Source organism: Croceibacter atlanticus HTCC2559 (assembly GCF_000196315.1).
Taxonomy (GTDB): Bacteria; Bacteroidota; Bacteroidia; order Flavobacteriales; family Flavobacteriaceae; genus Croceibacter; species Croceibacter atlanticus.
This window is the reverse complement of sequence record NC_014230.1, coordinates 1,433,015-1,548,357: the sequence shown is the minus strand read 5'-3', so window position 1 is coordinate 1,548,357 and position 115,343 is coordinate 1,433,015. Positions and strand designations below refer to the sequence as shown.

At 33.8% G+C, this 115,343-nt stretch carries 102 protein-coding genes, 2 tRNA genes, 1 other RNA gene and 1 pseudogene (2 of these 106 running past the window's edge); 56 read left to right on the top strand and 50 right to left on the bottom strand.

The genetic code is table 11. The features are described 5' to 3' along the window. The 3 genes from CA2559_RS06945 to CA2559_RS06935 form a co-directional block, all read right to left on the bottom strand. Nucleotides 1-820, bottom strand: partial view of an alanine/glycine:cation symporter family protein gene (locus CA2559_RS06945; RefSeq protein WP_013187148.1) — the 5' portion only. It extends 710 nt beyond the left edge of the window; 820 of the gene's 1,530 nt are visible here — the first part of the coding sequence; it begins with the start codon at nucleotides 818-820; the stop codon falls past the left edge of the window. Between the two features lie 131 nt (nucleotides 821-951). Then, nucleotides 952-2,037: a helix-turn-helix transcriptional regulator gene (locus CA2559_RS06940; RefSeq protein ID WP_013187147.1), complete on the bottom strand. Its 1,086-nt coding sequence runs from the start codon at nucleotides 2,035-2,037 to the stop codon at nucleotides 952-954. A 9-nt stretch (nucleotides 2,038-2,046) separates the two neighbouring features. Further along, a complete protein-coding gene (locus CA2559_RS06935) occupies nucleotides 2,047-2,484 on the bottom strand; it encodes an Lrp/AsnC family transcriptional regulator (protein ID WP_013187146.1) in 438 nt (145 codons plus the stop codon). 118 nt (nucleotides 2,485-2,602) lie between these two features. Between CA2559_RS06935 and CA2559_RS06930 the strand changes: the two genes are divergently transcribed. Both CA2559_RS06930 and CA2559_RS06925 read left to right on the top strand, forming a co-directional pair. Further along, on the top strand, nucleotides 2,603-3,022 hold the full coding sequence (locus CA2559_RS06930; RefSeq protein ID WP_013187145.1) for a hypothetical protein: 420 nt from the start codon (nucleotides 2,603-2,605) through the stop codon (nucleotides 3,020-3,022). Between the two features lie 132 nt (nucleotides 3,023-3,154). Continuing rightward, nucleotides 3,155-4,105, top strand: coding sequence for a sterol desaturase family protein (locus CA2559_RS06925; RefSeq protein ID WP_013187144.1), 951 nt, complete (start codon nucleotides 3,155-3,157; stop codon nucleotides 4,103-4,105). A 5-nt stretch (nucleotides 4,106-4,110) separates the two neighbouring features. Here the strand turns inward: CA2559_RS06925 and CA2559_RS06920 are convergent, their stop codons facing one another. The 12 genes from CA2559_RS06920 to CA2559_RS06865 form a co-directional block, all read right to left on the bottom strand. Beyond that, nucleotides 4,111-4,956: a class I SAM-dependent methyltransferase gene (locus CA2559_RS06920; RefSeq protein WP_013187143.1), complete on the bottom strand. Its 846-nt coding sequence runs from the start codon at nucleotides 4,954-4,956 to the stop codon at nucleotides 4,111-4,113. Between the two features lie 139 nt (nucleotides 4,957-5,095). Then, nucleotides 5,096-6,943 (bottom strand): PLP-dependent aminotransferase family protein, encoded by a 1,848-nt coding sequence (locus CA2559_RS06915; protein WP_013187141.1) that lies wholly within the window; start codon nucleotides 6,941-6,943, stop codon nucleotides 5,096-5,098. 256 nt (nucleotides 6,944-7,199) lie between these two features. Then, nucleotides 7,200-7,826: a hypothetical protein gene (locus tag CA2559_RS06910; RefSeq protein WP_013187140.1), complete on the bottom strand. Its 627-nt coding sequence runs from the start codon at nucleotides 7,824-7,826 to the stop codon at nucleotides 7,200-7,202. Continuing rightward, nucleotides 7,823-8,836, bottom strand: coding sequence for a hypothetical protein (locus CA2559_RS13575; protein ID WP_013187139.1), 1,014 nt, complete (start codon nucleotides 8,834-8,836; stop codon nucleotides 7,823-7,825). Before CA2559_RS13575 ends, CA2559_RS06910 begins: the two co-directional genes overlap by 4 nt. Nucleotides 8,837-9,209: 373 nt before the next feature. Then, nucleotides 9,210-9,689 carry a hypothetical protein gene (locus CA2559_RS06900; RefSeq protein WP_013187138.1) on the bottom strand — a complete coding sequence of 160 codons (480 nt, stop codon included), beginning with the start codon at nucleotides 9,687-9,689 and terminating at the stop codon, nucleotides 9,210-9,212. Between the two features lie 148 nt (nucleotides 9,690-9,837). After that, the gene (locus CA2559_RS06895) at nucleotides 9,838-10,446 is read right to left on the bottom strand and encodes a fibronectin type III domain-containing protein (protein ID WP_041240943.1); all 609 of its coding nucleotides are present in this window, start codon (nucleotides 10,444-10,446) and stop codon (nucleotides 9,838-9,840) included. Nucleotides 10,447-10,593: 147 nt separating this feature from the next. Beyond that, nucleotides 10,594-11,220, bottom strand: a complete 627-nt coding sequence (locus tag CA2559_RS06890; protein ID WP_013187136.1) for a hypothetical protein — start codon at nucleotides 11,218-11,220, stop codon at nucleotides 10,594-10,596. Between the two features lie 171 nt (nucleotides 11,221-11,391). Next, entirely contained in the window at nucleotides 11,392-12,693 is a 1,302-nt protein-coding gene (locus CA2559_RS06885; RefSeq protein ID WP_013187135.1) for a hypothetical protein, read from the bottom strand. A gap of 188 nt (nucleotides 12,694-12,881) precedes the next feature. Next, a complete protein-coding gene (locus CA2559_RS06880) occupies nucleotides 12,882-13,169 on the bottom strand; it encodes a type II toxin-antitoxin system RelE/ParE family toxin (RefSeq protein WP_013187134.1) in 288 nt (95 codons plus the stop codon). Then, nucleotides 13,162-13,401: a ribbon-helix-helix domain-containing protein gene (locus CA2559_RS06875; RefSeq protein ID WP_013187133.1), complete on the bottom strand. Its 240-nt coding sequence runs from the start codon at nucleotides 13,399-13,401 to the stop codon at nucleotides 13,162-13,164. Before CA2559_RS06875 ends, CA2559_RS06880 begins: the two co-directional genes overlap by 8 nt. A gap of 179 nt (nucleotides 13,402-13,580) precedes the next feature. After that, a complete protein-coding gene (locus CA2559_RS06870) occupies nucleotides 13,581-14,225 on the bottom strand; it encodes a hypothetical protein (RefSeq protein ID WP_013187132.1) in 645 nt (214 codons plus the stop codon). A 244-nt stretch (nucleotides 14,226-14,469) separates the two neighbouring features. Further along, on the bottom strand, nucleotides 14,470-17,889 hold the full coding sequence (locus tag CA2559_RS06865; RefSeq protein WP_013187131.1) for a methylmalonyl-CoA mutase family protein: 3,420 nt from the start codon (nucleotides 17,887-17,889) through the stop codon (nucleotides 14,470-14,472). A gap of 200 nt (nucleotides 17,890-18,089) precedes the next feature. Between CA2559_RS06865 and CA2559_RS06860 the strand changes: the two genes are divergently transcribed. Both CA2559_RS06860 and CA2559_RS13865 read left to right on the top strand, forming a co-directional pair. Then, on the top strand, nucleotides 18,090-18,794 hold the full coding sequence (locus CA2559_RS06860) for a DUF4197 domain-containing protein (protein WP_013187130.1): 705 nt from the start codon (nucleotides 18,090-18,092) through the stop codon (nucleotides 18,792-18,794). Nucleotides 18,795-18,912: 118 nt separating this feature from the next. Next, nucleotides 18,913-19,086: a hypothetical protein gene (locus tag CA2559_RS13865; RefSeq protein ID WP_013187129.1), complete on the top strand. Its 174-nt coding sequence runs from the start codon at nucleotides 18,913-18,915 to the stop codon at nucleotides 19,084-19,086. Here CA2559_RS13865 and CA2559_RS06855 read toward each other — a convergent pair. After that, on the bottom strand, nucleotides 19,076-19,591 hold the full coding sequence (locus CA2559_RS06855; RefSeq protein WP_013187128.1) for a hypothetical protein: 516 nt from the start codon (nucleotides 19,589-19,591) through the stop codon (nucleotides 19,076-19,078). The genes CA2559_RS13865 and CA2559_RS06855 overlap by 11 nt on opposite strands. Nucleotides 19,592-19,750: 159 nt before the next feature. On the opposite strand from CA2559_RS06855, the gene CA2559_RS13745 reads away from it, so the two are divergent. Further along, a complete protein-coding gene (locus CA2559_RS13745; RefSeq protein WP_013187127.1) occupies nucleotides 19,751-19,924 on the top strand; it encodes a Lacal_2735 family protein in 174 nt (57 codons plus the stop codon). Here the strand turns inward: CA2559_RS13745 and CA2559_RS06850 are convergent. From CA2559_RS06850 to gyrB, 5 genes are all read right to left on the bottom strand, one after another. Continuing rightward, entirely contained in the window at nucleotides 19,907-20,707 is an 801-nt protein-coding gene (locus CA2559_RS06850) for an ABC transporter substrate-binding protein (protein WP_013187126.1), read from the bottom strand. The genes CA2559_RS13745 and CA2559_RS06850 overlap by 18 nt on opposite strands. Before the next feature lie 66 nt (nucleotides 20,708-20,773). Beyond that, entirely contained in the window at nucleotides 20,774-21,736 is a 963-nt protein-coding gene (locus tag CA2559_RS06845) for a DUF6588 family protein (RefSeq protein ID WP_013187125.1), read from the bottom strand. Nucleotides 21,737-21,860: 124 nt separating this feature from the next. Then, nucleotides 21,861-24,605 (bottom strand): TonB-dependent receptor, encoded by a 2,745-nt coding sequence (locus CA2559_RS06840; RefSeq protein WP_013187124.1) that lies wholly within the window; start codon nucleotides 24,603-24,605, stop codon nucleotides 21,861-21,863. Nucleotides 24,606-24,815: 210 nt separating this feature from the next. Continuing rightward, nucleotides 24,816-25,838 (bottom strand): DUF6588 family protein, encoded by a 1,023-nt coding sequence (locus CA2559_RS06835; protein WP_013187123.1) that lies wholly within the window; start codon nucleotides 25,836-25,838, stop codon nucleotides 24,816-24,818. Between the two features lie 125 nt (nucleotides 25,839-25,963). Continuing rightward, nucleotides 25,964-27,901 carry a DNA topoisomerase (ATP-hydrolyzing) subunit B gene (gene gyrB, locus CA2559_RS06830; RefSeq protein WP_013187122.1) on the bottom strand — a complete coding sequence of 646 codons (1,938 nt, stop codon included), beginning with the start codon at nucleotides 27,899-27,901 and terminating at the stop codon, nucleotides 25,964-25,966. A gap of 186 nt (nucleotides 27,902-28,087) precedes the next feature. On the opposite strand from gyrB, the gene CA2559_RS06825 reads away from it, so the two are divergent. Then, nucleotides 28,088-29,353 (top strand): YCF48-related protein, encoded by a 1,266-nt coding sequence (locus CA2559_RS06825; protein ID WP_013187121.1) that lies wholly within the window; start codon nucleotides 28,088-28,090, stop codon nucleotides 29,351-29,353. 64 nt (nucleotides 29,354-29,417) lie between these two features. On the opposite strand, the gene asnB is transcribed toward CA2559_RS06825, so the two are convergent. Then, on the bottom strand, nucleotides 29,418-31,106 hold the full coding sequence (gene asnB, locus CA2559_RS06820; protein WP_013187120.1) for an asparagine synthase B: 1,689 nt from the start codon (nucleotides 31,104-31,106) through the stop codon (nucleotides 29,418-29,420). 276 nt (nucleotides 31,107-31,382) lie between these two features. On the opposite strand from asnB, the gene CA2559_RS06815 reads away from it, so the two are divergent. Next, the gene (locus CA2559_RS06815; protein ID WP_013187119.1) at nucleotides 31,383-31,943 is read left to right on the top strand and encodes a DUF2911 domain-containing protein; all 561 of its coding nucleotides are present in this window, start codon (nucleotides 31,383-31,385) and stop codon (nucleotides 31,941-31,943) included. 74 nt (nucleotides 31,944-32,017) lie between these two features. Here CA2559_RS06815 and CA2559_RS06810 read toward each other — a convergent pair whose 3' ends face one another. Beyond that, a complete protein-coding gene (locus CA2559_RS06810) occupies nucleotides 32,018-32,461 on the bottom strand; it encodes a DUF2059 domain-containing protein (RefSeq protein ID WP_013187118.1) in 444 nt (147 codons plus the stop codon). 28 nt (nucleotides 32,462-32,489) lie between these two features. Next, nucleotides 32,490-33,122, bottom strand: coding sequence for a 7-carboxy-7-deazaguanine synthase QueE (locus CA2559_RS06805; protein WP_013187117.1), 633 nt, complete (start codon nucleotides 33,120-33,122; stop codon nucleotides 32,490-32,492). Between the two features lie 124 nt (nucleotides 33,123-33,246). On the opposite strand from CA2559_RS06805, the gene CA2559_RS06800 reads away from it, so the two are divergent. The 5 genes from CA2559_RS06800 (at nucleotide 33,247) to CA2559_RS06780 (ending at nucleotide 37,284) form a co-directional block, all read left to right on the top strand. Continuing rightward, nucleotides 33,247-34,797, top strand: a complete 1,551-nt coding sequence (locus tag CA2559_RS06800; protein ID WP_013187116.1) for a helicase HerA-like domain-containing protein — start codon at nucleotides 33,247-33,249, stop codon at nucleotides 34,795-34,797. Nucleotides 34,798-34,921: 124 nt separating this feature from the next. Continuing rightward, nucleotides 34,922-35,485, top strand: coding sequence for a helix-turn-helix domain-containing protein (locus CA2559_RS06795; protein WP_013187115.1), 564 nt, complete (start codon nucleotides 34,922-34,924; stop codon nucleotides 35,483-35,485). 84 nt (nucleotides 35,486-35,569) lie between these two features. Then, a complete protein-coding gene (locus tag CA2559_RS06790) occupies nucleotides 35,570-36,121 on the top strand; it encodes a hypothetical protein (RefSeq protein ID WP_013187114.1) in 552 nt (183 codons plus the stop codon). Nucleotides 36,122-36,245: 124 nt separating this feature from the next. After that, complete coding sequence (rplS, locus tag CA2559_RS06785; RefSeq protein ID WP_013187113.1) at nucleotides 36,246-36,602, top strand: 50S ribosomal protein L19; 357 nt, start codon at nucleotides 36,246-36,248, stop codon at nucleotides 36,600-36,602. Nucleotides 36,603-36,678: 76 nt separating this feature from the next. After that, nucleotides 36,679-37,284 (top strand): DUF6705 family protein, encoded by a 606-nt coding sequence (locus tag CA2559_RS06780; RefSeq protein WP_148232789.1) that lies wholly within the window; start codon nucleotides 36,679-36,681, stop codon nucleotides 37,282-37,284. 495 nt (nucleotides 37,285-37,779) lie between these two features. Here CA2559_RS06780 and CA2559_RS06775 read toward each other — a convergent pair whose 3' ends face one another. Further along, nucleotides 37,780-39,996 (bottom strand): NADP-dependent isocitrate dehydrogenase, encoded by a 2,217-nt coding sequence (locus tag CA2559_RS06775; RefSeq protein ID WP_013187111.1) that lies wholly within the window; start codon nucleotides 39,994-39,996, stop codon nucleotides 37,780-37,782. 299 nt (nucleotides 39,997-40,295) lie between these two features. On the opposite strand from CA2559_RS06775, the gene CA2559_RS06770 reads away from it, so the two are divergent. The 10 genes from CA2559_RS06770 (at nucleotide 40,296) to CA2559_RS06725 (ending at nucleotide 53,904) form a co-directional block, all read left to right on the top strand. Next, on the top strand, nucleotides 40,296-40,781 hold the full coding sequence (locus CA2559_RS06770; RefSeq protein ID WP_041240941.1) for a T9SS type A sorting domain-containing protein: 486 nt from the start codon (nucleotides 40,296-40,298) through the stop codon (nucleotides 40,779-40,781). A gap of 10 nt (nucleotides 40,782-40,791) precedes the next feature. Further along, nucleotides 40,792-43,548, top strand: coding sequence for a beta strand repeat-containing protein (locus CA2559_RS13570; protein WP_013187109.1), 2,757 nt, complete (start codon nucleotides 40,792-40,794; stop codon nucleotides 43,546-43,548). 157 nt (nucleotides 43,549-43,705) lie between these two features. Next, the gene (locus CA2559_RS06760; protein ID WP_148232788.1) at nucleotides 43,706-45,496 is read left to right on the top strand and encodes an OstA-like protein; all 1,791 of its coding nucleotides are present in this window, start codon (nucleotides 43,706-43,708) and stop codon (nucleotides 45,494-45,496) included. A gap of 37 nt (nucleotides 45,497-45,533) precedes the next feature. Then, nucleotides 45,534-46,730 carry an aspartate aminotransferase family protein gene (locus tag CA2559_RS06755; protein WP_013187107.1) on the top strand — a complete coding sequence of 399 codons (1,197 nt, stop codon included), beginning with the start codon at nucleotides 45,534-45,536 and terminating at the stop codon, nucleotides 46,728-46,730. 89 nt (nucleotides 46,731-46,819) lie between these two features. Next, nucleotides 46,820-48,211, top strand: coding sequence for a tetratricopeptide repeat protein (locus tag CA2559_RS06750; RefSeq protein WP_013187106.1), 1,392 nt, complete (start codon nucleotides 46,820-46,822; stop codon nucleotides 48,209-48,211). A 51-nt stretch (nucleotides 48,212-48,262) separates the two neighbouring features. Continuing rightward, nucleotides 48,263-49,186: a DUF368 domain-containing protein gene (locus CA2559_RS06745; RefSeq protein WP_013187105.1), complete on the top strand. Its 924-nt coding sequence runs from the start codon at nucleotides 48,263-48,265 to the stop codon at nucleotides 49,184-49,186. Continuing rightward, nucleotides 49,179-50,207, top strand: coding sequence for a DUF368 domain-containing protein (locus tag CA2559_RS06740; RefSeq protein WP_013187104.1), 1,029 nt, complete (start codon nucleotides 49,179-49,181; stop codon nucleotides 50,205-50,207). The genes CA2559_RS06745 and CA2559_RS06740 overlap by 8 nt, the downstream gene beginning before the upstream one ends. Then, entirely contained in the window at nucleotides 50,194-50,928 is a 735-nt protein-coding gene (locus CA2559_RS06735) for a shikimate dehydrogenase family protein (RefSeq protein ID WP_013187103.1), read from the top strand. The genes CA2559_RS06740 and CA2559_RS06735 overlap by 14 nt, the downstream gene beginning before the upstream one ends. 114 nt (nucleotides 50,929-51,042) lie before the next feature. Beyond that, nucleotides 51,043-53,244: a DUF349 domain-containing protein gene (locus CA2559_RS06730; protein WP_013187102.1), complete on the top strand. Its 2,202-nt coding sequence runs from the start codon at nucleotides 51,043-51,045 to the stop codon at nucleotides 53,242-53,244. Between the two features lie 15 nt (nucleotides 53,245-53,259). Then, entirely contained in the window at nucleotides 53,260-53,904 is a 645-nt protein-coding gene (locus CA2559_RS06725) for a class I SAM-dependent methyltransferase (RefSeq protein ID WP_013187101.1), read from the top strand. 2 nt (nucleotides 53,905-53,906) lie between these two features. On the opposite strand, the gene CA2559_RS13815 is transcribed toward CA2559_RS06725, so the two are convergent. The 6 genes from CA2559_RS13815 to CA2559_RS06705 all read right to left on the bottom strand — a co-directional run bounded on the left by CA2559_RS13815 (nucleotide 53,907) and on the right by CA2559_RS06705 (nucleotide 57,358). Next, nucleotides 53,907-54,065: a hypothetical protein gene (locus CA2559_RS13815; RefSeq protein WP_013187100.1), complete on the bottom strand. Its 159-nt coding sequence runs from the start codon at nucleotides 54,063-54,065 to the stop codon at nucleotides 53,907-53,909. Between the two features lie 64 nt (nucleotides 54,066-54,129). Continuing rightward, a complete protein-coding gene (gene mazG / locus CA2559_RS06720; protein WP_013187099.1) occupies nucleotides 54,130-54,903 on the bottom strand; it encodes a nucleoside triphosphate pyrophosphohydrolase in 774 nt (257 codons plus the stop codon). Nucleotides 54,904-54,941: 38 nt separating this feature from the next. Continuing rightward, entirely contained in the window at nucleotides 54,942-56,510 is a 1,569-nt protein-coding gene (gene rny, locus CA2559_RS06715) for a ribonuclease Y (RefSeq protein WP_013187098.1), read from the bottom strand. An 87-nt stretch (nucleotides 56,511-56,597) separates the two neighbouring features. Beyond that, nucleotides 56,598-56,708, bottom strand: a non-coding RNA gene (ssrS, locus tag CA2559_RS13685) — 6S RNA. A 58-nt stretch (nucleotides 56,709-56,766) separates the two neighbouring features. Next, a complete protein-coding gene (locus CA2559_RS06710) occupies nucleotides 56,767-57,057 on the bottom strand; it encodes a cell division protein ZapA (protein WP_013187097.1) in 291 nt (96 codons plus the stop codon). 10 nt (nucleotides 57,058-57,067) lie between these two features. Further along, complete coding sequence (locus CA2559_RS06705) at nucleotides 57,068-57,358, bottom strand: hypothetical protein (protein ID WP_013187096.1); 291 nt, start codon at nucleotides 57,356-57,358, stop codon at nucleotides 57,068-57,070. A gap of 303 nt (nucleotides 57,359-57,661) precedes the next feature. Here CA2559_RS06705 and CA2559_RS06700 point away from each other — a divergent pair, with 303 nt between their 5' ends. Together CA2559_RS06700 and CA2559_RS06695 are read left to right on the top strand one after the other, a co-directional pair. After that, a complete protein-coding gene (locus tag CA2559_RS06700) occupies nucleotides 57,662-59,368 on the top strand; it encodes a M23 family metallopeptidase (RefSeq protein ID WP_306465496.1) in 1,707 nt (568 codons plus the stop codon). A gap of 6 nt (nucleotides 59,369-59,374) precedes the next feature. Next, a complete protein-coding gene (locus tag CA2559_RS06695) occupies nucleotides 59,375-61,840 on the top strand; it encodes a TonB-dependent receptor (RefSeq protein WP_013187094.1) in 2,466 nt (821 codons plus the stop codon). Nucleotides 61,841-61,903: 63 nt separating this feature from the next. Here CA2559_RS06695 and CA2559_RS06690 read toward each other — a convergent pair. Beyond that, a tRNA-Val gene (locus tag CA2559_RS06690) sits at nucleotides 61,904-61,978 on the bottom strand. A gap of 66 nt (nucleotides 61,979-62,044) precedes the next feature. Beyond that, nucleotides 62,045-63,259, bottom strand: coding sequence for a bifunctional folylpolyglutamate synthase/dihydrofolate synthase (locus CA2559_RS06685; protein WP_013187093.1), 1,215 nt, complete (start codon nucleotides 63,257-63,259; stop codon nucleotides 62,045-62,047). A gap of 199 nt (nucleotides 63,260-63,458) precedes the next feature. On the opposite strand from CA2559_RS06685, the gene CA2559_RS06680 reads away from it, so the two are divergent. Further along, nucleotides 63,459-64,742: an ammonium transporter gene (locus CA2559_RS06680; protein ID WP_013187092.1), complete on the top strand. Its 1,284-nt coding sequence runs from the start codon at nucleotides 63,459-63,461 to the stop codon at nucleotides 64,740-64,742. Nucleotides 64,743-64,788: 46 nt separating this feature from the next. Here CA2559_RS06680 and CA2559_RS06675 read toward each other — a convergent pair whose 3' ends face one another. The 10 genes from CA2559_RS06675 to CA2559_RS06630 form a co-directional block, all read right to left on the bottom strand. Continuing rightward, the gene (locus CA2559_RS06675) at nucleotides 64,789-65,829 is read right to left on the bottom strand and encodes a transporter family protein (RefSeq protein ID WP_013187091.1); all 1,041 of its coding nucleotides are present in this window, start codon (nucleotides 65,827-65,829) and stop codon (nucleotides 64,789-64,791) included. After that, the gene (locus tag CA2559_RS06670) at nucleotides 65,792-66,817 is read right to left on the bottom strand and encodes a cytochrome-c peroxidase (protein WP_013187090.1); all 1,026 of its coding nucleotides are present in this window, start codon (nucleotides 66,815-66,817) and stop codon (nucleotides 65,792-65,794) included. Before CA2559_RS06670 ends, CA2559_RS06675 begins: the two co-directional genes overlap by 38 nt. A 172-nt stretch (nucleotides 66,818-66,989) precedes the next feature. Next, nucleotides 66,990-67,787, bottom strand: coding sequence for an MbnP family protein (locus CA2559_RS06665; protein ID WP_013187089.1), 798 nt, complete (start codon nucleotides 67,785-67,787; stop codon nucleotides 66,990-66,992). Between the two features lie 76 nt (nucleotides 67,788-67,863). Further along, complete coding sequence (locus CA2559_RS13565) at nucleotides 67,864-68,187, bottom strand: hypothetical protein (protein ID WP_013187088.1); 324 nt, start codon at nucleotides 68,185-68,187, stop codon at nucleotides 67,864-67,866. A gap of 179 nt (nucleotides 68,188-68,366) precedes the next feature. After that, nucleotides 68,367-69,233: a hypothetical protein gene (locus tag CA2559_RS06655; protein WP_013187087.1), complete on the bottom strand. Its 867-nt coding sequence runs from the start codon at nucleotides 69,231-69,233 to the stop codon at nucleotides 68,367-68,369. Nucleotides 69,234-69,244: 11 nt separating this feature from the next. Next, nucleotides 69,245-69,643 (bottom strand): ExbD/TolR family protein, encoded by a 399-nt coding sequence (locus tag CA2559_RS06650; RefSeq protein WP_013187086.1) that lies wholly within the window; start codon nucleotides 69,641-69,643, stop codon nucleotides 69,245-69,247. A gap of 1 nt (nucleotide 69,644) precedes the next feature. Then, a complete protein-coding gene (locus CA2559_RS06645) occupies nucleotides 69,645-70,331 on the bottom strand; it encodes a MotA/TolQ/ExbB proton channel family protein (protein ID WP_013187085.1) in 687 nt (228 codons plus the stop codon). A gap of 49 nt (nucleotides 70,332-70,380) precedes the next feature. Then, nucleotides 70,381-71,751 carry a sodium:proton antiporter NhaD gene (gene nhaD / locus CA2559_RS06640; RefSeq protein WP_013187084.1) on the bottom strand — a complete coding sequence of 457 codons (1,371 nt, stop codon included), beginning with the start codon at nucleotides 71,749-71,751 and terminating at the stop codon, nucleotides 70,381-70,383. Between the two features lie 19 nt (nucleotides 71,752-71,770). After that, on the bottom strand, nucleotides 71,771-72,997 hold the full coding sequence (locus CA2559_RS06635) for a Glu/Leu/Phe/Val dehydrogenase dimerization domain-containing protein (protein ID WP_013187083.1): 1,227 nt from the start codon (nucleotides 72,995-72,997) through the stop codon (nucleotides 71,771-71,773). Between the two features lie 64 nt (nucleotides 72,998-73,061). Beyond that, a complete protein-coding gene (locus CA2559_RS06630) occupies nucleotides 73,062-74,138 on the bottom strand; it encodes an anhydro-N-acetylmuramic acid kinase (protein ID WP_013187082.1) in 1,077 nt (358 codons plus the stop codon). 79 nt (nucleotides 74,139-74,217) lie between these two features. Here CA2559_RS06630 and CA2559_RS06625 point away from each other — a divergent pair, with 79 nt between their 5' ends. The 6 genes from CA2559_RS06625 (at nucleotide 74,218) to CA2559_RS06600 (ending at nucleotide 80,780) form a co-directional block, all read left to right on the top strand. Then, on the top strand, nucleotides 74,218-75,360 hold the full coding sequence (locus CA2559_RS06625) for an acyl-CoA dehydrogenase (protein ID WP_013187081.1): 1,143 nt from the start codon (nucleotides 74,218-74,220) through the stop codon (nucleotides 75,358-75,360). Nucleotides 75,361-75,484: 124 nt separating this feature from the next. Next, entirely contained in the window at nucleotides 75,485-76,048 is a 564-nt protein-coding gene (locus CA2559_RS06620; protein ID WP_013187080.1) for an RNA polymerase sigma factor, read from the top strand. Further along, the gene (locus CA2559_RS06615) at nucleotides 76,035-76,805 is read left to right on the top strand and encodes a hypothetical protein (protein ID WP_013187079.1); all 771 of its coding nucleotides are present in this window, start codon (nucleotides 76,035-76,037) and stop codon (nucleotides 76,803-76,805) included. The genes CA2559_RS06620 and CA2559_RS06615 overlap by 14 nt, the downstream gene beginning before the upstream one ends. 77 nt (nucleotides 76,806-76,882) lie before the next feature. Further along, the gene (locus CA2559_RS06610; protein WP_013187078.1) at nucleotides 76,883-77,974 is read left to right on the top strand and encodes a porin family protein; all 1,092 of its coding nucleotides are present in this window, start codon (nucleotides 76,883-76,885) and stop codon (nucleotides 77,972-77,974) included. Nucleotides 77,975-78,072: 98 nt separating this feature from the next. Next, the gene (gene dnaG / locus CA2559_RS06605) at nucleotides 78,073-80,046 is read left to right on the top strand and encodes a DNA primase (RefSeq protein WP_013187077.1); all 1,974 of its coding nucleotides are present in this window, start codon (nucleotides 78,073-78,075) and stop codon (nucleotides 80,044-80,046) included. Between the two features lie 74 nt (nucleotides 80,047-80,120). Then, the gene (locus tag CA2559_RS06600) at nucleotides 80,121-80,780 is read left to right on the top strand and encodes a hypothetical protein (protein WP_238524728.1); all 660 of its coding nucleotides are present in this window, start codon (nucleotides 80,121-80,123) and stop codon (nucleotides 80,778-80,780) included. A gap of 217 nt (nucleotides 80,781-80,997) precedes the next feature. On the opposite strand, the gene CA2559_RS06595 is transcribed toward CA2559_RS06600, so the two are convergent. Both CA2559_RS06595 and nadE read right to left on the bottom strand, forming a co-directional pair. After that, the gene (locus CA2559_RS06595) at nucleotides 80,998-81,630 is read right to left on the bottom strand and encodes a response regulator (RefSeq protein WP_013187075.1); all 633 of its coding nucleotides are present in this window, start codon (nucleotides 81,628-81,630) and stop codon (nucleotides 80,998-81,000) included. Between the two features lie 91 nt (nucleotides 81,631-81,721). Then, nucleotides 81,722-82,513 carry an NAD(+) synthase gene (nadE, locus tag CA2559_RS06590; RefSeq protein WP_013187074.1) on the bottom strand — a complete coding sequence of 264 codons (792 nt, stop codon included), beginning with the start codon at nucleotides 82,511-82,513 and terminating at the stop codon, nucleotides 81,722-81,724. A gap of 162 nt (nucleotides 82,514-82,675) precedes the next feature. On the opposite strand from nadE, the gene gldB reads away from it, so the two are divergent. Both gldB and gldC read left to right on the top strand, forming a co-directional pair. Then, a complete protein-coding gene (gldB, locus tag CA2559_RS06585; RefSeq protein ID WP_041241139.1) occupies nucleotides 82,676-83,638 on the top strand; it encodes a gliding motility lipoprotein GldB in 963 nt (320 codons plus the stop codon). Continuing rightward, on the top strand, nucleotides 83,638-83,973 hold the full coding sequence (gldC, locus tag CA2559_RS06580; protein ID WP_013187072.1) for a gliding motility protein GldC: 336 nt from the start codon (nucleotides 83,638-83,640) through the stop codon (nucleotides 83,971-83,973). Before gldB ends, gldC begins: the two co-directional genes overlap by 1 nt. A 22-nt stretch (nucleotides 83,974-83,995) precedes the next feature. Here the strand turns inward: gldC and yihA are convergent, their stop codons facing one another. Further along, complete coding sequence (yihA, locus tag CA2559_RS06575; protein WP_013187071.1) at nucleotides 83,996-84,604, bottom strand: ribosome biogenesis GTP-binding protein YihA/YsxC; 609 nt, start codon at nucleotides 84,602-84,604, stop codon at nucleotides 83,996-83,998. A gap of 48 nt (nucleotides 84,605-84,652) precedes the next feature. Next, nucleotides 84,653-85,417: an alpha/beta fold hydrolase gene (locus CA2559_RS06570; RefSeq protein WP_013187070.1), complete on the bottom strand. Its 765-nt coding sequence runs from the start codon at nucleotides 85,415-85,417 to the stop codon at nucleotides 84,653-84,655. Between the two features lie 292 nt (nucleotides 85,418-85,709). Between CA2559_RS06570 and mraZ the strand changes: the two genes are divergently transcribed. The 23 genes and pseudogenes from mraZ to CA2559_RS06455 all read left to right on the top strand — a co-directional run bounded on the left by mraZ (nucleotide 85,710) and on the right by CA2559_RS06455 (nucleotide 114,256). Then, entirely contained in the window at nucleotides 85,710-86,177 is a 468-nt protein-coding gene (gene mraZ / locus CA2559_RS06565; protein ID WP_041240939.1) for a division/cell wall cluster transcriptional repressor MraZ, read from the top strand. Beyond that, the gene (rsmH, locus tag CA2559_RS06560) at nucleotides 86,164-87,060 is read left to right on the top strand and encodes a 16S rRNA (cytosine(1402)-N(4))-methyltransferase RsmH (RefSeq protein ID WP_013187068.1); all 897 of its coding nucleotides are present in this window, start codon (nucleotides 86,164-86,166) and stop codon (nucleotides 87,058-87,060) included. Before mraZ ends, rsmH begins: the two co-directional genes overlap by 14 nt. Nucleotides 87,061-87,083: 23 nt before the next feature. Beyond that, nucleotides 87,084-87,401: an FtsL-like putative cell division protein gene (locus CA2559_RS06555; protein WP_013187067.1), complete on the top strand. Its 318-nt coding sequence runs from the start codon at nucleotides 87,084-87,086 to the stop codon at nucleotides 87,399-87,401. Nucleotides 87,402-87,409: 8 nt separating this feature from the next. Beyond that, nucleotides 87,410-89,398, top strand: a complete 1,989-nt coding sequence (locus CA2559_RS06550; protein WP_013187066.1) for a penicillin-binding protein — start codon at nucleotides 87,410-87,412, stop codon at nucleotides 89,396-89,398. Then, nucleotides 89,395-90,855 carry a UDP-N-acetylmuramoyl-L-alanyl-D-glutamate--2,6-diaminopimelate ligase gene (locus tag CA2559_RS06545; protein ID WP_013187065.1) on the top strand — a complete coding sequence of 487 codons (1,461 nt, stop codon included), beginning with the start codon at nucleotides 89,395-89,397 and terminating at the stop codon, nucleotides 90,853-90,855. The genes CA2559_RS06550 and CA2559_RS06545 overlap by 4 nt, the downstream gene beginning before the upstream one ends. After that, nucleotides 90,855-92,087, top strand: coding sequence for a phospho-N-acetylmuramoyl-pentapeptide-transferase (gene mraY, locus CA2559_RS06540; RefSeq protein ID WP_013187064.1), 1,233 nt, complete (start codon nucleotides 90,855-90,857; stop codon nucleotides 92,085-92,087). Before CA2559_RS06545 ends, mraY begins: the two co-directional genes overlap by 1 nt. Next, on the top strand, nucleotides 92,088-93,425 hold the full coding sequence (murD, locus tag CA2559_RS06535) for a UDP-N-acetylmuramoyl-L-alanine--D-glutamate ligase (RefSeq protein WP_013187063.1): 1,338 nt from the start codon (nucleotides 92,088-92,090) through the stop codon (nucleotides 93,423-93,425). 19 nt (nucleotides 93,426-93,444) lie between these two features. Then, the gene (locus CA2559_RS06530) at nucleotides 93,445-94,632 is read left to right on the top strand and encodes an FtsW/RodA/SpoVE family cell cycle protein (protein WP_013187062.1); all 1,188 of its coding nucleotides are present in this window, start codon (nucleotides 93,445-93,447) and stop codon (nucleotides 94,630-94,632) included. Next, nucleotides 94,629-95,729, top strand: a complete 1,101-nt coding sequence (gene murG / locus CA2559_RS06525) for an undecaprenyldiphospho-muramoylpentapeptide beta-N-acetylglucosaminyltransferase (protein ID WP_013187061.1) — start codon at nucleotides 94,629-94,631, stop codon at nucleotides 95,727-95,729. Before CA2559_RS06530 ends, murG begins: the two co-directional genes overlap by 4 nt. Before the next feature lie 18 nt (nucleotides 95,730-95,747). Further along, nucleotides 95,748-97,103 carry a UDP-N-acetylmuramate--L-alanine ligase gene (murC, locus tag CA2559_RS06520; RefSeq protein ID WP_013187060.1) on the top strand — a complete coding sequence of 452 codons (1,356 nt, stop codon included), beginning with the start codon at nucleotides 95,748-95,750 and terminating at the stop codon, nucleotides 97,101-97,103. Next, a complete protein-coding gene (locus CA2559_RS06515; protein ID WP_013187059.1) occupies nucleotides 97,093-97,812 on the top strand; it encodes a cell division protein FtsQ/DivIB in 720 nt (239 codons plus the stop codon). The genes murC and CA2559_RS06515 overlap by 11 nt, the downstream gene beginning before the upstream one ends. Before the next feature lie 18 nt (nucleotides 97,813-97,830). Further along, a complete protein-coding gene (gene ftsA, locus CA2559_RS06510; RefSeq protein ID WP_013187058.1) occupies nucleotides 97,831-99,168 on the top strand; it encodes a cell division protein FtsA in 1,338 nt (445 codons plus the stop codon). A gap of 61 nt (nucleotides 99,169-99,229) precedes the next feature. Beyond that, entirely contained in the window at nucleotides 99,230-101,230 is a 2,001-nt protein-coding gene (ftsZ, locus tag CA2559_RS06505) for a cell division protein FtsZ (protein WP_013187057.1), read from the top strand. 95 nt (nucleotides 101,231-101,325) lie between these two features. Continuing rightward, nucleotides 101,326-101,775: a GatB/YqeY domain-containing protein gene (locus CA2559_RS06500; protein WP_013187056.1), complete on the top strand. Its 450-nt coding sequence runs from the start codon at nucleotides 101,326-101,328 to the stop codon at nucleotides 101,773-101,775. A 40-nt stretch (nucleotides 101,776-101,815) separates the two neighbouring features. After that, a tRNA-Arg gene (locus CA2559_RS06495) sits at nucleotides 101,816-101,889 on the top strand. A 198-nt stretch (nucleotides 101,890-102,087) separates the two neighbouring features. Then, the gene (locus CA2559_RS06490) at nucleotides 102,088-102,774 is read left to right on the top strand and encodes a TetR/AcrR family transcriptional regulator (protein ID WP_013187055.1); all 687 of its coding nucleotides are present in this window, start codon (nucleotides 102,088-102,090) and stop codon (nucleotides 102,772-102,774) included. After that, entirely contained in the window at nucleotides 102,767-104,422 is a 1,656-nt protein-coding gene (locus CA2559_RS06485) for a peptidase domain-containing ABC transporter (RefSeq protein ID WP_013187054.1), read from the top strand. The genes CA2559_RS06490 and CA2559_RS06485 overlap by 8 nt, the downstream gene beginning before the upstream one ends. A 10-nt stretch (nucleotides 104,423-104,432) precedes the next feature. Then, entirely contained in the window at nucleotides 104,433-105,776 is a 1,344-nt protein-coding gene (locus CA2559_RS06480; RefSeq protein WP_041240938.1) for an HlyD family secretion protein, read from the top strand. A 12-nt stretch (nucleotides 105,777-105,788) separates the two neighbouring features. Next, a complete protein-coding gene (locus tag CA2559_RS06475; protein ID WP_013187052.1) occupies nucleotides 105,789-107,198 on the top strand; it encodes a TolC family protein in 1,410 nt (469 codons plus the stop codon). A gap of 58 nt (nucleotides 107,199-107,256) precedes the next feature. After that, nucleotides 107,257-107,574, top strand: a complete 318-nt coding sequence (locus tag CA2559_RS06470; RefSeq protein WP_041240937.1) for a DUF6660 family protein — start codon at nucleotides 107,257-107,259, stop codon at nucleotides 107,572-107,574. An 89-nt stretch (nucleotides 107,575-107,663) separates the two neighbouring features. Beyond that, nucleotides 107,664-111,991, top strand: a pseudogene (locus tag CA2559_RS06465) (CusA/CzcA family heavy metal efflux RND transporter). A gap of 2 nt (nucleotides 111,992-111,993) precedes the next feature. Then, nucleotides 111,994-113,172: an efflux RND transporter periplasmic adaptor subunit gene (locus CA2559_RS06460; RefSeq protein WP_013187050.1), complete on the top strand. Its 1,179-nt coding sequence runs from the start codon at nucleotides 111,994-111,996 to the stop codon at nucleotides 113,170-113,172. Between the two features lie 70 nt (nucleotides 113,173-113,242). Continuing rightward, a complete protein-coding gene (locus CA2559_RS06455; RefSeq protein WP_013187049.1) occupies nucleotides 113,243-114,256 on the top strand; it encodes a LacI family DNA-binding transcriptional regulator in 1,014 nt (337 codons plus the stop codon). Between the two features lie 242 nt (nucleotides 114,257-114,498). Here the strand turns inward: CA2559_RS06455 and CA2559_RS06450 are convergent, their stop codons facing one another. The 3 genes in view from CA2559_RS06450 to CA2559_RS06440 are tightly spaced (at most 3 nt apart) and all read right to left on the bottom strand, a layout consistent with a single transcriptional unit that may run on beyond the window. After that, nucleotides 114,499-114,882: a rhodanese-like domain-containing protein gene (locus tag CA2559_RS06450; RefSeq protein WP_013187048.1), complete on the bottom strand. Its 384-nt coding sequence runs from the start codon at nucleotides 114,880-114,882 to the stop codon at nucleotides 114,499-114,501. 3 nt (nucleotides 114,883-114,885) lie between these two features. Then, nucleotides 114,886-115,200 (bottom strand): rhodanese-like domain-containing protein, encoded by a 315-nt coding sequence (locus CA2559_RS06445; RefSeq protein ID WP_013187047.1) that lies wholly within the window; start codon nucleotides 115,198-115,200, stop codon nucleotides 114,886-114,888. A 1-nt stretch (nucleotide 115,201) separates the two neighbouring features. Next, nucleotides 115,202-115,343, bottom strand: the 3' end of a protein-coding gene (locus CA2559_RS06440) for an MBL fold metallo-hydrolase (RefSeq protein ID WP_013187046.1). The gene runs 1,274 nt beyond the window's last position; 142 of the gene's 1,416 nt are visible here — the last part of the coding sequence; its start codon lies beyond the right edge, outside the window — the gene reads right to left on this strand; its stop codon occupies nucleotides 115,202-115,204.

Genomic DNA, 115,343 nt, shown 5'->3' with positions numbered 1-115,343 from the left:
TCTTATCTGTAACCTTGGCTATTTTCTTTATACCACCAATAATAACAATGCCGACAAGAATGGCCATTATAATACCAAACACCCAACCTTTACCGTAAATAAAGCTTTGCTCTGCTCCAGTAACATGTTCAAACAACTTAAATGCTTGATTTACTTGAAACATATTACCACCACCAAAAGAACCACCAATACACATAACAGCAAATAAAGCAGCCAGTAGTTTTCCTAAGCTGTGCAATCCTTTTTCTCCTAAACCTTTTTTAAGATAATACATTGGGCCACCAAACACGGTACCATTTGCATCTATCTCTCGATACTTTACACCTAATGTGCACTCCACAAATTTTGAAGACATCCCTAATAACCCAACCAAGATCATCCAGAATGTTGCGCCAGGACCACCAATTGATAACGCTATAGCAACACCAGCAATGTTTCCTAAACCTACAGTTGCAGATAGCGCTGCTGTTAATGCCTGAAAATGGGTTACTTCTCCAATATGACCTTCTACTCTAATAGTATCTGGCTGGTCTCCGTTTACAGTAGAGACTGTATTAGAAACTTCTATATCTCCAGCTTGTTCAATTGCCTCATAATCGCCTCTTACTACTTTAATAGATTTTAAAAAACCACGTATGTTTATAAATCTAAAATAGATTGTAAAATAACTTGCCCCCAAGATTAAGACTATAAGCACCCAAGGAATGCCTACGTTTTCTGTTAGTGGTATTTCAGCAAAGATTGCATCTGTAAACCAGCTTGTGGCATTTTCGAAATACGTGTTTATCTGTTCGTCTAAAGTTGATTGAGGAATTGCCATTGTTAAGAAATATTGATTCCTAACAAATATGTTGAGATTACCCTTAAACTAAAAGGTTACACACTGCTGAAAAATAATCCGCGATTAGTTAAGCATATGGTTAACCATAGGTAAACACTAGCTTTAAAGCTTTACAACTCTTTTCTAGCAAACTCTATAAGCTGTTCTTTTCCTCCAGATCCACTTATGTTTAATAGCTTTTTTATTTGATGTATATGTGTCTGAAAACCATCTACACTAATATTCATCTCTTCTGCAATTTGGGTATAGGAATGAGTGTCTCCAAATTTAGCTAAGAAAGTCAAGACTTCTTTCTGGCGTTGTGACAACTCTATTTTAGAAGATTCTGTAAGTGTTTCAACTTTAATTTTTAAAGATCTTATGGTATCAAGATGACTCTCATTTGCAATAAGTAATTTATCAAGCTCTGTAGAAAGTTTCAAATTTTCAGAATTTAAATGCTCCAATTGAGATTGCTTCATCTCGCGTTCAGTTAAAAATTTCCAACTGTATAACAAGATTGAAAATAATAAGATATAGATAAATTTAAAAGAGAGCGCCGTTATCATTCCTGTTAATGTCCAAAACTCCTGATCTATATAGGTAACCACTCTATCTTGTGGTATAATTCTATGAGACACAGCTACAATTATTAGTACAAACAGTGCAAAAGATGGCAAATACATAAACTTCATCTGTCTGTTACTAAAAGCCTTATTAAGCTCATTAAGTAAAGAAAAGGCAACTATTATAGAGATTGGAATATCTATAAGCCAGATAAAATTATTGCTAATGGCTACGTTTGTGTAAGATGCTGCTATAAATACAAATGCTATAATACCCATAACGCCAGAAAACAACGCTATAAATTCTTTTTCTGTAAAGCGTTGTACCAACCGGACAACCATTGGCCTAAATTTATTATGCTCTATAGATGGTAATGAGAGTAAAATAAACATAGAGTTTAGTAATGATACTGTAACTCCAGAATATATTAAAAGTTTATGTGTTGCGCTTAAGCCAAAAACCTTAACACCTAATAACTGTATTACAGATCCAATACCCCAAATAAAGATGGCCCAACCAAACCATTTTATACCATTTACTTTGGTATTATTTTCTTCATAAGGTAATTCCTTTTTATAAATGCGCTGGATAACAAAAGCGCTTAATAAGCAGACTAAAGCTGTAACCGTATGTTCTATTGTAAATAACATGGTTGTAATTTAAGCTTTTATAGGATTATTGTCTACAACTTTAGATAATACAATTTGAGTTTTACACTCACCATAAGTAATTAGATCATCAATAAGGCGTTCTAAATGCTGTTGATTTTTAAGCACAACTTCCATGACAATATTTTCGTTTCCCGTAATACGGTAGCAGTTAATAACCTCATCATAGGTTTTTACTTTTTCTAAAAACGGTTTTAATTTACCCATAAATGCACGCAAGGTAATAATGGCTTTTAAGTGATTGCCTACCATTTTATAAGAGACCTTGGTTGTGTACCCTTCAATAATTCCTGCGTCTTCTAATTTCTTAATTCGCTCTGAAACTGCAGGAGATGTAATACCTACTTGCCTCCCAATTTCTGCATTACTAAGTCTAGCATTTTGCTGTAAGAGTTTTAAAATTTTAGCGTTAATTACATCTACCAACATATTAAAGCAATTTGAATTAAAATAATTATTATTTAAAGTAAATATACTCTTTTACATTAAAATCTAAATATAAGATTTGTAATTACTCATTAATTTTGATGAAAACCAGAATAAAAAAATGCACCTCATTTCTAACTCATATAGCCAACCTACGGCACATTTATCTGCTAAAGAATTATTAGGTTCTGCTAGAAATGTATTGCGTTTAGTTAAGCGTTTAAAAATTAAGCAAGCATCATCTAAATACGATTTAAATGCGCCTTGTAAGCATACCATTTCATTTTTAAATAATTTATCTGAAGATGTTGAGCATCTTGTAAGTACATTACAAGACAGTTTACAAACACCTTCATTTGTGCAACGCTTAAGTTATGATTCTGCTCTAAAGAAAGACTTTCATTATCTTATCAGCCATTGTGCATTATTAGAAATGAAAAACCTATCTGTAAGAACCCTTACAGTTAATCTTAAGCAAGAGTTAAAGCGCCTAAACCAGTTACAGTCTCATTGGTTTAACACGACGTGCTTAAAAAACTAGCTGTTAATATTATCGAGATCTAAAATTAATTATGCACTTAAATTGCTTAATTACCTTTGGTATTATTTATATTTATCCATTATTATAGATTTACAGCAATTCTTCCAACATCTCTTAACTACAAAATAATTTATGGATTTTACGAACCCTTTAGTTTATGGTGTACCTTGCTTTTTAGCATTTATCGCTTTAGAGTTAACGTATAGCAAAACCCATGACAACAAGGATCTTTATGACTGGAAAGATCTTGGCTCTAGTCTTTCATTAGGAGTAGGATCTGCTATTTTAGCACCACTATTAAAAACAATATCTGCCATTGTTCTATTTACCTTTGTATACAATGTCTTTAACCCAGAAGTAAATGGCGTAAGAACAAATATTATGGGCTATGCTTCTTTTGGCTACGCTTGGTATGTTTGGTTGTTATGTATGCTAGCTGACGATTTTTCTTATTATTGGTTTCACAGACAAAATCATAAAGTAAGATTTTTTTGGGCAGCACACGTTGTTCACCATTCCTCAGATAATTTTAATTTAGGAACTGCTGTAAGAAATGGATGGTTTACTATTTTTTACAAACCCTTATTTTATATGTGGATGCCAGCTATTGGTTTTCCGCCAGAAATGGTCATTGTATGTTTAGGTATTGAAGCATTATGGCAATTTCAACTTCACTCTACATATGTACCTAAATTGGGTCCTTTAGAATGGGTGTTTAACACACATACTATGCACCAAGTACACCACGCTAAAAATATTGAGTATATGGATATGAATCATGGTGGCTTTCTAAACTGCTTTGATAAACTATTTGGTACTTGGAAACCTCTAGACGAATCAATTGATATAGAGTATGGTGTTACAAAGCCACCTAATTCCTACAATCCATTTATTATACTTACACACGAATACAAAGATATTTGGAAAGACATGAAGCGCTCTAAAAACTGGAGACATAAATTCATGTATGCTTTTGGACCTCCAGGTTGGAGCCACGATGGTAGCACGCTTACTATAAAGCAGTATAAAAAAATGCTTCAAGAAGAAAAACTACAAACAGAAGAACTTAAAAAAGCATCTTAACTAACTTAAGATTGTAGTTGTTTTTTAAGCACATAAAAGTGCTCATTTAAAATCAAATCTGGTTTTAAGTGTATGGTATTATTATAGGTTTTTGAAAGACTGAAGTAATCCTGATGGTCTATTAAGTTATAATTTGGCAGTGATTTATAATATGAATCCTGCAATGTTAGATAATCACTTTCACTGGTTTTTGAAACTTTCTTATTTAAAAAGCGCAACAATCTTTTAAAAGCGGTTGATGATTTTAAATCATCTTGAAATGAAGCACTTCCTACATAATCACCATCGGTTTGTATGAGATTAAAGAAACTGAACAAACCGTCTGTTTCAGCTTTATCTAAGAAGAAGAGCACACCTTCAATAAGTATAAAACAAGGTTTATCTCCTTTTATTTGTTGTATTTGCTCTAGTAATTTTGTTTTGTAATCTTCGCTAAAGTCTACACCTACAAAGTGCAAATCACGCTTAGGCAACTTTTTTTCATTTTGCCACTCCTCTATTTTAGAAGCCTTATAGTTTACAATCTCAGGTTTATCTATTTCTATATGTATAAGAGATTCATCTAATAAAAATGGATACATACTAAAACCGCTACCAAAGTTTATAAGCACCTCTATTTGTTTAGATGCTGCTAAATCTTTTATAGTCTCTAAAAAAAACCTGTTCCTTAAGCAATGTGTATACGTTTCTTCTGAAGATACTTCGGTTAAGTACTCTTGTATCCAAGCATCTGTTTTAGGGTTAAGCCATAGTTTTGCATACTCATCGCCACTTAACGCTTCATTAAATGCTCTAAAAGAAGACGTAAAAAAGGCTGTCTCATGTATTTGTATATGCGATTGTTTGTCCATTTTTAAACCTTTTAAATTGAAATAGGTATGATTTTAATTTAAAGCTACAGTATATTTTTGAGACAAATGCCTGTAACCACAAGGATTTAGAAAAGACTAAAATGCCACCATTACCGAGAACAGTATTGGTGGCTTTATTTTATGCAATAGAATTTACAAACTTAGTAAACACCTCTTTGTGCTTCTCTAAGTCTAAATTTGGAGATAAGGATGCGCGTACAATATAATCTTTATCACCTTCCTTAGTCGTTCCTTGAGTAGATGTAGCAGGAATGGTCCAATAGCATCCCTTAAGCTGTCCGTAACTCACACAGAATTTACTTTCATTAGGAATTTCAGTAATCATTAAGTTGATTAACTTCAAATTTAATTCTCTCTTATAGGCTTCTCTCTCTTCTTCTGTACTTCCTTTGGTAGGAAGATCTAAAGAAAACACAGATGGTGTAAATCCTTCGTTTGCCAAGTCCTCAGACACAAAGTTTAATTTAGCCTCAGGTAACGTCTCTTTAATAAAAGTCACAAACTCTCTAGTATTCACATAAGCATCTTTTATGCGTTGTAACATAGATGGCAATTGTGCTGCAAGAATTTCATATTGTTGCGCTGTAGCTTCATTATCACATAAACTTAGGTGTAAAGCTATATTTGGCATTAATGCTTTTGCTTTGTTATTAGCCACACAATAACCAGCAGTACATTTACCACCACTAGGAAATTTAGATCCGCTTGCGTAAGAAATTGTTCTCACAGTGGCTAAGATGTCTTCTTCTCCTAAGAAGTGTACATTAGGGCAAAATGTCTGATCTAATATAAACACAGGATCTATTGCCGTATCTCCATTAGGTGTTTGGCGCTGTTTACTTAAAACAGCTTTAAGATTTTGTAAATCTGGGACCTCAACTCTTGGGTTTGTAGGTATCTCTGCAATTATATATGGCACCGCATCTTGACTAGCAATTGTAGTTAGTACCTTATCTATACTGCTTACCATATCATTTTCACCATCAACAGGTAAATCGACTACCTCAACATTATCCAAACAAGCAGCAACACGTCTTGCTTGATCGTTTGTACCTCCATAACAGTTTGGTGGCACTATAAATTTTATTGGCTTGTTAGGATGTTTATCCTGAGCTTCATTAACCAAGCCCATCATTATAGCGTACTGTATAGACAAGCCGCTAGAGGCTACTAATGGTGTAATACTTGTATTGGTAATATCTTTTAGCAATGTAGAGACGTTATCCTTATGGGCAGTAACATCTGGCGCTGTACTATTTAAAGTTGATGCATTTGCAAAAGCTTTTAAAGCAACCAATGCGTTACTTGGTGTCATAGACACTGTTTCGCGACGACGCACATGTTGTATGTCTGAGATGTAAGACGCGTTTTTTTCTCCGTTTACTATTAGAATACTCCCTAAGTGACCGTAAAGGCTTATATGAAAATCTACTGATGCGTTTATGTTGAAATCACCAATAGTATCATCTTCTGAAACATATATAGAGGTGCCATCAAATGGAGCTACAGCTGAAGCATTTTCGACCTTATTAAGTTCAAATGTATAGCCGTAAACAGATTTTATAATATCTGCATTAAAATCTGCTGGCAATGTGCCTTTATAGTTAATCTGTGTGTTTTTTCCCTCTAAAAGGTTTGTTCTTAAAATTGAAAGAATAGGAACTGTCTTAGATTGAAAACTAATTACAAACTCTGCATCTAAACTTTGCTCCTTTGCTATTCCCCATTCTAAAACGCTGGATAAGGGATGCCCTAATCTTATATAATCATAAGCTGTAGGTAAAACTTTTAAAGCAGAAGTTTCTGTAGTCTCATTGATGTATAAGGTTTCAAATTGTTCTAAAAATTGAACTTTAGCCAACTTCTCGTTATATATATCTAAACGATGTGTGGTTAAGTTAACCCAATCTTCGGGCATATTTTTTAATACCTCTTTTATATAATCACGTGTTTTTGTGTCTTGCATAATTTCAAGTTTTGATAGACCGATAATGTAAGGTAAATAGGTCTATTTATAAAGTAAATTAAGACGTAATCTTGTGCGCTAGCTTACGTAAACTTGATGTAATATTTAGTTATACTTGAATAGGAAAAATAGATGATTTTACTATTGCGGTTTATCGAGTTTTGTGGGTGTTGTCTCCTGTATACATTTCAATTTTCACAACCAGTTCAAATAAACCTTTTTGAATGGTTAAAGAATTAATTAGCAGTAAAATCATTTACTTAAAAAATTTCTCAGCTTTTTCCCAGATTTTATATTTACTATGCTCACCTAAATAGTAATAGTATCTGCCATCTGGTTTAATTAAAATGAAATTTCCATATCTTACATCATAAGGAAAAAATAAATTTTTAAATAAATTGTCTTTATCTGATATCCAATTAATTTTATTATTATGATAGAAATTAAGATTGTCAGATTTTGGTGAGGTTATCCAAAATTGATTTATATCAGCAATTTTATGAAGTTTTCTCAGGTAATGTTTTTCTAATACATTCCAACTAGACTTAGATTTTATGTTATCCACCTTTTTAGGCAGTGGTGTCAAATAGTTTATAACGATATTTTGACTAGAGTCAATTTGCTTATCGCTTATATTAGACAAATAAGATTTAAAATTGACAAATGTTTTTTTATCAAGATGACCAAACTTTTGTCTGGTGATTAAAATGCCTATTTGTGTAGTATCATTCTCAAAATATAAATCCAGATTTTCACTGTAATCTTTTGAACGCAAAAACTCCAGTTGATTTATTTCTTCTCCAACTTCATTGTAAAAGACTATGGGTTTTTGTTGCCCAAAAGTCAATCCTGTATAGAAGATAATTATAAAAAATAGTCTCATAGTTTAGTTTTCAAATCATTTAAACTAGTATACAACAGTTCTTCGTTATCTTTTAAAAGCCTAAGCATTATACGTTTAGATCCTGTTGTTTCTACATTATGTTCTATAATATATTGGTATTCTCCGTTTTCGAATCTATAATCAAGACCAGAACCATATTTATGTTGTTGCTCAATCTCACCATTATACAACACTAAGCTAGGTCTTTCTTTTAGAGTGTTTGGCTTGTTCCAGGAAGTGTATCTAATTGTACCGTTCTTTAGTTTATCTACTTTAATTATAAACTTATTATTTTCTGAATGTAGTATAGATTCTTTTATCTCCTTATTATAGGTAATTCTTTTATCTTGAATTTTAAATTTATAGAACTCTTTGATATTACCTGCGTAAAAACTGCTATCAGACACCCAAAATGCTCTTCCAAAAGAACTAAAATCAAAACTACTATCTTCTAATGTAGTATAATCTGAAATAAATATTGGAGTGGCTGTGTTGTTTATCATTTGGTGCAATGAAATACCACTAAAATCAATACCATCATTAGCATAACTGTAAATAAATTTAGCAGTTGGAGAAAAGATAAGATCATAGCCAGATATATATGACGTGGTACCGTCTTCTAAGTGAATTAATAAATTTGAAGTAGTAGCCTCAAACCAATTTTCACTTATAACACAGCTATTTAGTGCTTTTACAAACCCAAGGTAAGAAACGCTAATAAGTTGCTCATCGTTATCTAGGCAGTTTTTAACTGTTTTAGTGTTTGTAGTTACCGTATAACAATCTTCGGTTATATGTACTTGAGAAGGAATTATTGAATCATTTAATAATCGCATTGACTCGCGATTCTTTACAACATCAAACTCTTCTTTTGTTATGGTAGACATAATAATGTCATAATTAACTGCACCTCGTATTACAATATCACTAGACATAGTATTTTCTTTATCCTGAGAATATGATGTTGTAATTGAAAATAGAACAGATAAAAGGACAACCTGAAATTTCATTGCTAGTTTAATTTATATGAGTAAAGATGCAGCGACAACAATTAAGGTACAAACTGGCCGTTTTTTTATTTTTCAATAAATTCGAATTCATTTGAATTTATGAGTGTATCACTATCCTTAAAATTTATTGATTTGAAGATACGCAAAGTTAAAGTTTGTCTGAAATAGAATACAAATAACCAAAAGTAAGATTAGTCCAAAATACACTGTTGTCTTAATCATAACTTAAAATTATTTAAAACGAGTTGATATTAATAATTTACCCACAAAGATTTCTGGAAAGAAAACAGACGCAGCAAGTATTGTAATGGTCTTTAATTAAATACTGAATTGTAATTATTTATATATGTCTTAAGTTTGATTTTAAGTTATTTTATTTATTCAATTCAGCTTTAATTTGGTTAGCTGATTTTGCTATTAACAATAACAAAATAATTGCTACGACATTAATATTCAATTCTATAATGTCGGGATTTGCACTTCGAGATAAATTCCAGTTTGCAAACCCAAAGTCAAGTCCTACTATAGTATCATTAGTCAATTCAGTTGTAATTCGAAAATAAATTCCGATTGCAAAGTCAAAAATGTATCCAAATAGAACAAAACTAATTACTTGAGTCGCTTGTGCTAAAAAAGAAAGATTTAGACCCTTTAGATATTTTTTTTGGATAAGTAAAATTCCGCTATAAATTGAAATTCCACATAATGTTACAAATAATAAAAGTGAAAAAATAAAAAATCCGTCCGAATTTAATTTATCATAAACGCTTAAAAAAACGAGTGATATTCCGAATATTCCTCCGATAATTTCATAGTAACCTAAATATTCAATACGTTGGTAGCAATTTTTCATTCACGCTTTTTTATGTCTTGTCCTGTAATATAGCTATGGTTTAATTAGCAATTGCTTTCGGTTTAGCACTAACATTAGCAATTCCGAGTCGATTCGGACATAGTCGAATACGCCGTAATTGCGGTTATACCTTGTTGTATCACGATTTTTATTCCAAATATTCAACATCAGAACGAACTTTTTTTCGCCATTTCATTCCGTACGTTTTGTCCATCAATTCAAAAATTCGTTCATTATATATTTTTATGCATTCAGCGATTATAGGTGTACAACCAAAATCAAAATATTTAATTCCGTATTTTTTCTCAAACTTTGTGTCAGAAGTTGAGTTTGCTATAGGTGCAATTGAACCAACTATAAGCAACTTTGGTTTTTCGCTCTTCCAATCTTTGTCAGCTTGTTGTCTACTATAATCACAACCTGCTTTTAAAGTCAGAGTAGTTTTTGTAATTCCGTTGTTGGTTTTTATTTCAAAAACTTGGTCTTTATATCCAAATGCAGAAAGTTTTATTTCGTAAAGTGTATTGGGTTCAAGATTTTCGATTCGAAAAAATCCTGTACTATCTGCCATAGTCATTCTTTCAAAAACTGGCTTTTCGCTTTTTAACTGTTCAATATAAATATCACTAATCGGTCTCAAATTAGTAATCGATGATTTTACATTTCCATTAATTTCAACTTGTGAATATGAAGTTACGCATACCAACATTAAAGACAGTTTGAGAAGTGTTTTTGATATGTTTAGGCTTTTCTTCAAATTGATTTACAACATTATTATATATGGTTTGTTGTGTGTTTTAAGCACCTAATTTAGCGAATTTAAACTGAACAGGAAATCCGAAAGGATTTTTGCAAATAAGCTTGCTCCAAGCAATTTATTTTACTCGGTACTGGTACTCGAATTTTATTTTTTTCCCGTTCTATAATCAGTATTTGAATAGTTAAAATCGGAAAAGTCTTTAAATAGTAATATCCGCTTTTCTGAAGTCAAATAGTTTTTTATTATTTCATAATTTCCTTTTGGAAAACTAATACGGTCGCCTTTGGTTAAATAAGTGTCACCTCCAAATTTGCACTCACATAACTTTCCTCGAACTGTAGTTGCATAAACAGTTACTTTTTCTTTGTAGCCGTCTTTCCATTCTTTCTTGATTACTTGTATTTTTTCTCTGTTGTTTTTAACTAATTCACGTAAATCAGTGAGGTATTCACTATAATTTTTAGGAAAATTGAATTCCGTTCCCGTTGTCATTGTGTAAGGGTAAGAAACCTTTCCTAAACAACAAGATTCTAATTGTTCACTACCATAAAATTCGTGTAAGAAAAGAGAATGAATTTTCGGTTCTTTATATTCATCCTCTTTTTCATAATTCTCTAATTCCGCAATCCAATAGTAAATAAAAGTTCCGTGAGAATCTTTATTTCTGTTCATTTCAAAAGTTAGAATCACAAATTCTTTTTCAATCAGATTTTGAGTAAATCCGCTGAAAGAAATTAGTAATAGAACTATTAAAGCTACCTTGTTTTTCAATTTTAAAACGTGTTTTAAATGTGTGCTAATGGTCTCGACAATGAGTAGTTGTGTGGTTTGGCAAGTAACTTTGCAAGTACACACTAAATTAAAAATCTGAAAGGATTTCTAGGTTTAGACGAGAACAAGCAATTACTAATAGCCATTGTTAGCAATAGGTTTATATTACGCTTATCTAAAATATTTAATGCGTTCTCCATTGTAATATCCGATTCCATTATTTTTTGTTAAATAGATAATTTCTTTTTCACTAATAAATTCAAATTTAACCACGTTTAAATGAAGACAATAATCTCTTTCGTATTGTGATTTACAAGTTAGTGGTGGACTAAAAAATAGTTTTTTCGAAAAGGTACAGTCCAAATTATCTAAAATGTAAAAGCCTTTTGTACTAAAGAAATAGAGTTTGTTGTCAAATTGGTTAAACGTAATTGGTCCTAATTTATTTATTTCATTTTCAGTCAATATATTTTCTCTTAGTTCTCTGTCTTTGTTTTTAAAACCCATAAAATTTCTCTCAAAAGCAATCTTATACTTCTCATCTTCAAGAATTTCTTGGTCAAAGCAAGATTTATAATAATCTTTTTCTTCTTTTAAAATTTTGACAATTGTCCCATTAACATAATAATGGAAGTCATTTTTAGTAGCATATAACATAGTATGACCTCCGCCACTTGAAGTTATGAATAAATCACCTGTGTTATTATAAGCAACTCCTTTGGTTACGCTTGAAATACTTGAATTATACGGGTATTTATAAACAGTATCTTTTTCTGTGACTTTAATTAGTTCTGGAAATTTTTTATTTAATTTCTCGAAATAATCATTTTCATCTAAATATTTAACATCGTCATCCAGACGCAACCATTTATCGTAAATAAATTCTTTTTTATTCAAATCAAAAAAACAAACATTTCCTCCCCATTCTCCTTCATTATAGGCAAACCAAACGAAATTCATTTTGTCCAAGTAAATATAATCAGGTTTTATTAATTGATTTCCAGTATATTTTACTCTTAATTTTCCATAAAAAATAGTTTCTTTTTTTGGTATGTAGTCCTTTCCATTATAGTAAATAGATTTGCTAGAATATATTACATATTCATCTTTTGGATTTATTAATATGGAAAATATTTCTGCATCAACTTCATCTATTTTTTTAATCTTTTGTTTCTTATTTATAATGAATATTTCACCTTCTTTACTACCAAATAATATGTCATTATTGGATTTTTTTGCGATTGCATTAATGTCTTTTTTAATTATTGTGTGTTTGTCCTCTTTAAGATCAATAGCAACCAAAACACTATTTTGAGATATTGCATAAATAGTGTTGTTAACAGTTACAAAGTCTTTATATTCTGAATTCAACAACTCGATTTGATTAGTAGGAATACTATCATTTTGAGAATTACCTTGAGTAATCCATAGAAAACTTAAAAAAAGCATTAAATGCTTTAGGTATAATTTCATCAAGATAATTACAATTTTGTTTCGGATGTGAGCTTTGTGCTACCTTGTTTGTGTATGATTAGTGGCGTGTTTAAGCTCCTAATTTAGTGAATAAAAGAATGAATAGAAATCCGATAAGACTTTTGTAAGTAGGCTAGAACTAACAATGTATTATTTACGTTGCTGGCAACTGGCTTTTATTATTCAGATTACAGTATGTCATTTAAATCTTGTCTTCCGACAATTGCCATTATTTCAACAACGTCATTATTTATTTTATAGTAAATACTATCTATTCCACAGACACATCTTCGGTAGTCTTTTTTTACATAATCAACTGACTCGAATGAAAAAGGCCTTTGAGAAATAATTTCAAAATATTCAAAGAATGATTCAATATATATATCCGCTTGAGTCATTCCAAATTTTTTAACTCCATAGTGATGGATTCGGATTAAGTCATTTTTTGCTTCGTTACTTAATCGATATTTAGCCATTCAGTAAAGTTTTTGATTGAGCTAAAATTTCATTTTTTGATTCGTTTGTAAATCCGCTATTTTCAGCTTTTTCCAATTTAGTTCGAACCCAATCAATTTCGACTTGTTGTTTTCTAGCTTGTCTAATTAAATCGTTTACTAATTCGCTTTTGCTTGAATATTCTTTTCCATTGACTTGTGCTTTCAGCCATTCGTCATTAGGTTCTGTAAATGATATACTTTGTCGTGACATAATTCAATTATTTGGTGTAAATTTACATCAAATACGAATCACTTCCAAATTGTTGCACAACGGTTTCGGCTATGAGTAGTTGCGTGGTTTAGCATTTAACTTTGCAAGTACACACCAAACTGAAAATCTGCGAGGATTTTTAGAAGTAGGCGAGAACAAGCAATAAATTATATACGTTGTTAGGTGCTGTACTTTTTATGAGTATAAAATTCAATGTATTCAATTTCGTTTTCAGACATTCTTGTAATTCGCAAAATATTATCAGATTCATCACGTGTGTAAATTATTACTTGCGGTATTTTTGCTCCATCCAATTTAAATTCAAAAAAACTTTCTTGAATTAAGTAATTATTGTCATTATACTTCTTTTCCATTAATAAGGATTTTTTATTACCCTTTATCTTATAAATTTTTGCGATGTTTCCATTAGAATCATAAACATATTCAAAATTTTTGTTGTCAATATTTTCCCTTTCTATTTTCTTTTCAGATAAATCAACCTTTTGTTCTATTTTCTTTAATTCGACACCAGTAGAGTCTAATAAAATCTTTATTCGAATAGTGTCATTTGGGTACTCGAATTTTGAATGTGAACTAAATTTACCGTTGGGGAAAAATTCTTTTGAGTCAATTATTCGGCCGTTTCTGTCATAAACATACGAGCCAAAGAACATTGGATTAATTGATTTTGATTTATCTAATAAATATCTGTCAGTTTGCTTAATCTCATTTCGCTTTTTTAGTTCAGAACTTTTTTTGTAAATACTTTGTGCGTTAGTTACTAAAGATGCAAATAGTATAATAGAAGTTAATAATTTAGTCATATGGTTTTTCTTGTATTGCACCTAACTCGTTTATATGCGTAACTAATAACAATCACGCGTTTCTGTCACTAAATATAAGGCTTTCATAATAATACACATTTACAACCATTTATAATTGCTTACAAATGGATATCACCGTTTGTAAATACAATTTGGCATAAAAAAACCTCACTATAGTTAGTGAGGTTTTTTTTAACTCACTATAGTTAGTGAGGTTTTTTTTAATTCTATAAAACGTGAGGTCTTACATATTACGTCTGTACTGGCCACCAACTTCAAATAAGCTTTCTGTTATTTGCCCTAAAGAACAAACTTTAGTCGCTTCCATAAGGACATCAAACATATTTTCATTTTGTATTGCTGCGTGTTGTAACGATTTTAGAGTATCCTCTATCCTATCTTCATAGGTTTTATGAAGATTCTCTAATGTTGCAATTTGGTGTTGCTTCTCTGTTTCTGTAGCTCTTATAACTTCTGCAGGTTGTACAGTTGGTGATCCTGTACTACTCAAGAATGTATTAACGCCAATTATAGGGAAATCGCCATTATGCTTTAAGGTTTCATAATACAAGCTCTCTTCCTGTATCTTGCTACGTTGGTACATAGTTTCCATAGCACCAAGAACGCCACCACGTTCTGTAATACGATCAAATTCCTGCAATACGGCTTCTTCTACCAAGTCTGTAAGCTCTTCAATAATAAAAGCGCCTTGTATCGGGTTTTCGTTTTTAGCTAGTCCTAATTCCTTATTAATAATTAACTGTATAGCCATTGCACGTCTTACAGATTCTTCTGTTGGTGTGGTAATAGCTTCATCATACGCATTTGTATGCAATGAGTTACAGTTATCATAAATAGCATACAAGGCTTGTAATGTTGTACGTATATCATTAAAGTCAATTTCCTGAGCGTGTAAACTACGTCCAGATGTTTGTATGTGGTACTTTAACATCTGTGCTCTAGGATTGGCTCCGTATTTATGTTTTAAGGCTTTAGACCAAATTTTACGTGCCACACGACCTATTACTGCATATTCTGGATCTATACCGTTACTAAAGAAAAAGGATAGGTTAGGTCCAAATTTATTAATATCCATTCCTCTAGACAGGTAGTACTCTACATAAGTAAAACCATTTGCCAAGGTTAAAGCCAACTGTGTTATTGGGTTGGCACCTGCTTCAGCAATATGATAACCACTTATAGAAACTGAATAGAAGTTGCGCACTTGTTTTTCTATAAAATACTCTTGTACATCTCCCATTAAACGCAATGCAAATTCAGTTGAGAAAATACACGTATTTTGCGCTTGATCTTCTTTTAATATATCTGCTTGTACGGTACCACGAACTTGTTTTAAGGTATTTACCTTTATGTCTTGGTACACATCTTTAGGTAATACTTGGTCTCCTGTTACTCCTAATAACATTAACCCTAAACCATTATTAGTTTCTGGCAACTCACCTTGATACGTTGGGCGTGTTAAACCATTTTCACTATAAATAGCATTAATCTTTTCTTCTACTTCACTTTCTAAGCCGTGCTCTTTTATGTATTTCTCACAATTTTGATCTATTGCTGCATTCATAAAGAAGCCTAACAGCATTGGTGCAGGACCATTAATGGTCATACTTACCGATGTTAGTGGATGACTTAAATCGAATCCTGAATATAATTTCTTAGCATCGTCTAAACAACATATACTTACACCTGCGTTTCCTATTTTACCATAAATATCTGGTCTGTGTCCTGGATCGTTACCATAAAGTGTAACACTATCAAACGCGGTAGATAAACGTTTTGCTGGCAAGCCCATACTCACATAGTGAAACCTACGGTTGGTACGTTCTGGACCACCTTCTCCGGCAAACATACGTGCTGGATCTTCGCCTGTTCGTTTAAATGGATATAATCCTGCAGTGTACGGAAATTCTCCTGGTACATTTTCTTGTAATACCCATTTTAAGATATCGCCCCAAGCTTGGTATTTTGGTAAGGCCACTTTAGGTATTTGCGTGTGTGATAAAGACTCAGTATGTGTCTCAATCTTTATTTCCTTATCTCTTACCTTAAATGAATAGATAGGGTTTTTATAGCGATCTACTTTTTCACTCCAACCTGTTATAACTTCCCAGTTGTATGGATCTAGATCCATTTTAACACGGTCAAATTCTGCTATAAGTAATTTTAAAAGTTCTTTGTTTTCTGAAGGTTCTTCAGTTACCTCTAAACCTGCTTTAGTTAAGTTTGGTGAGGTTCCTGTAACAGACTCAACTGTTTTAAAGATACCGTATAAACGTTGAGCAACTTCAACTTGTGCTGCTGCAGTAGTGTCGTAACCACGATTATTTTCAGCAATTTCTGAAAGGTAACGTGTACGAGCTGGCGGAATTACAAATATCTTCTCACTCATCTCCTTACTTATCTCGAAGTTAGAAGACAACTCTGCTCCTGTGCGCTCTACAACCTTATCCATAATCGCTTTATAAAGCGTATTCATTCCTGGATCGTTAAACTGAGAGGCAATTGTACCGTAAACTGGTAAATCGTCTTGGTGCACATCCCATAATTGGTGGTTGCGCATAAATTGTTTTTTAACATCGCGTAAGGCATCTAAAGCACCACGCTTGTCAAACTTATTAATAGCTACCAAGTCGGCAAAATCTAACATATCTATCTTTTCCAGCTGTGTTGCTGCACCAAACTCTGGTGTCATAACATAAAGAGATACATCACTATGCTCAATAATTTCTGTATCGCTTTGGCCAATACCAGAAGTTTCAAGAATAATAATATCATACTCTGCTGCTTTTAAAACTTCAACAGCTTCATTTACATATTTAGATAAGGCCAAGTTACTTTGGCGTGTTGCCAAGCTACGCATATATACACGTGGAGAGTTTATGGCATTCATACGAATACGATCTCCTAGCAATGCACCACCAGTTTTACGTTTAGAAGGATCTACAGAGATTAACCCTATGGTTTTCTCTGGAAAATCTACCAAAAAACGACGTACTAACTCATCTACTAAAGACGATTTTCCTGCTCCACCAGTACCGGTAATACCTAAAACAGGTGTTGTACTTTTTTCATTTTTCTTATGTATTTCGTCTAAAGTGTCTTTAGCTACTTCTGGAAAGTTTTCAGCAGCCGAAATAACTCGTGCTATAGCGTTAGGCGATTTATTTGGTAATTCTTTTAATTCACCATTTAACGTTTTACCTATTGGAAAATCTGAAGTTTTTACCAAATCGTTAATCATACCTTGTAGGCCAAGCTCACGACCATCGTCTGGCGAATAGATTCTGGTAATCCCATAATCCATTAACTCCTTAATTTCTTCTGGAAGGATAACACCACCGCCACCACCAAAGATCTTGATGTGACCAGCGCCTTTTTCCTGAAGCAAATCATACATATACTTAAAGTACTCGTTATGACCACCTTGATAAGATGTCATAGCAATAGCATTGGCATCTTCTTGTATGGCAGTATTAACCACTTCTTCTACACTACGGTCATGACCTAGGTGAATAACCTCTACACCTGTAGATTGTATGATGCGTCGCATAATATTTATTGCGGCGTCATGACCATCAAATAATGATGCTGCTGTTACTATTCTAACTTTATATGTTGGTTTGTAAGGTGCTACTTGTTCCATAATTACGATAACGTTTGAGCTGGCAAATTTACGGAATTAGGAATAGGAATGGAAGAGATTTACACTTGTTTGCAGTATTGTTGAAAATTCTCTTATGTATTAAAGATTTTTCAATACAAAATCTCAGAAAAAAATAGCATCTTTTAAAAAGTTCATGATTTAAGCATTGTGTATCTTTGGGAATAACAAACACCTTTCCTATGAAAAAAGTTATCGCTTTATGTTTAATTCTTGTAGTTTCTTCTTGTGCAGAGCTACAACAAGTAGTTAATAATTTACCACAACAAGGTTATGGCCTTACACAAGAGCAAATTGGCCAAGGTCTTAAACAAGCCTTAGATAAGGGTATAGACCAACAGGTTACAAAACTAACACAGCAAGATGGCTTTTATAGAAATGAATTGGTTAAGATATTCTTACCCGAAGAACTACAAAAAGTAGATAAAGGATTGCGAGATATTGGCTTAGGAAACTTAGCAGATGAAGGTATAAAATTACTTAACAGAGCTGCAGAAGATGCTGTTAGTGAAGCAACACCTATATTTATTGATGCTGTTAAGGATATTACCTTTACAGATGCTAAGAATATTCTTTTAGGTCCAGATAACGCAGCCACACAATATTTAAGCGATAAAACGACTAACGCGCTTTATGCTAAGTTTAATCCTGTAATTAGTAACTCTTTTGCAAAGGTTGGTGCAGATCAAATCTGGGAGAACTTAATAACACGCTATAACCAAATTCCATTTACTCAAAATGTGAATCCAGATTTAACAGATTATGTAACGCAAGAAGCCTTAAAGGGTGTTTTTACAATGATTGCTGTTGAAGAAAATAATATAAGAGACCAAGTATCTTCTAGAACAACAGATTTGCTAAGACGCGTTTTCGCGCTACAAGATTAAATGCGTAGTACTACACGTGTTAAATAAATATTAAAATTATTTAGAAAACCACTAACTTACAACTTAATAACATAAATTAGTTATGCGTACATAATAAATAATCTCTTACAATTATACTATGAAGCCCTTAGCCCGTACACAAATTTTAAGTAAGTTAGAGAGTAAGTATAGAAAGCATATGGAAAATGCTTATCACTTTAAATATACTGATCCTAGTGTTAGTGATTACTCGGAGTTTAAAGCCTATAAGACCTTGGCGAAAATTCAGTTTTTATTACGCGCTAGTGCTTAAGCTTTTCGTAAAAACCTTTAAAAATTAATGTTGCTTCACCATTAGCGCTAATAGTGTTCCATTCTTGTTTTACGCGACCATCTTGTAATGGAGTCCAAGTAATACGATTTACTTTTTCTTCTTGCTGCGTTTCATAATTAGCTGTTTGTGAAGTTAAAATCATTTTACCGTCTAAAAATTGACCTGATAATTTAAGTGCCTCACCTTGATTGTCTAACCATAGCTGTTCCCATTGGTTAGATTTCGAATTATAGAAGTTATAACTAGTTCCTGTATATGCAGATGTTGAGTTAGACCATTCTTCCTTTAAAACACAATGGTTTTGTACAAATGAAATTGTGCTATATCCTAAAGTTTTTCCCTTTTCATCTTTTACTTCCCATTGGCCTTCCCAAAAATTAAATTGGTTATGCTTTTCTGTACAGCAATTACAGGATTCTTGTGCATTAAGTTGTGGATTGCTAAACAAAAAACACAGAATAAATACTAGTTTAAGAAGCTTCATAATAATTTGTTTAATAGTTAGCAGTAAATTCTTAACAATACTCAAAATATTAAAGAATTATTATCAGATTATTAACTCTTCATTAAGACTTCACTTTAATCTGCTTAATTAGATTTGTGGTACTAAACAATTATATCTGATAAAAAATTACAATCAAGAATGCTATTTAAATCTAAGAACAAGAGCTCTTTAGATAAACTTAAAGATAAGTATACTTATTTAATGAGAAAATCTTACAACACCGCTATTAAAGACAAGCAAAAAAGTGATGTCCTAAACAAAAGAGCAGATTTGGTATTGAGAGAAATTAAGAGGTTAGAGACCCAATCCTAAACTTGCTCGCAAATGCTTAAAATAGGTTGCTGCCCCAAGCAATCTAGAACCATACCAACTAAAGTACTCACCATCTACTTTAATTAATTTAGACTTATCAATAATTCCCTTAAAGTCCTTAAAGTGTTTTTCATTAAAGGGATAAGGTTCTGAAGAAAGAAATACATAATCTATTGCTAAATCTTTGAGTGACTCCAGTTGTAGCTCTGGATATCTAGATTTATTTGCAAATACATTTTCAAAACCAGCAATTTTAAGTAGGTAATTTATAAAGGTGTCATTGCCAATTGTCATATAAGGATTACGCCATATTAAATACACTACTCTTTTCTTCTTCACTCCTTTTAGCTGATTTGTAAGCTGTGAAAATTCAGATTTCTGTTTAGATATTAACGTCTCTGCTTCAGGTTCTTTATTAAATAGTGCTCCATATTGCTTGATGAGTTCATAGTTTTCCTCTAAGGTTTGTACATTAGAAACATGTACAGGACAGATTTCCTCACAGGTATCAACAATTTCTTTAGTATTCTCTTCTTTGTTACATAGAATAATATCTGGATTTAGTGCTTCTAGTTTGTCACTATGAATTTGCTTTGTACCACCAACAACGGTCTTTTTTTTAATTAAACCTTTTGGGTGAACGCAAAATTTAGTGAGCCCAACAATTTGATGCTCCAAACCTAAATTTACTAATAACTCTGTTTGGCTAGGCACTAAAGACACAATACGCTTTGGAGTCGTCTTAACTAATAAAGTTCTAGATAATTGATCTTTTATTGTCATAGCTTAAGTTACTAGATTCAGAAACAAAATAGTAACTATTCTACACACTCACAATCTGTGGAAAGGTTAATTAATTGCATAATTAACACTAACGTTTAAATTTATAAAAGCTCCTAACGTTGCTATTGTTTGAAAGTTAAGTTTACCAAAATAAAGATTAAACCCAAGGTTTGCTGTAGGGTTTACTTTCGTATCATCTAAATCTTTTAATGCTGTATTTAAGGCTCTCAAAAGTGCTTCACCATCGCCACCAAGTTCATATCTAAATGTTGAGGATGTAAATCCTAAAGCTAACAATGGCTCAAAATAGTGCAAACGTTTACTAGCAATAGCTTGTACTAATATAGAGTTAGAAAGGACGCGAATAGTATTAAAGGTTACACCAGGAATTTCAACTGGATCATAATTTATATCGAACTTAAAATTAGAATAGGTTGCTTGTAACGCTAAATGAAATTGTTTAGGTGATTTAAAATATTGTGATACGTTATGTTGTAAACCTAAACCATACACTAAGTAATCTACATTATTAATATTTATACTAGGTGCATAGCGCACAGAAAATTGTGTGCCATAGGGCAAACCAACAGTAGCCTGAATAAATCCATAAACGAACTCGTTTTCATTTATGCCTTCTAACGCTTGAAACTCAAAATCCTCATCGAAAACAGTACCTTCAAAAAATATAGCACTATCATCTCCTAAAGCAGTAGGAATAGTAGCTGTCTCTGTTCCATCTTGTAAGTAAAGGTTGGTAAATTGAGAATTACTCACCTGTGCTGTTTTTTTACTCTCTGGTAAAAATAAAACGTTGCCGTGTAGTGATACGTTATACTGCCATTTGCTTAGTGGTTTTGCGCTATTAAACCATCCTGCAGAAGATTGATGTATTGCGGCTTCTGCGCCTGGCGTGACATAGGCTCTGGAAATAATTAAAAAATCTGTAACAACCTCATCTACATTTGAGGATTGCGAACATAGTTTACAGTTTACAACTAAGAGTAGTATAAGAGTGAAGTAACGTTTCAATAAAATAATTTAGAGTACACCAAATCTACTATAAACCAAAGTATTAAACCCAATATTGGTATATAAAAAAAGCCGCTTCAATTAAGAAGCGGCTTTAAGGCTATTTCAAAAAATTATGTTGTTTTTAGAAATCAAATCTTAAACTTGCATTCCAAGTTCTTCCGAAACCGAAATAAACACGGTTAGAAGTAGCAATACCATCATAAGTAGCATCACCTTCTTGAGCAAATCTGTTAGTATCAGACTCAGAGATATAAACCTCATCTAATACGTTGTTTATGTTTAAACGGAACGTCATTTTTTCACCTAAGAATGAAGGGATTGAGAATGACATACCAGCATCTAAAAGACCGTAAGAAGGTAATTTAAGAGCACCATCTTCGCTAACATCTGAAGCATCGAAAGCTGCATATAAATTATCTGCAAAACGGTAGTTAGCATCTACTTGTAATGACTTGTAAAGCTTTACATCTGCACCTAAACTAGCTGTAAATTGTGCAGCATCTCCAACTTTCACACCATCTAATGGTAATAATACTGATTGAGACTCACCATCGATAACAACTGGTTCTTGGTTGTTATCAAAATATGTAGCAACTACATCGTCTTTATATTGCCAGTCTCCAATAGAGATCATACCGTTAACACCAATAAACTCATTAATTCTGTAACGTGCATCTGCCTCAATACCCATGTGAACTTGAGTAATACCTAAGATGTTTGCTGTACCTCTAATTTCGTCTGGAGTATCTTCATTAAACGTTGCAGATACAGACTCAAAACGGTCTGCCCAACTCGTACGGTAAAGGTTTACGTTTGCTCTAAAGTTTCTGCTTCTGTAACCGTAACCAAGCTCAAAACCTACAACTTGCTCATTTACTAAGTCTGGGTTAAGTTGGTTTGAGAAGTTAATGTAAACTGCATCAAATAATGGCTGCTTAGAATAGTAACCAGCGTTACCAAATACATTGTGATTATCATTAATGTTCCAGTTAATACCACCTTTAATGTTACCTCCTAAGATGTTTTCGTAGTCAGTTTTTTCTGCTGGTGTAGTTCCAAAAAACTCTTCTCTAGCAAAGCCTTGGTTAGAAACTGCACCTTGAACAAATGCAGAGATATTATCTTTAGTATATTCTAACTGTCCAAAAGCACCTGCCCAGTTTACAAGACCTGTATTATAGTAGTCTATTTTCTCTTCATCATCTATATCTGCGAAAACCCACCAAGGTTGGTCTGCATCATACGTTTCAAAGAAGATGTTAGATAATGCTGCATCATCAACAGGATTGTTTCTATTATCTGTTTGTTGGTAAGCATCACCACCTAAAAGATCGTTAACTCTTCTGTAGTGAAATCCTTTGTATTGTCTTAAATCTATACCGAAATCTAAAGTTAACTCATCTGATAACTTGTTGTTAAGATTTGCTAATACGCCATACCAGTTGTGAGAGTTGATAGATGCACGTCTTGTAATACCGTTAGTATTGTTTTCATTATCGTTAAGGTCACTATTATTTAAGTAAAGACCATTAACTTGAGCTCTAGGCTGAGCGCTAAAATCTGGAACTAATTGACCACTGTTGTATGCAACAATATCATCTACTCTAATTAAACCATTGTCTGTTCTAGGTAAAGCAAATTGTCTTCTTCCATTAATTTCACCAATCTCACCAGTACCACCACCACGACCAAATGATGCGTAAGCAGTTGTAGTAAGTTTAGTAGCGTCACTAATTGTCCAATCCCAGTTTAAGCTTAAGATAGGCTTGTGGTAAAAGTTTCTTCTAAAAGAGTATTCTTCACCATTTCTAAAGCCCCAATCTTCATTGTACTTAATTCTTGGCTCTTCGCCACCACCATATTGTATGTAAGCATCGATTGAGCTCGCTCTAGAACGTTGGTGGTGCCATTGTGGCGCACCAGTTACTGTAAACTCTAAACCGTGATTTTCATTTGGTTGGTAACCTACAGATGCGAAGTAGTTAAAACCTTCAAACTTTGTTCCGTCTATGTAACCATCTCCAGCTGTTCTGCTAAATAAGAAAGATCCAGACCATCCAGACTCACTTAAACCTGTTGAGTAAGAAGCTAATGTTTTGATGTAATCATTATTACCTACAGATGTAGATACAAATCCACCTTCTGATCTATCTGCACTACGAGTTACAACGTTTATTGTACCACCTACAGAAGAAACAGCTAGTTTAGAAGATCCTAAACCTCTTTGTACTTGAATAGCTGATGCAACATCAGACAGACCTGCCCAGTTACTCCAGTATACAATACCGTTTTCCATATCATTAATTGGCACACCATTAATTAATACCGCAGAGTTTTGAGTATCAAAACCACGGATATTAACTCTTGAGTCACCATAACCACCACCTTGCTTAGTTGCATAGATAGATGGTGTTGTGTTTAAAATCTCAACAAATTCTTGAGATCCTAATTTTTGTCTTATTTCACTAGCTCTAATAGTAGAAACAGCAACAGGAGTTTTTCTGTCCTTAGCTAAATCTACAACACCAGAAGTTGTGATTACTACTTCTGATAGTGTTGCCTCATCTGGAGCCAATGTTACAGAACCAATAGATGTTTTACCTTCAGATACGTTGTAAGCAACAGTTTTAGTAATGTATCCTACGTAAGAAATTTTTAATTCTCCAGAAGTTGAACCAACTGATAATGAAAAGTTTCCATCGAAATCTGTTATTGTACCATTTCCAGAAGATACGTCCATAATGTTTGCACCTAATAAAGGAGCATTGCTATCACCATCATAAATTTTTCCAGTTACCGTAGTTTGGGCAAAAGAAAAGCTTAATGCAGTTAAACAAAAAAGAAAAAATAATGAGAGTTTTTTCATTGTGAGTTATAGTTTTGGTTTGAGGCGCAAAAATACTCTATGAAAACTCATTTTTTGGGATGAAATAAGTTAAGAAAACTATAAGGGAACGTTATGTGTTATATCTAATTAAATATAATAACATTTTGTTATTCAATTATTTATAAAGTTCTTTTTATAAATAATCACTCTTTTATATTATCTAAACTAAACTTCAATGTTAAGTAATTGTTAAATGCCAAAATGCACACCAGCTGAAACTGTATTGTAATCTGCTATATTATAATCTGCGTGCAACCCAAAGAAGCCTAAATTAAGTTTTAACCCTAAGGTTGCGCGTACTCCAGAGATATCATTCTCAATACTAAATGGATCTGTTATAGACTCTTCGCCTCCAAATATTGGTGTTGCATCTCTAAACCTATAAGTTCCTAATATATCAAACTCAGAAGTTCCTGTTACATATCCTAAACCACCATAAAAATTAATGATTGGCAATTTAGTAGATACTTGTGCCTCGACCGTGTAGCTATTCTGTGTAAGCTCAAAACGTTGATTTTCACCTTCAATAACACCTTCATCTGTAAAGTCATATTCTCCAGATGTGTTGGTATAAGAGACTAAAGCAGAAACACGTATTGGTAGTACATCACTACCAGGAAACCACTGACTTATCTCGTGTTGCACTGCTATACCTACAAGTCCTGTTTTAATGTCCTCATACTCTATCTTTGGAAAATAGCGCACCTTAACTTCTGTTGCTTTAAAAACACCCAACCTAGCTTGTAGGAATGCTGTTGGCAGAAAGCTAATATTCTCTGAACCCAAACCTTGTGGTAACACAATTTCTACTTCTTCTTCAAAACCAAATTCATTTTCTACAGTGGTAACCACTAAAACATCTGGATTATTTTCTCCAAAAGCAGTTGCTACTTCTTGCGAAGCGTTTCCATTCTGTAATTCTAAATTATTATAATCACTATTATTAAATGTAAAAGACTTTTGTTCATCTTTTATTAATGTTGCGCTTCCCATTACAGAAAATTCAAACCCCAAAACTTTCTTCACTTTTGCACCTTGCATCCAGCCACTTGTGGTATTCCACAATAAACCTTCGGCGCCAGGTGTAATATATTGTTGTGTAAACGTTTGCGCATCCTCAACTCCAGATGCCAGCAACTCATCTAAATTTTGCTGTGCACTTACAGTTGTTATTGTAGTTAGAAATACGAGTGTAAATAGTATCTGTTTCATAAGAGATGTTTTTTGTTAAAACGAATTTATTAATAAGTAATTATACAATTTCACATAAATGTATAAAAAAAGACGCTTAAAAAAGACTAATTTTTTAAGCGTCAGTTTATTAGGGTGTCTAAAAATTAGACATCAATATTTGCATATTTTGCGTTTTTCTCGATAAACTCACGTCTAGGCGGTACATCATCTCCCATTAACATAGAGAATATACGATCTGCCTCTACTCCATTATCTATAGCTACTTGTCGTAATGTTCTAAACTCTGGGTTCATTGTTGTGTCCCAAAGCTGTTCTGCATTCATCTCACCAAGACCCTTATAACGTTGCACGCTTACACTGCCTTTAAACTCATTGGCAATTGCTTCACGTTCATCTTCGTTCCAAGCATAGCGTTTTTTCTGGCCTTTCTTTATTAAGTAAAGTGGTGGTGTTGCAATATAAATATGACCAGCTTCAATAAGTTCTTTCATATACCTAAAGAAGAACGTTAAGATAAGAGTTGCAATGTGACTACCATCTACATCGGCATCACACATAATAACTATTTTGTGATAGCGTAATTTAGATAAGTTTAATGCTTTACTGTCTTCTTCTGTTCCTATTGTTACTCCTAAAGCTGTAAAGATGTTTTTAATCTCTTCGTTTTCAAACACTTTATGAGACATTGCTTTTTCAACATTAAGAATTTTACCTCTTAATGGCAATATAGCTTGAAATGCTCTGTCTCGACCTTGCTTTGCTGTACCACCTGCAGAGTCACCCTCGACAAGAAATACTTCACATTCTGCTGGATCTTGATTAGAACAATCTGATAGCTTTCCAGGTAAACCGCCAATACTCATTACGGTTTTTCGCTGCACCATTTCACGTGCTTTCTTTGCTGCGTGTCTTGCTTGTGCGGCAAGGATAACTTTTTCTATAATTGTTTTAGCATCATTAGGATTTTCCTCCATATGAATCTCAATCATTTCTGATACTGCTTGAGATACCGCAGATGTTACTTCACGGTTACCTAATTTTGTTTTGGTTTGCCCTTCAAATTGAGGCTCAGATACTTTTACAGATATAATTGCAGTTAATCCTTCACGGAAATCGTCTCCAGCAATGTCAAACTTTAGTTTATCTAACATTCCAGAAGCATCTGCAAACTTCTTAAGAGATGATGTTAAACCTCTTCTAAAACCTGCTAAGTGTGTTCCTCCTTCGTGTGTATTAATATTGTTTACGTAAGAGTGTAAATTCTCTGCGTAAGATGAGTTATAAATCATAGCCACCTCAACAGGCACACCATTCTTTTCACCTTCCATAGAAATAACATCCTTAATAATAGGATCTCTATTACCATCTAAGAAACGTACGAACTCAGACAACCCTTCTTCTGAGAAGAAACGTTCTGAAATAAACTCTCCTTTATCATCTGTTTGGCGCTTATCTGTTAATGTAATTGTTAGTCCTTTATTAAGGAAAGCTAACTCACGCATTCTACTTGCAAGCGTTTCGTAATTATATTCTATAGTTTGCTGAAAGATTTGGTTGTCTGGGTGAAACGTAACAACTGTTCCAGAAAAATCTGTATCACCTACAGCTTTTACAGGATACAATGGCTTACCACGCTCATATTCTTGCTCCCAAATTTTACCGTCTTTATGTACAGAAGCTTTTAAATGGTCTGATAATGCGTTAACACAAGATACACCAACACCGTGAAGACCTCCAGAAACTTTATAAGAATCTTTATCAAACTTACCACCAGCACCAATCTTAGTCATTACAACCTCAAGTGCAGATACGCCTTCTTTTTTGTGAATTCCGATAGGAATACCACGGCCGTTATCTTTAGTCGTAATAGAGTTATCTTCGTTTATTATGACATCTATAGTGTCACAATAACCTCCCATTGCCTCATCAATACTATTATCTACTACCTCATATACCAAATGGTGCAAACCACGTATACCAACATCTCCAATATACATAGATGGGCGCATACGCACATGCTCCATTCCTTCTAAGGCCTGAATACTATCTGCTGAATACTGTTTCTTTGATTCTTCGCTCATATTAAAATTGGTCTTATTTTTCTCGAAATTTCACTAACAGACAAATATAACAAAACACCTCTTTTATCGCGGTGTCATACAAGATTGAAGCCCTTAAGTTATCAACAATTTGTGAGTAATTTTAAGCATTACATTCAGGAGCTTTTACAGTCTATTTTTTAATACTTTTACTAAAAAATAGCACCTATGAAATACCATATCTTACTCATATTTAGCATCTTCACTTCTTCATTACTCGCACAAAGCTCTTGGTCTAGTTTAGACAATGCTCCCGTAAACGCAAATGGAACTCGTTTTGATGATGTTTTTTTCATAAATTCAGAATTAGGATGGATAGCTAATGGCGCTAACGGTAATGTTTTTAAAACCATCGACGGTGGTGAAAATTGGACTGAAGTTTTAAATGAAGCCGATATTTCTGCAAATGTTTACTACAGAAATATTGAATTTTTTAATGAAAATATTGGTATTGTCACGTCACTTAGCGGGTTGCATTTTAAAACAACAGATGGTGGTATTACTTGGTCTCCAATTACTTTTCCTAACAATCCGACAGCAATTTGCGGGCTTTCACAAGCATCTGAAACTACAATGTATGGTTGTGGAGCTTACAATGAACCTGCTTTTATTTTAAAAACTACAGATACTGGAGATACTTGGTCTTATACAGATCTAAGCACACTTGCCAATGCTTTGGTAGAAATGCTTTTTCTAAATGAATTGGTTGGTTATGCAGCTGGAAAAAATGATAGTGGTGGCGTTATTCTTAAAACTACAGATGGCGGTTTAACTTGGACACAAATTTACAACTCTAACATTGCAGGAGAATATGTTTGGAAATTACAGCTTGTTAATGATAATCCTAATGTATTATTTGGATCTATAGAGTCTGTACCTATGCAACAAGGTAAAGTAATTAAGAGTTTTGATGCTGGTGCAACTTGGGAAAGCAAAGATTGCCCTATTAGACCAATACAAGCACTTGGATTTGAAACACCTCAAAGAGGTTGGGTTGGTGGCCATATTGGTAACCTTTATGAAACAAATGATGGTGGAGACACGTGGACAGATTTAGGATTTGGTACAAACGCAAACCGTATTTTTTTTGTTGGTAATACTGCATATTGCTCTGGTGCTACTATTTTAAAATTAACTGAAACTCTTTCTATCCCAAATAACAATTTAGAGTCCCGTAAGGACTTAAAAGTGGTTATATCACCTATGCCTATAACAGATAAATTAAATTTCTCAATTGAATATCCTGAAACCGACAATGCCATAATAGAACTTTATGACCACCAAGGAAGACGTGTAGAAAAGCTTACCAGAGAATCTCTTGTTAGTAAAGGCGTAAAAGACTACAGTTTTAATTTTAATCACGCTGCTGGCCTTTACTTTTTGAGCATACAACATAATACAGGACGACAAAGTATTCAGTTTATAAAAAAATAAACAACAAAGGCTCTGAATTGGAATTTCAGAGCCCTTGAAAACAAAACATAACTAAATTTAATCTTTATACTGCTACAGCTTCTTTTTCTTGGTAAGCATCATCATGAACTTTGGCAACAGCTCTACCACTAGGATCATTCATATCTTTAAATGCTTCATCCCACTCTAAAGCAATTTTAGTACTACACGCCACACTTGGCTCCTGAGGAACACAAAGTGCCGCAGCGTCACTAGGGAAATGCTCTTCAAAAATACTACGGTAATAAAACTCCTCTTTGTTTTGAGGCGTTTGTATAGGGAATCTAAAATGTGCATTTGCCATTTGTTCATCTGTTATTAAATCGTTTACCATTTCTTTTAAAGTATCTATCCAACTGTAACCAACACCATCACTAAACTGCTCTTTTTGTCTCCACGCCACACTTTCTGGTATCATATCTTCAAACGCTTTACGTACTACCCACTTTTCCATACGCTCACCATTAATCATTTTATCTTGTGGGTTTATACTCATTGCAACATCCATAAACTCTTTATCTAAAAATGGTACACGACCTTCAATTCCCCAAGCCGCTAAACTCTTATTAGCACGCAAGCAATCATACATGTGTAGTTTACTTAATTTACGAACAGTTTCTTCGTGAAACTCTTGAGCATTTGGAGCCTTGTGAAAGTATAAATAGCCACCAAACAACTCATCTGCACCTTCACCAGACAGCACCATTTTTATCCCCATAGACTTAATGACACGTGCCATTAAATACATTGGCGTACTTGCACGTATTGTTGTTATGTCATATGTTTCGAGATTGTAAATAACATCTCTTATTGCATCTAAACCTTCTTGGATTGTGAATTTAATTTCGTGATGTACTGTATCTATATGGTCTGCAACTTTGCGTGCAGCAGCTAAGTCTGGAGAACCCTCTAAACCTACAGAAAAACTATGCAGTTGTGGCCACCAAGCATCTTTTTTACCATCACTTTCTACTCTTTTTTGAGCATATTTTTTTGCTATTGCAGATGTTACAGAGGAGTCTAATCCGCCAGAAAGCAATACACCATATGGCACATCACTCATTAACTGTCTTTGTACAGCAGCTTCCAGCGCCTCTTTAATTTTAGCAATGCTAGTTTCATTATCTTTTACAGCATCAAATTCTGTCCAATCTCTTTTATACCATTTTACAAATTTTCCGTCTTTACTAGACATATAATGTCCTGGAGGAAATAATTGAATTTTAGAACAAACACCTTCTAACGCCTTTAATTCTGAAGCTACGTAAAATGTTCCGTTTTGATCCCAACCAATATATAATGGAATAATTCCCATATGGTCTCTAGCCACGAAATATTCATCCTTTTCCGCATCATAAATAGCAAAACCAAAAATGCCATTCATATCGTCTATAAAGTCAACTCCTTTTTCCTTATATAAAGCTAAAATAACCTCGCAGTCACTTTCAGTTTTAAAATCATACTTTCCTTCAAACTGCTTACGTAATTCCCTATGGTTGTAAATCTCTCCATTCGCAGCTAATATAAGTTTACGATCATCACTCAATAACGGTTGTTTACCAGATGCTGGATCTACAATAGCCAATCTTTCGTGAGCCATTATAACCTTATCATCGCTATAAATACCGCTCCAATCTGGACCACGATGACGTATAGCTTTTGCCATTTCTAACACTTGAGGTCTTAAAACTTCAGACTTTTCTTTTAAATCGAATGCGCATACTATTCCACACATAATACTATAATTTAGTTTGTTTTGTTTTCTTTATATACACAAATATGAATATAAGATTACATTATGTAAACACTATGCTCTATTATGGTGATAATTTAAAACTAAATATCAATTATTAGTAACATTTTTAAATTCTAAACTTACTAATAATAGCTTTCAACTTACAACTTGTAGTATTAAGGATTTAACAGAAGTTAAACAATGTATTAACTGTTTTGGTGTAAGTCTTGCTGTATCTTTAAGACAAAGTCAAAAATTAATTAAAAACTAAAACCAATGAAACATATTATGATGCTTGTTGCAATTGTATTTGCAACATCTGTAGCTACTGCACAAGACAAAATGACAAAAGACTCAGACAAGGTTAACTTTTCTAAAATGGATGTTAGTCCTTTAGATGTAACCCTTTTTAGAAATGAAAAGAAAGAGCCCATTGCAAGAGTTATGTATAGTAGACCACAAATGAAAGATCGTGAGATTTTCGGAAATCTTGTACCATATGGTAAAGTTTGGCGTACGGGTGCAAATGAAGCATCTGAAGTTACCTTTTATAGAGATATGACTGTAGGAGGAAAAAAAGTAAGTGCTGGTACATATACATTATATACTATTCCTAATGAGAAGGAATGGACGGTTATCTTAAACAAAGCAAATAATGTTTGGGGTGCTTATGATTACAAGGAAGAAATGGATGTAGTTAGAATTAATGTACCTGTAAGAACTTCTCCTAAGCCTATTGAATCTTTTTCTATGGCATTTAAGCCTGTTGAAAACGGTACTCATTTAATGATGGGTTGGGATAATACATATGTAGAGATACCATTTATGTCTATCTAAATTTAAGAACCTACTTACAAACAAAAACCCCGAAACTAATGTTTCGGGGTTTTGTATTTATACTGAAACGTAGTTTAGTAACCTTGCTCAGACATTTTTTCATTGAAACGTTTTCCAAGCTCCATTCCCCATTGCTGTCCTACCTGCATAGATTCTTGCATAATTGCCGGTGTGCTATTTGCAAATTTAGTACCTACTTCGGTTTGATAAAATGCAATTAACTCTTCTAAATCATTCTTTGTTAAGTGCTTACTATATACAGGCACTAACATTTTAGTTAAATCATTTAAAGACATTGCTAAAAATTCCTTTTCTAAAGAATCCCAAGCATCTGCAGGCACATCTGATTTTTGTGATTTATACATACCTACCATTTGTTTAATTGTAGATTGATAAGCAGCTTCTGTACCAGATACTTCAAACATCTTTTTTAAGGTGTCTTCGTAACCTTCTTCTACTTGACCCCAAGACATTACAGACATTAAACACACAAGTGCAGAAATAAAATACGTTTTCATTTTTTAATTATTTAGTTAGTTAAAGTTATTACGGAATATTCAAATACTTATGTGTTTGCAAACTTACTTTCCATTGTGGGTTTGCCATCACAAAGTCAACAATTAAAGGCACTACTTTGTCTCTTACACTCCACTCTGGTTGCAAATACAAAATACAATCCTTATTTACTTTTGCTGCTTGTTCTTCTGCAAATTTTAAATCGTGTTTATTAAAGATAATAACTTTAAGCTCATTAGCTTTTTCATAAACCTCTTTAGTAGGAAGCTTTAACTTCTTAGGAGATAGGCATATCCAGTCCCATTTACCAGTTAATGTATATGCACCACTTGTTTCAATATGTGTTTGAGCACCTTCAGCTTTAAGCATCTGAGTTAACAGTGTCATATCCCAAGTTAATGGTTCGCCTCCAGTAACAACAATAGTCTTAGAGTATTTTACAGCTTCAGAAACTATACGCTCTGTTGCGGTTGGCGGATGTTTCTCTGCATCCCAACTCTCTTTTACATCACACCAATGGCAACCTACATCGCAACCACCAATTCTTATAAAATAAGCAGCCGTTCCCTTATGATAACCTTCACCTTGTATGGTGTAAAATTCTTCCATAAGTGGCAACATCTTACCTTCTTCAACCAATTGAGATATCTCTTCTTTCGTCATAGCTGGCAAAGATAAGGGTATTCCTTTTGAAATAGAAGGATTGTCTCTAACCTTTATTATTATAAAAGTAATATTGTAAACCCATAAATGTATTCCTATTTTTATCGTCTAATTTTAAAGAGCCATGACTAAAAGAGACGAGTTTAAAGCGGTTATAGATAACGGCAATACATTTAAAGGTGATAGTATTAATCTTGGCGCAGCTATGCTGGATGGCGAAACTATTACCAATGCCCTTGTAAAAATTCCGCTTAAAACGATGAACCGTCACGGTCTTATTGCTGGTGCTACTGGAACTGGTAAGACTAAATCTTTACAAGTACTGGCAGAAAACCTAAGTGATAAAGGTGTACCTGTTTTACTTATGGATATGAAGGGTGACTTAAGTGGCTTGGCAGCAGCAAGTGAAGGCCACCCGAAAATAGATGAACGTCATGAAAAAATAGGATTACCTTTTAATGCCAGTAAGTTTCCTGTTGAGCTTTTGAGCCTTAGCGACCAAGATGGCGTGAGGTTAAGAGCTACGGTAAGTGAGTTTGGACCTGTTTTATTTTCTAGAATATTAGATGCCAGTGATGCCCAAAGTGGTATTATCTCTGTTATCTTTAAATATTGCGATGACAATAAACTGCCTTTACTAGATCTTGAAGATTTTAAAAAAGTTTTGCAATACTCTACAAATGAAGGTAAGGAAGAATTGGAGAAGGATTACGGTAGGATTTCATCTGCATCTACCGGCGCAATTCTCAGAAAGATAGTAGAGCTTGAACAACAAGGCGCAGATATATTTTTTGGTGAACGTTCTTTTGAAGTTAAAGACCTTAAACGTACAGATAGTAATGGTAAAGGTTATATAAATATTATTCGCCTAACCGATATACAAGACAGGCCTAAGTTGTTTTCAACATTTATGTTAAGTTTATTAGCCGAGATATACTCAACGTTTCCAGAACAAGGAGATAGCGGCAAACCAGAACTCATAATTTTTATAGATGAAGCACATCTTATATTTAAAGAAGCTTCTAAAGCATTACACTCACAAATTGAAAGTATTGTAAAGTTAATTCGCTCTAAAGGTGTAGGTCTTTATTTTGTAACTCAAAACCCAACAGATGTTCCAGATGGTGTCTTAAGCCAATTAGGTTTAAAGGTGCAACATGCCTTACGTGCATTTACAGCAAAAGATAGAAAAGCCATTAAGCTAACTGCAGAAAACTATCCTATATCTCCGTTTTATGATACAGCAGATGTTCTTACATCTTTAGGAATAGGAGAAGCCTTAGTCTCTGCATTAGATGAAAAAGGAAGACCAACACCTTTAGCTGCTACTATGATGCGAGCTCCTATGAGCCGAATGGATATACTTACAGACAAAGAAATTAAAACACTTAATGAAGAATCTTACCTAGCAGATAAGTATAATGAAGTGATAGACCGAAAAAGTGCCAACGAAATGTTGGAAGAAAAAATTGCTAAAGCTGCTGAAGAAGAAGCAAAATCTAAAGCCCAAGCAGAACGCGAAGAGCTAGAAAAAGAAGCAAAAAAAGCAACAAGCAGAAGAAAAACACGGTCAAGAAATACAACTAGCGATACTCAAAAAGCCATAATAAAAGTGCTTACCAGTGCCACAGTAATTAGAGGTGTGCTAGGCATCTTAGGTAAAATGATTAAATAACAACCATATCTAAATATTTGTTTTACAGACTTTTGACATAAATGTCGTAAACATGTCACACACAAGACGCAAGAGATTATATATGTTCACAATTAGTTTTGATGCATAATTTAAAACATATATCATGAGTCACCTAGGTCAAAAAATTAAAGACGCAAGAAAACAAAAAGGACTTTCTCAGGAAGAATTGGCAGATTCCGCTAAGGTAAGCTTGAGAACCATACAGCGTATAGAAACCAATAAAAATGAACCACGCGGCAAAACACTACATTTAATATGTACTGCATTACAATTAAATATTGAAGACCTTGCTGTTTACGGTAAAGAGGAAGACAAAACCTATCATATAGCACTACACCTTTCAGTTTTATCAGTTATTATCTTACCGCTAGGCAACATCATATTACCATTAATACTTTGGATGCCTAAAAAAAATAAAATTATAGGGTTACATAAAGTGGGTGCAACTATATTAAATTTTCAAATTATATGGTCACTTATCACATTTGGAATTATAATACTGGCCACTCTATTTAAAGTTATGCATTATTCCGGTAGCTCTATGTTGTTTTACATTGTTATCCTATTGTATTTACTAAATTGTAGTTTAGCTATAGGATCTGCAATAAAGTTAAGAGCTGGAAGGAACCGTTCGTTATACCCATCGCTCATAAAATTTATTAAATAGACACTAATCAATTTTGAGCTTACTGTAAAGTACATTACTTTCGAAGACTATTAAACGTTTTTAAAACTAAAATCCTACATACTCATGAAGAACCTTTTAGCAATTGCAATACTTTGTATCTTCTTTACATCTTGCGAAAAAGAACAAGACCCTTTTTTAATTACAGCAACAAATATTGGCAAGCTCACCAAGGATATTAAAGTAAGCCAATTAGATTCTATTTACAGCCAAGACTCCATTGTGAACAATATTACTGGAGATGAATTTATAAATGGCGGCGCAGAAATAGATATTTATGAAAAAGGTGGTACCTACTTATTACACTTAGCACCATCTGAAGAATTTGATAGCACAAGCACAATTGCTAACATACGTATTATAGATGATCGTTACAAAACTGAAAAAGGTCTTACTGTAAAAAGCACCTTTAAAGACATACAAGAATTTTACCCAATTTCAAGAATTGAAAATACGTTGAGCTCTGCCGTAATTTTTATAGATGAGATTAACGCTTATGTTACAATAGACAAGAAACAGTTACCAAGCAAACTACAGTTTGACACTAGCACAAAAATTGAAGCCTCTCAAATTCCTGATAATGCAGTTATTAAGCAATTTTGGGTAGGTTGGGAATAATTGCATATTCTATTAAAAAACACTTGGTTAATAGAAAAAAATAAGTAATTTTGCACCTCGATTTAAAATAACCTCTGGCGAGAATCGCGAATGTTGTTTCAAACTAAACACAAAACCATATACTATGGACTCGTTAATCAAATTTGTTCAAGACGAATTCGTTACAAAAAAAGAATTTCCAGAATTTGTAGCTGGAGACACTATAACAGTGTATTACGAAATTAAGGAAGGTGAAAAATCTCGTACGCAGTTTTTCCGCGGTGTAGTAATACAACGTAGAGGAAAAGGTCTTACAGAAACATTTACTATCCGTAAGATGAGTGGTACTGTAGGTGTAGAGCGTATCTTCCCAGTTAACATGCCTGCTTTACAAAAAGTAGAAGTTAACAAGCGTGGTAAAGTACGTAGAGCACGTATATACTACCTTAGAAACCTTACTGGTAAAAAAGCACGTATTAAAGAACGTCGTTTTACTGAGTAGTTTTCACTCTAAACACATTAAAAGCCTTTCTTCTCTTAGAGTTGAAAGGCTTTTTTTTTTAATTTTTAAAGTAATAATGAGAATCACTTTTATATTTTTTCTACTAATTGGTGTTTACTGCAATGCACAGCAACCCATTATCTCTATGGAAGCTCGAGAAAATGATTACTCAATCGAGCTTACACCAGGATGTTATTACAAAGATACAACCAACGCCTACCAACCTTTTGTGGGCACTTGGGAATGGACAGATGGCAACAGTACCTTAACATTAGTGTTTGAAAAAATAGAAATGGTATATGTACATTTTAGTGACATATATAAAGATTATCTTGTCGGCAAATACAAATATGTAGAAGATGGCATTGTGGTTGTTAACACCTTAGACAATGTTGTAAACAGCACTAATTTTTGGAGCGGTGCATATGTACCTATATACGGTAGTGGTCATCCTTCAGATCTAACATTCCATTTTCAGTTTAGTGATTATGCAAAAGAAAAGCTTGGCAACGGAAGATTAGAGATCACAGAATATCTTACCCAAAGTAATGGCAGTATTTTAGCCACGAAAGCAGATTGGAGCCTTAGAGGCAAAGGCGGCATTTATATAGAAGGTATAAGCCCAGAAATACAGCCAGGATTCTCAATCCCGACAGGTGTTACCTTAACAAAGATTAACTAAGACTACATATCAACAAATGTTAATAACAAAGGTTTATAACAAGTTAAAAACTAAATAGTTATATTATAATGTCATTTATTTAATTTTATATTACATTAGTAATGTTATTAAAGAATACCTAACGTCGCAAGGAGTTACAGATACTTTAATACAGTAATAAACGTTCATTACTTTGGTCTATTAGTAAGAGTTAATTTATAATTTAAATTGTAATTCACTTTACTATAATGACCGTTCTAAATCTTTAGGATTCGCTTTTATAATAGTCTTATAAGAGATGTATAAATTTAGATTTAGCAGAATTGTTTCTGTGTCGGGTTCGTTTAAAAACAGATACCAGTAACGCATTGAAAGAGATGCTACACAAATTTAAACAATTCTAAAAAGCCATTTCTTTTAGCATTTCGCTTTAGGGAAATGGCTTTTATTTTTAAACATAAAAAAAGCTTCCTAAGATAATCTTAGGAAGCTTTTTAAATTAATATAAACTAGTAATTAGTTTAAAATAGCATTAAGTGTTTCACTTGGTCTCATAGCTTTACTCACTTTGTTATAATCTGGGTAGTAGTATCCATCGATATTTACAGGAGCACCTTGAGCTGCATTTAACTCTTTAATAATCTTATCTTCATTAGCTTGCATAGTTTCTGCAAGACTAGCAAACTCATCTTTTAGATCTGCATCTTTATCTTGAGATGCTAATCCTTGTGCCCAATACATTGCTAAGTAAAAATGACTACCTCGGTTATCTAATTCATTAACCTTACGAGACGGCGATTTTCTGTTTTCTAAAAACTTTACTGTTGCTTCATCTAAAGTATCTGCCAAGATTTGAGCTTTAGGGTTGTCTGCAAATTCAGATAAATGCTCAAGAGATACAGCAAGCGCTAAAAACTCTCCTAAAGAATCCCAACGTAAGTGACCTTCTTCTACAAACTGCTGTACGTGCTTAGGAGCACTACCACCAGCACCCGTTTCAAATAAACCACCACCATTCATTAATGGTACTATAGATAACATTTTTGCACTTGTCCCTAATTCTAAAATTGGGAATAAATCTGTATTATAATCACGTAATACGTTTCCTGTTACAGAGATGGTATCCTTACCTTCTCTCATTCTAGCTAACGTATATTTAGTAGCTTCAACAGGAGACATAATTTGTATGTCTAAGCCATCTGTATCTAAGTCTGCTAAATAGGTATTTACCTTAGTAATAAGTTCTGCATCGTGGGCTCTTGTCTTATCTAACCAGAAAATAGCTGGTGTTTGAGAAGCTTTTGCTCTTCTTACGGCTAATTTTACCCAATCTTGAATTGGTAAATCTTTTACTTGGCACATTCTCCAAATATCACCTTCAGAAACATTGTGCTCTGTTAGTGTATTGCCTTGAGCATCTACAACTCGAACAGTACCTTCAGTCTCAATTTCGAATGTTTTATCGTGAGAACCATATTCTTCTGCTTTTTGAGCCATAAGTCCAACATTTGGCACAGTTCCCATAGTCGTAGGGTCAAAAGCACCGTGTGTCTTACAAAATTCAATAGTTTCTTGATAAATACCGGCATAACTACTATCTGGAATTACCGCCTTTGTATCTTGTTGGTTGCCTTCTTTGTTCCACATTTGTCCAGAAGTACGAATCATAGCTGGCATAGAAGCATCTATAATAACATCACTTGGTACGTGTAAATTTGTAATTCCTTTATCACTATTTACCATTGCTAAATCTGGTTGTTCATTGTAACAAGCTTCAATAGCTGCTTCAATCTCTTCTCGCTTAGCGTTTGGTAATTCTGGTAGTTTAGCTATTAAATCTCCAAAACCATTATTTACATCTACTCCTAACTCGTCAAAAGTTTCTCCATATTTTTCGAATACAGGTGCAAAGAATACTCTTACTGCATGGCCAAAAATCTTTGGGTCACTTACTTTCATCATTGTTGCTTTCATATGCAATGAAAACAAAATGCCTTTATCCTTAGCATCTTTAACCTGCTCTTTCAAGAAGTTAATTAATGCCGTTTTTTCCATTACAGACGCATCTATAACTTCGCCATCTAAAACTGAAACCTTGTCTTTTAATGTAGTTACTTCTCCATCCTTACCAACGTGCTCAATTTTTAGAGATCCTGCATTTTTAATAGTTACAGATTTTTCATTGTGCCTAAAGTCACCGTGATCCATTGTAGAAACGTGAGATTTTGAGTCTGAAGACCACTCGCCCATTCTATGTGGATTGTTCTTAGCATATTGCTTAACTGGCTTAGGTGCACGTCTATCTGAATTACCTTCACGCAACACAGGGTTTACAGCACTACCTAAACATTTTGCAAATTTTGCTCTTAAAGCTTTGTCTTCTTCTGTTTCTGCATCTTCCGGATAAGTAGGAATATCAAAACCTTTTGCCTGCAACTCTAATACTGCTGCGTTTAGTTGAGGTACAGATGCACTAATGTTAGGAAGCTTTATTATGTTAGCTTCTGGTTGCTTAGCAAGTTCACCAAGTGCTGCCAAAGCATCGTATTGCTTTTGCTCTTCTGTAAGACGGTCTGAAAATGTTGCAATAATTCTGCCTGCCAATGAGATGTCTTCTACATCGATAGTAATGTTAGATGTTTTAGTAAATCGTTGTACAATAGGTAAAAACGAATGTGTAGCTAACATTGGAGCTTCATCTGTCTTTGTATACTTTATAGTGGCTTGCTTCATTGAAAAATTGCTTTAATATTTAAAATAAATCTACTTTTATTACAGTCTCGCGAAGATAAGAAATAAGCAAAGCTTAGGCAACATTGCAAGTTTAGCTTTTAGTTATGAAGTTTATATCTTAACCTTTTATGTCTTGTATCTTACTATTTAAAGTGCCAAGTGCTACTCTCACTAACCTCAGCTTGCCGTTACTTACTATAAATCAATCATTTAATCACTTAAAAATATACTTAATATTAGGTATTTCAAGACGAGGCGTTCCTAAGTAACTTCACTAACGAACTTTAAATCAATAATATATGAAAATCAACATCAAAACCTATCTGTGGTTATTGTTCTTGAGCTTACTTACTATTCCGCTCTTTGCACAAACCTCAATTAATGCTGCTGCAATTAATTCGCCACCACAAAATGACATTTTACAGACAGCTAGTATTGGGCAAGTTTTTTACCTTGAAAATGCCTCTGCAAACACACAAGAAGTTCAAGGTGTGCAGCAACCTTTATTTATAGAGGTTTTAAGCACAGAAGAAAACAACCCTTTAGCTTTGGAAACTTCCATTTATCCTAACCCAACAAACAATAGCGTGCATTTGGAAATTAAGCAATGGGACTCTAATCTGTCTTATAAACTATACGATACTTTAGGAAAACAAATCTCTGCAAACACTATAACAGCAGAACGTACAACCTTGCAAATGGATTACCTCTCAAGTGGTATTTACATTCTTCAACTTTTAGAAAACAACAGCCCCATAAAAATAACAAGAATCGTTAAACGATAAATTTATTATTATGAAAATTAACTACATTTTTTCAGCATTAGCTCTAGTAGCTATTATGCTTACTTCTTCATTTGCAATAGCGCAAAATAATGAAGGTTTCAGCTACCAGTCTATCATTAGAGATACAGATGGACTTCCAATAGACAACCAAAACGTATCTATTAGAGTTGGTATTTATGAAGGATCTACTAGTGGACCATTAGTATATCAAGAAACTCACACTGTCACTACATCAGACGTTGGCTTAATCTCTCTCATCATTAGTGAAGGGACAGTAGTATCTGGAGATTTTAGCGTAATAGATTGGGGCAATGCGTCTCATTTTGTAACTACAGAGACAGATCCTAGTGGTGGCACAAACTACACTCTAGTAGGTTCTAGCAGACTTCTTAGTGTCCCTTATGCAAAATATGCATCTGTATCTGGTAGTTCCAATAGCATGAGTTCAGACTGGACACTACAAGGTAATACTATTGATGAAGCTATAGACTTTCTAGGCTCAACAAATGATCAAGACCTTATCTTAAAGCGTAATAACGTACAAGTTGCAAGGTTTGAGGATCAAAATATCGGATTAGGAAATAATGCATTAGGTGCTGGCTCAACAGGAACGTCTAATGTAGCCATAGGTAATGGGACTTTACCTGTTAATACAGGACAATTTAATATTGCAATTGGTGACAATGTGCTTTCAGCAAACACATCTGGAAATCAAAATATTGGATTAGGGCAAGTGGCATTGTCTCAAAATACCACAGGACAAAATAACATAGCTTTAGGAAATAACGCTATGACAAGCAACACAACTGGCGGTGACAATGTAGCCTTAGGTGTTGTTGCTCTGAGCAATAATACAGAAGGTTTTAATAATGTTGCTATTGGTGGAAACACTTTAGGCTCTAATACTATAGGAAATGATAATGTGGCTGTTGGTAATCAATCACTTTCTACAGCAACTGAAGCAAATGGTAATGTCGGCGTTGGTCCTAATACACTTAGATTGACAACAACAGGACAGTTTAACGTTGGAATTGGAGGAAGCGCATTAGAAAATAATACCTCAGGTGAGCGCAATGTTGGTATCGGTCTTATAGCACTAGTTGGAAATACCACAGGTGAAGATAATGTGGGTATAGGTACTGAAGCAATGGCTGCTAATACCGAAGGAAATTCTAATGTCGCATTGGGAAATAACTCCTTAAGGAGTAATACAACTGGAAACGATAACGTTGCTATTGGTGGTAACACCCTAAACGCAAATATAGATGGTAATGCAAATGTTGCTATTGGCATAGACGCATTAGCGTTATCTACCAGCTCTATAGATAACACTGCTGTTGGCGCAGCTGCATTGCGAAACACAAGCTCTGGAAACTCAAATGTAGCTGTTGGTGTAGAAGCTCTTGTAGATAATACCGAAGGAAATGAAAATGTAGCTTTAGGAAGAAGGACTCAAGCCGCTAATACAACAGGTAATGCGAACACAGCAGCAGGTTTTACAGCATTAGAATCAAATACTACTGGAAGTGAAAATACTGGTTTTGGAGTAAGAGCACTTAGAGGTAATAGTGATGGCTTTGGTAACTTAGCACTTGGATATGAGGCAATGCGAGAAGCCCAAGGTTCAAGACAAATAGGTATTGGTATAAATGCTCTAGCAGTTGCTACCGCATCAAGTTTCACAAACTACGCTATAGGAAATGAGGCTATGTTAAACTTAACAGATGGCGGTAACAATTTAGCCTTTGGTGAATTTGCTCTCGGTAGTGCTACTACAGCTGGCGACAATGTTGCTATAGGACAAGGTGGTGCATTGGGTCAAATTACAGGTGCTATTGGTAATGTTGGTGTTGGTACAGCTGTTATGGCAGAAAAAACTTCGGGTGATTTTAACACAGGACTAGGTCAAGGAGTATTAAGACTTAATATAGGTGGCGCAAGAAATACTGCAGTAGGTGCAGGATCTATGGAAAATGGCACTGCAGGTAATGATAATACATCAATAGGCGTAGACAGTATGAAAGAAAGCGAAGGAAGCAGCAACGCTGCACTAGGTTCCTTTGCCATGCAAAATCACGGTACTGGAGACCTAAATACAGCAGTAGGTTTTGCTGCATATAGTGAAAGTACAAGCGGGTCTTTTAATATTGCCGTTGGTAGTTTTGCTTTAAACTCTATAAACTCTAATAATAATACTGGAGTTGGATATGCTGCAATGTTTTCAAATACAACAGGTGTTAATAATGTTGCCTTAGGAAGATTTGCTGGTGGAAATGTAACTGAAGGAAGTAACAATATCTTTATAGGTGCCGGAACAAATGGCACAGGTGCTATTATAAGTAACCAATTAAATATAGGAAATAGTATTTATGGAGATTTGGATGCCAATCTATTTGGATTTGGTGTAGAAACGCCTACAGAACGTATAGATGCAACTGGCGGTAATGTAAAAGCAGATACCTTTATCTCTGCTACACAAACGTATCCGGATTATGTATTTCAAAATTATTATAAAGGTACTTCTACTATAAAAGAAGATTACAACTTTACATCTTTAAAGACTGTAGAAGAGTTTGTAAAAGAAAACAACCATCTACCTGGTGTGACATCTTATAAAGAAGTTAAAGACAATAATATGACCATTAATTTATCTGAACTTGCTGTACAAAGCTTAGAGAAGATAGAAGAATTATACTTGCATATTATAGCACAACAAAAGGAAATAGAAAAACTTAAAGCCGAAGTTGAAGCTATTAAGAAAAAATAATCAACTTTCATTGACTCTAGAAAAGCCTTCAATTTTAGGATTGAGGGCTTTTTTTATTTTGTAACTCAATAGCTTGTAATTCGTATTTATATCAAAATACACAATAGGCAATGTTACAGTGTCTTTTTCGTTACTTTTACACAAAATTTACTTTTAGTTGAAAACGCTTAAATATATACTTCTCATAGCACTGTTAACCTTGCAATACACGTATGGGCAAGAACAAGACACTATAAAAGACAGTAAGATAGATTATACTGCAAACAGAACATTAATTGATGAAGTTAAATATCCTGGCGCATTAATTTTATCAAAAGTAAAAGAACAAGTTCATTTCTTACACGAAGGTATAGATGTTTGGTGTGACCAAGCAGTGTTTTATAAAGAAGACAATTTCTTTAAAGCTTATGGAAATGTAAGGATCAAACAAGGCGACACGGTTAATATGAATAGTACCTATGCCGAGTATAATGGCAATACCAAGTTTGCTTTTGCAAGTACTGGTGTTAGGCTTTCCACACCATCACAAACTTTAACCACAGATTCTTTGTTTTTTGACCGTACAAAACAGCAAGCTTTTTACAGAAGTGGTGGTACCGTTAGAGATACTGCAAGTACCATTACCAGTAAAATTGGGCGCTATTATATGGAGCTTGACAAATATTCTTTTAAAAGGGATGTTGTGGTAAACAATCCAGAATACGTTATTAATAGTGAGCAGTTAGATTTTTATACAAAGTCTGGTCACGCATACTTGTACGGTGAATCTACTATCGAAAGCGAAACAAGTACAGTTTACTGTGAACGTGGTTTTTATGACACAAGAGGCGATACTGGATATTTTGTTAAAAATTCTCAGATAGATTATGATAATCGGAAATTAGAAGGCGACAGCTTGTTTTTTGATCGCGCAAAGAATTTTGCATCTGCCACTAATAACATTAAAGTTACAGATACCGCTAACCAAAGCATTATAAAGGGACATTATGCAGAAGTTTTTAGAGATAAAGATTCTGTATTTATAACAAAAAGAGCATTAGCTATAACTGTACAGGACAAAGATTCTGTATATATACATAGCGATACGCTTATGATTACTGGAAAGCCAGAAAACAGAGTTATAAGAGGCTTTTATGATACACGGCTTTTTAAAAGCAATATGAGTGGAAAGTGTGACAGTGTCCATATACAACAAAAGACAGGTCTCACAAAAATGCTTGGAAATCCTGTACTCTGGTCAAGCAATAGTCAACTTACCGGAGACACTATACACCTACTTAATAATCCTAAGACAGAAACGCTAGACACCTTAAAGGTTTTTAATAATGCGTTTATGATTCAGAAAGATTCTATTGAAGGTTACAACCAAGTAAAAGGTAAAGAACTTATTGGGTTGTTTAATGATGATAACGATTTATACCAAGTTGATGTACTCAAGAATACAGAAACCATCTATTATTTAAGAAACGAGCAAAAAGAGCTAATCGGTTTAAATAACACATTGGCATCATCAATCTCCATACTTATGGAAAACAGAGAAATTGTTGATGTGTATTACTATAAACAGATAGATGGCACCATTAATCCAGACCTAAATAAACCAGATGTAGAAAAAAAATTGACCGGTTTTAATTGGCGAGGTACAGAACAATTAATTACAAAAGAAGATTTATTTAAAGGCGAAGCACCTTTAGAACTTGTTAAAATAAAAGGTATCCCTTTGCCTACAGAAGAAAAAGCATTCTTTGAAGAACGGGATGAAGATGATGAGCTTCTATTAAATGAAAACTCCAGACTAAAGCCAGAGACATTACAGAACAAAGCTCAAGACAGCATCATTACAGCTCCAAAACTTAAAAAGGATTTATTAAAAAATCCTAAGCAAACAATAACTCCAAATGCAAAGCCCTTACTAGACCCGCAAGGCTTAACTAAGGAAGACAATTAGCATTTCTGCCAATTTTGCATAACCATTATTATAAGCTATGAAAGATGATTTCATTACTTACCAAGCACAAACCACTCCGCATCCTTTAGCATTAGAAGTTAGCTATGCAGAAGGATCTTACATTTATGACACCAACAATAAAGCCTATTTAGATTTTGTTGCTGGAGTTTCTGCCTGCAGTTTAGGCCATAGGCATCCACGAGTTATTAATGCAATTAAAGCACAACTAGAAAAGTATTTACATGTTATGGTTTATGGGGAATATGCTCAAGAACCTGCAGTAAAACTATCTAAACTCCTGGCTAAAAACTTACCAAAATCATTAAATAAAACTTACTTGGTAAACTCAGGCACAGAAGCTATTGAGGGCGCATTAAAACTAGCTAGAAGAGCTACAGGAAGAACAGAAATTATCGCTGCACATAAAGCATACCATGGTAATACAATGGGTTCTTTAAGTTTAATGGATATTGAAGAGCGCACTGCTCCATTTAAACCTTTAATTGAAGATGTGAATTTTATTGAATTTAATAACGAGGAACATCTTTCAAAAATTAGTGATAAAACGGCGTGTGTTATATTAGAGACCATACAAGGCGGTGCTGGATTTATTCTTCCGAAAAACGATTATTTAAAAAAAGTAAAAGATCGCTGTAAAACAGTTGGCGCACTTTTAATTCTAGATGAAATTCAACCAGGATTTGGTCGTACCGGAACTCTTTTTGGCTTTCAGAATTTTAATGTCGTACCAGATATTGTAGTAATGGGAAAAGGTATGGGTGGCGGCCTACCTATTGGGGCATTTACCGCATCAAACTCATTAATGGATTTACTAAGTGACAACCCTAAATTAGGTCATATTACAACATTTGGTGGTAATCCTGTTATTGCGGCTTCTGCACTTGCAACCTTGCAGGAAATTACAGAAACAAACCTTATGCAAGAAGCTTTAAAGAAGGAAAAACTCTTCAGAAAGCTATTAAAACACCCATTAATTTCAGAAATAAGAGGCTCTGGATTAATGTTAGCACCAATATTACCATCTGCTGAAATAGCTTCAGAAGTCATCTTGGCGTGTCAGGAAAAAGGACTTATTTTGTTTTGGTTACTATTTGAAAATAAGGCACTTAGAATATCTCCGCCACTTACAATTTCAGAAGAAGAAATCAAGAAAGGCTGTGGCATTATTATTGACATTCTAAATAGTGTAAAGTCTAATAATAAATCTTGTTAATTACTTTGTTGAAAACAATACGCAAATCAGCAAGTGCCCGTAAGATAGATTTATAACTTTATTTAAGTAGGAATGCAAATCTGAACGCTATGCAATTAAGCCATAATGAAGACCATAATTTCTCGCTCGATAAATTTGAATCAATGCTTAAGACCAATGATGTCTTATTCTTTGATGCAGATGAATTTGAGAACATTATAAGCCACTACCTGGAAATGGGTAAAATTGGCCTAGCTAAGCGTGCTATTAAGTTAGGGCTTAGCCAGCACCCATCATCAATAAATCTTAAGCTTCATAAAGTTGAAGTTTTAGTTTTTGAAAATAAGTTAGATCGCGCCAATGAAATTTTGAGCGAGTTGTACCTTTTAGAACCTACAAACGAAGAGATTTTCATTCAGAAAGCTAATATCTTCAGCAAACAAGACAATCATAAAAAAGCTATAGAAATGCTGGAAACAGCATTAGAGCTAACTTTAGATGAAGCCGATGTATATTCTTTAATAGGCATGGAACATCTCTTTATGGAAGATTATGAAAATGCCAAGTTTAGCTTTATGAAGTGTCTTGAGCAAGATGAAGAAGATTATGCATCGTTATATAATATTGTGTATTGTTTCGATTTTTTAAATCAACGTAAAGAAGCAATCGACTATCTAAGTATGTACCTAAACACCAACCCATATTGTGAGGTTGCGTGGCACCAGTTAGGAAAACAGTATTTTGATGATAAGGATTATGAAAAGGCATTAACTGCTTATGATTTTGCTATAATTAGTGACGATACTTTTATAGGCGCTTATCTTGAAAAAGGTAAAGTTTTAGAAAAACTTAAGCGTTATAATGAAGCTATAGAAAACTACAGAATTACTTTAGAGCTAGATGACCCAACTGCATTTGCATATCTTAGAATTGGTAGATGTTTTGAAAAACTAGGCGCAGATGATCTTGCCTTGCAACATTTTACTAAATGTGTACATGAAGATCCGTTATTAGACAAAGGCTGGATTGCTTTAACAGACCAATATCTTAAAAAGTTAGACTATCAAAAAGCACTTTATTTTATAAATAAAGCTATAGATATAGACGAAGACAATGTTCTTTACTGGAAGCGTTATGCTAAAATAAACAACCGTCTAAAATTTTATGAAGAAGCAGAGCGTGGTTACAGAAAATCTTTAGAGCTTGGAAACTATGAGCTAGAAACTTGGATTACACGTTGTGACATACTTATAAATCTTGGTGAATATAATGTAGCTATTAATAATCTATTACAAGCTGAAGAGTTTTATCCGGATACAGCAGAAATTGAATACAGATTATCTGGATTACATTTCTTGTTAAATGAAGGTGAAAAAGGTTATTTTCATTTAAATAACGGCCTTAAGATAGACCCAGAATACCATATTATAATTGAAGAATTATTCCCAATGGTTTTTCAGCGAAAATCTGTAAAAGACGTTATTAAGATTTATATCCCTTAGTCCTTTACTTACTTAACCAATTGTCTATTTTTGTGCAACTAACTTACTATTATGGAGCGCAATTTTAAAGACTATGCACTTATATCCTTAAAAGGAATTGCTATGGGTGCAGCAGATGTTGTACCTGGAGTTTCTGGTGGTACCATTGCTTTTATTTCTGGCATATATGAAGAATTGGTAACTACCATTAGTGGTATTAATTTAGGATTACTTAAAGAATGGCGAGAGTTTGGCTTCTCCTCTATGTGGAAAAAAGCAAACGGTAATTTTATAATTGCATTATTTTTAGGCATTGCCATTAGTGTATTTACAGTAATGCGTTTAGCAAATTATTTACTAGAAAATCACCCTATTTTAATTTGGTCATTTTTCTTTGGCTTAGTTATAGCAAGTATTTGGTTTGTAGGAAAGCAAATACCTAAATGGAATGCAAAAATAATTACAGCATTAGTATTGGGAGCAGCTGTTGCTTTTTACATTACAACCTTACCTCCTATTACAGGAACACAATCACCTTTTTTCTTATTTATTGCTGGTGCTATTGCAGTATGCGCTATGATATTACCAGGAATCTCTGGAGCTTTTATATTAGTGCTTTTAGGAGCGTACAAAACAATTAGTGAGGCTATACACGATTTCGATTTTAAGACTATAGGTATTGTTGCAGTTGGCGCAGTTGTAGGATTACTGTCTTTTTCAAGAGTCTTAAAGTGGTTATTCTTAAAATACAAAGCTGTCACACTTGCTGTGTTAACAGGTTTTATAACAGGTTCTTTAAATAAAATATGGCCTTGGAAAGAAATTCTGGAAACAGTAACTGTTGGAGATAAAGACATGGTTATTAGAGAGCAATCTGTCTTACCACAACATTTTGATGGCGACCCTCAACTTATATTTGCCTTACTCCTAATGGTTGCAGGATTTTTATTAATTCTTATCTTAGAGCGTGTAGCAACTCAACAAGCCAATGCATAACAAACGTAGCTTTACGGATCAATTTTTCCTAGTCTTAAAAGGCTTAGGAATGGGTGCGGCAAATAAAGTTCCTGGCGTCTCTGGTGGTATTGTTGCCTTTGTAGTAGGCTTTTACGAAGAGTTTATATATACGCTTCAAAAGTTTGATAAAAATGCATTTAAGCTTTTTATAAACGGAAGGTTTAAAAGTTTTCATAGATACACCAATGGTAGTTTTATGATGCCTCTATTATTTGGTATCATCATAAGTTATTTCAGCATTTCTATCTTATTAGATTATTTAATTAAGCACTATGAGATATTAGTTTGGTCAGGTTTTTTTGGAATGATAATAGGCTCAATTTATTACATTGCTAAAGACTATGATGACTGGTCTAAGAAGAACATAGGCTTTTTGCTTTTAGGCATAATTACAGGTGTTGGTATTTCCTTTTTAAGTCCAGCAACAGAAAATGACAACCTTCTTTTTGTATTCTTCTGTGGAATTTTAGGGGTTTCTGGTATGACATTACCTGGTCTTTCTGGCTCTTTCATCTTAATTTTAATTGGCAACTATGTCTTATTGCTGGTAGACTCTGTAAATGCTATAAACTTAACTGTCGCAGATATTTTACAGCTCGATTTTTCTTTTGTAAATATGCCAGAACGCGTGCATCTCCTCAAGATTTTCTTTGTTTTCCTCGCAGGTTCTTTAGTAGGGTTAGTGAGTTGGGCTTATATATTAGGATTCGTTTTAAAAAGCTATAAAAATGAAACCTTTGCTGTAATTATTGGGTTTATAACTGGATCTTTAGGTGTAGTCTGGCCTTGGAAAGACAAGATTCTTAAGGTAGGTAAAGATGGACAACCACTTTACGATATAAATAACAATCCTATTATTGAAGGCTACCAAAGATATTGGCCAGATTTTAACGCAGGACATACTTGGCTTGCTGTTTTATTTGTACTTATTGGCTTAGGTATTGTTCTCGCTTTAGATTGGTATGGAAAATTAAATGCTCCAACATATGAAGACTCGTAAATTCGGATTATTAGGAAAAGATATAGACTACTCATTTTCAAGAGGCTATTTTTCTGAAAAATTTAAAGCTGAAGATTTAAATGCTACCTATGAAAATTTTGATTTTCAAAACATAGAATTGGTAACAACTATACTAAATCCTAGTGCTCAAATTTCTGGTATAAATATCACAATTCCCTATAAAGAAAGTATAATACCTTACTTAGATGAATTACAGGAAGATGCTGTAAACATTGGTGCTGTAAACACTGTTAAATTTGAAGACGGTAAAAGTATTGGCCATAACACAGACTTTTATGGTTTTACTAAAGCTTTAAAACCACACCTAAAAGCACACCATAAAAAGGCTTTAATACTAGGTACTGGCGGCGCATCAAAAGCTATTGCTTATAGCTTAAAAAAGCTAGGTATTAATTATGTTTTTGTGTCTAGAAATCCAGATTTTAATGAAATGAGCTATCATAATCTAGACGAAGATATTGTTAGAGATTATACATTAATTATTAACTGCACACCGTTAGGAACGCATCCTAATATTCAACAAAAACCTCAGATACCTTATGAGGGTATTTCAGAGAAACATATAATGTTCGATCTTATTTACAATCCTTCAGAAACAGCATTTCTTAAACAAGGAAAATCTAAAGGAGCAACGATAGTAAACGGACTTAAAATGCTAGAGTTCCAAGCAGAAAAATCTTGGGAAATTTGGAATAGCTAGTGATTCCTGTTAGGAATTTGATTGTCCTCATAATTGTTACTATCTTTCAGACTTAAAGACGATTTTTAAAATCCTGAAACGAGTTTAGGATAACGACCCATAACATTGAAAGATATGTCTGACAAAGAACACACTCCAGAACACGAAGAGCAACAACAAAATGAGACTGCCTCAACTTCAAAAGAAGTTCCTACAGAACCTGCAGACCAACTTGTTGAAACGCCAGAAGACCAAAGTGATTTAGAAAAAAGCATTGTAGCAGAGCGCGAAGATAAGTCTGAAAAGAAAGATACTTCTGTAATCTCTGAGTCTGATGATGAAGATGAAACACCTCAACAAAACCCAACTACTGCCAAAGGCACAAACAAAGCGGTTAATGTAGAGGAAGCAAATGATACTGCACACGAAGATGCAATGGTCGAAGAGTCTGAGAAACCTTCAGAATCTAGCTCAACATCTAAAAATTCTGAGGATGATACAGATCATGAAGACGCAATGGTTGCCGAAGCTAGTTCTAAAACTCCAAGAGATGCCCAAGAAGAAGTAGATAATGCTGTAGCAGAAGATAGTGAAGATGAAAGCACTGGAGAACGTCATGATATTGAAAAGAAGAATTATGAAGAACTTTCTCAAGAAGATCTAGTTAAAGAGCTAGAAACACTCCTTAAAAACGAGAAAGTACAAGCAATAAAAGAGCACGTAGACGAGATTAGAACTGAGTTTAACAACAAGTTTGATGAAGAGTCTGAGCAGAAAAAAGAAGAGTTCTTAGAAGAAGGCGGTAACATTATAGACTTTCATTACGTAACGCCAATTAAAAAGAAATTTGATTCTGTTTATTTTGATTATCGTGAAAAGCGAAACAATCATTACAAACAACTTAAGCGTGATCTTACAGAAAACCTTAAGAAACGTGAGGCTATTATTGAAGAACTAAAGAATATGATTGGTGTTGGAAACGACATGCACTCAAACTTTAATGACTTTAAAAAATTACAGGAACGTTGGAGACAAGCTGGTCCTATACCTAGAGACAAGTACAACTTAGTTTGGAACAACTATCACCACCACGTAGAAAACTTTTACGATTTCCTTCATTTAGATCGTGAATTTAGAGACCTAGATTTTAAACACAATTTAGAGCAAAAGCTAAAAGTTATTTCTCGTGCAGAAGAGCTTGCAAAAGAAACAAATGTAAACAGAGCATTTAGAGAATTGCAAATGCTTCATAAAATGTGGAAAGAAGACATTGGTCCTGTAGCCAAAGAACATAGAGATGTAATTTGGGATAAGTTTAGCGCCTTAACTAAAACCATACATGATAACAGGCAAGCTCATTATTCTGAACTAGAAAAGGATTTTGAAAAAAACCTGGAGAAGAAAAATGAAATTATTGCTCAAATTGCAGAAATTGCAAATGATGAAGTAAAATCTCACGGTTCTGTTCAGAAAAAAATTAAAAAAGTAGAAGCTTTAAGAGAAGCTTTCTTTAAAGCAGGTAAAGTACCTAGAGAGAAAAATCAGGATACTTGGGATAGGTTTAAGAAAACTGTAAGACAATTTAACCGTAACAAAAACGCGTTTTACAAAAACCAAAAACAAGAGCAATATGATAATCTTGAAAAGAAAAAAGAACTTATAAAAATTGCTGAAGACAATAAGGATAGTGACGACTTTAAAACCGTTACACCTTTAATGAAGAAAATACAGAACGATTGGAAAAAAATAGGACACGTTCCTAGAAAAGATTCTGATAAGATCTGGAAGCAGTTTAAGACCGCTTGCAACCACTACTTTGATAATATGCACAAAGAAAGAAAAGCTGAAAATGCTGAGCTTTTTGAAGCATTTGATAAGAAGAAGGAAATGCTAGATCAAGTTAAAGAACTTAAACTAGAAGGCAGTCCAGAAGAAAAGCTGAAAATCATTAAAGATCAAATAGAGGCTTGGAAAGCTTTAGGCCAAGTGCCTCATAATAAACGATTTATTGAAGGTAAGTTTAATAAAGCTCTAGATGATTTATTTGGCGATTTAGATATAAGCCGTAAGAAACAAGAAATGCTCAAATACGAAAGTAGATTACAAGCATTAGAAGACGCAAATGATGATCGTAGTATTGAAAAAGAATCTTACTTTATAAGAAAGAAAGTAGATGAAACTACTGCAGAAATTGCTCAACTTGAAAACAACTTAGGCTTTTTCCAACACGTGCCAGATGACAATCCTATGGTTCAAGATGTTCATAAAAACATTAATAAGCACAAGGAAGAACTTGAAATGTGGAAAGCTAAACTTAAAAAGCTAAGACAGCTTTAAAAGTTAATTTCCATTATGATACCGACAAAACACCTTACCTGTCCACTTTGTGATGGTAAGGTGTTTTTATATTCTGAAGCTTTAAATAGGCGTTATTATAAATGCTCTAATTGTGATGGAGTGCATCTTTCAAAAGAGTTTCAGCTTACACCACAAGAAGAAAAACAACGTTATTTAGAGCACGACAACGATGTGAATGACAAAGGTTATCAGGACTTTGTACAACCAATAGTAAATGCTGTAATAAGAGATTTTAAACCAATAGATAATGGTTTAGACTTTGGTTGTGGCACAGGACCTGTTATTGCTAAGTTACTTAAGGAGAAAGGTTACAACCTTACATTATATGATCCCTATTTTAAGGCCTTAAACAAACCCTTAAAACGTAATTATGCTTATATTTTTTGTTGTGAAGTTATAGAGCACTTTAACTCTCCCAAAAATGAGTTTACCTTATTACATAATCTTCTAAAGGAAGATGCAAAGCTTTATTGTAAAACAGGACTCTTAAAAGACAGTATAAATTTTGAGAATTGGTGGTATAAGAATGACAAAACACATGTGTTTTTTTACACACCAACCACGCTAAAATGGATAGCATCACATTATAATTTTAAAAGTGTAGATATCACTTCTAAACTCATTACGTTTACTACTTAAAATTACTTTTTATTTTTCTTTAAAGAAGTTTTTAAAGTTTCGTCTTCACGCTCTTTTTGTTCTTTCTTAGCTTTTTGTGACTCTGTAAACCTAATACCATCTTCACCATGCATATCTGCAGGTTCTTTGTCCACTAAATTTTTTCTTTTTAAATCGCTCATCTTAGTAATGTTTCCTTAAAGATAATAAGTAACAAAGCGAACAGTAGTTAATGCAGCGTTAATGTTAAAGCATCTTAGCCTCGTTCCAATACACATCCATTTCAGTCAAGGTCATATCTGCAAGTGCTTTCCCTTGTTGCTTGGCTTTTTGTTCTAGGTATTGAAAACGTTTAATAAATTTCTTATTAGTACGCTCTAATGCGTTTTCTGGGTTTACTTTTAAAAATCTGGCGTAGTTAATCATTGAGAATAAAACATCGCCAAATTCAGCTTCTATAAGATCTTGATTGTCTTCGGTTACTTCGTGTTGCAGTTCTTCAAGTTCTTCTTTGAGTTTTTCAAACACTTGTTGTGGTTCTTCCCAGTCAAACCCTACACCTGAAACCTTATCTTGAATTCGACTTGCTTTAACTAAAGCTGGTAAAGATTTAGGCACACCTTCTAACACACTAGTCTTACCTTCTTTAAGCTTTAAATTTTCCCAATTTCGTTTAACATCTTCTTCGTTCTCTACCTTAACATCTCCATAAATATGCGGATGCCTATCTATTAATTTATCACAAATTGAGTTGGCTACATCTGCAATATCAAAATCTTTAGTTTCACTGCCTATTTTAGAATAGAAAACAATGTGTAAAAGCACATCTCCTAACTCTTTCTTTACCTCGTCTAAATCGTTATCTAAAATAGCATCGCCAAGCTCGTAAGTCTCCTCTATAGTAAGATGTCTTAAGCTTTGCATAGTCTGTTTCTTATCCCAAGGACATTGCTCTCGCAATTCATCCATTATGGTTAATAACCGATCTAATGCTTTTAATTGATCTTTTCGACTGTTCATAAACTGGTTTTAAAAGATCTTTAAGAAGTTATGCGTATTTATTTAGCAATATTTACTGCGCGTGTTTCACGTATAACAGTTACTTTAACTTGTCCTGGATACGTCATATCTGTTTGTATTTTCTGAGAAATTTCAAAAGATAAGTTTGAAGCTTTATCATCATTTACTTTTTCGCTTTCTACAATAACACGAAGCTCGCGTCCAGCTTGTATAGCATAAGCTTTCTTTACACCTGTAAACCCAAATGCTATATCTTCCAAGTCTTTAAGACGTTGTATATAAGAATCTAATACCTGTCTTCTCGCGCCTGGTCTTGCACCACTAATAGCATCACACACTTGAATTATTGGAGATAATAGAGATTTCATTTCTATTTCATCATGGTGAGCTCCAATAGCGTTACACACATCATCTTTCTCTCCATATTTCTGAGCCATTTCCATACCTAAAATAGCGTGTGGTGTTTCCATTTCTGTTTCTGGAACCTTACCTATATCGTGTAATAATCCTGCACGTTTAGCAAGTTTTGCGTTAACCCCAAGCTCTGCAGCCATAACACCACAAAGTTTTGCAACCTCTCTTGAGTGTTGTAATAAGTTTTGACCGTAAGACGAACGGTATTTCATACGTCCTACCATTTTAATAAGTTCTGGATGTAGACCGTGAATACCTAAATCGATTACTGTGCGTTTACCTACTTCGATAATCTCTTCATCAATTGCTTTACGTGTTTTCTTAACAACCTCTTCAATTCGTGCTGGGTGAATTCTTCCATCTGTTACCAATTTATGAAGTGATAATCTAGCTACTTCTCTTCGCACAGAATCAAAACAAGAAAGTATTATAGCTTCTGGAGTGTCATCTACAATAATCTCTACTCCTGTTGCAGCTTCAATAGCACGAATATTACGTCCTTCACGACCAATAATACGTCCTTTTACATCGTCACTCTCTAAGTTAAATACAGACACGCAATTATCTATTGCTTCTTCTGTACCTATACGTTGTATTGTATTTATTACAATTTTCTTAGCTTCTTGTTGGGCAGTCATCTTGGCATCTTCAATAGTATTTTGGATCATAGCCATTGCATCTGTCTTGGCTGTTTCCTTTAAAGATTCCATAAGTTGGTCCTTAGCATCATCTGCAGAAAGGCCACTTATTACCTCTAACTGTTGTACTTTTTGAGTGTGTACTTTATCTATTTCTGCCTGCTTCTTTTCTAGGTAGTCTATACGATGGTTGTAGTCTTTTAGCTTATCATCTAATTCTGAATTTAGTTTTTTATTTCTACCTAATTCACTAGAAATTTTAGACTCTTTATCTCTGGTGCGTTTCTCGGCATCAGACATTTTTTTCTCTCTACTGTTTATTACTTTTTCGTGCTCAGATTTTAGCTCGATAAACTTTTCTTTAGCTTGAAGTATTTTATCTTTCTTTATGCTTTCGCCTTCTGTTTTAGCATCTTTTATGATCGTAGCTGCAGATTTTTCTGCATCTGTAATGATCTTAGATGATGCAGATCTTTCTATCATTTTAGCAATGATATACCCAATTGCAACGCCTATAACGCCAATAATGGTAAAGTAAAGTATTGTAGTGCTCATATATGTATGTTTAAATAAAAACCCGTTTATGAAAAATCATTTCAGTTTACGGTATAAAAAAAGCCTGTATTAGCATTGGTTTTGTATAAACTTCATAAATAATAAAGTTTAGGGCTACATAACTGATCAAACTTCCGTTCTAAGACGGCTTGTTTTTACAATTAAAACTTACCCTTTTCAAATAATTGATTGTTAAGTTTATCAAAAAGGTTGCTAACACAGGCAGTAATGCTTGTTTATTTTAAAGAACGTAATGTTAGGTTAATTGTTGTTCCAGAAAGAGGTTCAAGTTTTTCAATTTGTCTTCTATTTCTGCAACCTCACCTTGGTCGTCTATGGTCATCTGTACAGTCTTAGATGCAAACTGCAACGCACACATTGCTAATACATCTTGCTTATCTCTTACTGCATAATTTTGCTCAAACTGCTTAATCATTTGCTCTATACTCTTCGTGGCTTTTCTTAACGCCTCTTCCTGCTTAGGGTTTATCGACATTGGATAAACTCTATCTGCTATAGATAATTTTATTTTCAGTTTGTCGGCCATAGCCTTTTATTTATTCAGAAAGCTGAACGATACATTGATCTATTTCCCGCATTAGGCTGTTAATCTTAAGCTTCGTTTCTTTCTTGTACTCATTACTGCCCAGCATAGCATTAGCGGTTTTTAACGTCTGGTTTTTTGCCTCTAAAGCTTCTATGTGCTTCTGCAAATTATTTACTTCTGCTCCTGAAAGCTCTAAATCACGTTCCAGTTTCGCAATTTTATGAGTGCTTTGGCTTTGTTTTTCTACCAACTTGCCAATCTTATCTTCCAAAGCTTCAACAAGTTTCACCAAATTACTCATACACGCCTTTACTTATGCTTATCCTTACAAATTTATGTAACTGGATTGAATAAGCCAATGGTTTCATAGACTTATTTACAACTTAAATTTTTACAATTATTAAAAGTTAATATTTTAAAGTTTGCTTTTTCACCTCTCGAGGAATACGGGTAAATTTTGCTTTCCAATTTTAAATAAAGCGCATTTAATAGTATTAAAATTGTTTTACTTATTTCAACATAAAAAACAGTACTTAAATCTAAAAATTTACACAATTAGCCAAGGTTTACTACGTTTGTCTTATATTTAGCTGAACAGATTTTTATGATGACAAAACAATTTTTCCTAAGTCTATTCATTTGTTATTTTATCACAAATGGCGTAGCTGCACAACCTGTAGTTCCAACAGAGTATTTTTCTAATCCCTTAAATATTGATTTAAAATTATCTGGGACCTTTGGAGAATTAAGATCTAATCATTTTCACAGTGGTATGGATATTAAAACACTTCAAAAAGAAGGTTATGATGTATTAGCTTCAGCTGAAGGTTATATTTCTAGAATTAAAATTTCACATTACGGCTACGGAAAGGCACTTTACATCACACACCCTAACGGCTACTCTACCGTTTATGCTCATTTACAAAGATTTTCACCAAAAATTGAAGCCTACATAAAAAAGAGGCAATATGAGAAGCAAAGTTATGAGATAGAAGTTTTCCCTACATCTACAGAACTTAATGTTCAACAAGGAGAACTCATAGCTTTCTCTGGAAATTCTGGAAGTAGTGGTGGTCCTCATTTGCATTTTGAAATAAGAGATGACAATAGCAGACCAATGAATCCTATGCTGTTTAATATCGACATTAAAGACACGACGGCTCCAATTATAAATAGTTTATGGGTATATCCTCAAGATGATAATAGCCATGTAAATGGAGATGCCAACAAACAAAAATTAAGACTTATTCCTCAACAAGATGGCAGTTATACTGCAGAAAAAATTAAGGCTTGCGGTAATTTAGGGTTTGGTATTTCTACTGTAGACAGACAAGATTATGCTCCAAATAAAAATGGTATTTATAAAATTGACACTCAAATAAACGGCAACCCAAACTTCTCTATACAAATGGACAGGTTTAGCTTCTCAGAAACACGCTATCTAAACAGAATGATAGATTATGAATATTTCAAAGATTACAAGAGCAGAGTACAAATGCTTTTTGTTCAAGAAAACAATCCTCTTAGTGTTTATAAAAATTTAGAAAACAACGGGTATTTATCTATTACAGATGAGCATTCTTTTACTTATACAATTATTGTAAGTGATTTTTCAGGAAATGAAAGGATTGTTAGAATCCCAATAGAAGGCGAAACTTACGCAAGCATTAAACCAAAAGACATTAAAACTACTCCATATTTTGTAGATGCAGATGAAGCAACAGCTTTCGAGGAAAAAGGAATTGATGTTTATATACCATCTAACGCTCTTTATGAAGACACCTATTTAAATATAAAATTTGTTGGTGACAGTATTCACTTTCACGAAGACAACACTCCTATTCATAAAAATATCACCATAGGTTTTGATGTAGAAAAATACAGTCCAGAAGATCGTAAGAAATTATACATAGCAAGATTATATGGTTATTATAAAAATCCATCATATGTATCAACATACAAGAAAGGAGCTAGGTTTACCACAAAAACTAGAACATTTGGAATATACACACTTGTTGAAGATACTATTGCCCCAGAAATTAAGGCTTTAAATTTCTCCAATGAAAAATGGATTAGCAACAACACAACCTTAAGGCTAAAAATTGAAGATAAAGGTTCCGGTATAAAAAATTATCACGCTACAGTTAACGGGAAATACATTCTTACCGAATACAATTACAAAAAAGGCACATTAACTCATAGTTTTGAAGATGGAGTTGTCACCGAAACTGAAAACAAATTACAAGTGATAGTCACAGATAATGTTGGAAATAGTACTACTTTTGAAAGTACCTTCTTTAGAAAAAACTAAATCCTGTTGAAAAAATCTACCCTATTTTATGTGCTTTTTACTTGTTTTTTATACCAAGTATCTGCTCAAACCGCAACCGTTCAAGGTATTATTTTAGATGATGCCAAAACACCAATTTTAGGAGTAAACATTAGCTCTAGTAATAATGGAACAGAAACCGACATAAACGGAACTTATAGTTTAAAAATTCCATCAAACCAAGATGTAGAAATTACGTATTCTCACGTTGGATTTAAAAACATTAAAATCACTGTTAATTTAACTAGTGGAGATATTTATGAATTTAATCCACTCTTTAAAACAGACATTGAGCAAATTTCTGAAGTCATCATTAAAACCGGACAGCGTCAACGTGTTGAAGGTATTGTTACCTTAGCACCAGAAACTATTCGAAAAATTCCTGGAGCTAACGCAGGTGTAGAGACTTTACTTAAACTTTTACCAGGTGTAAGCAATAATAATGAGCTATCTACACAATATGCTGTGCGAGGCGGTAATTATGATGAAAACTTAGTTTATGTAAACGAAATTGAAGTTTATAGACCATTTTTAATTAGAAGCGGACAACAAGAAGGTCTCTCTTTCGTGAATACAGATTTAGTAAGAAATGTTGAATTTTCAGCAGGAGGCTTTCAAGCAAAGTATGGAGACAAATTATCTTCTGTATTAGATATTACCTACAGAAGACCTGTAGATTTCGGAGCATCTTTAGAAGCCTCTTTATTAGGTGGAAGTATTTCTGTTGAAGGAATTTCAAAAGATGATAAATTTTCAGGCATTGTAGGATTAAGATATAGAGACAATGGATTATTTGTTAACTCCAGAGAAACGGAGACTAATTACAGAGCAGGATTTGCTGATGCTCAAACATTTCTTAGCTACAGAGTAACAGATAAATTTGAATTGGGCTTTTTAGGTAATGTTTCAGTTAATGATTACAATTTTGAGCCTCAAGCTAGACAAACCAATTTCGGGACGCTGCAAGACCCTTTAGCATTAGTTGTATTTTACGATGGTCAAGAAGAAGATCGCTACGAAACCTATTTTGGAGCGCTCAAAGCTACATATGACGTTTCAGACAATTATACCGCAAAACTCATTGCCTCAACCTATAACACCCAAGAACAAGAACATTTTGACATATTTGCAGAATATAGATTAGGTGTTCCTAATACTGATATTGGGAGCGAAGATTTAGGCGAGGTTGAGTTTACCAGAGCAGCCGGATCACAGCTTACACATGCAAGAAATGATCTTGATGCATTAATTTTCAACTTAGAGCATAAAGGAACAATCTCTATCAATGATCACTTAATAGATTATGGTATCAAGTATACTCATGAAGATATTAGAGACAGACAACAAGAGTACGAAGTAGTAGACTCTGCTGGCTTTTCAATAAGACCACCCTTTTCAGACTTTGCAAACGACCAACCATATCAAGCTTTTGACGCACCTTTAACACCTTACTCAAGTGTGAGAGCATTTAACGAAACACAGATTGATAGGATACAAGCATACGCACAATATGGCAACAAAACTGTAATAGGTAATACTGAAATCTTTTACAACCTTGGTATTAGAGCACACCAATGGACTGTTAATGACAACCTAACAAACACAACCGAAAGCCAAGCAGTGATAAGTCCTAGAGCACAATTTGCCGTTAAGCCCGATTGGGAAAAGGATATGATATTTAGAATTTCAGGAGGACTATATCATCAACCTCCTTTCTATAGAGAGCTTCGAGACTCTACAGGGACTGTAAGACCAAATGTAAAAGCACAACAGAGTGTTCACTTAGTATTAGGTAATGACTATAGCTTTAAGCTCTGGAACCGCCCATTTAAACTTGTAAGCGAACTTTACTATAAGAGTATTACAGATGTAAACCCATACACAGTTGAAAACGTAAGGATAAGGTATGCAGCTAATAATAATGCAAAAGCATATGCTTATGGGTTAGATATGCGCTTAAACGGTGAGTTTGTTCCTGGCACAGAAAGTTGGGTTAGTTTTGGGTACCTTAAAACTGAAGAGAACATAAATGACCGAGGCTATATTGCAAGGCCTACAGATCAACGTTTAAAGTTTGGCGTATTACTTCAAGATTATGTTCCAAGAATACCAAGTTTAAAAATGTATTTAAACTTAGTTTACAATACAGGACTACCTGGAGGCTCTCCCAACTACGCAGACCCTTATGATTTTCAAACCCGTCTAAGAGACTATAAAAGGGCAGATCTAGGGATATTCTATGTACTTGCAGATCAAAATAAAACTTTCAGTAAAGGTCATTGGCTACACCCTTTTAAGGAACTTACTCTTGGTTTTGAAATCTTCAACATATTCGATGTTCAAAATTCAATAACAAATACATTTGTAAGAGATGCTAGCACACAACAGCAATTTGCAATTCCAAATTTTTTAACACCTAGAATTTTTAATTTAAAACTCGGAATGAGACTCTAGAAAAATTAAACGTTTATAAAACTAAAAAAACCACATCTTTCGATGTGGTTTTTTTTAATTCTGTGGGCGCAGAGGGATTCGAACCCCCGACCCCTTGGGTGTAAACCAAGTGCTCTGAACCAACTGAGCTATGCGCCCTGCTCTGTAAGCGGATGCAAATATAAGTTTATTTTACAATTGTCAAAATGTTTTTTCAAAAAAAAATTAAATTATTTCTGCCACAGTAAACGTACTACCACCAATAAATATTAAATCATTTTTTTTAGCCTCTAACTTTGAAGCACTTAAAGCTTTACTAACCGAGGTATAACTATTTCCTAAAAGTTGAAAATGTTTTGCTCTATTTTTTAACTCAGTTTCATTTAAGCCTCTTGGGACATTAGGTTTAGAAAAATAATATTTTGCATCTTTAGGAAATATTGGAAGTAACTTGTTTAAATCTTTGTCATTAACTACTCCCAATATAATATGCAATGTTGCGTATTCAAACTTTTTTAATTGTGATATTACTATTTTTAAGCCTTCTTCATTATGCGCTGTATCGCAAAAAACTAAAGGGTTTTCGCTAAGTTTTTGCCACCTTCCAAGCAAACTTGTATTTGCAACAGTTTTTAATAGACCTTCTTTTAAATGGACTGGCTTTAAATCCCAAGATTCTTGAAGTATTTTAAAAGCTGTCTGAACAGTTTTCATATTAAAGACTTGATAATCTCCTAGTAAATCAGACTCTAAATTTTTAAATCTAAAATCTTCAGTAAATATTATCTCAGCATTATTTTTCTTAGCAACCTCATTAAATACCAATCTCAACTTATAATCAGCCTGACCAATTACCACTGGAATATTAGATTTGATAATTCCAGACTTTTCTTTTGCAATACTCTCTAAAGTAGTCCCTAAAAATTTAGTATGATCTAAGCTTATGTTTGTTATTATAGATAATTCTGGAGTTATAATGTTTGTACTATCTAATCTTCCACCTAACCCAACTTCTATAATGGCAATATCTACTTTTTGATTAGAAAAATAGTCGAATGCCATACCAACTGTCATTTCAAAAAAAGAAAGATTATTTTCTTCAAAAAAATTTCTGTTTACTTTTACAAAATCAACTACTTCACACTCACTTATAACTTCTCCATTTATTTTTATCCGCTCTCTAAAATCTTTTAAATGCGGAGATGTATACAAACCAACTTTATAACCAGCTTCTTGAAAAACTGAAGCCAACATATGGCTCGTAGACCCTTTACCATTAGTTCCTGCTACATGTATAGATTTAAAATTACGATGAGGAAAATCTAAATACTCATCTAGTATCACAATATTATCAAGGTTCGCTTTATATGCTGACTCTCCTTGATTTTGATACATTGGTAATTGCTTAAATAACCAATCAGTAGTTTCTTTATAATTCAACAGCTTAAATTTTAAGTAAAATTAAGAAGATTATTGAAAATTACAGTTATTACAAAATAAATACTTAAAACAATATCATTATTAAATACCCATTATTTTTAAGGGTTAATTATTATTTATTCAGTAAATATTTATTTTTACCCCTATATTTTATAGGGGTAATTATTTTAAATGTATATTTTTATAAAAAATAATTATCATGAGTAAAAAATTAAACTTTATAATATTGACTGTAATTGTCATTATTAGTCTAATCTGTAGTGCTGAATACACATTTATTGAATCTACTAATTACAGTATTGATACTGGAGATACTGCTTGGATGATTGTAGCTAGTGCATTTGTATTATTAATGACGCCAGGATTAGCTTTTTTTTACGGAGGTTTAGTCAATAGAAAAAATGTTATCTCCACAATGTTACAAAGTTTTGTTGCTTTAGGAGTGATGAGTGTTCTTTGGGTGTTTATAGGCTTTAGCCTAGCATTTGGAGAGAGCTACCATGGTATTATAGGTAATCCTTTTACTTACTTTAATTTTAATAACGTTACGCTTTCACCCAACCCTGACTTTTCATCAACAATACCATTTTTATTGTTCGCATTATTTCAATTAAAATTTGCAATCATTGCTCCTGCATTAATAACTGGAAGTTTTGCAGAGCGCATAAGGTTTAGAAGCTACATTTTAATAATGATATTATTTTCATTATTTATTTACTGTCCATTAGCACATATGACTTGGCATCCAGAAGGTTTGCTGAGGAATTGGGGAGTGTTAGATTTTGCTGGAGGTACAGTAGTCCACCTTTCTGCTGGATTAGCTGCACTTGCCGGTGCAATATATTTAGGAAAACGCAAAAAAATGATTGAAGAGCCAGCAAACATCCCATTTGTAATATTAGGAACAGGATTACTTTGGTTTGGTTGGTTTGGCTTTAATGCCGGCTCTGCGCTAGGTGCTAACATAGATGCTGTAATAGCATTTGCAAACACAAACTTGGCTTCTGCAACAAGTATGATTACTTGGATTTTTTTAGACCGCATGCTTAATAAAAAAATGTCTGCTATTGGTGCATGTATTGGAGCAATTGTAGGTTTAGTTGCTATAACACCAGCGGCAGGTTTTGTTAATTTAGGTCAAAGTATTTTCATTGGTTTCTTTGCTGCGGTTATAAGTAATATTGCTATTCAAGTACAGAAACAATGTAATATTGATGACACACTAGATGTATTTCCTAGTCATGGAGTTGGAGGTATTGTCGGTATGATTTTAACAGGAGTTCTTGCAAAGGATGTGGGTTTAATTTATGGAGAGACAGAAACTTTTATGTTTCATCTAATTGCCTTAATACTCGTTTCTATAGGTGTTTTCGGAGGTAGTTTGCTTATCTATAAAATTGTAGATTTAGTTTTACCAGTTAGAGTAAGGGAAGATCAAGAAGAACGCGGTCTAGACAATTCGCAACATGGTGAGAGAATATAAAAAAGGTGTACTGTAAACTTAAAACTTACAGTAACACCTTTATTAATTAAATTGAAAAATTAAGATATAATGCTATTTGAGATTTAGACTTAACATTTCCATTAAATAAATCTTGATATAACGGCTGTGTATATTTTGCGCCTAATAATATTTTGCCTGTTGCATACTCCATACCAACTGCTCCATTAAATATTGAGCCATCTGTATTTACTAAAGTCTCCCCAAATTGTTCTATTGAATCAAAAACATCTCCAGATAGACCCAGAAATGGCTTAATAGCCTTTTCATTCCTTAAAAGCGTATAATACATAGTTGTTGAATAGCTTAATTGGTTTCCAAATTTATATTCGTTCTTATTTTCCGATTTAAAATAATAGGCGATGGTTGTAGTAAAACCTAAATTGTTATTTGAATATCCATACATTACAATAGGATATACATCCCAACTACCTGTTCCAACTTGAAAACCTGGATTTACTTTATCTGCTAATTCTTCTTCAAACTCACCTGTTGGCAGCTTTACTCCCAAACCAATATTTAAGGTATGATTTGATAACTCTCTAGTATCAGACCACGCATAATTTTCCTCATTATCGTTAGTGTTTTCTTCTTTTTTATAAAATTTAAATTGGTAAAATCCTGTAATATTCACATCTCCTAAACCATTTAAGTGCTCGCTTCTATCATCAAAATTTCGTCTTAAATCTTGATATGGTATCACAGCATTTAAAAATATATTTTTACTAATTGGCACCCTACCCCAAATTTGATACGTATTAAAATGCTCGTCACTAGTTGGCGAGTTTTCAAATATACCATTGCGAGATTCGTATTGCTGATAAATGTATCTCACACCAATAAAATTAGACATGCTTAAATCTCCAAATGCAGAACTACCACTACTAGTGGTACACCCACATAAATCGCAGTCTTCTTCTAGTAGTGTTAATCCAAATTTCGGAATAGTCGTTTTTCTGCCTTTACATAATTCTTTAGCTCTGAGTTGTGTTACAATACTTAGAGTAAAAACTAAAAGTAGTATTGATATTTTAGAAATCTGAAAATCTTTCATTTTGTAAAAATTCATTATCTGTAAGTGTTTTTAAAAAAGCTACTAAACTTTGCTTTTCGTAATCTGTAAGTGGTATTCCCAAACTGCCATTTTCAGAAACTAACAAAGGATCTACATTGCCGTTATCTGTAAGGCCATTATCATAAAAATTTACAACAGCTTCTAAAGTTTCAAAACGACCGTCGTGCATATAAGGAAAAGAATGCTCCACATTTCTTAAACTAGGAACTTTAAACTTATACAGATCATCTGGGTTTTGAAAAACGTTATACCTGCCTTTATCATCTACTTGTGGATTTACCGAAAGCCCATTATTTCTGTATGATTGGTCTGTAAATAAATCTGTAGCGTGACAAGAAGTGCATTTTTGTTGGAACGTTACCAAGCCATCATTTTCTAAAACTGAAAAGGTTTCGTTACCTTCTTGTCGTATCATCCTATCATACTTAGAGTTGGTTGAAACCATCATCACCATGAATTGCGATAGTGCTTTAAGCAAATTTTCTCCATTGATCTCTCCTTCTTCAAAAGCCAAGGCAAAAGCAGACCTGTAATAAGCGTCTGCTTTTAGTTTTTCAACAACATTGCTTAAGCTTTCATTCATTTCAACCTCACTAGTAATAGGTATTATAGGTTGTAAATCTAAATGAGTAGCTGCACCATCCCAGGTAAATTCAGATTGAAATACTAAGTTTTGAATAGGCTGAGAGTTTCTTATTCCAATACCACCATCTACACCATGACTAACATTGTGGCCGTGATGAGTAAATGCAAATGCTTGTTCGTGACAAAATGCACACGGAATAGAATTATTTGATGACAATTTTCCTTCATAAAACAAAGACTTCCCTAACTGAAAACCTTCTTCTGTTAAAGGATTATTTTCAATAGCATAAACTAATGGCGGAAAATTAGATGGTATTTCTAAATTTATTGGTGTAGGACTATACTCTATAGCATCATCTTTAGCACAAGATGAAAATAGCAGAACTATAATTAGCATACATAAATACTTCATAACATAAACTGTTTTGTTCCATATAACTTGTTTCACATTCAAGTAAATTTATAATTTGGCAATGCTGTACTTAAATAAATACGCACAGCATTACCATTACTAAAAATGTGAAGTAGCTTAAATCAAAAAATTATTTAGCTACACAAACAATACAGTATTAATTATTATGAACGTGATGCACCTCAAACATCGTCATGATGTTATTGGCAACTACAGCAGTTGTTTCTGGATCTACGTGAACTTGATTATAACCATCCATTAAATTAACAGAAGTAGAACCATCAAACACTTTAGAAATGTCAGACTTTATGTGAATTTCTGGTTGCGTCTCTGTTCTTACCAATACAGTATTAGGGAAAGATAAAGACACTGCTCTATAGTTATCTAAAGATGTACCAACGCTACCCATATGAACATTTAAATCATCATTTGTAATAGAACTTGAAGAAAAAGAGCCATCCATTCTTATAAATTTAAATCCTGTTGCCCAAGACCAAAGCATACCAGCTTCATCTGCAGTTTCTAAAAATTCACCTTGCCCTTCTGCACCCATTGCATAACGATCTTGATCTACACCAACCCCAAATGATACATTTGTGTAATTTGCTGCAGGAATATCTTCTAACATAATCCAAATTTCACCAGCTGCATTTGCATTTGCTTCATCTACAATAAAAATATTTTCGTTAAATGGGTATTCGTAAACATTACCTATTTCATCTTCTAAGCTTATGTTACTTACTATGTATTTTAGCGTTTCTAATTTAAAAGACTCATCATTAGATTTTTGGTATTCTGTACCAAAAATGAAATCTTGATCGCCATAACCGTTATCAAATTTTATAATTAAATTTCCTGTTTGTCCTGAAAGATTTTCTGAGGAATCATCGTCATCAGAACAAGATATAATAGAGATACTTAGCATTAAGAGTAATGCTATTTTTAAATTTTTCATGTGTTTAGTTTTAAAATAAAGGCACTATTAATGGCAAGCGCCCAAAGCCTTGTAAATTACAGTTGTATTTTAAAACTTATGAAATTGGAGGTCTAAACAGTCTCTTTTTGTTTTCGAAGATGTATCTGTTTAAATAATAATGATTAAAAGTACTTTTAAATGAAAAATTAGAATCATTAAAAGTTACATTGTCATTGGATTGAAAGTAGACTGGAAAAAAAGACTCTGAAACTAAATTGATGGCACCTTCATTAGACTCTGAATCTGTTGTTGATGCTAAATCAAGTTGTTTAGAGAGGTGACATTTACCATTACATTGCAATACTGGCTTGTCTTTATTTACACAATAGGTTTCAATAATATAATCTATATTAAGCTGATAATATGAGTACTGACCCATATAATACATCGGCTTAATAGCAAAGCATAAAAAGAGGATAAAAACAAATGCTTTATTGCGCACCTAAATGTGATTTTAGCAAAGATACAACGCGACTAATTACCAACCACTTTAAACACTTAAAATTGAAAGAAAAATATTAAAGAATTAAATTTGATCAACTAAAAAACAGTAGTTATTTACTCACTTAGCTTAAACTCATAAATAATAGTTCCTACCTGAGTAGTAGGTGCTTTATTATCGCTATTAAAACGCGTTGCAAGCGCAGCACGTTTAGCAGGCTCTGTCAGGCAAGAAGCACTGTTTGTAGTTCCTTTTACACCTGGCGTTGCTTTTATAACATTACCGTTTCTATCTACTTCAATCTTAACCACAACAATACCAGACTCATTACAATCTTGAACAAATTTTTTCTTATTTAGGGCTTTACGACCACCTAACCTATAATTACCATCGCCATCTAAACCCTTACCATTGCCATAATAAGATTTAGCATTAGGGTCTCCATTAGGATCGCCTTTATCTCCAGCTTGATTGTCATTACCTTCTCCTCCATTTTGAGTACCATCTTTCTTAGGTCCATTTAAGATACTACTTAATGCATCTGTAGTAGACTTATCTGGCTTTGGATCTGGTTTCTTAACTGGTTCTACCTTTTCTACAGGTTTTTCAACTGGAGTTTGTTTTTTTGGTTTTTCTACCGGCTTCTCAACTTTCTTAACCTCTTTCTTATCTTCAGTTTTATCGATTACTGGAGCATCTGAGTTATCTTGAGTTACAACTTCTTCCTTAATTTCTGGAGTTTTTTGTTGAGGCTCTGGCGGTGTTGGTTGTGACGTGTTTTTAGGGGCAGATTTTACAGGTTCTGTAGGTTGCACATCTCCTTGACCTACACTACTCGTTCCAAAATTAACCGCTATACCGTTTTCTGGTGGCGGATCTAGATAAGTAAACCCGAAAAATAACAACAGTAATATGAGCGCAACATGAATTATGACAGTAATTGCCAAAGATTTCTTTTCATGTTTTGTTTCTATAAAGCTCATACGTCTTTTAACTAGTTTTCATTTGGTCTAACAGCCAAAACAATTTTGTATTTGTTTCGGTTTGCAATATCCATAACATTAACTGCCTTTTCAATAGGCACACCTTCTTCTGCTCTTAATATAATTGTAGGATCCTCTACACCACTTAATCTAGATTTTAAGGTTTGTTCTAAGTTACTTGTAGTAACACGTTCCTTATCTACATAAATTTGAAGTTCCTTATTAATGCTTACAGATACATTCTGAACGTTTGTAGTTTTACCTTTAGCTTTAGGCAAGATTAAATCTAAAGCTTCTGGTGTTATCTGTGGACTGGTTAATAAAAAGAACACTAATAGCAAGAACACAATATCTGTCATAGACGACATACTGAATTCTGGACTTACTTTATTTCTTCCGCGTAAATTCATATTAAGCAGGTTCGTTTAGCAGGTCAAGGAAATCAACAGCTGTTGCTTCCATCTGGTGTACAACTTTATCTGTTTTTACCACTAAGTGGTTATATCCAATATACGCTATAATACCAACAATAAGACCAGCTACTGTAGTTGTCATAGCGGTATAAATTCCTTCTGCAAGGTTACCCATTTCTGCTTGACCACTGCTAGTTGCTAATTGGTGAAATGCTAAAACCATACCTATTACCGTACCTAAAAATCCAATCATAGGTGCAGCTCCTGCAATAGTTGCGAGAACACTTACATTTTTCTCTAATTTGTAAACCTCAAGCCTTCCAGCATTTTCTATTGCTGTATTAATATCTTCTAAAGGACTTCCTATTCTCGAAATTCCTTTAGCTGTTAATCTTGCTACTGGAGAGTTTTCTTGAGCACATCTTATTTTAGCAGCTTCAATGTTACCACCGGCAACGTTATCACGTATTTGGTGCATAAAATTTTTATCTGTTTTAGAGGCTGCTTTAATTGCAAATAAACGCTCAAAGTATATATAGACAGCAGCAAATAAGAGGACAAATAAGACGCCTATTATAATACTTCCTGCCATACCTCCACTAAACAATAAGTCTAGTAGAGAAAGTGTTTTTTCTTCTGCAACAGGTTCTAAATCTTGTGCTGCATCTTGAAATGTATATGACATAGTTATGTATTCAGTTTGTTAGTAAACGTAGATTGGGTTTAAAAATTGTCTAGAAATAGTTTTCAATAAACAAGAATGCAATTGCACCTGCTACAAAACCTACAGCTGCTAACCAAGCAATTTTCTTAAGGTACCAGATGAAATCAATTTTCTCCATTCCCATTGCTGCAACACCTGCAGCAGAACCAATAATTAGCATACTACCACCAGTTCCTGCCGAGTAAGCAATAAAGTGCCACAATTGTGCATCCATTGGTGCTGTATACATACCCATTGAAGCTGCAACTAACGGTACGTTATCTATAATTGCAGAGAACACACCCAACATCATTACTACAACATCTTGATTTGGTATAGCACTTTGTAGTACTTCTGCTAAATATCTTAGTGTTCCTACTTCTTCTCCGCCAATAGTACCATAAACTAAAGTCTCTAAAGCAGCTACAGCCATAAGTATTCCTAAGAAGAATAATATAGATGAAATCTCAATCCTACTTAATGCCTTGTGCGCAGAATATTGTTTTCTACGTTCTTGCGTAAAGTCTTCTTCCGGATGAATGTATTCTGATACCAACCAAACTACACCTAAAGCAAGCATCATTCCCATATAAGGTGGTAAGTGAGTAAGTGTTTTAAACACAGGCACAGAAACAATTGCTCCTAAACCTAAGAACAACATTGTCTTACTACTTAATAAACGTTCTGTCTCCTTATCTTCATTAACATCAAAATAAATATCTCCTTTGAATACTGGAAGAAGTGAAGCGATAAAAAACGGTACTACAAAACAAATTATAGATGGTATAACGATATACTCTATAAGACCTAGAGCAGAGACTTTATCTGCAATCCATAACATAGTTGTTGTAACATCTCCAATAGGAGACCAAGCACCACCAGCATTGGCAGCAATTACAACCATACCTGCAAACCAAAGACGCTCGTCACGGTTATAAACAAGTTTTCTTAATAATGTAATTAATACAATAGTTGCAGTAAGGTTATCTATAATTGCAGATAAGATAAATGCAAGAATACCTATTATCCAGAGTAATTTTCTTTTCTTTTTTGTTTTAACTGCACCTTTTAAAATTTCAAAACCTCTGTGAAGGTCAATAATTTCAACAATTGTCATTGCACCAATAAGAAAGACTAGTATTTCTGCTGTTTTACCTAAATGGTGTAAGAGAGCGTTATTAAAACCTTCTTCGGCTATGTGATGATCCATACCTAAAAAGCTAAAAACATTTTCATGCGTATCTACCACGTTAAACCAACCGCTTGTAAAACCAACGGCTAACAAAGCCCACATAATTGCGGCCATAATTAATGCTGGTACAGTTTTATCTAATTTTAAGGGGTGTTCTAAAGTAATTGAGAGGTATCCTATTGCGAAAACAAGAATAATTATAGATTCCATAAATAAATTGTGTAGTTAATTATACGAGCTGTTTCAATGCTAGCTCAAAAGCAGTTTTACTAATATTTGTTTTATTACTATTATTATCAAATGTATTTTGAATAGCATTTTTAATCGTCATAGATGTATCATTAAAAATTGCTTCATCTGTCATCTGCACTCTACGTTCCATAAAATATGCAAATACTCGAGCCATACCACAATTAGAGATAAAGTCTGGAATTACACTTACACGACTATCTGTAAATTCCATTATTGGACCAAAGAAAATTTCTTTGTCTGCAAACGGAACATTTGCTCCACAAGATATTACTTCTAATCCTGTTTCAATCATACTTGAAATCTGATCCTGAGTTATTAATCGAGATGCTGCACAAGGTGCAAATATCTCTGTTTCTAAAGACCAAATACGCTCATTCATCTCTTCAAATGAAATAAGATCTGGATGAGAAATCGTGTTACCTTGTTTGGTTAAGAATAGCTCTTTAATCTCTTCAAAAGAAAAACCATCCTCATTAATAAGACCACCAACACGATCAATTATACCTACAACTTTAGCTCCCATTTGAGACAAGTAATAAGCAGCAGCAGACCCTACATTTCCAAAACCTTGCACAACGGCGCGTTTTCCTTTTATATCGCCACCATAAATATTATAATAATGATGCACAGCTTCTGCAACACCATAACCTGTTATCATATCTGCAACAGTATATTTCCTAGAGACATCTGGAGAAACCTCAGGGTTTTCCAATACTTTTATCACACCTTGACGCAATTGGCCAATGCGGTTAATTTTATCTGCTTCTGTTGGTTGAAAATGTCCAGAAAAAACACCTTCCTGCGGATGCCAAACACCACACTCTTCTGTAATAGGAATTACTTCGTGAATTTCATCTACATTAAGGTCGCCACCTGTTCCATAATAACTTTTAAGTAAAGGAGATACTGCTTTATACCAACGTTCTAAGACTCCTTTCTTACGAGGATCATTAGGATTAAAGTTTATACCAGATTTTGCACCACCAATTGCTGGTCCAGACACTGTAAACTTCACCTCCATAGTTTTTGCAAGAGATAACACTTCATTCATATCTAAGCCTTCACGCATTCTTGTTCCGCCACCTGCGGCACCGCCGCGAAGTGAGTTAATAACAACCCAACCTTCTGCTTCGGTTTCTGGGTCATTCCAATTAAAGACTATTTCTGGAGATTTGTTTTCGTATAAATCGAGGAGCTCTTTCATTAAGTTGGATTAGGATTACAAATATAAAAAACTGGAGGCTCTGCAATTACAATTTAATACTTTTTTAAGGGTTGAAAATTATTCCTGAAGAATGGTCTGTTGAAGCACCTGTTACACTCGATAAAACATTAATTTCATTGCGAATTCTTAAAACTCCTAACAACGCAAACACCAATGCCTCTTTGTAATTTATTAATTCATCATCTGGTAAATGCAGTTTTGAGTTGCAGTGATTTGAAATTCTATCTATTAGCCAACCATTAAAAGCACCACCACCAGTGACTAAAACATCTAGACTATTAGTTGATGTTTTGGTATTGTTTAAAGATTTACCTATTTGCTGTGCACAATGCTCTGTAAAGGTTGCAATCTTTTCTTCTGTAGAAATATTATAACTTTCAATAATCGGCAGTATAGTATGATTTACCCATTCTAAACCAAGAGATTTTGGTGGTCTTTTATCATAAAATGAAAGTGCATTTAACTCATTAAGCAATTTTGTGTTTACAGGATGCTGTGAAGCAATTTTGCCATTATCATCATAAGGCAACCCTTTTATATTTGCGTAAAAGTTAAGAACTGTATTTACAGGACATATATCATAAGCCAAACGAACGTCGTTTACTTCTTGAGAAACATTAGCAAAACCTCCTAAATTAAGACAATAGTCATAGCTTTTAAACAATAACCTATCTCCTATTGGCACAAGTGGTGCGCCTTGGCCTCCAAATTTAACATCTTGAACCCTAAAATCGCAAACAACAGTTTTGTTTAGCTGTGTTGCTAAATATTGTAAGTTCCCTATTTGTAAGGTATAACCGTTATTTGGCTCGTGCTTAATTGTATGACCATGAGAACAAACGGCATCAATTCCCTCTAAAGTATTTTTAGCTATAAATTTATTTATAATCTCAGAAAGGTAAACTGCATAAGAGGTATTTAAAGTCTCCATATCTTTAGCTTTATATGATATAGCTTCTTTTAGTTTTGTCTGCCAATTATCTGGATAAGGTATAGTAGTAGCTGTGTTAATTTTAAAACTCCATACATTAGTTTTCGTTAAAGTTACAAGTGCAATATCTACACCATCTAGCGAGGTTCCACTCATAACTCCTAAAACTTTATACTCTTGTTTTGCCATATGCGTAAAAGTAATATACAATTTTGAGAAAACGTTTGCGAAAACCTATCTTTGCAATCCTTTTTAAAACTAAAAATCAATGGATTTTAAACTTACCGAAGAACACCTAATGATTCGCGATGCTGCTCGCGATTTTGCAAAACAGGAATTACTACCTGGCGTAATAGAACGTGATAACAAACAGGAATTCCCTAAAGAACAAGTAAAGAAGATGGGAGAACTTGGCTTTTTAGGAATGATGGTAGATCCTAAATACGGCGGTGGCGGTATGGATACTGTTTCTTACGTGTTAGTTATGGAAGAGTTATCTAAAATAGATGCGTCTTGTTCTGTAATTGTTTCTGTAAACAACTCTTTAGTTTGTTATGGCCTACAATCTTATGCCAATGAAGAGCAAAAAGAAAAATATCTTACAAAATTAGCAACCGGTGAAAAACTTGGTGCATTTTGTTTGAGCGAGCCAGAAGCTGGTAGTGATGCTACATCACAACGCACAACTGCTATAGATAAAGGTGATCACTATTTACTAAATGGTACTAAAAACTGGATAACAAATGGTGGCTCTGCAGACTATTACTTAGTTATAGCGCAAACAGACAAAGACAAAGGACACAAAGGAATTAATGCTTTTATCGTTGAAAAAGGATGGGAAGGTTTTGAAGTTGGTCCTAAAGAAGATAAGTTAGGTATTAGAGGAAGTGATACGCACACACTTAACTTTAACGATGTAAAAGTACCAAAGGAAAACAGGATTGGTGAAGACGGCTTCGGTTTTAAGTTTGCCATGAAAACATTATCTGGTGGTCGTATTGGTATAGCTGCTCAGGCTTTAGGTATTGCATCTGGTGCTTATGAGTTAGCTAAAAAATATAGTAAAGAGCGTGAAACGTTTGGTACTAAGATCATGAATCACCAAGCAATTGCGTTTAAGTTAGCAGATATGCACACAGAGATTGAGGCTGCTCGTCTGTTAGTAATGAAAGCTGCAAAAGATAAAGACAATGGTGATAACTACGATCTTTCTTCTGCTATGGCAAAACTTTACGCATCTCGTGTAGCTATGGAAACTACTGTTGAGGCTGTACAGATTCACGGTGGTAATGGTTTTGTAAAAGAATATCACGTTGAGCGTTTAATGCGTGATGCAAAAATTACTCAGATTTACGAAGGAACTTCAGAAATACAGAAAATTGTAATCTCTAGAAGCATACTTAGAGACTAATATTTTTCAATATAAATACTACAACCCGAAGGTTTTACAAAAAATCTTCGGGTTTTTTTATACCTTCAGGCAACCTTTTTAAAACATCTCGCGTCTATATAAATAGAAACCAATCACAGCACGTATGAAAGTCATTACACTGTTTAAAAATGAAACACAACTTATAGAAAAAGCGATGCGCAATCATCGTGGTGCTCAAAAACACCTGTATGAGAAGCACGCTCCTAAAATGCTTAGTGTTTGCAGACAGTACATTAAAGACTTACAATTTGCAGAAGATGTGATGTTAAAAGGATTTTTTAAGGTGTTTAACAACTTAAGCAGTTTTAAAAATGAAGGCAGTTTTGAAGGTTGGATAAGAAAGATTATGGTGCGTGAAGCAATTTCTTTTTTAAGAAAGCAAGACAAGTTAAAGTTTTCTGAGGATATGAGTACAGAGTCTCAAAATAGTATAGATCCTATTGAAAGCGATTTGCATGTTACCCACATTCAAAGTATGATAGACCAGCTACCAGAAGGTTACAAAGCCGTTTTTATTCTTTATGCTGTTGAAGGTTACAAACATCAAGAGATAGCAGAATTACTAAAAATTAGCCAAGGGACATCAAAATCACAATTGTTTAAAGCACGAAAAATGCTTCAAGAACAATTAAACACTACAAAACAGACCAGTTATGGCACCAATTAAATTTGAAGAACATATAAAGGAGTCTTTAGAAAAGAGACGTATTGAGCCGAGTTCAAAAAGTTGGGATGCATTAAGTTCTCAATTAGATGATAGCTCAAAAAAGAAATCGCCAATTTGGCTTTGGATGGGTGTTGCAGCAAGCTTTGCTGGATTGGTATTTTTAGCTACCACGTTTTTCAACTCAACCAACAATACTGTTTCCACAGAACATAATATTGTTAAAACTACTGTAAATGAACAAGATGGCAAAACTAAAACAACTGATAGTTATAAAGAAAGCAAGGAAGCTACAACAATAGCCGAAGAGACTACCATTACACCAACAATTAACACTAATACTAAAAAAGTTTCAACGCAATCTAAACCTAAAGCTTCTCAAAAGTATGATATCGCTATTAACGAACCTCGAAACCCTAACACTACCAAACAATCTAAAGAAAGTTCAATAGTTAATGAAACAGAAGCACTTACTGAAATCGCATTACAAGAACCTAAATTTCAATTTGAAGAGGTAAGTGAAGATATTGCTTTAAACAATGAGCTTACAGATGAGCATATAGAAAACCTTCTTAAAGCTGCAAGTGCAAGAAACGCTAACAAGATGAAAAACGAAAACTTAAGTGTAGACCCAAGCGCACTGCTTAGTGATGCAGAAATTCAAGTTGAGAGAACTTTTAGAGAAAAAGTATTTACAGTAATTAAATCTGGCTTAGAAGAAGTAAAATCTTCAGTAGTGACCAGAGCACAAAAATTTTAATCATCAATCAAACTTATGTCGGGCTATTTTAACGCCAAGTTAGAGTAGCCTACATAAAACTTAAAACCTAAACCATTATGAAAACCATGACTTTCATCGCGTTAGCGATTAGCCTGACCTTTGTCCAATTTGTAACAGCACAAGAGACAGAGCAGCCACAAAAGGTAAAAGAGACCATCGCACTTTTAAATGCTGAAAAAGAAATTATTGAAAATGAGGAAAAAGAAGCATTAAGAGTTGAAATTGAAGCCATCATGAAGCGCTATGAAGATGGTGAGATAACTCAAGATGAATCTATAAAATTAAAACAAGAAGCTGCAGAGCGCAGAGCTCTTAATATTGAAAATAGAAAAACAATAATTGCAAATAAAATTGCGCTTATAGAACGTAATGGGATTGCAAACGATACTTTAAAAGACAACGGCTACACCTTAAGCATTGGCCTTGGCACTTTAGATAGAGACGACAACACACGTGTATTTGGAATACAGTATAAAAACAACAATAAAGTAAAAGACACCACTCATCATGATGTTCGCACCTTTTCAGAATTTGTTCTTGCCACTAGTTTTATGTACAGTAGTGTTAACGACCAATCTTTATCAAATTCACCATACGACGCTTCAGATTCTGGATCTTTCGAATTAGGAATTTCCTGGAACACAAGAGTCTTTAAGAATACAAACTTTTTAAGATTTAAATATGGGTTATCATTTGTTTGGAACACATATAGCTTAGACGACAACAATTATTTTGTGGTTGATGGTAACCAAAACAACATCGTAGAGTTTTCTGAAGACCTAGATAAATCTGAATTAAGACTCACCAATCTTGTTGTACCCTTATTTTTTGAATTTGGACCATCCAAGAAAACCATTGAAAACGGTGTAACAAGCTACAACACACTACATAAAGTGAAATTTGGTATTGGTGGTTATGGCGGATTTAATATTGGTAGTATGCAAAAACTAAAATATAAAGTAGATGGTGATCGCGTTAAGACTAAAGAAAAAAGAGATTTTAACACCACAGACTTTGTTTATGGTCTTAGTGCATATGCAGGTTATGGCGGATTTAGCCTTTATGCAAAATATGGTTTAAATGATACGTTTACAGATAGCACATTACAACAAAACGACTTCTCAATTGGATTGAGAATAGATTTTTAAAAGCAATGTTTTAGCCAGTTATTATGAATTAAAAACCCTTCAAGTCTTCTAAAACCTGAAGGGTTTTTCTATGTTTGTACTACTTAAATTTTTAACTCTTGATTTCACAAAATACCATAGCCCAAGTATTTGAAACCGCTCGTGTAGAAGAGGTTATAGGTGATTTTGTGCAACTTAAAAAGTCTGGCTCTAATTTTAAAGGCTTAAGCCCATTTACAGACGAGCGCTCACCAAGTTTTATGGTATCTCCTGTAAAACAAATATGGAAAGATTTTTCAAGTGGTAAAGGAGGAAGCGTGGTTACTTTTTTAATGGAGCACGAGCACTTCTCCTATCCAGAAGCCATAAAGTATTTAGCTAATAAGTATGGCATAGAAGTAGAAGAAACAGAGCGCACAGACGAAGAGAAAGAACAAGCAAGTGAAAAAGAAAGTATGTATTTGGCAAATGAATTTGCCAAAGATTACTTTAACAATATGCTTACCAAAACCGATGAAGGCAAAGCTATTGGCCTTAGTTATTTTAAGGAGCGCGGTTTTAGCGAAGATACCATTAACACATTTCAATTAGGGTACTCACCAGATTCTTGGGAAGCTTTTACTACTGAAGCAATTAAGAAAGGCTATCAATTAGAGTTCTTAGAAAAAACAGGGCTTACAATTGTAAAAGAAGAAAAGCAATTTGACAGATTTAAAGGTAGAGTCATGTTTCCTATTCGCTCTATGTCTGGTAGGGTTTTAGGATTTGGCGGTCGTATACTGGATAATAATAACAAAAAAGCTGCAAAGTATTTAAACTCACCACAAAGTGAGGTTTATGATAAAAGTAAAGTATTGTATGGTATTTACAATGCTAAGCAAACCATTGCTAAAGAAGATAATTGCTACTTAGTTGAAGGTTATACAGATGTCATTCAATTTAACCAAAGTGGTATTAAAAATGTGGTATCTTCTTCTGGTACTGCGCTCACACCAGAGCAAATAAGACTCATAAACAGACTCACCAAAAATATAACAGTCCTTTTTGATGGTGATGCTGCAGGAATGCGTGCCTCTATAAGAGGTATAGATTTAATCTTGGAGCAAGGCATGAACGTAAAGGTGTGTACCTTTCCAGACGGTGAAGACCCAGATAGCTTTGCCAAAAACAATACCGAAGAAGACCTTTTACTATACTTAGAAGAAAACGCAAAGGATTTTATTAATTTTAAAGCATCTCTTCTTATTGAAGACTCTAAAAATGATCCTGTAAAAAAAGCAGGACTAATTAGAGATATGGTTACTAGTATTTCTAAAATACCAGAACCTATACAACGTGAGATTTATATAAAAGAAACTTCCAGAATAATGGATATTTCTGAAGAAGTCTTATTCTCGTCTCTAGCACAACTCTCTGCAAAAGAAACCAAAGACAATTCAAAAAAAAACCAAGGCAAAAGCTACAAGCAGTCTTTTGAGGTTGTAAAAGAACCAGAGCAGCAAAAAGTTGTTATTAATAGGCTATATGAATTAGAGCGAACTATTATTAGCCTCCTTTTATTATACGGAACTTTAGAAGATGATTTTGAAGAACTGTATTTAACAGAAGATGATGATGGCCACCCTAAACTTGAAGCAGATACTCAAAAACTAAAGGTGTTCGAAAAAATTTATCTTGATCTTCAGGAAGATGAAATTGCTTTCGCTAATTCAAATTTCCAGACACTTTATAATCTTATTATTAGCAAACTCAACTTAGAATCTGAGCTTAAAATTGATGCGTTCATTAATGAGATAGACCCAGAACAAGCTAAAGAAGTAACCTCTATCCTTATGGATGATGAACAACACGTTTTGCATGATTGGGAGCGTAAAGAAATTTTTGTTAGAGATAAGAAAGAAAGTATTGCCCAGCTTGTTAGCGAAACCATATTATCGCTTAGGCAACATTTGGTAAAACTTCAAATTTCTGAACTTATGAGCAGTTTAAAAAATGCCGACTCAGAACAGGATAACAGTGAAATACTTCAAGATACCATGGATTATAAAGGACTAGAACTTTTATTGTCTCAAAAACTAAATAGAGTCTTATAGCCTTGTTGTGGCACATTAAAATGAACATCCGAATAGACATTAAAAATCTTATAATTTTCTCGCTTGCATTCATTTTGTTTACTGCAATCGGAACAGTAAGTCACGAATACGGTCATATAACTGCAGCCAAAATTTTAGGCTATGAAACTACTCTGCATTACGGAAGTATGAACTATGATAGCAGCGAATTAAATGATAAACTAATCCAAATTTATAACAAGTACGAAACTGAAATAAAGAATAATCTTAATTTTGAAAAGCGGACTGAATACGAAACTGGAATTGAAACATTAAAATCAAACGGACTTCTAATAACCATTAGTGGACCTTTACAAACAATATTTACAGGAATTATAGGCTTGATAATATTAATTTGGCGCAGAAAACAAATACATCAAAATGGATTGAAAATAATTGATTGGCTGGCTGTTTTCTTGTCTTTATTTTGGTTAAGAGAATTTTTTAATCTTGCAATGTCAATTGGTCATGAAATCATTTCACCAAATGGAACTTGGTTTGGTGGCGACGAAAAAAATATCTCTCAAGGATTTGAAATATGGTCAGGCACTTTTCCAATTATATTGGGATTACTTGGATTGCTAATATCAATATTTGTTATCTTTAAAATCATTCCGAATAAAATTAGATTGACATTTATATTAAGTGGATTTATAGGTGGAATTATCGGATTTATTTTGTGGATGAATATAATCGGCCCGGAATTAATATCGTAAAAATAAAGTGCCACTACAACGTATAAAACAATAGGGCAATTTGTTCTTAATCTAATGTTTCAGGCACTTTTTTAAGATTACTAAATTTTTAAATTTGGATTATTGAGGGAAAAAGATAATAAGAAAAATTTGATTTGTGTTAATCCGAAAAGTTAATGCCTTTTTACACGCTACGTTTCATACACAAATCCGTTACTTGCAACCTAGTTAAAAATCTTTAGGAAAGCTCCAACATTTTAGACTGCTTAATTAATCCAGCGACACTATCTACATTTAGCTTTTTTTGCAAACGTGTTTTATAGGTACTCACTGTTTTCTCATTAATTTTTAGCATTTCAGCAATATCTTTATTCTTTAAACCTTTTGAGATAAAATTAAGCACCTCAATCTCTCTACTTGAAAGAGCTCTATATTTAGAAACGACACCTGTTTTAGAGCTAGATTTAGAAGATATTTTTTCGCTTATAAACTTACTTAAATAAATGCCACCTCTAGCAACCTGATCTATAGCTGTTTTAATTTTCTTTAAAGACTTGCTTTTGTTTATGTAACCCGAAGCACCAAATCGTATTGCACTTAATGCATATAACTCTTCTGGCTGGTGGCTAAAAATTATTATTCTAACCTCTGGATTATTTTGTTTTAGGGTTTTTATTATAGATAAACCACTTGAGTTTGGCATATCTATATCCATAATAATAATATCTGGAGACTTTAAGCTTATATGGTTCTTAAGTTCATTTTCATCATTAGATTTTGCTACAATTTTATAAGCTTCATCTTTTTTTAAAATGCTAGCTAATCCTTTAATAACAATAGGATGTGCATCAGCAATTAAAACATTCTTCATTTAACGTGGCTTTAGGATCTCACAAATAAAGCTGCAATAAAAACGTTGTAAATAAATCCTACTAATGAAATTAAATCTAATCGATAAAGTGCTAATTTTTTAGATGTAAGGGAATTTCACAAACTGGAATTGGCAACATTTTATGAAGATTGTTCCTATTATATCGTGAATAGATATCAAAAACCTCTTTCTGTCTTCCTACAAAGTCATCAGTAGTTTTTCCGGATTCTTTCATTTCCATAGCCCATTCTAACTCGTCGTAATTAGCACCAATTTGGTCTTCATCACTTCTACTGTCACCATATAAGCCATCTGTTGGTTTTGCTACCATAATAGAATTTTGAACTCCTAACAACTCAGCTATCTCATAAACTTCGCTTTTCAACAAATCTGCAATAGGGCTTAAGTCTACGCCGCCATCACCATACTTTGTATAAAAACCTACACCAAAATCTTCAACTTTATTTCCTGTACCTGCTACTAAATACCTGTGTAATCCTGCAAAATAATACAATGTAGTCATTCGTAACCTAGCTCTAACATTGGCTAGGGTTAAATCAAGTTGATCACTTGGTTCTGCAGCGGGCAATCCTGTTTTAAGAGTCTCAAAAGTCTCTGTAAGGTTCACCTCTACATTGGTAACATTTGCAAATCTATTTTTTAGTTGTGCAATATGCTCTTGCGCTCTGGTAACCTGGCTTGGTGCTTGGTGAATTGGCATTTCAACACATAATGTTCTTAAACCTGTCATTGCACAAAGTGTAGACGTTACTGCAGAGTCTATTCCGCCACTTACACCTACAACAAAACCATCTTGTTTCGCGTTAATTGCATAATCTTTTAACCAGTTTACAATATGGTCTATTACTTTTTGAGATTTCATAGGTTTATTTTAAATATTATAGTGCCTAAGCATTTTATTTTCAAATTATTAGAAAAGATTAAAAATCAAGAAAATTTAAACAACGAAAAGCATAAGTCTTCATATCTAAACTATAACTCAATTTGTACCTTTGCAAACAAAAATAAGTCATTGAACTTAGGAATGAAAACAAAACTAACATCCCTTATAATCTTACTTTTCATAGTTGTGTCTTGTAATACAGATTGCACTGTTAATAAAGATATCTCCAATATACCAATGGATGTTGAAGTTGTAAGATTTGACAAAGCTTTTGCTGAAGCAACTACAGAAGATTTACCACAACTAAAAACAGCATTTCCTGAACTGTTTTCATCTCGTGTTCCAGATAGCATTTGGGTAAACAAAATTAATGACACTTTACAAAATGAGCTTGAGTCTGAAGTTATTAAGACCTTTCCAGATTTTATTGAAGAGACTAATGATATAAGCACTTTATTTAAACATATTAAATACCACTTCCCTGAATTTAAGAAACCAACTGTAATAACTGTCACATCTGATGTTGATTACAGAAATAAAGTTATTGTTGCAGACCGTTTGCTTTTAATTGCTCTAGATAATTATTTAGGCACAGACCATCGTTTTTATGTAGGAATTCAGGAGTATTTAAAAGACAATTTTAGGAAAGCACAAATTGTCCCAAACATTGCTCAAGAATATGCAAATCAATTAGTACCCAGACCAACTAGCCGAACATTTTTAGCACAGATGGTATATTACGGTAAGTTACTTTACTTGCAAGATGTTTTTTTACCTTGTACAAATCCTAATGAGAAAATAGGCTATTCTAAAGAAGACTATCAATGGGCGTTAGATAACGAGGAACAAATTTGGAGGTATTTTATTGAAAAGGAACTTATATACAAAACAAGTAATAAATTACAGGAACGCTTTATAAACGAAGGTCCTTTTTCCAAATTTTATCTTCAATTAGATGCTGAAAGTCCTAGTAAATTAGGCCAGTATATAGGCTGGCAAATTGTAAAACAATATATGGACAAACATCCTGTAAGCTTAAAAAAGCTACTTATTACAGATGCTGAAACAATTTTTAAAACTTCAAAATACAAACCAAAGAAATAATGGCTAACAAAGTATCAAATATTAATATACAAGTAGAGGTTGATGAAAATCACGTACCAGAATCCCTGAATTGGACAGCTGAAGATGGTGGTGTTAAAGATGAAGAAGCTAAAGCAATGCTGCTTAGTATTTGGGATAGTAAACAACAAGAAACACTTCGTATAGATTTATGGACAAAAGATATGCCTGTAGATGAAATGAAAAAATTCTTTCACCAAACATTAGTAGCAATGAGTGATACATTTAACAGAGCTACACAAGATGAGAAGATGACAGCTACTATGAAAGATTTCTGTGATTACTTTGCTGAAAAACTTGAACTTAAAAAAGAGTAATATAGTAAGCTAGCTTATAAACTTAACTTTGGGTTTTTAAGCTTTCATTTATGGTATCAATATACTCTAAAACCTCTTCAGCACCTGTTTTGTGTAAAGAACTGGTGGTAAAATACTCTGGCATTTCTGCCCAGGTTTCCATCATTTTTGAACTATAAACTTTAAAATTTCGGTCCCATTCACCCTTCTTAAGCTTATCTGTTTTGGTAAAGATTATAGCAAACGGAATTGAGTTCGTACCGAGCCACTCCATAAATTCTAAATCAATTTTTTGGGGCGCGTGTCTACTGTCTACAAGAACAAATGCACAAACAAGCTGTGATCGTTTTACAAAGTAATCTGTAATAAACTTCTGGAATACTTTTTTAGTCTTCTTACTGGTTCTTGCATAACCATAACCTGGCAAATCTACCAAATACCATTCATCATTAATTATAAAATGGTTTATAAGCTGTGTCTTTCCTGGAGTACTAGAAGTTTTTGCCAACTTTTTATTATTGGTCATCATGTTTATTAATGATGATTTACCCACATTACTTCTTCCTATAAAAGCATATTCAGGAAGCTTGTCTTGAGGACATTTATCAACATCACTATTGCTAATTACGAATTTGGCAGTATTTATCTTCATGATTCAGAACGTTCTAGATATTGAAACAGATGTGTTTTAATTTAAGAATTAAAACTTACGCGCTTCTAACCAAGAGTTTAAAATACTATTAAATTCATCTGGGTGCTCCATCATAGCAGCGTGACCGCATTTATCTATCCAAAATAAATCAGAATCTGGTAATAGTTTATTAAAATCGACAGCTACTTCAGGTGGCGTAACATTATCGTTTTTTCCCCAAATAATACACGTAGGAGTCGTCATATTTGGTAAATCTTTAGCCATATTGTGACGTATTGCACTTTTAGCAATTGCTAAAGTCCTAATAAGTTTATTACGGTCATTTACAACAGCATAAACCTCATCAACAATTTCTTTTGTTGCCACTTTAGGATCATAAAATACATTTTCAGCTTTCGCTTTTATGTACTCATAATCACCACGTTTCGGGTAACTTTCACCCATAGCACTTTCATAAAGCCCAGAGCTACCAGTTATAACTAAAGCTTTAATTTTTTCAGGATAAAGTTTGGTTGCCAATAAAGCTATATGACCTCCTAAAGAATTACCAAGCAATATCACTTCCTTATAACCTTTAAAATCTATAAACTCTTTTATAAAGTCTGTAAACTTACTCACCTTAGTTTTAAGGATAGGCATAGAGTATAGCGGCAGCTGTGGTATCACCACTTTATAACCTTTGTCTGGAAAATAGTTCTGAACACCTTCAAAGTTGCTCAAGCCTCCCATCAATCCATGCAGAATGATAATTGGCGTGCCTTCTCCAATCTCTAGGTATTCAAATTTTCCTTCAGTTTTAAGTTGGTTATCCATTAATAATATCGCAGTTAGAAGTGGCAAATATACGCATTCTGTGCAATTCGAGGCGCTACTTGTTTTTTGAGTTGAGAAAGTTTAGCATAATGTCTGATTTTGAGATATTTCCAGTTTCACCTCCCACTTATCAACCCTATGTTAATAGCTTTTCAACAAACTGCAATACAGCATTTTAACAGGTGTTTAATCAAATTTACATCAATAAAACACAGACAACTTATTAACAATGTGGTAAAAAGTGGTAAAATGTGGTAATAATTTTTATATTTTTGAAGTTATAGTTTAAGACGTGGTAAATCTCATCGGAACATATGAATGTAAGGCAGATAGCAAAGGGCGCTTAATGGTTCCTGCTGCCCTAAAGAAGCAACTTTTGCCGTTGCTTCAGGATGGCTTTGTCATAAAACGTTCTGTTTTCGAGCCATGTTTAGAGCTTTATCCTATGGAAGAGTGGAATGCCATGATGGCAAAAGTGAATAAGCTTAACCGTTTCCGTAAGAAAAACAATGATTTCATTCGTCGTTTTACAGCTGGTGTAAAAACTGTGGAAGTAGATGCTAATGGAAGATTACTTATCCCTAAAGACCTATTAGGTTTTGCAGGAATCACTAAAGAGATTGTCTTAAACTCTGCTATTAATATTGTGGAGATTTGGGATAAAGATAAATATGAAACTGCCATTGAAGATGCTACAGGTGATTTTGCCGATTTAGCTGAAGAAGTAATGGGACAAGACGAAGAAGATGGAATATCATAACCCAGTTTTACTACACGAAACCGTAGATGGTCTCAACATTAAGCCAGATGGTGTATATGTTGATGTCACATTTGGTGGTGGTGGTCACAGTAAAGAAATCTTAAACAGACTTGGTCCTAACGGAAAATTATTTGCATTCGACCAAGATCAAGATGCTTTAGAAAATGCACTGGAAGATGACAGGTTTACACTTATACCACAAAATTTTAGATACGCTAAACGTTTTGTCCGTGTTCAAGGTTACAAAACTGTAGATGGAATTCTTGGAGACTTTGGAGTATCGTCTCATCAATTTGATGTCGCAGAGCGAGGTTTTTCAACCAGGTTTGACAGTAGGCTTGACATGAGGATGAATCAAAATGATGCACTTAGTGCTTATGAGGTGGTAAACACCTACGAAGAAGGAAAATTAAGACAAGTGTTGTCTCAATATGGAGAGTTAAGAAACGCACCTAAGTTAGCTCGTGCAATTTATGGCGCAAGGAAAGATACGCCTATTGAAACAAGTGAACACTTAAAGGAGGTTATAAATAGTTTTTTACCGCGCGGTAAGGAGCACAAAATGTTAGCCCAAATATACCAAGCAATAAGGATAGAGGTTAACCAAGAATTAGAAGTTTTAAAAGAATTTTTAAAACAAACCGAAGATATGCTTACTACTGGAGGTCGCTTAAGTCTTATCTCCTATCATTCGTTAGAAGACCGCTTAGTAAAACGCTATATAAGAAGCGGTTTGTTTGAAGGTGAGCCTGAAAAGGATTTTTATGGAAATATAGAGGTTCCATTTAAGAAAGTTGGAAAACTAATAGTACCCAATGCTAAAGAAATAGCAACTAATAATAGAGCACGTAGTGCAAAATTAAGGGTTGCAGAGCGTCTTTAATTTAAAGACCGAGAGATAGAGTTATGAGTAACAAAATGTATGACATATTAAAAGGAACGTTTTTAATAAACGATGATGCCATTAAGAACTGGCAGTTTATCCTGTTCTGTACAGTTTTAGCAATTGTAATGATTGCTAGCTCTCATAGTGCAGAACGCAAAGTTCATACTATAGCTAAACTCAATAATGAGGTAAGAGAGTTAAGAAGTGAATTTGTAGATGGTCGCTCTAAATTAATGGATATGAAAATGGAGAGTACCGTAACAAGGAAAATGGCAGGCAGAGAAATTAAACCTTCATTAACGCCGCCTTATAAAATTAAAGTGAAGGCAAGAGACTAAAGGTAAATATGACAAATGAAAAGAACATATTAAACCGATTATATTTTGTAGCAGGATGTATGTTCATCTTTGCTATCCTTGTCGCGTTGAAACTTCTCAACATTCAATTTATTGAAGGTGACAAATACAAGGATCTTGCAGAAAAGAAAACCACAAAGAATTTTATTATACCAGCAAACAGAGGTAATCTATATGACGCCAATGGTAATTTACTAGCCACATCTGTCCCTAAATATGACATTAGGTTCGATGCAGTAACTGTAAAACAAGATGTCTTTGAAGCTAATGTAAATGATCTTTCTCAGGAACTTTCTAAACTTTTTGGTAAGCCAGCATCGTATTACAGCACCAACTTAAGAAAGGCTAGAGCAAATAAAAACAGGTATTATTTAGTGGCCAGAAACCTTGGCTATTCAGATTATATTAAAGTAAAGAACTTTCCGCTATTTAAACTTGGCGCATTTAAAGGTGGTTTTATTTCTGAGCAAAGAACTGTTAGAGAACATCCATTAGGAAAAATGGCAGAACGCACGGTTGGCTATGAACGTGTAGATGAAAAAGGCTATTACACTCGAGTAGGATTAGAAGGCGCATTCGGTCCTTATTTAAGAGGTAAAGAAGGTAGAAGGCTAAAACAAAAGATAGCTAAAAACCAATGGAAACCTATTAGCGATGCCAACGAGGTAGAACCGCGTGATGGTATGGATGTTATTTCGACTATTGATGTAAACATACAAGACATAGCACATCATGCGCTTTTAGGGCAATTAGAAAAGTTTGAAGCAGATCACGGTACTGTTGTGGTTATGGAAACAAAAACAGGAGAGATAAAAGCTATGTCTAACCTTGGCCGTACAAGCTCTGGCAAGTACTACGAAAAGTTAAATTATGCTGTTGGTGAGTCTCACGAACCTGGATCTACATTTAAATTAATGGCAGTTGTTGCTGCTTTAGAAGATAAAGTTATCGATTCTTCAACTGTAGTTGATACGGAAAAAGGAAGAATTAAGTATTACGACCGTACTGTATACGATTCAAAATGGGGTGGCTACGGAAAAATTTCAGTTGCAAGAGCTTTTGAATTGTCTTCTAACACAGCATTTTCAAAATTCATTTATCAAAACTACAAGGATAACCCTAAGCGCTTTATTAACAGACTTAGGAATATGGGACTTGACAAAAAATTAGGCTTAGAAATAAAAGGTGAAGGCGCTCCAATATTACCAAGTCCAGATGATAAGAATTGGTACGGTACAACATTACCTTGGATGGCTTTTGGCTACGGAGTATCTATGACACCATTACAAACACTTACATTTTACAATGCGATTGCAAATGATGGTGAAATGGTAAAACCAAGATTTATAAAGGCCATAAAAGAATGGGATAAGACAGTTGAGGAACACCATAGAGAGGTAATAAATAAAAGTATTTGCTCTAAGGAAACCGCTAAACAAGTACAAGAAATGATGGAGAACACTGTCATAAGAGGTACTGCAGATAATATTTACGAAGAACGTTTTTCAATGGCTGGTAAAACCGGTACGTGTCAAGTTGAATATTGGAAAAAACCAGGACAGTATATATCTTCTTTTGCTGGATACTTTCCTGCAGAAGATCCTAAGTATTCTTGCATCGTAGTTATACATAAACCTAAAAAAGAAATTGGCTACTACGGTAACATTGTAGCTGCGCCTGTTTTTAAAACTATAGCCCAAAAGATTTATACAGACACTCCTGTAACAGATGAGGTTGAAACTATAAATGTACAACACACCTCTGTAGAAGAAGAATACAACAGCTATTACAAGACTGCCCAAACATATAAAACCATAATGCCAGATTTAAGAGGCTTGCCAGCTATGGATGCCGTTTCCTTATTAGAAAATATGGGAATGCGTGTTCAAATAAGCGGTACTGGCTCTGTAAAATCTCAATCGGTTAACAAAGGCACAAAACTAACTCCTAACCAAACCATAACCCTCATATTAAGTTGATTACACTAAAAGACATATTATATAGAGTATCTATTAACAAAGTGATTGGTAATACAAACGTAGCCATAACAAATGTTGAGTTCGATTCTAGAAAAGTATCACTTAATGATGTCTTTGTAGCAACGCGTGGCACAGTGTCAGACGGCCATGAGTATATTAAGAATGCAGTAAATCAAGGTGCAATTGCTATTGTTTGTGAGGAACTCCCAAAAGACACCGTTAACGGTGTTACATATGTTAAGGTTCAGAATGCACAACAGGCTTTGGCGTTTATGGCATCTAATTTTTATGAAAATCCTTCAGAGAATTTACAATTAGTAGGTGTTACGGGTACAAATGGCAAGACCACTATTGCTTCACTACTCTATCAACTTTATACTAAAGCAGGCTTCAAGGTTGGTTTACTTTCTACAGTTAAAATAATGGTGGGCAATATTGAGCATAAAGCAACACATACTACACCAGACTCATTAACGATAAACAAGTATCTGTCTAAAATGACAGATATTGGCTGTGAGTACTGTTTTATGGAGGTTAGTTCTCATGGAATTGCTCAACACCGCACAACTGGATTAAAATTTACTGGTGGTATTTTTACTAACCTATCTCACGACCATCTAGATTACCATAGCACATTTGCTGAATATCGGGATGTTAAGAAAAAATTCTTCGATGAGTTACCATCTTCTGCTTTTGCACTTACCAATGCAGATGATAAGAATGGTATGGTAATGCTTCAAAATACAAAGGCTAAAAAACAGACCTACGCGTTAAAATCTATAGCAGATTATAAGGCGCAGATATTAGAGAATCAATTTAGCGGTTTATTATTAAAGCTGAATAACAACGAACTATGGAGCAAACTCATAGGTAATTTTAATGCCTATAATCTCTTGGCAATCTTTGCTACTACAGAGTTATTAGGTATGCAAACAATGGAGTCCCTTCGGTTAATAAGTGAGTTAGAATCTGTAAATGGACGCTTTCAATACCTTATTAAAAATAAGATTACAGCAATTGTAGATTACGCACATACACCAGACGCTTTAAAAAATGTTCTGGAAACCATAAATGCCATCCGCACTAAAAATGAAGAGCTTATTACTGTAGTTGGTTGTGGTGGAGATAGAGATGCTACTAAACGTCCTAAAATGGGTCATATAGCTTCAGTATTAAGCACCAAAGTTATTTTTACTAGTGACAATCCTCGTACAGAAGACCCAAACAAAATTATAGAAGCTATAGAGTCTGGAGTTGAACCACAACACTTTAAAAAAACACTTTCGATAGCAGACAGAAAACAAGCCATAAAAACGGCTTGTTCATTTGCTAAAGAAAATGATATAATACTAATAGCCGGAAAAGGTCATGAAACGTACCAAGAAATTAATGGTGAACGTACAGACTTTGATGATTTTAAAATTGTAAAAACCCTACTAACACAACTGAATAACTAATGCTATACTATCTTTTTGAATATCTAGAATCAGAATTTCAGCTTACAGGAGCTTCAGTATTTGGGTTTATCTCATTTAGAGCAGCAATGGCTATCCTTATGTCTTTAGCTATCTCAACTATTTATGGTAAACGTATTATAAACTACCTATTAGCTAAACAGGTTGGCGAATCTGTTAGAGATTTAGGGTTACAAGGGCAATCTGAAAAGGCAGGAACGCCAACAATGGGTGGTTTTATCATCATTCTTGCAACGTTAATACCTGTGGTACTATTAGCTCGATTAGACAATATTTATGTTATACTCTTAATAGTAACCACACTTTGGATGGGAACTATTGGTTTTATAGACGATTATATTAAAACCTTCAAAAAAAATAAGGAAGGCTTAAAAGGCAAATTTAAAGTTATAGGACAAGTAGGATTAGGAATTATTGTTGGAGCAACAATGTTTTTTCATCCAGATATTACCATAAAACAAGAGGTAGTAAACCCTAAGAATTCTCAAGAATTACTAACTCAAAACTTACCTCAAGAATTTAGGGAAGAAGAAAAGTCACAAAAGACAACTATTCCCTTCTTTAAAGACAATGAGTTTGATTATGCCGATTTAATTACTTGGATTGATCCTGGTTATGCTAAATATGCGTGGTTAATATTTATACCCATTGTAATCTTTATTGTAACTGCTGTATCTAATGGTGCAAACTTAACAGATGGTATAGATGGTCTCGCAGCTGGCTCTTCTGCCATAATTGTCCTCACATTAGGGTTGTTTGCATGGGTATCTGGTAATATAATTTTTTCAGATTACCTCAACGTCATGAACATTCCAAGAACTGGTGAAATGACAGTGTTTATTACTGCATTTGCAGGTGCATTAGTCGGTTTTTTATGGTACAACACATTTCCTGCACAGGTATTTATGGGAGATACCGGAAGCTTAACCATTGGTGGTATTATAGCAGTATTAGCAATTGCTACACGAAAAGAATTATTAATACCTGTATTGTGTGGTGTCTTTTTAATTGAAAATCTATCTGTAGTAATGCAAGTAGGCTGGTTTAAATACACCAGAAAAAAATATGGTGAAGGCAGGCGCATTTTTCTAATGAGTCCATTACACCATCATTATCAGAAAAAAGGACAGCACGAAAGCAAGATTGTAGTTCGCTTTTGGATTATAGGAATTTTATTAGCTGTCATAACAATTGTCACACTTAAATTAAGATAAATGGCTAAGAGGATTGCCATACTTGGTGCTGGAGAAAGTGGCGTTGGCACAGCTATACTGGCAAAACAAAAAGATTACGAAGTCTTTGTTTCAGACTTCGGTAAAATAACTGAAACCTATAAAGACGTTCTTGAAAATTTTGAGATTGAATGGGAAGAAAACCAACATACAGCATCTAAAATTTTAAATGCAGATGTGGTAATGAAAAGTCCTGGTATTCCAGACAAAGCGCCAATTATAAAACAACTAAAAGATAACAAGGTTGCTATAGTTTCTGAAATTGAATTTGCTTCAGAATTTACAAATGCAACAATTATTGGAATTACTGGAAGTAATGGCAAGACAACCGTAACACGTTGGACACATCATATTTTAAAAGAAGGAGGTTTAAACGCTTCTGTTGGTGGTAACATAGGAGACAGTTTTGCAAAACAAGTTGCTCTAAGTCCCAGTGAAAATTATGTATTAGAACTTAGTAGTTTTCAGTTAGATGACATTAAGAATTTTAGACCTCATATTGCAATTATCACCAATATCACACCAGATCATTTAGATAGATATGATTATGATTTTAGCAAGTATGTAGCTTCAAAATTTAGAATCACAATGAATCAAACAAATGATGACTATTTAATTTATGATGCAGATAATGAAGCTATTAATGATTATTTAGAAGCACATACCATTCAACCAAAACTAGTGCCATTTTCAACTACAAAATCATTGAAATACGGCGCTTACATAGAACACAACGAACTGATTATTAACATTGACGAAAACAAAATACATATGCCAATTGACTCACTAGCCCTAAAAGGCACACATAACCAGAAAAACGCAATGGCATCTTCGAGTGCTGCTAAAATGCTTAAAATTAGAAAACAGACTATTAGAGAAAGTTTAGCTAATTTTCAAGGTGTAGAGCACCGCTTGGAGCACGTTTTAAAAATTAATAACGTTAACTACATTAACGACTCTAAAGCCACTAACGTAAATGCTACGTTTTACGCATTAGAGAGTATGTCTAGCGATACGATCTGGATAGTTGGCGGTGTAGACAAAGGAAATGACTACAGCCAGCTTAACGCTTTGGTGAATGAAAAGGTTAAAGCAATAATCTGCCTTGGCGTAGACAATCAAAAAATACTGAAAGCTTTTAATAACTGCGTAGATATTATGGTTGAAACTCAATCTATGAGTGAAGCTATTAAGATTGCATACAAAATTGGTGAACGTGGTGATGCTGTGTTATTATCACCAGCGTGTGCAAGTTTTGATTTATTTAAAAACTACGAAGACAGAGGAAGACAATTTAAAGAGGCTGTACGTCTTTTATAAAACATAGAGAACACAACACATGAAACGTATTTTTCAAAATCTTAAAGGTGATAAGTTCATCTGGGCTATAGTCGGGTTATTAGCGATATTTTCGTTTATACCTGTATATAGTGCTAGTAGCAACTTGGCATACCTACAAGGTGATGGTAGTACGTTTAAGTATTTATTAAAGCACGGCGCTCACCTTTTCTTAGGTTTCATCTTGCTGTACGTTATACATAAGGTGCCTTATCGATTTTTTAGAGGCTTATCTATCATAATGATTCCGGTAGTTATACTGCTCTTGTTATACACAATGGCGCAAGGCACAACTATAGATGGTGCTAATGCTAGTAGATGGATTAATGTTGGAGGTTTAAGTTTTCAAACATCAACGTTAGCATCGGTGGTTTTAATGGTTTACGTTGCAAGGTATTTATCTAAAATACACAACAAAGCCATAACATTTAAAGAAACCCTTTTACCGCTTTGGTTACCTGTATTTGTAATCTTGGCCTTAATTCTTCCTGCTAACTTTTCAACTACTGCTATTGTTTTTGCAATGGTTGTAGTACTTGTTTTTTTAGGTGGTTATCCTTTAAAATATTTAGGTGTCATTTTAGGAATAGGACTAGTAATGTTAACCATATTTATCTTATCTGCAAAAGCATTTCCAGGAGTTTTCCCTAACCGTGTAGATACGTGGATAAGTAGAGTTGAAAACTTTACAAGTGATGATGATACAGATGCTTATCAAATAGAAAAAGCAAAAATTGCAATTGCAACAGGTGGCATTACAGGAACAGGTGCAGGAAAGAGTGTACAGCGAAACTTTTTACCTCAATCCTCATCAGATTTTATATATGCAATTATAGTTGAAGAACTTGGATTAATAGGAGCCTTTGGAGTAATGATTGCATACCTATTGTTACTGTTTAGATTAACTATAGTCGCAACAAAAGCAGACTCAGTTTTCGGAAAATTAGTAGTTATAGGTGTTGGTTTACCTATTATTTTTCAAGCACTAATAAATATGGCAGTAGCGGTTGAGCTATTTCCAGTAACAGGACAAACCTTGCCACTAATTAGTAGTGGTGGAACATCTATTTGGATGACGTGTTTATCCTTAGGAATAATATTGAGTGTAAGTGCTAAACGTGAAGCCATTAAACAAATGGAAAGCGAAGAAAGTGATAACCCATTAGACATTTTAAGCGAAGCAATATGAGCAACTTAAAATTCATATTATCAGGTGGCGGAACTGGAGGACATATATATCCTGCAATAGCAATTGCCAATGAATTGAAAAATCGTTACCCAGATGCAGAGTTTCTATTTGTAGGAGCTAAAGACCGCATGGAAATGGAAAAAGTTCCAAACGCTGGTTACAATATCAAGGGACTTTGGATAAGTGGTATACAACGTAAACTCACCTTCACAAATCTTATGTTTCCATTCAAACTATTGTCTAGTTTATGGAAAAGTAGAAGCATTATAAAAAGATTTAAACCTGACGTGGTAATTGGTACAGGAGGTTTTGCGAGTGGGCCATTGCTTAAAATGGCAAATAGCAAGAACATTCCTACCCTTATACAAGAACAAAATAGTTACGCAGGTATTACCAATAAATGGTTAGCAGATAAGGCTAACAAAATATGTGTGGCTTATGACCATATGGAAAAGTATTTTCCAGCAGAAAAAATTATAAAAACTGGCAATCCTGTTAGGCAAGACATTAAAGATCTTGATTCAAAAAGAGCAGAAGGCATAGATCATTTTGAATTAGATGAAACAAGAAAGACAGTATTAGTTCTCGGTGGAAGCCTTGGTGCTAAGCGTATAAATGAGTTAATAGCTAATCACGCTAAAGATTTTGAGGAAACAGGTGTAAACGTTATTTGGCAAACTGGTAAGTTATACTATGAACAATATAAAACGCTTGAAGAAAATAAACGTTTACAAGTGAAGGAGTATATAAACCGAATGGATCTAGCATATAGTGTAGCAGATATAATTATTAGCCGTGCTGGTGCAGGATCTGTAAGTGAGCTTTGTATCGTAGGAAAACCTGTGATCTTAATTCCTTCTCCAAACGTAGCAGAAAATCATCAAATGAAAAATGCTATGGCATTAGCTGTGGAAGAAGCTTGCTTAATTATGAAAGAAAGCGAAATGGAAGAGCAATTTAAAAGACAATTTATAAATCTTTTAGAAGATGAAGCAATGCAAGCAAAGCTTTCAGAAAATATAAAAAAACTAGCAAGGCCCAATGCAACTAAAGATATTGTAAACGAAATTGAACATTTAATTAATCATACTGCGTAGTAAAAAGCAGCAAAGACAATGAACACTCAAAACAACATAACACATTATTTCTTTATCGGTATCGGTGGTATTGGTATGAGTGGTCTTGCGCGCTATTTTAAAGCAAGAGGGTTTGCTGTGTCTGGATACGACAAAACTCCGTCAAGTATGACTAAAGCCTTAGAAAACGAAGGTATTCCTGTAGTTTTTAATGCATCATTATCTGCAGTACCAAAAGGCTTTTTAAATAAGGAAACTACACAAATTGTTTACACTCCAGCTATCCCAAAATCTCAGGAGCAATTTGTTTATTTTAAAGAACAAAACTTTAGTGTAAAGAAGCGTGCAGAGGTTTTAGGAGATGTTACAAAGAACCAAAATACCTTAGCCGTTGCAGGAACACACGGTAAAACAACAACAACCTCTATCCTAGCCCATCTTTTAAAAGATTCTGGATTAAATATTACAGCATTTTTAGGAGGTGTTTCAGAAAACTACAACACTAATTTTATAAATGATGGTTTAGATGCCATAGTTGTTGAAGCCGATGAATTTGATAGATCTTTTATGCATCTTTCACCAAATAAGATTGCAATAACATCTATGGATGCAGATCACTTAGATATCTATGGTAGCGCAGAAGAGTTATCACATACATTTAAAGGCTTTGCAGATTTAGTAAAAGATAAATCAAATGTCTTTCTAGCTAAAGGCTTGCCACTTAAAGGGATATCAATTAGTGTAGATGGCAACGCAGACATAACAGCAGAAGACATCACAATTAAAGATGGTTCTTATCGTTTTAACTTAAGACTACAAGACAATATTATAAAAGGGTTTGAGTTTAATTTACCCGGAAAACACAACCTACAAAATGCGGTTACAGCTTTGGCATTAGCAGCACCTTTTGTTTCCCCAAGCAACAGTCTCACCAAAGCTTTAGCCTCATTTAAAGGTGTGCAAAGGCGTTTTACATACAGAATAAAGTCTGAGAAACTAACAATTATTGATGACTATGCACATCATCCTTCAGAAATAAATGCCGTTAATCAAGCGGTAAGAGAAATGCACCCAAATAAGAAGGTATTAGCTGTCTTCCAACCACATTTATTTAGCAGAACAAGAGATTTTATAAATGAATTTGCAGAAAGCTTGTCAAAGTTTGACAGTGTAGTTCTATTAGATATATATCCTGCTAGAGAAGAACCCATAGATGGTATTACGTCTCAAGCATTACTTAAACTTATAGCTAATCCAAACAAAAAAATAATTGGAAAGGTAGATCTGATAAAAGAGGTTAAAGCAACATCTGCAGAAGTTGTAGCAATGATGGGTGCTGGAGACATAGGTGAAGAAATTTTAAAGGTCACTAAAGCAATGCGTAATGAAGATTAACTGGAACTACATAAAAACATTTTTGGTTTTGGCCTTGGTAGTCTTTCTATTTGGCTTTGCTGAGAAACGCAATAACAATCGAAAAATCAACAATGTAGCTATAAATTTTGTGGATGACGAAAATCTATATGTTACCCATGAAATCGTTAATAAATTGTTGATACAAAATAACGAAAAGGTTAAGAACGCTTCTAAAGAAGCAATAGCTTTGAAAGACGTAGAAAATAGAATAGACAATCACGACATGATTGCCGATTCTGATGTGTATCTCACTGTAAATGGGACACTTGGTGTAACAGTTAAACAACGTAAGCCAATAGCAAGAGTGTCTCATCAAAAAGCGTTTTACATAGATGAAGAAGGCAAGACCATGCCGCTATCTAAATTTCACTCTGCTCGTGTACCACTTGTGTATCACATTTCAGAAAAAGATATAGATGTTCTGTTTCCGTTGTTAAAGTATATTACTAAAGATGTGTTTTTAACTAAGCACGTTACAGAAATTCAGAAAACATCTAAAGGTACTTACAACCTACAATTAAGAGATGTAGATTTTGAAGTTGATTTTGGACACATAGAAGATATAGATCGTAAAGTAAATAATCTTAAAGCATTTTATCAAAAAGCTTTAAAAGACAAAAAATTGAACCTGTATAGTAAGGTTAACTTACAGTTTGGCAGTCAGGTAGTTTGCACAAAAAAGGAATAGACATCAAATAGAATGATGATGGAAAAAGACAATATTGCAGTAGGATTAGATATAGGAACAACCAAGATTGTAGCTATGATTGGTAAGCACAATGAGTATGGCAAGTTAGAGATACTCGGTATTGGGCGTTCTAAAAGTTTAGGTGTACATCGTGGTGTGGTAAATAACATTACCCAAACCATACAGAGTATACAACAAGCTGTAGATGAAGCACAGGCAGATAGCGGTCTTAAGATTGAAGATGTTGTTGTTGGTATTGCAGGACAACATATACGCAGCCTACAGCATAGTGATTACATAACAAGACCTAACGCAGATGAAGTTATAGACTCAAAAGATATTGAAAAGCTTTGTGGGCAAGTACATAAATTGGTTATGCTTCCTGGAGAAGAAATAATTCACGTACTACCACAAGAGTTTAAAATAGATGGGCAAGCAGAAGTTAAAGAGCCAATAGGAATGTATGGCGGTCGTCTGGAAGCTAATTTTCATGTTGTTGTAGGTCAAGTAGCATCAATAAGAAATATTGGACGTTGCGTAAAAAGTTCAGGATTAGAACTTAGTACAGTAACTCTTGAGCCTCTTGCATCTGCTAATGCAGTGCTAAGTCAAGAAGAAAAAGAAGCTGGTGTTGCACTTATAGATATAGGTGGTGGTACTACAGATTTAGCAATTTTTAAAGATGGTATCATACGTCATACAGCTGTAATTCCTTTTGGAGGCAATGTGATTACAGAAGATATAAAAGAAGGTTGCTCAATTATTGAAAAGCAAGCTGAGTTATTAAAAATAAAGTTTGGTTCTGCGTGGCCAGGAGAGAATAAGGATAATGAAATAGTTTCAATACCAGGATTAAGAGGTCGTGAACCAAAAGAAATTACATTAAAAAACTTGTCCAAAATTATTCACGCTCGAGTGGTAGAGATCATAGAGCAAGCGTATTTGGAAATAAAGAATTATGGACACGAAGAGCAAAAGAAAAAATTAATTGCAGGAATTGTCTTAACTGGTGGTGGCGCGCAGCTTAAACATCTTAAGCAATTAGTGGAGTACATTACCGGTATGGATACCAGAATTGGATTTCCTAATGAGCATTTAGCTCATGATAATGAAAAAGAGTTAACAAGCCCACAATATGCAACAGCAGTAGGTCTTGTTATGAATAGTTTAGAAGAAAACAAAAAGAAACCTCTCGTAGCAAAAGAGGAAGTTGTTGAAGAGTCTCAGGATGATACCTACGAAGACCAACCTATGTCTGAAGAGACAGAGCAATTGGTTAGAGAACATAAGGAACGTAAAAATTTCTTTGACAAATGGGTAGATAAATTCAAGGATTTTCTAGACAACGCAGAATAAAAAAAGAAAAAGAATAAAAAAAGCTCAGTAAAAGGAGTATAACACAATAAAAATTTGAATTATGAGTAGCACAGAATTCGAAAACATTGCATTCGATTTGCCTAAAAACCAATCGAACGTTATTAAGGTCATCGGTGTAGGTGGTGGTGGTAGCAATGCCATAAACCATATGTTTCAACAAGGTATTAAAGGTGTAGACTTTGTAATCTTTAATACAGATGCTCAAGCATTAGAAAACAGCAGCATTCCAAATAAAATTCAATTAGGAGTTACCCTAACTGAAGGTTTGGGTGCAGGAGCTAACCCAGAAGTTGGTGAACAAGCTGCAATCGAAAGCTTTGAGGATATAAAACAAATGTTGGACACTAACACAAAAATGCTGTTTATCACTGCTGGAATGGGTGGTGGTACAGGAACAGGTGCTGCTCCAATTATTGCCAAACAAGCTAAAGAAATGGATATTCTTACCGTAGGTATTGTAACTATCCCGTTTCAGTTTGAAGGTAAAATGAGAAATGAGCAAGCACAAATTGGTGTCGAAAAATTACGCCGAAATGTAGACTCATTAATAATTATAAATAACAATAAGCTTAGAGAAGTTTATGGTAACCTAGGCTTTAAAGCTGGATTCTCTAAAGCAGACGAAGTCTTAGCAACCGCAGCTCGAGGTATTGCAGAGGTAATAACACATCACTATACGCAAAACATTGACTTGCGCGATGCTAAAACAGTATTAAGCAATAGTGGTACGGCTATTATGGGATCTGCAACAGCTTCTGGCGGTTCTAGAGCTCAAGATGCTATTACTAAAGCTTTAGACTCTCCGTTATTAAATGACAATAAAATTTCTGGTGCTAAAAACGTATTGCTACTTATCGTTTCTGGAACAGAAGAAATTACATTAGATGAAATTGGAGAAATAAACGAACACATTCAAAACGAAGCTGGTCATGGTGCTAACATTATTATGGGTGTTGGTGAAGATGACAGTTTAGAAGATGCAGTTTCTGTAACAATAATTGCAACCGGTTTTAATGCAGAACAGCAAAATGAAATCTCTAATACAGAAACAAAAAAAATAATACACACATTAGAAGACGAGCAAAAAGCAGTACAGGATTTAAGTGCAAAGAAAACAAGCACTCCAACAATGCCTCGGCCCGTTGTAAATGAAACTCCAGAACCACCAAAACCAACTAAAATAGTTCACGTTTTAGAAGATGATGTTACAGAGCCTGCTAAACCAAAAATGGATTTAGTACAGACAACCAACAGCATTAAAAACATAGACGTAATCTATGAAGAAGTTAAAGAGGTTCTAGATGCGCCTAATCACATAGAAGATGAAGAGTTCATTATAGTTGAAACTACAGATCACATAAAAGATATGCGCGTAGTTGATGCTGAAGAAGTAAAGAACTCAACAACTACAACAGAAACTGAAGAAGAAGATCAATTTACATTTTCTTTTGATTTTCCTATAAACACTTCTAAAGAGACAGCTCAAACACAACCTGAAGCTGAAGAAGAGCACGAAGAGCCTGTAGTTTTTAATTTAACTGAAGACACTAATAATGCAAGAAATATTGAGGTTAAAGAATCTATAGAGATTATTCCAGTTACAGAAACAACATCTGGAGGAACTACTCGCTATAGTTTAGATGACTATATGGATTTAGAAGATGAACTAGAACAAGCTAAGCCTGTTGCTAAGAAAGTAGAGGAAGTTGAGGAGTCTTTAAGAATGGAAACAAAAACCGTTAAAGCGCCAGAGACTACACCAAATGATAATGATGAAGACCCTTTTAATCAACCTATTTCTAAAGACCTTATAGATAGAGCTGCAGAACGTAGAGCAAAGATGAAAGAGTTTAACTACAAATTTAGAAGTAGTACAAACCATATAGACGAGATAGAAAAACAACCTGCTTATAAACGTGCAGGTGTAGATTTAGAGCGTAAGCCAGAAGACTCTAAACTTTCAAGAACAACGTTAAATACAGATGAAGATGAAATTACGTTACGCAGTAACAACTCTTTTCTTCATGACAATGTAGATTAAGCGTTTGCTTAATTATATAACAATCCGCTTCCCACAAGAAGCGGATTTTTTTTGACTCCTATTTCTTATATTCGCACTATCTAAAACAAACAATTATGAGCTTATCTGCAGATGTAATGACGAAGATGAAAGAAGCTATGAAGGCTAAAGATCAAAACGCTTTAACCAGTCTTCGTGCAATAAAATCGGCATTGCTGTTAGCGCAAACCGAAACAGGTTCTAAAGAAGAAATTTCTGAAGAACAAGAATTAAAAATGCTTCAAAAATTAGTTAAACAACGTAAAGACAGTGCCGCTATTTATCTAGAACAAGGAAGAGAAGACCTTGCAGCACCAGAATTAGAGCAGGCAAAAGTTATTGAGAGCTTTTTACCAGAGCAAATGAGTGAAGAGGAAGTTGCTAAAGTTGTTGAAGATATCATTGCAAAAACTGGCGCATCTTCTATGGCAGATATGGGTAAAGTAATGGGAATGGCTAGTGGTCAACTTTCTGGAAAAGCAGATGGTAAAACTATTTCTACAATAGTTAAATCTAAGTTGGCGTAATTACCAAAATTTTAAACACTAAGAACTTTAAGACTTAAAAGGCCGCGTGGCGCAACTGAATAGCGCATCAGATTTCGGCTCTGAGGGTTGGGGGTTTGAATCCCTTCGCGGTCACAATTATAATAAAACCATCAACAAACACTTGTTTATACAGTGTTTGTTGGTGGTTTTTTTGATTTTTAATACTATTTACATGCCAAGAAGCTAAACCCTTTATTAACACAAAATTAAAAGTTACACAACTGTTAATTAATAGCAAAATACATACATACTAATAGTATTACTATTATATTTGTGTATAATTAATGCATGATGAAGGAATTACTAAAAACACTTCAAATAAAAGTTAACGATAAAACGTATTTAAAAGATCCCGAAACATCAGATCTTGGTAAGCGTATCGTGGAGCACAGTATCATTTTAATTAATGAAATTGGCTTTGAGTCATTTACTTTTAGAAAATTAGGACTTAAGATAAACTCAAACGAAAGCTCTATTTATAGGTATTTTGAAAACAAGCATAAGCTCCTACTCTATTTAACATCTTGGTATTGGGCTTGGATAGAGTATCAAATTGTTTTTGAAACCTATAGCATAGAGAATAATGTAAAGAAGTTAGAGAAGATTATAGAGATAGTCTCTAAAAAAACAGAAAACGACTCTAAGTTCTCTCATATAAATGAAATGCTTCTAAACAAAATTGTCATCAGTGAATATTCAAAATCCTTTCTGACAAAGGAAGTTGATATAGAAAACAAGGAAGGATATTTTTCAATTTACAAAAGACTCATTTCTCGTATTAAAGATTGTATTGTAGAAGTAGATAAAAACTACCCATATCCTGCATCGTTAGCTAGTACATTGGTTGAGGGTTCTTTGCATCAATATTTCTTAGCAGATCATTTTCCAACAATCACAGATTGTAATGAAGCAACAAAACCTACAGCTTACTTTTCTCATTTAATTTTTAAAACATTAAATATTAATCTCGATGAATAAAGATATGACTCCTTGGCAGCGGTTTGTAAATCTGCTAAAATTAGACAAGAGAGATCTTAGGCAAATCTTTTATTATGCTATTTTCTCAGGATTAGTAGCACTTACGCTTCCGTTAGGGATACAAGCTATTGTAAACCTTATACAAGGTGCTCAAGTATCTACATCGTGGATAATTTTAGTGATTTTAGTTACAGTTGGCGTTGCCTTTCAAGGTATCCTTCAAGTTATGCAAATACGTATTCTTGAAAATATGCAACAAAAGATCTTTACAAGGTCTTCTTTTGAGTTTGCATATAGGTTTCCTAAAATAAAATCGAGTGAGTTTAACCACTATTATCCGCCAGAATTAGCGAATAGGTTTTTTGACACACTTACTGTTCAGAAAGGCTTAGCTAAAATTTTATTAGACTTTCCTGCTGCAATACTTCAAATAATATTTGGATTAATACTGCTCTCACTTTATCACCCATTTTTTATTATTTATGGCTTACTGCTCGTTATTATGGTATATGTCGTGTTTAATCTTACAGCTAGAAAAGGACTTATATCTAGTTTAAACGAATCTAAAAGCAAGTATGCAGTTGCACATTGGCTTCAGGAGATAGCACGTTCAATTACAAGTTTTAAACTTTCTGGGAATACATCTTTAGCAATGGACAGAAATAACAAACTAACCGAGTCTTACCTTGAGTCTAGAGAAACACACTTTAAAATCTTAATGCTTCAATTTGTGCAGATGATAGGCTTTAAGGTATTGGTAACAGCTGGATTGTTACTTATAGGAGGTCTTTTAGTACTTAACCAAGAAATGAATATTGGTCAATTTGTGGCTGCAGAAATTATAATCCTTTTAGTAATTAATTCAGTTGAAAAATTGGTTACTGGTTTAGAAAGTTTTTATGACGTCTTAACTTCCTTAGAAAAAATTGGTCAAGTAGTAGACAAAGAATTAGAGTCACAAGATGGCACAAATCCTTTTAAGAGTAATAAAGAGGCTACCATTTCACTAGATAATGTGAGCTATGTTGGTGGCACTGGAGACACTATTTTGCAAAATCTAAATTTAGAATTAAATCCTAAAGACAGAATCTTTATAGATGGTCCATCTGGTTCTGGAAAGACAACACTATTAAAGTTACTTTCAGGAATTATTGAACCCACATCAGGATCTATTTATGTAAATGACTTTAATATAAAAGGCATGCACATGAATACATACAGATCTCAAATTGGGCAAGTATTACCAGAACAAATGCCTTTTGAAGGTAGTATTTTAGAAAACATAACATTAGGCAATACAAACATTACTATTGATAAGGTTAACCAAACCATTAGAGATGTAGGTCTTTTAGAGTTTGTACGAAAACAACCAAGAGGCATAGAAGATTTTATTTTTTCTGAAGGTCAAAAAATACCGCATACAGTTTCAAAGAGGCTACTTATAGCAAGAGCTATAGTGCACAATCCTAAGATATTAATTTTAAAAGATGCCTTAGAGCATTTTGAAGATCACGAGGCTCAAGAACTAATTCGATTTTTATCAGATCCAAATAGAGATTGGCTTCTAATTGTTTCTGGAAAACATACCGATTGGGAAGATGTATGCAATAAGCAGCTTTCTCTACATAAAGTTAACACTTCATCTTAAGATTATATATATGCTTAACATCTCACATAATCAGCTTAACAAAAAGGTGAATTTGTCTAAATATTCAGCGTTTACAAAGGCGCATCATATAAGGCATTTTAAATACTTTAATCAGTTTCTGTTCACCTTTGCAATTATAGGCATCATCATTCTATTTTTACCTTGGACGCAGACAGTTACAGGAACAGGTGCAGTTACCACACTCACACCTGAGCAACGCCCACAAACTATACAGTCTCCTATTCCTGGTCGTATAGAAGAATGGTTTGTAAGAGAAGGAGATTACGTAAATAAAGGAGACACAATTTTATTTATTTCTGAAATAAAAAATGAATATCAGGATCCTAACTTAGTATTACGAACAAAGGAACAACGTGATGCAAAAACAAATGCACTATCCTCATACAAGGAAAAAGTAAAAGCATTAGACAATCAGGTTTCTGCACTAAGAAGCGAACGTCAATTAAAAATAGAACAAGCAGAAAATAAATTAAAACAAGCTCAATACAAGGTTAAAAGTGATAGTATAGATCTTATTGCTGCCAAAACAAATAAGGATATTGCAGAGAAACAATATAACCGAACGGTAACCTTGCAGGAGGAAGGACTTAAATCTACTGCAGATGTTGAAGACAAGCGCTTAAAACTACAAGAAACAGAAGCTAAACTTATTAGCCAAGAAAATAAACTCTTAGCTAGTAAAAACGATCTTATAAATGCACGAATAGACATAACACGTACCAGTGCTGAATATGCAGATAAAATTAGCAAAGCACAAAGCGACAAGTACACGGCATCTTCTGCACAGTATGATACAGAGGCACAAATATCAAAACTTGAAAATGCTTCAACCAACTATGAATTAAGGGATAAAATGAGGTTTATCCTGGCGCCTCAAAATGGATACATTAATAAAGCTATTAGAGCTGGTATTGGGGAAACATTTAAAGAAGGTGAACAATTGGTTGGTATTATGCCATCAGACTATGATTTAGCTGTAGAAACCTACGTTGCACCTATTGATCTGCCTCTTATTCATGTAGGAGAACAAATACGAGTGCAGTTTGATGGTTGGCCTGCCATTGTTTTTAGCGGTTGGCCAGATGCCTCTTTTGGAACTTATGGAGGAAAAGTTGTCGCGGTTGAAACATTTATAAGTCCTAACGGAAAGTTTAGAGTCCTAATAGCTCCAGATGAAACAAAGGAAACTTGGCCAAAAAATGTTAGGGTTGGTTCTGGCGCACGCACCATAGCACTGCTAAATGATGTGCCTATCTGGTATGAGTTATGGCGAAAAATTAATGGGTTTCCACCAGATTATTATACCCCAAAAACTGCAACTACATCTAAATAAATTTTAAATCGCATGTCTAAATACTTAAAAACAGTATTAGTTATTTTAGCTTTTATGGGTTGTGGTTTTGCACAGCCAACTTTAAATGAATCTATTTCTTTTGAAGAATATCTCGCTTTTGTAAAGAAGTACCATCCATTATTTAAACAAGCTAACTTAACGCTTTCTGTAGGAGAAGCAAACCTCTTAAAAGCTAGAGGTGCGTTTGATCCTAAGATTGAGGTAGATTATACACGAAAGAAATTTAAAGGCACCACATATTATGATAAATTAAATACTGCATTTAAAATTCCAACGTGGTATGGCATAGAGTTTAAAGGAAACTTTGAAGATAATTCTGGAGAATTTTTAGACCCAAGTTTTACTGTCCCAGAAGATGGTTTGTATAGTGCAGGCATATCCTTTTCTTTAGCACAAGGCTTTTTAATTAATGAACGAATGGCGTCGTTAAAAAAGGCAAAATACTTCTTATCACAATCTAAAGCAGATAGAGACCTTCTTGTAAACAATGTGTTGTACAACGCAAGCCTCGCCTATTTTGAATGGATAGAAGCCTGGCAGGAAGAACGTATTTACGAAAGTTTTTTAGAAAACTCTACTACCAGACTTCAAGCAATTACACGTAGTGTAGAAGAAGGTGATAAAGCAGAAATAGATATAACAGAAGCAAAGATTACGGTACAAAACAGGACGTTGGAGTTAGAAGCGGCACGTTTAAAAAGAAGAAAGGCAAAATTAAAAGCATCAAACTTTTTATGGTTAGAAAATGTTCCCTTAACAATTGAAGATGCAGTAACACCGGAAATACCAAGCTTAGAAATTCTGAAAGAAAACTTAATCCTAAGTGGTATTACAAATACTAATTTATTAGAAGAAAATCATCCTAAAATAAGAAGTTTGGAGGCTAAAATTGGCAGCTTAGAAGTAGATCGTAATTTAAAAATTAACAAACTACTACCTAAGGTAAATTTGCAATACAATTTTTTATCTACAGAATATGATAATCTAGACAGCTTTAATACTGCAAATTATAAAGCAGCACTAAATGTAAGTGTACCAATATTGTTAAGAAAAGAACGTGGTGATTTAAAATTAGCTAACCTAAAACTAGCCGATGCAGAGCTTGAAAATCAAGCCGTATCACTAAGCCTTAAAAATAAGATTGAAGCAATTAACCTTGAGATTAATTCACTTAGCACTCAGTATTCCTTAATTAAAGATATTGTAGTTAATTATTCTGTCTTGGTATCTGCAGAAGAACGAAAATTTGGCTTGGGAGAAAGCTCTCTGTTTTTAATAAACTCTAGAGAGCAAAAACTAATTAGTGCTAAGCTTAAGGAAAATACGCTTTCTGTTAAACAACTTACTGCGTTGGCTAAGCTTTACAATACATTAGGAATAACAGACATTACAGAAAATTAAATAACAGTATCTAAAAGCACCACTTAAACACACTCGTTATTATTCTTATATTTACAGTGTGAAATATATTACTGTCATACTATCTTTTTATATGCTGGCTCTAAACTTTGTCCCTTGTGGAGATGACAAACCAGAGCCTAAAGAAGATACTTATGAAACCTGTCAAGAGGTACAAAGTACAGATTCACATGATCATAGTGATACAGATATTTGTTCGCCATTTTGTATTTGTCACTGTTGCCAAATACATACTATAGATTTTAAATTACCTAATCTTGAGCCTGCTATTCCACTAGTATTTCAAGATGTATTCATTTATTTTGAAGGTCACGTAAATACCTACAACACTTCTATCCTACAACCACCACGAGTTTAATTCAGTATAGGGACACCTACGTCCAATCGAGATTTCTCTTTTTTAAATAATAGAGGAATTTAAATTATAACTGAATAAATTCAATTTCCATGATTAATAAAATCATTGATTTTTCAATCAATAATAAATTCATCATTGGGTTATTTACACTAGCACTTATTGGTGCTGGCATTTGGAGTATAACCCAAGTTCCTATTGATGCTGTACCCGACATAACTAACAACCAGGTACAAGTAATCACTCAATCTCCAAACCTTGGTACAGAAGATATAGAGCAATTTGTAACCTATCCGGTTGAAATTGCCATGAGCAACTTACCAAATGTTGAAGAAATAAGGTCTGTTTCCAGATTTGGTCTTTCTGTAGTAACCATTGTCTTTAATGATGATATAGGTACTTACTTACCAAGACAATTAGTTTCAGAAAAACTCCCAGAAGTTCAAGAACAAATACCTGAAGGATTTGGTAAGCCTGCAATGGGACCTATCTCAACGGGTTTGGGAGAAATTTATCAATACACTTTAGAGGTAGATGATGCGTATAAAGACAATTATGATATTACAGAGCTACGTACTATACAAGACTGGATTGTGCGCCGCCAAATGGCTATGGTGCCAGGTGTTATAGAGGTTAATGCTTTTGGAGGCAATAAAAAACAATATGAGGTTGCTGTAAACCCAAGTAACCTTAAAGCTTTAAATATTTCTATCACAGAACTCTTTCATGCTTTAGAGCAGAATAATCAAAATACAGGTGGCGCTTATATTGAGCGCAACAAACAAGCAAATTTTATAAGAGGTGAAGGTCTTGCCAGAACAGTTTTAGATATAGAAAACATTGTTGTGGCTAATAGAGATGGTATTCCTATTAAAATTAAAGATGTAGGTTCTGTACGTATTGGTAAAAATGTAAGATATGGTGCCTTAACTAAAGATGGCAAAGGTGAAGCTGTTGGAGGTATGATTTTAATGCTAAAGGGCGCAAACTCTAATGAAGTTATTAAAAATGTAACCGCACGTATTACCGAAATTCAAAAATCTTTACCCGAAGGTATTCGCATTGAACCCTTTTTAGACCGAAGTGAACTTATTGCAGAAACTACCGGCACAGTAAAAAGAAATTTACTGGAAGGTGGTCTCATTGTAATTTTTGTACTTGTCCTATTGCTAGGAAATTGGCGTGGCGGATTAATAGTAGCGTCCACTATTCCACTTTCATTATTATTTGCCTTCATATTAATGAACGTTTTTAATGTGTGGGCAAATCTTATGAGCTTAGGAGCAATAGATTTTGGAATTATAGTAGATGGTGCTGTAATTATTGTCGAGTCTACCGTGTTTTTAATGTATAGATATGCTCGTAAAAATAAAACCGAATCTGTAGTAACTACAGATGAAATCGCCGCAAAATCATCTAAAAAAATGATGAATGCAGCATTTTTTGGTCAACTTATTATACTTATAGTGTTTTTACCTATTCTGGCTCTGGAAGGTGTTGAGGGCAAAATGTTTCAGCCAATGGCACTTACCTTCATCTTTGCTATGATTGGTGCAATGTTGTTATGTTTAACCTATGTGCCTATGGTTTCCGCATTAGTTCTTAAAATTCCCAAAGAACACAAGATATCATTTGGAGACAAGGCAGTTTTATGGATTGAGAAAAAATATGAACCGCTACTTAAAACTGCATTAAAACATGGTAAACTCATTATCGGGTCTGCCATTTTATTATTTGGAATAACAATAGTTTTATTTTATAAGATGGGTGGCGAGTTTATACCACAACTCGATGAAGGAGACATAGCATTTCATGTAATTTTAAAACCAGGCAGTTCCCTTTCTGAAACTATTGAAACGACTACTAAAGTAGAACGCATAATAAAAGCAAAATTTCCCGAAGCACAATCTGTAATTAGCAGGATTGGCGTGGCAGATGTTCCTACAGATCCTATGCCTATGGATATTGCAGACGTCTTTATTATTTTAAAACCACAAGAAGAATGGGTTACTACAGACTCTAAAGATGACCTTTTAAATAAAATTAAAGAGGAAATAAGCATTTTACCAGGTGTTAATTATGAGTTTACCCAACCTATCGAAATGCGATTTAATGAGCTTTTAACTGGTGTGAGAGAAGATGTTGCTATTAAGCTGTTTGGCGAAGACCTTAATATTCTTGCTAGTAAGGCTCAAGAAATGGGTGCTCTAATTTCAAATATTCCAGGTGTTGCAGACTTAAAAGTTGAAGCTACAGATGGTTTACCACAAATTACAGTTAAATACAACCGTTTAAAAGTTGCACAATATGGGCTTAATATAAATGAATTAAACACCACATTACAAACTGCTTTTGCAGGTGGTAAAGCAGGCGTTATTTTTGAAGGAGAAAAACGGTTTGATCTTGTAGTAAGATTTTCAGAAGACAACAGGACTAGGATTGAAGATTTGCAAAACCTCTTTGTTAATTTACCTAATGGCTCACAAATACCACTTAGAGAAGTGGCCAAGATTAGCTACGAGCCAGGTCCTATGCAAATTAGCAGAGATAACACGAATAGAAGAACCTATGTTGGCATTAATATAAGAGATAGAGATGTACAGTCTGTTGTTTTAGACATTCAAAACGTATTAGATGAAAAATTTGAATTACCACCAGGATACTTTATAAGATATGGTGGCGCATTTGAAAATTTAGAACGTGCCAGCTCTAAACTAAAAACTGTTGTACCAATAGCTTTAGTGCTCATCTTTGTACTTATTTACTTTGCGTTAAAATCATTTCCTCAAACCGTAATGATTTACTTGGCTATACCAATGGCAACTATTGGAGGTATTTTAGCTTTATGGTTAAGAGGTATGCCTTTTAGCATTTCTGCAGGTGTAGGTTTCATCGTGCTATTTGGCGTTGCTGTGCTAAATGGTTTAGTTATGGTGAGCGGTTTAAATGAACTTAAGGAAGAAGGTGTCACCAATCTTAAAGACCGAATTTTACAAGGAACAAAACGAAGAATTAGACCTATATTATTAACTGCATTTACAGATATTTTAGGCTTTTTACCATTGCCATTTCAGCTTCTGCAGGTGCTGAAGTACAACGTCCACTTGCAACAGTAGTAATTGGAGGTCTTATTACCTCTACGTTACTCACCTTATTTATTTTACCAATATGCTATCATTGGGTAGAACAACGCTCGTTTAGATCTATAAAACTTCAACCAAAATATGCTATGTTGCTTAGTATAGTTGCGTGCTTGTTTTTTCCATTGGCAGGACATTCACAAGAGAAACTACCCGTTATTACTTTGGAGGAAGCGGTAACAATGTCTAAAGAAAATTTTCCGCTACTAAAAGCTAAAGCATTAGAGATAACCAAACAAGAATCTTTTAAAAGCAGTGTTCTAGATTTAGGGACCACAAAAGTTTTTACAAGTGGAGAAGAAATTGGGGACAATCGTGGAATTTATACACCAATTGGTCTTGGCCAACAAAACATAGATTTACTAGGGATTTCTGCCAAAAATAAGCTTCTAAAGCAGAAAGTTGCTGTTGCAGAATCTGCATTATTAGTTTCTGAATTGCAACTGGAATTAGAGGTAAAAAAAGCCTGGGCAACTGCATACGTGGCTAACCAGAAACTAAATTTATATAAGGAGCTAGATAGTGTATATGGTACATTTTTATCTGCTGTAAGCTTAAACTATGAAGTTGAATCTATTTCAAAATTAGAATATGCTTCAGCTAAAAACCAAGCGCTTCAAATTTCAAATTCATTTAGACAGTATGAAAGTGAGTTTCAAATTTCCTTAGAGCATTTAAATTTATGGTTAGCTTCAAAAGAATTCTATACTGTTCCAGATGATCATGTTGAGCAAAAATTAACCGCATTACCAACTGCTGAAGGGTTATTAAATCATCCTGAACTTTTGCTAGTAAGCAAGGAACTAGACAAAACAGAAGCCGCATACACGGCTGCAAAAGCAGATTTGCTTCCAAAATTTAATATTCAAGGTGGCTTGCAGCGCGTTAATGGCAACTCTGGATTTTACAGTTATCAAGCAGGAATTAGCATACCATTATTATCTGGAGAAGAACAAAGCTTAGCTAAAGCTTCAAAAGTAAATACTCAAATTGTGCAATTAAACGCGTCTTATAAACAAGAGCTACTCACCTCTAAGTTACAACAAGCATTACAACGTTATAACACGAACAAGGTATCTTGGGAATTTTATAAAGATGATGCTTTACAACTTGCAAAACAACAACGTGATGGCGCATTACTAGCTTATAAAGAAGGTGCTATAGATTATGCCGCTTTCACACAAATTATTAAAGAAGCTATAGATGTTGAGCTACATGCTTTACAAGCGTTAGACCAGTATTTAATATCATTATTTCAATTACAATATTACACGCGATAATTATGACATCAATTATAAATTTAAACAGAATAGTCTTGCTTAGCAGTCTACTTTTAATAGGTGCTTGCAATACTAAAGAAACAAAGCAAAAAGACACACACACAGAACATACAGAAGGCACAATGACCGATGTTATGTTAACACCTCAGCAGTATAATGCTTTACAAATGCAAGCAGACACTTTACAGGTAAGAACTATGAGTGGCTACATAGAAGCTAACGGAACCTTAGAAGTGCCACCACAAAATGAAGCAGAAATTACTACGACTGTTGGAGCAAATGTTGTTTCAATTGAAGTGATTGAAGGTGATAAAGTGGCAAAAGGAGAAACTGTGGCTTTTTTATCTCATCCTAATATTATTCAAATTCAAACCGATTATTTAAATGCATACAGCAATTCAGAATTTTTAGAGAAGGACTATTTACGCCAAAAGAAATTGTATGATGCTGGTGTAGGTAGCGGTGCTAATTTCGAAAAAGCCGAAGCTAACTTTAAAGCTTCTAAAGCAAAAGCAAATGGGCTGAAAGCACAGTTAAGACAATTAAATATTAGTGCAACTGGTATAGAAAATGGAACTATTTACCAACGTGTTGCATTACGTAGTCCGATTGAAGGGTTTGTACAAAAAGTTGAAGTTAAAACTGGACAGTATGTAGAACCTCAAACGCCATTATTCGAAGTGGTAAACACACATCACGTTCACGCAGATTTAATGGTTTTTGAAAAGGATGTGCATCAATTAAAAATTGGACAAAAGGTAAGTTTCAATATACAGTCTATGCCAGGTAAAGAGCTTACTGCAGAAATTTATTCCATAGGCAAAACTTTTGAACAAGAAACAAAAGCCTTACATGTTCACGCAGAAATAGAAAATAAGGAAGGCAACCTTATACCAGGAATGTATATTCAAGGTCGTATAGAAGCTAATGCTACACAGCTTACCGCAATACCAGAATCTGCTATTATAGAAGATGGCGGTAAACATTATATTTTTAGCGTTGAAAAAGAAGGTGAAGATTGGAGTTTAAAACCTGTAGAGGTTATTACTGGTACTACAGAAGGTAACTGGACAGCCATATCATTTCTTGAAACTCCTAAACCAGATTCTAAATTTGCCTATAATAATGCCTATTATCTTATGGCAGAACTTAAAAAAGGTAGTGCAGGACACAGCCATTAAAACTTATATACCACAAGCCTAATGCATACTTAAGAGGCTTGTGGTATATTTACTGTTATATTTTATTATTATGGCATCAAATAGCAACATTACCTTAAAGGGTCTATCTAAGATTTTAAATCTATCTATTTCTACCATTTCAAAATCTTTAAATGATAGTAGCGAGATAAGTCAACTCACAAAAGATAGAGTTAAAGAAGTTGCCAAATTATATAATTACCAACCTAACAGAGTTGCTGTAAATTTAAAATCTGGGAAGACAAAGACAATAGGCGTTGTCTTGCCGAGTATTCAAAACTATTTTTTTAATAATGTACTTAATGGTATTGAGCAGACCATAGAAAATACAGGTTACAATATCCTTATTAGTATTACCAATGAATCTCACAAAAAAGAAAAGCAGCATTTAAACAGCTTAGCAAATGGATTAGTTGATGGCTTTATAATTTCTGTTGCTGAAGAAACTCAACAATTAAAAGATGTAGAACATTACAAAAATGCCTTAGCTCTTAAAAAGCCAATTGTAATGTTTGATCGTGTTGCCGAAGCCATAGAAAGCAATACAGTTATAGGAAATGATAAACAAGCGGTTTATGAGGCTACTTCTTATCTTAAAACTAAAGGCAAGAAACATATAGCATTAGTTACTACATTACAAAATTTAAATGTAGGTAAAGAACGCTATGAAGGTTACAAAAAAGCGCTTGAAGAATTTAGTAATGAGGCTCAATTAGAGATTGTGCTAAAAACAACATCACCTACTGTGGAAAGCGACTTTAAATCATTCTTAACTTCCAATCTTGAGATAGACGCTATAATTGCATTAGATGAAGAGTCTTCTTTAGGTGCTCATAAAATGACTAAAGAGCTAAACAAACAGATACCGAAAGACATAGCACTTATTGGTTATGCAAATACTAAAATTGCAGAACACATGTCTCCAAAACTAAGTACGATTAATCAACATGGGTTTAAAATTGGTGAAATAGCCGCATTACAACTATTACATCAATTGTCTCAAAATGTGGTGACAAATAAAAGAACAATAGTGTCTTCAGAAATTATTCACAGGCAAACAAGCTAATTAAAGATTGTCTTAAAATTAATTTTAACACTACTCGTTTAAGTACACTTTTAGTATGTTTAAATACATTAATATTTAACAGTTATATAATTAGAGTGAATTATTAAGATTTCGTTAACACATAGTAAATTATAGTTCTGTTATATTTGAACTAATAGAACGCACCACATAATTTGTAAGAGATGTTATGTAATAATACGAATGCGGGATATTAAAGTTTTCATATTTAAAAGGCTCAATTTTTATTGAGCCTTTTTTCTATAATTATCATAACCACCATCTAGGTCGTATACTATTTTAAAGCCTTCTGCTTCGAGAATTTTTGATGCTTTAGCACTTCTTCCTCCACTTTTGCAATACACCATTACAGGCTTCGTTTTATCTAATGCTTCCAGTTTATTTTTAAAGTTAATATCATAAACTATATTTTCTGCGTTATTAATGAAGCCGTTATTAAACTCATTTACTGTTCTAACATCTATAAGTTGTGCATTACTGTTATTGGCTAGTAAAGTATTAAACTCTTCTTCATTTACTACAGTAATAACTTCTGTAGTTTGAGAGTTACAAGAGGATAACCCAAAACCTAAAACAATCAATATAGTTTTAATATATGTTCTAAGCATTGGTTATAGTTTAGAAGTTTCGCCATCCCATTCAGAAAAACCAGTTTTAAGATTATAGGTATTCTCAATACCCATTTGGTTCATAAGCATACAGGCTTGTTGGCTTCTTCCACCACTTCTGCAATACACATAATAGCTTTTAGATTTATCCATTTCTTGAACACCTTGCATAAAACCGGCACTATCGTAAATATCTAAATGTTGTGCGTTTGGTATTACACCTTCATCTACTTCTTCCTGAGTTCTTACATCTAATACTACAGCATTTTCATCTTTTGCAAGACGTTCTTGCCATTGTTCATTTGTTAAATTCTCCATGTTATAAGTCTATTGTTGAAGTTGAAACTAAGTTCAACGATTTTAAATTAGTTTTTTTAATGGCTCCAAATCCGCCTTCTACATTTACCATGTTTAGATATCCCTTAGATTTAGCGATAGATGAGAATATCATAGATCTGTAG

Coding starts and splice junctions, on each gene's coding strand:
- CA2559_RS06940 (WP_013187147.1), bottom strand. CDS start 2,037: ATGTTATTTACAATAGAACATACGGTTACAGCTTTAGTCTGCTTATTA.
- CA2559_RS06935 (WP_013187146.1), bottom strand. CDS start 2,484: ATGTTGGTAGATGTAATTAACGCTAAAATTTTAAAACTCTTACAGCAA.
- CA2559_RS06930 (WP_013187145.1), top strand. CDS start 2,603: ATGCACCTCATTTCTAACTCATATAGCCAACCTACGGCACATTTATCT.
- CA2559_RS06925 (WP_013187144.1), top strand. CDS start 3,155: ATGGATTTTACGAACCCTTTAGTTTATGGTGTACCTTGCTTTTTAGCA.
- CA2559_RS06920 (WP_013187143.1), bottom strand. CDS start 4,956: ATGGACAAACAATCGCATATACAAATACATGAGACAGCCTTTTTTACG.
- CA2559_RS06915 (WP_013187141.1), bottom strand. CDS start 6,943: ATGCAAGACACAAAAACACGTGATTATATAAAAGAGGTATTAAAAAAT.
- CA2559_RS06910 (WP_013187140.1), bottom strand. CDS start 7,826: ATGAGACTATTTTTTATAATTATCTTCTATACAGGATTGACTTTTGGG.
- CA2559_RS13575 (WP_013187139.1), bottom strand. CDS start 8,836: ATGAAATTTCAGGTTGTCCTTTTATCTGTTCTATTTTCAATTACAACA.
- CA2559_RS06900 (WP_013187138.1), bottom strand. CDS start 9,689: ATGAAAAATTGCTACCAACGTATTGAATATTTAGGTTACTATGAAATT.
- CA2559_RS06885 (WP_013187135.1), bottom strand. CDS start 12,693: ATGAAATTATACCTAAAGCATTTAATGCTTTTTTTAAGTTTTCTATGG.
- CA2559_RS06880 (WP_013187134.1), bottom strand. CDS start 13,169: ATGGCTAAATATCGATTAAGTAACGAAGCAAAAAATGACTTAATCCGA.
- CA2559_RS06875 (WP_013187133.1), bottom strand. CDS start 13,401: ATGTCACGACAAAGTATATCATTTACAGAACCTAATGACGAATGGCTG.
- CA2559_RS06870 (WP_013187132.1), bottom strand. CDS start 14,225: ATGACTAAATTATTAACTTCTATTATACTATTTGCATCTTTAGTAACT.
- CA2559_RS06865 (WP_013187131.1), bottom strand. CDS start 17,889: ATGGAACAAGTAGCACCTTACAAACCAACATATAAAGTTAGAATAGTA.
- CA2559_RS06860 (WP_013187130.1), top strand. CDS start 18,090: ATGAAAAAAGTTATCGCTTTATGTTTAATTCTTGTAGTTTCTTCTTGT.
- CA2559_RS13865 (WP_013187129.1), top strand. CDS start 18,913: ATGAAGCCCTTAGCCCGTACACAAATTTTAAGTAAGTTAGAGAGTAAG.
- CA2559_RS06855 (WP_013187128.1), bottom strand. CDS start 19,591: ATGAAGCTTCTTAAACTAGTATTTATTCTGTGTTTTTTGTTTAGCAAT.
- CA2559_RS13745 (WP_013187127.1), top strand. CDS start 19,751: ATGCTATTTAAATCTAAGAACAAGAGCTCTTTAGATAAACTTAAAGAT.
- CA2559_RS06850 (WP_013187126.1), bottom strand. CDS start 20,707: ATGACAATAAAAGATCAATTATCTAGAACTTTATTAGTTAAGACGACT.
- CA2559_RS06840 (WP_013187124.1), bottom strand. CDS start 24,605: ATGAAAAAACTCTCATTATTTTTTCTTTTTTGTTTAACTGCATTAAGC.
- CA2559_RS06835 (WP_013187123.1), bottom strand. CDS start 25,838: ATGAAACAGATACTATTTACACTCGTATTTCTAACTACAATAACAACT.
- gyrB (WP_013187122.1), bottom strand. CDS start 27,901: ATGAGCGAAGAATCAAAGAAACAGTATTCAGCAGATAGTATTCAGGCC.
- CA2559_RS06825 (WP_013187121.1), top strand. CDS start 28,088: ATGAAATACCATATCTTACTCATATTTAGCATCTTCACTTCTTCATTA.
- asnB (WP_013187120.1), bottom strand. CDS start 31,106: ATGTGTGGAATAGTATGCGCATTCGATTTAAAAGAAAAGTCTGAAGTT.
- CA2559_RS06815 (WP_013187119.1), top strand. CDS start 31,383: ATGAAACATATTATGATGCTTGTTGCAATTGTATTTGCAACATCTGTA.
- CA2559_RS06810 (WP_013187118.1), bottom strand. CDS start 32,461: ATGAAAACGTATTTTATTTCTGCACTTGTGTGTTTAATGTCTGTAATG.
- CA2559_RS06805 (WP_013187117.1), bottom strand. CDS start 33,122: ATGACGAAAGAAGAGATATCTCAATTGGTTGAAGAAGGTAAGATGTTG.
- CA2559_RS06800 (WP_013187116.1), top strand. CDS start 33,247: ATGACTAAAAGAGACGAGTTTAAAGCGGTTATAGATAACGGCAATACA.
- CA2559_RS06795 (WP_013187115.1), top strand. CDS start 34,922: ATGAGTCACCTAGGTCAAAAAATTAAAGACGCAAGAAAACAAAAAGGA.
- CA2559_RS06790 (WP_013187114.1), top strand. CDS start 35,570: ATGAAGAACCTTTTAGCAATTGCAATACTTTGTATCTTCTTTACATCT.
- rplS (WP_013187113.1), top strand. CDS start 36,246: ATGGACTCGTTAATCAAATTTGTTCAAGACGAATTCGTTACAAAAAAA.
- CA2559_RS06780 (WP_148232789.1), top strand. CDS start 36,679: ATGAGAATCACTTTTATATTTTTTCTACTAATTGGTGTTTACTGCAAT.
- CA2559_RS06775 (WP_013187111.1), bottom strand. CDS start 39,996: ATGAAGCAAGCCACTATAAAGTATACAAAGACAGATGAAGCTCCAATG.
- CA2559_RS06770 (WP_041240941.1), top strand. CDS start 40,296: ATGAAAATCAACATCAAAACCTATCTGTGGTTATTGTTCTTGAGCTTA.
- CA2559_RS13570 (WP_013187109.1), top strand. CDS start 40,792: ATGAAAATTAACTACATTTTTTCAGCATTAGCTCTAGTAGCTATTATG.
- CA2559_RS06755 (WP_013187107.1), top strand. CDS start 45,534: ATGAAAGATGATTTCATTACTTACCAAGCACAAACCACTCCGCATCCT.
- CA2559_RS06750 (WP_013187106.1), top strand. CDS start 46,820: ATGCAATTAAGCCATAATGAAGACCATAATTTCTCGCTCGATAAATTT.
- CA2559_RS06745 (WP_013187105.1), top strand. CDS start 48,263: ATGGAGCGCAATTTTAAAGACTATGCACTTATATCCTTAAAAGGAATT.
- CA2559_RS06740 (WP_013187104.1), top strand. CDS start 49,179: ATGCATAACAAACGTAGCTTTACGGATCAATTTTTCCTAGTCTTAAAA.
- CA2559_RS06735 (WP_013187103.1), top strand. CDS start 50,194: ATGAAGACTCGTAAATTCGGATTATTAGGAAAAGATATAGACTACTCA.
- CA2559_RS06730 (WP_013187102.1), top strand. CDS start 51,043: ATGTCTGACAAAGAACACACTCCAGAACACGAAGAGCAACAACAAAAT.
- CA2559_RS06725 (WP_013187101.1), top strand. CDS start 53,260: ATGATACCGACAAAACACCTTACCTGTCCACTTTGTGATGGTAAGGTG.
- CA2559_RS13815 (WP_013187100.1), bottom strand. CDS start 54,065: ATGAGCGATTTAAAAAGAAAAAATTTAGTGGACAAAGAACCTGCAGAT.
- mazG (WP_013187099.1), bottom strand. CDS start 54,903: ATGAACAGTCGAAAAGATCAATTAAAAGCATTAGATCGGTTATTAACC.
- rny (WP_013187098.1), bottom strand. CDS start 56,510: ATGAGCACTACAATACTTTACTTTACCATTATTGGCGTTATAGGCGTT.
- CA2559_RS06710 (WP_013187097.1), bottom strand. CDS start 57,057: ATGGCCGACAAACTGAAAATAAAATTATCTATAGCAGATAGAGTTTAT.
- CA2559_RS06705 (WP_013187096.1), bottom strand. CDS start 57,358: ATGAGTAATTTGGTGAAACTTGTTGAAGCTTTGGAAGATAAGATTGGC.
- CA2559_RS06700 (WP_306465496.1), top strand. CDS start 57,662: ATGATGACAAAACAATTTTTCCTAAGTCTATTCATTTGTTATTTTATC.
- CA2559_RS06680 (WP_013187092.1), top strand. CDS start 63,459: ATGAGTAAAAAATTAAACTTTATAATATTGACTGTAATTGTCATTATT.
- CA2559_RS06675 (WP_013187091.1), bottom strand. CDS start 65,829: ATGAATTTTTACAAAATGAAAGATTTTCAGATTTCTAAAATATCAATA.
- CA2559_RS06670 (WP_013187090.1), bottom strand. CDS start 66,817: ATGCTAATTATAGTTCTGCTATTTTCATCTTGTGCTAAAGATGATGCT.
- CA2559_RS06665 (WP_013187089.1), bottom strand. CDS start 67,787: ATGAAAAATTTAAAAATAGCATTACTCTTAATGCTAAGTATCTCTATT.
- CA2559_RS13565 (WP_013187088.1), bottom strand. CDS start 68,187: ATGGGTCAGTACTCATATTATCAGCTTAATATAGATTATATTATTGAA.
- CA2559_RS06655 (WP_013187087.1), bottom strand. CDS start 69,233: ATGAGCTTTATAGAAACAAAACATGAAAAGAAATCTTTGGCAATTACT.
- CA2559_RS06650 (WP_013187086.1), bottom strand. CDS start 69,643: ATGAATTTACGCGGAAGAAATAAAGTAAGTCCAGAATTCAGTATGTCG.
- CA2559_RS06645 (WP_013187085.1), bottom strand. CDS start 70,331: ATGTCATATACATTTCAAGATGCAGCACAAGATTTAGAACCTGTTGCA.
- nhaD (WP_013187084.1), bottom strand. CDS start 71,751: ATGGAATCTATAATTATTCTTGTTTTCGCAATAGGATACCTCTCAATT.
- CA2559_RS06635 (WP_013187083.1), bottom strand. CDS start 72,997: ATGAAAGAGCTCCTCGATTTATACGAAAACAAATCTCCAGAAATAGTC.
- CA2559_RS06630 (WP_013187082.1), bottom strand. CDS start 74,138: ATGGCAAAACAAGAGTATAAAGTTTTAGGAGTTATGAGTGGAACCTCG.
- CA2559_RS06625 (WP_013187081.1), top strand. CDS start 74,218: ATGGATTTTAAACTTACCGAAGAACACCTAATGATTCGCGATGCTGCT.
- CA2559_RS06620 (WP_013187080.1), top strand. CDS start 75,485: ATGAAAGTCATTACACTGTTTAAAAATGAAACACAACTTATAGAAAAA.
- CA2559_RS06615 (WP_013187079.1), top strand. CDS start 76,035: ATGGCACCAATTAAATTTGAAGAACATATAAAGGAGTCTTTAGAAAAG.
- CA2559_RS06610 (WP_013187078.1), top strand. CDS start 76,883: ATGAAAACCATGACTTTCATCGCGTTAGCGATTAGCCTGACCTTTGTC.
- CA2559_RS06595 (WP_013187075.1), bottom strand. CDS start 81,630: ATGAAGAATGTTTTAATTGCTGATGCACATCCTATTGTTATTAAAGGA.
- nadE (WP_013187074.1), bottom strand. CDS start 82,513: ATGAAATCTCAAAAAGTAATAGACCATATTGTAAACTGGTTAAAAGAT.
- gldB (WP_041241139.1), top strand. CDS start 82,676: ATGAAAACAAAACTAACATCCCTTATAATCTTACTTTTCATAGTTGTG.
- gldC (WP_013187072.1), top strand. CDS start 83,638: ATGGCTAACAAAGTATCAAATATTAATATACAAGTAGAGGTTGATGAA.
- yihA (WP_013187071.1), bottom strand. CDS start 84,604: ATGAAGATAAATACTGCCAAATTCGTAATTAGCAATAGTGATGTTGAT.
- CA2559_RS06570 (WP_013187070.1), bottom strand. CDS start 85,417: ATGGATAACCAACTTAAAACTGAAGGAAAATTTGAATACCTAGAGATT.
- rsmH (WP_013187068.1), top strand. CDS start 86,164: ATGGAATATCATAACCCAGTTTTACTACACGAAACCGTAGATGGTCTC.
- CA2559_RS06555 (WP_013187067.1), top strand. CDS start 87,084: ATGAGTAACAAAATGTATGACATATTAAAAGGAACGTTTTTAATAAAC.
- CA2559_RS06550 (WP_013187066.1), top strand. CDS start 87,410: ATGACAAATGAAAAGAACATATTAAACCGATTATATTTTGTAGCAGGA.
- mraY (WP_013187064.1), top strand. CDS start 90,855: ATGCTATACTATCTTTTTGAATATCTAGAATCAGAATTTCAGCTTACA.
- murD (WP_013187063.1), top strand. CDS start 92,088: ATGGCTAAGAGGATTGCCATACTTGGTGCTGGAGAAAGTGGCGTTGGC.
- CA2559_RS06530 (WP_013187062.1), top strand. CDS start 93,445: ATGAAACGTATTTTTCAAAATCTTAAAGGTGATAAGTTCATCTGGGCT.
- murG (WP_013187061.1), top strand. CDS start 94,629: ATGAGCAACTTAAAATTCATATTATCAGGTGGCGGAACTGGAGGACAT.
- murC (WP_013187060.1), top strand. CDS start 95,748: ATGAACACTCAAAACAACATAACACATTATTTCTTTATCGGTATCGGT.
- CA2559_RS06515 (WP_013187059.1), top strand. CDS start 97,093: ATGAAGATTAACTGGAACTACATAAAAACATTTTTGGTTTTGGCCTTG.
- ftsA (WP_013187058.1), top strand. CDS start 97,831: ATGGAAAAAGACAATATTGCAGTAGGATTAGATATAGGAACAACCAAG.
- ftsZ (WP_013187057.1), top strand. CDS start 99,230: ATGAGTAGCACAGAATTCGAAAACATTGCATTCGATTTGCCTAAAAAC.
- CA2559_RS06500 (WP_013187056.1), top strand. CDS start 101,326: ATGAGCTTATCTGCAGATGTAATGACGAAGATGAAAGAAGCTATGAAG.
- CA2559_RS06490 (WP_013187055.1), top strand. CDS start 102,088: ATGAAGGAATTACTAAAAACACTTCAAATAAAAGTTAACGATAAAACG.
- CA2559_RS06485 (WP_013187054.1), top strand. CDS start 102,767: ATGAATAAAGATATGACTCCTTGGCAGCGGTTTGTAAATCTGCTAAAA.
- CA2559_RS06480 (WP_041240938.1), top strand. CDS start 104,433: ATGCTTAACATCTCACATAATCAGCTTAACAAAAAGGTGAATTTGTCT.
- CA2559_RS06475 (WP_013187052.1), top strand. CDS start 105,789: ATGTCTAAATACTTAAAAACAGTATTAGTTATTTTAGCTTTTATGGGT.
- CA2559_RS06460 (WP_013187050.1), top strand. CDS start 111,994: ATGACATCAATTATAAATTTAAACAGAATAGTCTTGCTTAGCAGTCTA.
- CA2559_RS06455 (WP_013187049.1), top strand. CDS start 113,243: ATGGCATCAAATAGCAACATTACCTTAAAGGGTCTATCTAAGATTTTA.
- CA2559_RS06450 (WP_013187048.1), bottom strand. CDS start 114,882: ATGCTTAGAACATATATTAAAACTATATTGATTGTTTTAGGTTTTGGG.
- CA2559_RS06445 (WP_013187047.1), bottom strand. CDS start 115,200: ATGGAGAATTTAACAAATGAACAATGGCAAGAACGTCTTGCAAAAGAT.